Genomic DNA, 112,306 nt, shown 5'->3' on the forward strand with positions numbered 1-112,306 from the left:
AGCTTCACTTCCCCGGCGGTCTTGCTGTTCAGCCCGACGTACGAGCCGCCCTGGAACAGGCGATTGCCGAACCACGATCCGGTGTCCGTGGTGAAGCGGTTCTCCAGCACGAACAGGGCTTGCAGGCCGTTGCCCAGGTCTTCCGTGCCGCGCAGGCCGAAGCGCGATTGGGTGTGATTGCCGCTCTGTATGCCGTGGATGGCGGATTGGCCCTCGGTCTTGTCGTACATGTAGCCGGCATCGACGATGCCGTAGAGCGTGACCTGGGTCTGGGCCTGGACGATGCCGGCCGTGCCGGCCAGCAGGATGCCGGCGATGGCGTGTTTCATTCTTTCTCCTCCGTGTGCGCGATGGAATGGCGGGAGCCCGGCCGCGCCTGCCCGACTCCCGTGGGCGCGAGCCGTCCCGCGCCGGCCCGGGTGGGCCGGCGGGAAAGACGCGTGCCGGTGGAACGGGAAAGCGCGTGTCAGGCCGTGGCGGCCGGCGCCTCGAGCAGGCCCGCCTCGCGGTAGTAGCGCGCCGCGCCCGGGTGAAGCGGGATGGGCGGGCGCGCCATGCGGCGGGGGTCGATGGGGTAGGTCACCGGGCTGCGCTTGGGCGGGATGTGCCGGTACTGGCGTTCCAGCGATTCGCGGGTTTCGGCCAGGCACCAGGTCAGCAGATGGGCGACTTCGTCGGGCATGTCGTCGCGCACCATGACCAGGAAATCCGAGAAGTCCAGCGCGGGCAGGTCGTTGCGCAGCTTGTCCCAGTAGCCGGCCGGCAATACGCCCGACGGAAGTCCGTGTTCGGCCGCGAGCTTGTCCAGCGCCGCCCGCTCGGCGGGCAGCGGGACGGCCTTGCCGCTGTCGATCAGCTGCGACCACCAGGGCGTCATGACGGCTTCCTGCAGGACGGCGTCCACGGTGCCGGCCTGCATGCGTTCCAGGCAGTCCCGGGGATGGGTGTCTTCGACGTAGCAGCCGCCCCAGCTGCGCAGGGTGTCTTCGTCTATGCCGTGGGCCGCCATCAGCAGGCGTCCGACGTAGCCGATGAGGTTGGTGCCGTCGTTGCTGGAGGCCGCGATGCGCAGCGGCGGACGCCGGCGCCGCAGTTCCTCGAAGGACGAGATGCCGAGGTCCGGCGCCAGGGCCAGCAGCATCCTGTCGTCCTGCGGCAGCACCGCCAAGGCCCGCAGGTTCGGCGTGGGGCGCGGCTGGAACAGCCCGCGGCCTTCGAGCGCCAGCGGCAGCAGTGCGGCGGGCGTCATGACGCACAAGTCGGCCTGGCCGTCCTGGACCTCGTGGATGGCTTCGATGCCGCCGCCGCGTATGCTCCAGATGGCGACGCGGCTCGCTGGGCCGGCGCGGTTGCAGAACTCGTTGCACAGCCATCCGCAGATGCGATGGATATTGGCCAGCCCCCAGTCGCCGACGAAATTCAGCGTATGGGAGCGGGACAGCCGGGGCTCGTCGTGCCGGGCGGGCAGGCTCATGCTTGCTCCTTGAGGTGGCGGTCGAGAAACGCCAGCGCGCGCTGGTCGGCCAGTTCGGCGGCCTGCGCCAGGCGCGTCTTGCCGCCGCGGCGGGCGAACGCATGGCCGGCGTTTTCGTAGAGATGGAGGCTCACGGCGTCCCGGCCGCCCAGGGCCGCGGCGACCGATTCGCGCACGGCGGCGGGGATGAGAGGGTCGTTGGTGCCCACGTGCATCTGCAGGGGCGTGGCTTGCGCGCCCGTCCGGCCGACCAGTTGGTCCAGGCCCACGCCGTAGTAGCTGACGACCGCATCGACGTCCAGCTGCAGCCAGGCCAGGAAGGCCATGCGGCCGCCAAGGCAATAGCCCACCACGCCGACCGTGCCGTGGCGTTGTTTGAGCATCTCCACGAGTGCGGCCAGGTCGGCCATCGCGGCGTCCGGCTGCTTGCCGTAGGCCTGGGCGGCCTCCATGGCGGCGGCGTGGCCGGCTTCGTCGTCGGGATCGAGTTCGATCCCGGGCCGCTGGCGCCAGAACAGGTCGGGCGCGACGGCGCGGTAGCCGTGCGCGGCATAGTGCGCCACGGTCTGGCGGATGGCGGCGTTGACGCCGAAGATTTCCTGCAGGACGACCAGGGCCGGCGCGCCGGCGTCGTCGGGGCCGGCGGCATGGAGGCCCATGCTGCCGTCGGGAAGGGTAAGGGTGGCGTTGAACGTCATGGACGGACGAGCTCCATAGGAGGAAAAAAAGGGAGAGACGGTCGGAGGCCGGCCGCGTTGGAACGGGCCAGGCCGCTTCAGCGGCCCAGCGCTTCGCGCAGGGGCACGGCGGGATCGGCCAGCCTGGCCGGATCGGGCCGCGCGCGGTTCTGCAGGGCGCGCCGCGCCAGGCTCATCTCGCGCGGGCTGTTGAGCGTGATCGCGCCCACCAGCCGGCCCTGCCACAGTTGGAAGATCGCCATGGCGTCCTTGCCCAGTTCGCGGCAGACCTCGGTGTCGGCCAGGCCGCCGTGCCCGGCGACCTGCAGATTCCAGGCGAATTGGTCGGACCACATCCAGGGCGGACGGAGCGGCGCGGCGGGGCGTCCCAGCATCGCCTGGGCGGTGGCCAGGGCCTGGTCGAGCGCGGGTTCCCAGGCTTCCAGCCGGGCGGAGAAGCCGGGATAGGAGTCCAGTTCCTGGGGGCGTTGCGCCACGTCGCCCGCGGCGTAGATGTGCGGGTCGCTGGTGCGGCCCTGCGCATCGGTCACGATGCCGTTTTCCACCTGCAGCCCGGCAGCTTGCGCGAGCTCGGTGTTCGGGACCGCGCCGATGCCGACCACGACGACGTCGGCGGGCAGCGAGGCGCCGTCCGCCAGGACGACCGCATGGACCGCGTCCGCTCCTTCCAGCGCCTGCACGGCGGCGCCGAGCCGCACCGATACGCCCTCGTGGGTGAACTTGTCGCAAAACCGCCGGGCCAGGGTATCGGGCAGGGCGCGCCCCATCAGGCGCGGTCCGGCTTCCAGCACCGTGACCGTGCACCCCAGGCGGCAGGCCGTGGCGGCGACTTCCAGCCCGATGAAGCCGCCGCCGATCACGACGACGCGCGCACCCGCCGTCAGGCGCGTTGCCAGCCGGCAAGCGTCGCCGTGTGTGCGCAGGTAATGGAGATTGGACTGCCCGCGGTCCATCGGCAGGATGCGCGCGCGCGTGCCGGTGGCCAGCAGCAGCTTGCCGTAGCTCAGCGGCCGCCCGTCGTCCAGCGTGACGGTGCGCGCCTGGGGCGCGATGCCGGCGACGCGGGTGCCCAGCAGGAGATGGATGCCGGCGGCCTGCCAGGCTTCGCGCTCGCCCAGCATGGCGCGCGGCGGCGCGTCGCCGCCGCCGGCCAGCTGCGCCAGGCAATCCTTGGAGAGCGGAGGACGTTCGTACGGGGGATGAGGCTCGTCGCCGACCAGGGCGATCGAGCCTTCCGGGCAGTGGCGCGCCAGCTCGCGCGCGGCGGCGCCGCCGGCGGGGCCGCCGCCGGCGACCAGGTAATCGAAATCGGGCATGGCGGGATCTCGTGCCGTCTCGGCGGCGCCGGTCAGCACGGCTGCGCCAGCGAGGCCTGGGGCAGCCAGGTTTCCAGCCACTCGGCCGCGGCGTCCTCGGGATAGCGGCCGCTGCGGGTGTCGTGTTCCAGGCGCGTGCCGATGCGCTGGGCGCCGAGCGCGGCCAGCAGTTCGTCGAAGTGCCTGCCGCCGAAGCAGAAAGTCTGGGGGTAGAGGCTGTCGCCCAGGCTGATCACGCCGTAGCGCACGCCGTCCAGGTCGGGCCGGGACGCCTGGAGCGCGTCGTACAGGGCCTGGCCGTTGGCCGGGATTTCCCCCACGCCATAGGTGGAGGAGCAGACCAGGTAGAGGCCCGGAGCGATGTCCGCGGCCTGGATCTCGTCCATCCGCCGGACCCGGGCGGTCAGGCCGGCGCCGGCCAGTTTGTCGGCGAGGTCGTCGGCCAGCATTTCCGCGGTGCCGCTCATGGTCGCCACGAGGATCGTAATGGTGTCGTGCATGGGTTCTCCTGTGTTTGCCGCAAGCGGTCCGAGGGGCGGCGGCCGGCTGTCTGTCCGTGAAATGACTGATTTTTTCAATTAGACAAATATTTACTTTTTGGAGATTTTTGTCAATAGGGATATGCTGCAGCGTTACGGCGGCAATGAGCCATGGCAAATTTCGGCCGTCGCCCGCCGGGACGGGAATGAACAACCACGAATCGAGAAACAGCAACATGACGATCAAGCCAGACGCGGACGGGGCATTGCGCATGCCCGAACCCAGGCCGGACAAAGCGCCGGTCAAGACCAATGCCTATCGCTACGCCAGGCAGGCCAACACGCAGCTCCTGCCCATGTTCCCGTACGACGGGCCGGGCGACATCGTGTCCGCCTGCACGTCGATCCGTGCCGGCGGCCAGTCCGGCAAGCGCGGCTATTTCCTGCACACCAACGCGGTGGACGAGGTCATGGTGTCTTTCGGCGCCAACGGCCGGGTGCGCACGGGCGACGTCGTGGTCGGACCCAAGACGCACGGTGTGGGCGGTTCGGGCGCGGCGGAGTTCTTCGCTTTGAACGTGGTCACTCAGCGGCAGCTGGAAGAGGGCGAACAGCTCGAAGCCGTGGCCTTCGCCTGCGAGGCGTGCAGCCAGGAGATCTTCAAGCTGTCGTTTTCCGCTTTCACGACCGCCGACCACGACGGCTTCTTTCCGCCGCTGCCTTCCAATGCCGGCGCCGCCGAGGCCGCCGCCCGGTTCAACGCGTCCGAGGCGAACCGAACGTGCAAGGCCTGCGGCCACGTCAGCGATCCGTTCCCCATCGCCATGTGGGGCTGGGACAAGTACCTGCGCGCCACCTCCGTGTCGGAGGACGCGCGCCGCGCGCTCGAGGAGGCGATCCGCAAATGACCGCCATCGACATCCGCAGGAAGAACATGCTCAACCTGTTCCGCGAAGCGTCCAAGCTGGGCGCTTTCGACGAGTTTCCGGTTCTGCGCCCCGAGGTCGATCCGCAATTGCACGTCAGCCGCAACGACGTCGACCAGCCGTTCCACCTGATCTGCGCCAAGGATTCCGTGATCGCGCTGGTCAGCGGCCGCGCCCAGGTGTCGTTCACCGCCGGTGCGGTGCGCTACTTTGACATGGAGCCCGGCGATTTCGTCTACGTGCCGGCGGGCATCCCCCACAGGCTGGAAGTGCGCGAGCCGGGCATACAGCTGCGCTACAAGGCGCGCGAGCCTGGCCTGGAAGCGGTGGCCTGGCTGTGCCGGGGATGCGGCGAGGAAATCCATCGCCACGTCTGGGATACGGCCGACGTCCTGCCGCAGGAAGGCTATCTGCAGGCTTGCCGGCGGTTCAACGAAGACGAGGCGCTGCGCCGCTGCCCGAACTGCGGCGAGGTGCATCCCCCGGTCGCGCTGGAGCCGTTCCGCTGGGCCGACGTGGCCGAGACGCTGCGCGGCCAGGCCGCCGCGGCCTGAACCCATTCCGACATGGCCGCCGGGGTACGACGCCACGGCGGCACGAACTGCAACCAACAGGAGACATCATGAAGACAAGGATGAAACAGGCGGGCGGGGCGCGCCGCAGCATGGCCGCGGGCATCGCCGCGGCGTGTTGCGGGCTGGTTTTCGCCGCCGGCGCGCAGGCCCAGGATTTTCCGAAGGGAACGGTGAAGCTGGTGGTGCCGGGCCCGGCCGGCAGTTCCATCGACAACGTGGCGCGCGCGCTCGCCGAACACCTGGGCGAGGCCTGGCGCGGCACGCCCGTGATCATAGAGAACCGCCCCGGCGCGAGCACCACCATCGGCGCTGCCTGGGTGGCCAAGGCGCCGGCGGATGGCCACACCTTGCTGCTGACGCCCACGCCGTTCGCCCAGACTCCCTTCCTGTACCGCAACCTGCCCTACGATCCGGTCAAGAGCTTCGCGCCGGTGGCCCAGATCGCCGATTCGCAGCTCTGGCTGGCGATCGGCAGCGACATACCGGCCAGGACGGTAGGCGAATTCGTGGCGCTGGCCAAGGGCGCGCCCGGCAAATATTCGTATGCCTCGGCCGGCGCCGGCACGACCCTGCACCTGTATGGCTACGAGCTGGCCAAGCGCGGACGCGTCGACCTCATGCACATTCCCTACAAGGGCGTGCCGCCGGCGGTGATCGACGTGGCGGGCGGCCGGGTATCGGCGATCTTTGCCGCGCTGTCCGACCTGGAGCCCCAGGTGCAGGCCCACAAGCTGCGCATCCTGGCCAGCACGGGCGCCCAGCGGTCGTCGCTGACGCCGGACATGCCCACGCTCAAGGAACTCGGATTCGACGGTTTCGAGACGGCGGGCTTCCTCGGCTTGTTCGCCCCCGCCGGAACGCCCGCGCCGGTGGTCGAGCAGATCGCCCGGGCCGTCAGCGAGGCCATCGCCACGCCCAGGGTGGGCAGGGCCCTAGCCTCGTACGGCTACGAGCCGGTGCGCAGCTCGCCGCAGGCTTTCGCCGCGCTGCTGAAGACGCAGCTGGAGGTATGGCGGCGCGCGATCGGCGAAGCCGGGGTACAGATGGAGTAGCGGAGGAGGGGCGGCGGGGCAGGATGGATCGAATATCATGCTGGCATCGACCACTGAATGCTACGCTTCTGCCCATGCCGACCCCGAAAGGCAAGAAAGCGCCTGCGCGTACCGCCGCAGGCGAATTGCTGACCGATCTCGTCCTGCAGGTCTTCAAGGCCAACACCACGCTGGAGACGGCCGCGCCGGCCGTCATCCAGGACGATCGCATCAACTCGCCCAAGTGGCAGATCCTGGGGGCGATCCGCCACGAAGGCAAGACCGCGGCGCAGCTGGGCCGCGAACTGGGCATGTCGCGCCAGATCACGCTCTGGAATGCGCGCTCGCTGGCCGGCGACGGCCTGATCGCCTTCGAGGCCAATCCGAATCACCAGCGCGCCCAACTGGCCACGCTCACCGACGAGGGCAGGGAAGTGCTGGAGAAACTTACCGCCAACCAGGTGGCATGGATCAACGAACTGTCCGGCGGGTTCGACCAGGAACAACTGAGCGTGGCCTTGCGGACGCTGCAGGCCTTGTGCGAGCGCCTGCGCTGATCGAACGCGGGGGAGCCGGCTGCCGCTAGACCTTGCGGCGCAGGACCACCGGCTTGCCGCCGAAGGCCTGCTTGCTCATCCAGGCGGCGAGCGCGGCGTCGAGGTAATCGGCGTGCCCGGGGAACCACTGGAACAGGTGCATGGCGAAATCGTGGACCAGATCCGCGCCCGCCTGGCCGGTGCGCACCAGCTCCCGCACTTCCTGCGTGGATTTCATCACCGCGGCGTGCTCGTCGATATGGCAGTCGGAGGGCGGAAAGCCGGTCGTGCGCATCCACTCTTCTTCCTGGCCGAAGTGCGACTTCAGGTGTTCCTCGAAGGCTTCCAGCGCCTGGGGCGCGGACTCCTGCGTACAGGTCAGCAGGCGGAATGCGACCTCGTAGAACTCCTGGTGCGAGTCGTCCATGGGCGTGAACCCGAGCAGCCGGGCATCGGACCACATGAGACTGGTATCGCTTTCGGGGCGGGGCGCGTTGTCGTCGCGCAGGGTAGGCTCTTGCTTCATGGTGCGTCTATCGGATAAGGCGAGCAGAGGAACATGGTACTCGCTTTGCGGGGAGAACTGCAGCACGGGTGTCCGCGGGCAGCGAGCCGCGCCTGGCAAGCGGTGTTCCCCCCGCCTGCCTCGCTAGTGCGCGCTGCGGAAAACCGCCTTTCCCGATTTGTGCGCGATACGCCAGCCGTCGCTGGTCAGGGCCAGGGTGTCGCGCACCAGCTGGACCGCCCGGATCGGCGGCGTCGGCACCGGCGCGCCGGCCGCCGCGCCGCCTTCGTGGCGCAGCACGACGACGTACATCGAGGCGGCGGCGGTCCGCTCATCCTGGCGGTCGACCACCAGGTTCTGCACCAGGTGGGTGGTGATCACGCCTTCCCCGCGCTGGCTCAGCGCTTCCAGCAGCGCCGTCCGGCCCTTCAGAACCTTGCCCTGGCGCTCCCAGACGCCGTCGGGCAGCATTTGCGCGGCCAGCGTTTCATAGTCGCCGGCATCGAGCGAACGGTAGAAGCGGTGGATGACATCCATGCACGCCATGGCCAGGCTGCCTTGCGCCTCGGTGCTCATTGTTCGTCCTCCACGGTGTTGGCCAGGATGCCGATGCCGGCAATATCGACTTCGATTCGATCCCCCTGTTTCATCCACACTTGCGGATCCCGCCGGTGGCCGACGCCGGCCGGCGTGCCGGTGGCGATGACGTCCCCGGGAACGAGCGTGGTGATTTCGGACAGGTAGGAAAGAATCAAGGGCACCGAATAGATCAGCAGGTCGGTGCCGGAGCGTTGCATTTCCCGGCCGTTCAGGCGTGTGGCCAGCGTCAGCCGGGTGGGGTCCGGGATTTCGTCCGCGGTGACGATCCAGGGGCCGTAAGCGCCGCTGCGGTCGAAGTTCTTGCCGGCGGTGACCGAGAACTTCTGGTAGTCGCGGATGCTGCCGTCCATGAAGCAGCTGTAGCCGGCGACGTACTGCAAGGCATCCTGTTCGGATACGAGGTGCGCGGGGCGGCCGATGACGGCTGCCAGTTCGCCTTCGAAATCGAAGCGGGTGGATGCCTTTGGCCGGATGATGGGCATCCCGTGGGGCACGATGCTTTCGTGGACGCGGATGAAGACCGAGGGGCGCGGCGAAACGTCCCGGCCGGTTTCTTCCGCATGCGATTTGTAGTTCACGCCCACGCAGAATATGCGGTTGGCCGGTTCGATGGGGGCCAGGAGCGTGACGTCCGCGAGCGCGTGATCGGCGCTTGCGCCGCGTGCCAGCCGCGCCACCTCGTCCGGCGCCGCCGCCATCGCGCCGATGGTGGAGAGATGCGGCGCACGGCGGCCGACGTCGACGACGCCCGACCCGGCGACGATGCCCGTGCTGGTCCGGCCATCGGCCTGGAATTTGATCAGTTTCATGGTGTTTGCTTCCGTGTGATTGGATGAGGCAGGCGGCTGCCCGGGGGAGATGCCGCGCGCCGGCCGGGGCCCGTCAATCGGCCTTCGCGCCGGATGCCTTGACCACCGTGCTCCATTTCGCCACTTGTTCGTCGAGATAGCGCTGGGCCTGTGGAGGGGTGTTGCCGACCGCGACTGCGCCCAGTTCGTCCAGGCGCTTCTGCACGGCCGGATCGTGCATGGCCTCGCGTACTTTCTCCGACAGCTTGCCGATGACCTCCGGCGAGGTGCCTTTGGGCGCGACCAGGGCAAAGAACGAAGTCGATTCCGCAGCCGGGAATCCCTCTTCGGCCAGCGTCGGCACGTCGGGGAGCTGCGGGATGCGTTCGCGCGACGTCGCGGCGAGCGCCCGCAGCTTGCCGGCCCGTATCTGGGGAATGACGTTGGGCGTGTTGTCGAACATCACCTGTATCTGACCGCCCATCAGGTCGGTCATGGCCGGGGCATTGCCGCGATAGGGGACGTGCAGCATGGTCGTGCCGGCCTGGCTGTTGAACAGTTCGCCGGACAGGTGGAAGGGCGAGCCGCTGCCGGGCGAACCGTAGGCCACGCCTTTCGGGTTGGCCTTGGCGTAGGCGATGAATTCCTTGAGCGTCCTGGCCGGCACCGCCGGATTGACCACCATGACGCTGGGGGATTCGGCCAGGATGGAGGCCGGCACGAAATCCTTTACCGGATCGTAGTCGAGCTTGGAGAACAGGCTGGGGTGGATGGCCAGCGTGCTGGTGTTGCCGAGCAGCAGCGTATAGCCGTCCGGCGCCGCCCGCGCCACGTGGGCGGCGCCTATCGTGCCATTGCCGCCGGTCCGGTTTTCCACCACGAATGTCTGCCTGGTGAGTTCGGTCAGTTTCTGCGCAAGCGCCCGGGCGACGATATCGTTGGTGGCGCCGGCGGCCAGCGTCACGACTATCGTGACGGGGCGGGACGGGTAGCTGGATTGGGCCTGCGCGATGCTCGACCCGAGCAGCGCGCATGCAGCCATGGAAAGAATCAGTGGGCGTCTCATCCTGGATCTCCTCTTGTGAATGGGAATTTCGTCGCCGGTTTACCTGGAAGCCAGGGCGGTGCGCTCCCAGCCCAGCATGCGCATGAGCGGCGCGTCGGATACGCGCAGCAGCGTGGCGTCGCTCGATGCATGGACGTGATGGTCATGCCAGCTCGGGATGGCGATCATGTCGCCCGGGTTCCAGTCGAAGGCGTGTTCGCCGGACGTGGCGGTGCCGCTTCCCTTGACCACGACGTAGATCTGGTTGACGGTCGTGCGCGGGCGGTTCCACCGCGTGCCCGCGGCCATCTGCACGATCACGCGATCGAAGGTGGCGAGGCGGGGCGGCCCCAGTTCCAGGCATTTGACGCCGGGCGACGTATCCTGGAGCGCGGCCACGCGCACGCTGTATTCGCTGTGCGCGAAGCGCATGGGCGACAGCGGTGCGGCTTCGCTGCTTTGCTCGAGGGTATCGGGATGGATTTCGAAGAATATCGGACCCAGGTACTCGGCCAGCGGCACGTCCAGGAAGTCGATCCAGTAGGCGTCCCGGCCGCTCTGGTTGTCGTGTCCGTGGTAGCTCCAGTTCGGCGTCAGCAGGACGTCTCCGGCCAGCATGGGGATGCGCTTGCCGTCGACGATGGTGTAGGCGTCCGGCGCTCCTTCGAGGATGAGGCGCATGGCGTTCGGCGTATGGCGGTGGCTGCGCGCGTACTCGCCCGACTTGACCATCTGGTAGGCGCCGACGATCGTCCGGGTGGTCCCGTAGTCGTTGCCGGGAACCGGGTTCGCCATGATGAGGTTGCGGCGCTCCGCGCGGTCGGTGCCGACCAGGCGGCCGGCTGCGTGCAGCGCCGCGCGCGCGTCGGCATAGCGCCAATGCGCCGGGATGAACGGGCGCTTGGGCTCGGGATAGAGCGAAGGCGTGGGCTTGGCCCAGCCGTTCTTCATCCGGACGCCGTCCAGCATCGCATGCAGTTCGTCCAGGTCCTGCGCGCTGTCGAAGGCAAGTGCGGGTTTCAAGGCTTCTGTCATGATGTGCTACCCCTGTCTACCTGACCTCGAGGGTCATTTCGCCGATATGGTCGATGGCGATGCGTACGCGGTCGCCGCGCTGGACCGGCCCGACGCCTTCGGGCGTGCCGGTGGCGATGATGTCCCCCGGATGGAGCGTCGCGACCCGGGATGCGATTTCGATCATTTCGGGAATGTCGACGATCAGGTCCCGTGTATTGGCATCCTGGCGCAGTTCGCCGTTGACCCACAGCCGCGCCTGCAGATTGGCCGGGTCCGGAATCTCGTCCGCCGTGACGATCCACGGGCCGAAGGGGCAGAAGGTGTCGTAGGACTTGCGCATGACGCGTTCTTCGTTGCCGCGCACCACCATGTCGATCAGGCAGGCATAGCCGAACACGTGCGCATAGGCATCCGCGCGGGAAATGTTCCGGCCGCCCTTGCCGATCACGATGCCTACCTCGCACTCGTGGTGGATCTCGCGTCCCGGCAGCTCAGGCAGGACGATGGGGTCGTTCGGGCCGGACAGCGAGGAGTTGGCCTTCAGGAAGAAGCCGTTGCGGTCGGCCCGGTTCTTCGAATTCATCTCCAGTCCGTGCTTGACGTAGTTCACCGGATACGCGAGCAGCTTGTTCGGCCATTCGATGGGGACTTCCAGCCGTACTTGCGAGAGATCGATGCGGCGCGTCCCGGCATGGGTCTCGATGCCCCGCATGCGCGCGTCGAAATCGGCGATCAGCTGCACCATCTGCACGGGCGGCCACATCGCCGTGTCGATGCCGAGCGCATCGGTGATGTCGTAGGCGTCGCCGCCCTGGGCGATGCCTATCCGGCCGCCGTTGAATCGGAAGAGCTTCATCGGTTCAGTCTCCTTGGTGTCCTGTTACCGTGGCGAGGAGGCGCTGCGCATCCTCGGGAATGGCGTCGCCCCGCCAGGCGACGTGGCCGTCGGGCCGTACCAGCACGAACCGCTTTTCATAGCGCGAGGCGATCTCGGGCTGGGCCAGGCGGACGTGCTCGACCGGTACGCCGGCCGCGCGCGCGGCGGCCGTGAATGCGTGGCTGGCGGCGTCAGGCCCGCCGAAATCGAGCAGCACGAAATGCCTGCCGAACAGGTCCAGGGTCGAGCGCCCGTCCTGCAGCCATGCATGCGGCGCGCGGCAGCCCGGACGGGAGGTCGGCCGGTAGTGGATGGCATCGTCGAATTCGGCCTGGATGGCCTGCGGGTCTTCGGGTTCGGAATAGACGATGACGGGCGAGCCGGTGTAGCGGTTGCCCAGATGGATGTTCATGGAGAACCATTCCTGCCTCAGCCCCTCGGCCAGCGCGCGGCCGGCCCGGGCCCGGGCCTCGGCGCCTTCGGGACCGTCGTCGAACAGCTTCTCGCTGGTGGGAACCTGTTTCATCGTCCGCAGGTTCTCGGTGGAAAAAGCCGTGATCCGCTTGGCGATGGGGCGGCGTTCGATGCCATAGGCCTCGAGCAGGCCTGGCCCGCCCCAGCCTTCCAGATGCGCGGCGAGTTTCCAGGACAGGGTGACGGCGTCGCCGATGCCCGTATTCATGCCCAGCCCGCCGGTCGGCGACGTCAGGTGGCAGGCATCGCCGCAGATGAATACGCGGCCTTCGTGATAACGGTCGGCGACCAGTTCCATGCGAGCCCAGCGCAGGACCGAAAGAATCTCCAGGTCGAAGGGCCGGCCCAGCGCGCGATGGGCGAACGCCTCGATCTCCTCGTTGGTGTATTCCGGCCGCTCCCGCGCATTGCCGATGATGGACATGCGCCATTGGTCGTTGCCGTTGATGGCGACGATGGTGGCCCATATGCCGTCGGGACCGACGAACATGTAGCGGTAGCCGGGCTTCTTGTCGTGCAGCCGGTTGAACTCGGGGCAGCGGAAGATGACGTTGGTGGTGTTCGTCAACAGGCCGCGTCCCTGCATGTCGATGCCGAGCTGGGTGCGAACGGCGCTGCGGGCGCCATCGCAACCTACCAGGAAGCGGGCGCGTATCGTCTTCTCGGCGCCTGTCGCGAGATCGGCGATTTTCGCGGTGACGCCATCGCCGTCCTGCTCGAAGGAGAGGAACTCGTGCCGGTACAGCAGCTCGACCGACGGTTGCGAGCGGGCGAACCGGCACAGAATGGGGTCGAACATGTTTTGCGGGCAGCGTTCCCGATGCTGCGGGCTTTCCGGCGGCGCCGGCTCGTCGCGCATGGACGGCATGGGCTGGCGTTCGAGCTCATAGCCGTTCAGGGAGGTCAGGTATACGTTGTCCTGCGGATAGTCGCGGTCGTAGGGGCTGGCCTCGACTTCGCCCACCAGTCCCCAGCGGCGGCAATACTCCATCGTGCGTAGGCCGACCAGGTCCATGCGCGGCTGGCCGATGACCCCATCGCCGCGTTCGACGACCAGGCATTGCCTGCCCCGCCATCCGAGGTCGCCGGCGAGGGCGAGCCCGACCGGTCCGGCACCGATTACGAGGACTTCTGTTTGCAAATGCATGTGCTGTCGTTCTTCCATAGGGGTTGAGGCATGGGGCGGCTTGCCGGCGCATTCCGTTGAATCGTCATGGCCGGCCGGCGGGATGCAGGATCTCCCAGACCACGGCCGGCGTGGCGGGCATGGGTATTTCGTCGTCCGTCACGCCGCGCAGCGCGTCGGCCAGCGCGTTGAAGATGACCGCGGTTGCCGGCGTGATGCCGCTTTCCCCGCCGCCCTTGACGCCGAGCGGATTGCCGTGCGTGGGGTCCTCGGTCATCGCTATCCGCAAGGCGGGCACGGCGCCGGCGCGCGGCACGCCGTAGTCCATGTACGAACCGGAGAGCACCTGGCCGCTCGCCTGGTCGACGTAGTAGGCTTCGGAGAGCGCCTGCCCGATCCCCTGCGCCAGCCCTCCGTGGACCTGCCCCTCGACCACGAGCGGATTGATCGGGCGGCCCACGTCGTCCACCGACGTATAGTCCAGCAGCTCGACCGTGCCCGTGTCCGGGTCGATCTCCAGTTCGCATACGGCGGCGCCGGTCGGATAGGCGGGAAGGCGGCCGGTGAAGTCCCCCACCGCGGACAGGACACGGATGGAACGGTCCGAAGGGAGCCCGTCGCGGGCTATGCGGGCGGCGAGCTCGAACAGCGTGGCGCGCCGGGCGCCGTCCGCCGTCACGAAGCACCCTTCTTCGAAGCGCACCGCATCCGCCGACAGCATGTCGAGGGCGGCCTCGGTGCCGGTTTCGATCAGTTGCGCGGCAGCCTGGACGAGCAAGGTGCCGACCAGGCGCATCGACCGGTCCGAATGCGTTCCGCCGCCGGCGGATACGAATGCGGTGTCTCCCGTGCGCAGCCGGATCGAAGCCAGCGGTACGCCCAGCTGCGAGGCCAGCACCTGCGCGAAGGTGGTGGCGTGGCCCTGTCCCTGGCTTTGCGTGCCGGCGACCAGGTCGACGGTGCCGTCCGGCAGCACCGTGAGCTCGATGCGCTCGCGCGCGGCGCCTACCGGCGATTCGATGTAGTTGGCCACGCCTATGCCGCGCAGCCGGCCGCGCGCCAGGGATGCGCGCCGCCGCTCCTCGAAGCCGTGCCAGTCCGCCAGCGCTATCGCCTGGTCCAGGTTGCCGGCGAAGTCGCCGCTGTCATAGGTGAGGCCCATGGGGTTGCGGTAGGGCAGCTGCTCGCGCCGGATCAGGTTGCGGCGCCGGATCTCGACCCGGTCGATTCGAAGCTCACGGGCGGCGATGTCGAGCAGGCGCTCGATGACGTGCATCGCTTCCGGCCGTCCGGCGCCGCGGTAGGGCGAGGTGGGCACGGTATTCGTGAGCACGGCCGTCACCAGTACCGACGAGGCCGGAATGTCGTAGACGGAGGAGATCACCCGCGAACCGTTTCCCATCGATACGAAAGCGACGGTGTGCGCGCCGAGATTGCCGAACCAGTCATAGTCGATGGCGAGGATGCGGCCGTCCCGCGAAAGCCCCATCGACGCGCGGATCAGCTGGTCGCGTCCCTGGTAGTCGGAGACGAAGGCTTCGCTGCGGTCGCCGGTCCATTTCACGGGGCGGCCGACGCGGCGCGCGGCCCAGACCACGGCGACCTGCTCGGCATAGATGGCGGTGCGCGGGCCGAAGCCGCCGCCCACGTCGGGGCAGACCACGCGCACCTGGGCCGGCGGCATGTCCAGCGCGTCGGCCAGGCTGATCCGCAGCCGCACCACGCCCTGGCTGCCGGAGACCAGCGTGCAGCTGCCGCGCGCGCCATCGTACAGGCCGATGGCCGAACGCGGTTCCATCTGGCAGTTCACCACGCGGCTGATGCGGAACTCGCGGCTGATCCGGTGATCGGCGCGGGCCAGGATGGCGCGCGCGGCCGCCCGGTCCCCGCATTGCTCGCGGAACGCGACGTTGCCCGGCGCACCGTCCCACAGCCGGGGCGCGCCGTCCCGGAGGGCGTCGTCGGCCCGGACCACGGCATCGAGGGGGTCGTAATCGACCTGGACCAGTTCGGCGGCATCGCGGGCCTGCGCCGGGCTTTCCGCTATCACCATGGCGACTGCCTCGCCTACGTGGCGCACCTTGCCGTGCGCGAGCGGCATATGCCCGCCCTGGAACAGGAAGCCGTCCACGGTATTGCGGAACCAGGGCTGGGACACGTCGTTGGCGTCGGGCGGGTTCGCGGCATGCCGGATGGGCTTGCAGCCGTCCGCCAGGTAGTCGGACGCGGTCAGGACCGCCAGCACCCCCGGCGCCGTCCTGGCCGCTTCGGTATCGATGGCCGCGATGCACGCATGCGCGTGCGGCGAGCGCAGGAACGCGGCATAAGCCTGGCCCGGCTCGTTGATGTCGTCGGTATAGCGGCCTTGGCCGAGTACCAGCCTGCGGTCTTCCAGGCGCGGGATGGCTTGGCCGATCATGGGTGCGCCTGCTTCGAGGCCGCGCATCCGCCCCATGCCGCGGGGTACAGGGCGGCGGCGGCATGGCGAACCGCGGCAATGATGTTCACATAGCCGGTGCAGCGGCAGATGTTGCCTTCCAGCGCCTGGTGGATCGCCTCGTCGTCCAGCGACTCGGGGCAGCTGGAGAGGAAGTATTCGACCGCCATCATCATGCCCGGCGTGCAAAAGCCGCACTGCAGGCCGTGGCATTGCACGAAGGCTTCCTGCACCGGATGCAGCCGTCCGTCGCGTGCCAGTCCTTCCACGGTGACGACCGTGCCGCCCGAGGCCTGGCACGCCAGGACCGTGCACGACTTGACGGCCAGCCCGTCGAGCCTGACCGTACAGGCGCCGCATTGGGTCGTGTCGCAGCCCACGTGCGTGCCGGTCAGCCCGCAGTGCTGGCGCAGGAATTCGGCCAGCAGCGTGCGGTCCTCGGCCTCGTGGCAGACGGGTTGTCCGTTTACCTGCAATCGGATGTTCACGCGGCGTCTCCGCCGATGGCCGCATCCGTGCCGTCGACTGGTTGCGTGGCGCGCGCTGAGACGTTCGCATTGAAGCGCTTGAAGAAATCGGCGGCGATCTTGTTCGCCGCCGATTGGATCAGGCGCGCGCCGATCTGCGCGAGCTTGCCGCCCACCTCGGCCTTGGCCTCATAGGTCAGCAGCGTGCCGTCCTGCGCATCGGCCAGGCGTACGTCCGCGATCATCCGGCCGAAGCCCGCGACGCCGCCCGTTCCCTGGCCCGCCAGCCGGAAACCGGTCCCCGCCACTTTGTCCGACAGCGTCAGGCTTCCGGTGAAGCGGGCCTTGACCGGACCGATGGCGGCAACGACGGTCGCGTCGTAGGCGTCGTCGCCGGACGGCACGAGGGACTCGCATCCCGGCACGCTGGCCTGCAGCATGGCGGGGTCGTTCAGGCACTGCCATACGAGATCGCGCGGAGCCGCGATCGTCTGGGATCCAGAAAACTCCATCTATTCGTCCTTTGAATGGTCCGGCTTGTTGCGAAGCTCAACGGGAGCGGAAGTCATCTGCGCGACCAGGCGGCGGGTCTGGACCTCGACCAGGTTCGCCCGGTAGCGCGGCGGGGCATGGGGATCGCCCAGGAGTTCGGCGGGATCCAGGCGCAGGCCGTCGAGCGCGCCGACGCTGAAATCGCCGCTCAGCCTGTCCTCGGCTTCTTCCCAGCGGAAAACGCAGGGTCCGGCGCCGGTGATGGCCACGCGCACGCCGTTGTCGGCAAGCGCGATGAACACGCCGGCGACCGCGTAACCGGAGGCCGGATGGCGGTATTTGAGGTAGCCGGCCTGGCGCACGATGGGGAATTCGACGGCCACGATCAGTTCGCCCGGCTCCAGCGCGGTCTCGAACATGCCGAGGAAATAGTCGTCGGCGGCAATCGCCCGCCGGGTGGTGAGCACCGTGGCGGCCAGGCCCAGTACCGCGGAGGGGTAGTCGGCAGCGGGATCATTGTTCGCGAGCGACCCGCCCAGCGTCCCGCGGTTGCGCACTTGCGGATCCGCGATCTGGCCGGCCAGGCAGGACAGTGCCGGGACCGCGCGCGCGACCTGCGGCGAACGCGCGACCTCGGCGTGCCGGGTGGCCGCTCCTATCCTGATCGTGCCGTTGCCGGCCGCGATTCCGCGCAGTTCATCGAGCCTGCTCAGATCCACCAGATGCGAGGGAGCGGCCAGGCGCTGCTTGAGCGTCGGGATGAGTGTCATGCCGCCGGACAAGGGGCGGGCCTCGGGATGATCCTTCAGCAGCGCGATCGCTTCGTCCAGCGTATTTGGGCGTGCATAGTGGGTGGCGTACACGGTAATGTCTCGAACTCGTTGGCAGCCACAGGAGGGGCAGCGCTTTATCAATCCATGCTAAGATTAATTCGCATAACGAATTAACTATCTGCTTTGCGAAAAATTTAGCTTAGCCAGGGCACGGCTGTCAATGTTTTTGGCCGTCCCCGGGCTGATGCCGATTTCCTTTTGCGAGGAAGGAACCCTGCTACATGAAAAGAATGTCTGCCCAATCCGAAAGCGATGAACAGCCGGAACAGGAAGAAAAAGGCAAAGACCGGCAGTTCGTGACTGCCCTGTCGCGCGGCTTGCAGATACTGCGGTGCTTCACGCGGGCCCGGCCCGCGCTGCGCGTGTCCGAATTGGCGCGCATGACCGGCCTGCCGCAGCCGACGGTATGGCGTCTCTGCTACACCTTGATCCAGGAGGGATATCTGGTCCACGTCGACAGCGGAGAGAAACTGCGGCCGAACTACCCCGTGCTGGCGCTGGGCTACGCGGCGATCGCGGGCGCCCCCGTGGCCGAGCTGGCGCGTCCGGAGATGGAAGAGCTGGCCGACCGCTACCAGGGGGCGGTGTCGCTCGGCGTGCGGGACGGCATGCACATCATCTATCTCGCGCGCAGCCAGCGGTCCGACATCCTGATACGCGACGCCGACGTGGGCTCGAGGGTGCCGCTCATTTCCGCTCCCATCGCATGGGGATATATCGCCGGGCTCGGCGCCGCGGGCCGCAAGGCGGTGTTCGATGAATTGGCGCGGTCGCACGATGAGCGCTGGCCCGGACTGCGGCCCAGGCTCGAGCAGGCGCTGGCCGATTACGAGCAGGCCGGCTACGTGCTCAGCAAGGGCATCATGCATGAGCAGATCAACGCGGTGGCGGTTCCCGTGTTCGCCGAGGACGGCACGGTGGCCATGTCGCTCAGTTACGGCGGACTGGCGCCGCTGTTTCCCGACGAGAGGCTGGCGGCGATAGGCGAAGACCTGAAGGCGCTGGCCGGACGCCTGCGTTCGGCGATCAAATCCGTGCATTGATCACATCGATGCATCCCGGCCGTCCGGCATGCCGCCGTGCGGCAATCACCTCTGGAGGAGGACCATGAGCAACGAACTATTGGTGCGGCAGGACGGAGCCGTCTTGCACGTGACCATCAACCGCCCGGAACACGGCAACGGCATGAGCGACGCGATGGCGCGCGAATTGATCCAGTTGCTGGACCGGGCCCATGAATCTTCCGACCTGGTGCTGCTGCGCGGCGCCGGCGCGGATTTCTGCATCGGCCGCGCCCGCGACCCGAACCGGCCGGCGCCGTCCCCGGACGCCTATGAGCGCCGCGAGGAATACGACGTGATCTTCGATTGCTACCGTGCGATCCGGCGCTGCCAGGTGCCCGTGATCGGCGTGGTGCAGGGCAGGGCGATGGGCTTCGGCACGGCTGTGGTGGCCTTGTGCGACGTATCGTTCGCGAGCGATGCCGCGACGTTCAACATTCCCGAGATGGGGCACGGCATCATGCCCACCATGGTGATGTCGGCCCTGTTCGATCGGATGAACCGCAATGCGATTCTCTGGATGACGTATTCGCGCGAATTCATCGATGCCCAGCGCGCGCTGCAATACGGCCTGGTCAGCACGGTGGTGCCGGCCGACCGGCTCGACCAGGAAGTGCAGGATTTCTGCGCCAAGCTGGCGGCCAGCCCGCGGCCGGCCATCCGGGGCCTGAAGGAATACCTGCGCTCGGCTCCGGACATGAGCGAGCAGGGCGCCGTCGATTACGCGCGCAGCCTGCATGCAATGGTCAACACCGCCGGCGCGATGAAAAATAGCCCCCAACGCTAGCCGCTTCGCAGCGGCGCTGGCCCCCGAGGAGGTGTTTTTCATCTTGGGGCGGCCCGGCGATGAAAAGCCCGCCGCGTAGTTCCCGCTCCTTCCTGCCTCGGTGTCCGCCCGGTTCGCGGGCGGACGCCTTCCCCCTTTCTTCCCCTCCTCATGTTTTCCCCAGGATGCAGCTGCGCCTGTTGACTGCGCGTGCCGCCAACTGGTACTTTAAATTCGCAATGCAATAATTTAATTCGCAATGCGAATTTTAACGGTAAAAACAAGGCATATCCAGAACAGAGGAGACATGGAAATGGCGGAAAACAGGAGGTTGTGGGGCGTTGCACTGCTTGCGGCAGCCGCGTGTGCGGCGGCCGTTCCGGCGCTGGCGCAGGACAAGTACCCGAGCCGTCCGGTGAAGATCGTCGTCGCGATCGGGCCGGGGTCGGCGACCGATTCGTTCGCGCGCCTGCTGGCCGAAGGGCTGCGCACCGAATTGAAGGGCGATTTCATCGTCGAGAACAAGGCGGGAGCCGGCGGCGTGATCGGCGGCAATTTCATTGCCCGCGCCGCGCCGGACGGCTACACCCTGGGCGTGCTGCATTCTTCAGTGGTCACGACCTCCCCGGTGGTCCAGACCTCGGTCCAATACGATCCCCGCAAGGATTTCACCTATCTCGGCAATACCGTGTCGAACCCGGTCGTGCTGCTCGTGCCCGGCGCATCGCCGTTCAAGAAACTGGAAGACCTGGTGGATGCGGCGCGAAAAGCGCCGGGCAAATACAACACCGGGATCATCGGCATGGGGTCGCACAGCCACTTCAACCTGGAGCTGTTGAAAGAGTCTTCCGGCGCGGGCTTGACCCGGGTTCCCTACAGCGGCGGCACCAGCCAGATCCTGGCGGACCTGGTCGGGAACCAGGTCGATAGCGCGTCCTTGATCTGGGCCGGTCTGGGCGAGTTCGTCAAGGACGGCAGGGTGCGCGCCTTGGCCGCTACGAGCCAGCTGAAGGATTTCCCCAACGTGCCGACCTTCGAGAGCAAGGGCTATCCCAAAGTCCACCTCGAAGTGTTCCTCGCGGTCGTCGCGCCGGCGGGGCTGCCGAAAGAGATCAGCGACAAGCTGGTGCCGGCGATCGAGCGGATCGTCAAGAAGCCGGAGAACGAGGAAACAATGAGCCGCCTGGGATACCGGGTCAACTACGAACCGCCGGCCAAGGCGGCGCAAACGGTCAAGGAAGAACTGGACTTCGTGGCGCCGCTCGCCAGGCAGCTCGGCCTTGCCGCGAAGGAATGATCCGTGTCCATGCCGTTTATTGAAGCCGTTGCGCCGCGTGCGTGCCAGAAGAGTGTGCCCAGATGAAAAAAGATATGCCTGACCTGAATCGTTTCCGCCTGAAGAGTTTCCTGGACAGCCTGCGCGAACTGCCGAACGCCGCGGACGAAATCGACGTGCGTGCGGAACCGGTCCGGCTCGCCGACGTGGCGGCGATTCTCCACGACAATCCCAAGGCCGTGCTGTTCGAACAGGCCGGGGCCGCCGGGCATGCCTTGATCGGCAACGCGCTGGCCAGCCGCACGCGCATGGCGCACGCGTTCGGCGTGTCGCCGCGGGAACTGCTGCCCGAGATCCTGAAGCGCCTGCGCGGAAGGCCCGAGATCGTCGAGATCGAACGCGAGCATGCGCCTGTGCAGGAAGTGGTGGCGATGGGCGACGACGTCGACCTCACCCGGCTGCCCATCAACCTGCAGCATGGCCTGGACGGCGGCCCGTACATTTCGGCCGCGGTGGATTTCGCGCACGACCAGGCATCCGGCTGGACCAACATCGGCCTGCGCCGGCTCATGGTCCGGGGCCGCAGGGAAACCGGCATCGACCTGGTGGCGCCGTCCGACCTGCGCGTGATCCTGCTCGCCAGCCTGGCCGAGAAAAAGCACCTGCCCCTGTCCATCGTGGTGGGCAGCCATCCCATCGACTACTTTGCCGCCACGATGCGCCTGCCGGTCGACGAGCTGGGATTGATGGCCCAGTTGCGCGGCGCGCCGCTGCCCGTGGTGAAATGCCTCACCAACGACCTGAGGGTGCCGGCGGATGCGGAGTGGGTCATCGAGGGATATCTCGACGCCGCCGGCTATACCGAGCCGGAAGGCCCGTATGGCGAATTCCTCGGCTACTACGGCGGCGTCAAGATCAATCCGGTCTTCCGCGTGACGGCGATCACGCGGCGCAAGGATGCCGTTTTCCAGACCTTGACCATAGGCGGCAGCGCGATGAGCAGCACCGACACCGCCCAGTTGTGCGCGCTGCGGACCGAGGTGCTGGCGTGGCGGGCCCTGGAGTCGGCGGTGCGCGACGTGCGGGGCATCTACGCGCCGCCCGCCGCGGGGGGCGTCTACAACTTGCGCGTGGCGCTGCAGCAGCGCGTGCCGGGAGAGGCGCGCAATGCGATCGCCGCCGTATTCGCTTCCGTGGCGAACGTGAAGAACGTGTTCGTGGTCGATCCGGATATCGACATCTTTTCCGACGAGCAGATCGAATGGGCGCTGGGCACGCGCTTCCAGCCGGAACGCGACCTGGTGGTGCAAGGCGGATTCCGCACGTTGCCGCTGGACCCGTCGCTGGACGACGATGCGACGACGGGATCCAAGGCCGGTTTCGACCTCACCTGGACGTTCGGCGCCAGCAGCAGGATGGAAGCGACCACGCCGGTGCCGCCGCGGTATGAAGGAAGGCGTTTCGAGTCGGTGCGCGATGCGCTCGCCGATGGGCCGAAATTCTTCGAGGACTTGATGGCCGCGGTGGACAGCGGCGACGGCGGCGATGTGGTGCGCGCGCTCGAGGACTTGCGCAGCGAGGGAACCCTGACCCGGGATACCGAACGCGGGCGGTATGCGCTGCGCGGGCCGGCGGGCGAGTAGCGCAGGCCCGCCCGGCCGGTGAATCTCCGGGGGACGCCGGGCAGGCGCCCCCCGGACCGGACGCTTACAGTCCCCGTGCCTTCAACTGCGCATCCAGGCGCGGATAGACGCGGCGGGCGTTCAGTTCGAACACTTTGCGCTTGTCTTCGGCCGAGATGTCCAGCGCATCGATGTAGCGCTTGGTGTCGTCGAAGTACTGGCCCGTGGTCGGATCGATGCCGCGCACCGCGCCGACCATTTCCGAACCGAACAGGATGTTGTCGACGTCGATCACCTCGAACAGCAGGTTGATGCCGGGCTGGTGGTAGACGCAGGTGTCGAAATAGACGTTCTTCATCACGTGCTCGGCCAGCGGCGGGCGCTTGAGCATGTCGGCCAGGCCGCGGTAGCGGCCCCAGTGGTAGGGCACCGCGCCGCCGCCGTGCGGGATGATGAGCTTGAGCGTCGGGAAGTCCTTGAACAGGTCGCCTTCGATGAATTGCATGAAGGCGATCGTGTCGGCGGCCAGGTAGTAGGCGCCGGTGGCGTGCATGGCGCAATTGCACGAGCCCGAGACGTGGATCATGGCCGGCACGTCCAGTTCGACCATCTTCTCGAAGAAGGGATACCACGAGCGGTCGGTCAGCGGCGGGGCGCTGAAGCTGCCGCCCGAAGGATCGGGGTTGAGGTTGCAGCCGACGAAGCCCAGTTCGTTCACACAGCGCTCCAGCTCGGCGATGGAGCCGGCGATCGATGCGCCGGGAGATTGCGGCAACTGGCAGACGCCGATGAAGGTCTCGGGGTAGAGGTCGATGACGCGCTTGATCAGGTCGTTGGAGCGGCGTGCCCAGACCTGGCTGAGGGCTTCGTTGCCGACGTGCGGCTCCATCGCCGAGGCACGCGGCGAGAAGATGGTCATGTCGGCGCCGCGCTCGCGCAGCAGGCGAAGCTGGTTGGCTTCGATCGTTTCGCGGATCTCGTCGTCGGAAATATCGGGGTAGGCCGGATCGATATCGCCGCTGGCCTTGAAGCCGGCCTTCTGGGCGTCGCGCCACTTGTTGTGGGCGGCCGGCGAAGTGGTGTAGTGACCGTGACAATCGATGATCATGCTAGGCAATTCCTGTTCTGCGGGATGGCCCTGGCCTGGGGCCTGGAAGCCATCGGATTGAAAAACCGAGCGCGCCGGCCTGCCGCGGTGGGCGGTGCCGGCGACGGTGCCCCTCAGGCCGCGGCGGGTTGCCGCCTTGGCCGGCGCGATTGTAGCCGCTCGGACTGCGCCGGTGCGGGGGCCGCGAGCGAAACGCAAGGCCCGATGGGCAAAGCGCAAAGCAAAACGCGCACTCAGGCAACCAGCGCCTGGCGCATACGCTCCCGTTCTTGCGCATCGGCGTCTACCAGATAGCGTATCTCGCCGCCGGCGGTGCAGGCAACGGGCAGGCCGTCGCGATAGAGCAGCCGGTTGCCGGCTACGGCGGGAAGGCGCTCGCAGGAAAGCAGCGTGCCGGTCAGGTTCATCGGATCGCAGGCCGAGACTCGGACCAGTTCGCCCTGGCCGGCTTGCCGGCGAATGGCGCGCAGCACGGGGAGGGCCTCGGGCAGCGCGAACTGCTCGCCCGCCAGCCCGGCGACGAAGCGGCCGCCGCGTATTTCGCCGCGCGCTTCCAGGCGGTGCAGCGTGGGCAGCAGGTCGCGCCACGGCGGCAGCCAGCCGGCCTCGCGCTCGAGCAGGCGCCAGCAGACGACGCCGTAGCGCCGCAGCAGCACCTGGACCAGGTGTTCCAGTACCTCGGCAGGCGGGCGTTTGCCGGGGGACGGCGCCGGTTCGGGGCCCGCATCGGGCCGCCGCAGCAAGGCCCAGCGGCCGGCCTCGTCCATATGGTGGAGCTGCGAAGCGCTGCGCCCGCGCCGGCGGCCGGCGGTGCGCCGCGACGGCGGGGTCAGCAGGGCGCGCAGTCCGCCGAAGCTGTCGGCATTGGCCGCGCCCGCGGCCACCAGTTCGCCCAGCGCGGACTCGAGTTCGCCGGAGAGCAGCCGGGTGTCGGCCAGCAGTTCGTCGAAGAACATGGCGCCGTGGCGGACCAGCGCCGCATGCACGTGCTGGGCGCGCGGCGTGAGGCCGTGCACCGGCGCGGCGGCTACGAGCGCCTGCCAGCGGCCGAGGCTGCGGCGCTGCAGCAGCACCAGCGGCGTGGCCCGCACCGGTCCGCCGGCGGCTTTCGCCTGGCCGCCCAGGCGCATCCATACGGTCTTGCCGGCGCGTCCGAGCTGGTCCAGCCAGTCCGGATCGTAGCCGGCGATGCGCGCGGGCAGCAGGTCGGATTCCCAGGAGCTGGCGGCTGCTTCATAGCCTTCGAGCTGTTCGATCACGCCCGCCAGCGTATCGGGGCCCTGCTGCCTATGCTCGGCGTCCAGGTGCTGCCAGGCCAGCAGGAAGCGCATGAAATCCTGCCGTTCCACCGGTTCGATCTCGCGCCGCAGGCGCTTGAGCGTATAGCGATGGATGCGCGCCAGCAGATGGCGTTCGCACCATTCTTCTTCGCTCGCGCCGGGCGTGAAGCGGCCGCGCATCACATAGCCCTCGCCCTCGAGCGCGGCCAGCGCCGCGGCGAGGGCGGGCATGGGCAGGGCGAGGTCGGCGGCGATGGCGCGCACGGTGCGCGGACCGAAGCCGGTCAGCCGCGCGCGCACGAGTTCGGTCAGCGCGGCGCCGGCTTCCCAGGGCTGGTCGTGGCCGGCGGGCACGGCGAGCGGCGGCTCGGCCACGGCCTCCGGATAGACGGCCCGAAGGCAGGCATGCCGTTCCAGCGGCACCCACAGCACGGTGTGCGCATCGACCCGCAGGCGCGTGGCATGGCCGCTGTCCGCCAGCGATCGGAGCAAGGCCGGCCACTCCGGCACGGCACCGGCCTCGGGCCCGGTCAGGGCGGCCAGGCCCATCAGCGCCTCGTGCATCTCGTCACGGTTGCGCGCCTGCGGCCAGGCTTCGGCCGCGACGGCCGCGATGGCGTCCGGGTCGAGCGCGCCGAGGTCGTCGGCCGACTCCGGATCGGTCCAGCGCCGCGCCAGCACGGCATGGGTGCGCCGTTCTTCGATCGGCGCATCGTCCAGGAAAGCATAGGGACGGGCGCTGAGGATTTCCATGGCCAGCGGCGACGGCGCGGGCAGGTCGCGCGCGACCAGGCCGACCGCGCCGCGTTCGATGCGCCCGAGCAGCGCCAGCCAGGCGTCGGCGTCCATGGCTTCGTGCAGGCAGTCGTCCAGGGTCTGGGCGACCAGGGGATGGTCGGGAACCTCGCGTTCGCCCGCGATGTTCTCCAGGCAGGCAGCCTGGTCGGGGAACACGGTGGCGAGCAGGTCGTCGCTGCGCATGCGCTGGATCTGCGGCGCCAGCTTGCGCCCGCCGGCGTAGCGCGGCAGGGCGAGCGCGGTGGTGGCGGTCCAGCGCCAGCGCGTGCCGAACAGCGGCGCGTCCAGCAGCGCCTGGACCAGCACGTGCTCGGCCGTGCCGGCGCGCAGGTAGCGCCAGACTTCCTCCAGCGGGAAGCTGTGGCTGGTGGACAGCGACAGCACGATGGCGTCTTCGGTGGCGGCGGCCTGCAGCTCGAAATTGAAGCTGCGGCAAAAGCGCTTGCGCAGCGCCAGCCCCCAGGCGCGGTTGAGCCGGCTGCCGAAAGGCGAATGGATGACGAGCTGCATGCCGCCGGCTTCGTCGAAGAAGCGCTCCATGACCAGCGTGTCCTGGGTCGGCAACTGTCCCAGCGCGGCGCGCGAGCGCGCCAGGTATTCGACGATCTGGCGGGCGGCGGCCTCGTCCAGGCCGATGCCGTCGATCAGCGCGCGGAGGGCGCGGCCGACGTCGTTGCCGCTGCCCAATTCGTGCTCGACCTCGGCGCGCAGCCGCGCCACCCCGGCCGAGAGTTCGTCGCTGCGGCCGGGGGCTTCGCCGAGCCAGAACGGAATATTGGGCGCCGCGCCGTGCGCATCCTCGACCCGCACGCGGCCGGTTTCAACGCGCAGGATGCGGTAGGAAACATTGCCGAGCTGGAATACGTCGCCGGCCAGGCTTTCCACCGCGAAATCCTCGTTGACCGTGCCTACCATCAGGCCGCCGGGTTCGAGCAGCACGGTGTAGTCGGCATTGTCCGGGATCGTGCCGCCGGAGGTGACCGCGGTCAGGCGGGCGCCGCGGCGCCCGCGCAGCGTGCCCGTGACGGCATCGCGGTGCAGGTAGGCGGCCCGCACGCCCTGGCGTCCGCTGTATCCCTGCGCCAGCATGCGCAGGACGGCATCGAAGTCGGCGCGCGCCAGGTTCGCATAAGGATGGGCGCGCCGCACCAGGGCATAGAGCGCGTCTTCGTGCCATTCCTGGCTGGCGGCTTCGGCCACGATCTGCTGGGCCAGCACGTCCAGCGGCGCGACGGGCAGGCGCAAGGTGTCGAGTTCGCCGCGCCGGATGCAGTCGAGCAGGGCGGCGCATTCGACCAGGTCGTCGCGCGAGGTCGGGAACAGCCGGCCCTTGGAGACGCCGCCGACCTGATGGCCGGCCCGCCCCACGCGTTGAAGAAAGGCCGAGATGCCGCGCGGCGAGCCCACCTGGCAGACCAGCTCCACGTCGCCGATGTCTATGCCCAGTTCGAGCGAGGCCGTGGCCACCAGCACGCGCAGCGCGCCGCGCTTGAGCCGCTGCTCGGCATCGAGCCGGTGCTCTTTGGACAGGCTGCCATGGTGCGCCGCCACCGCCTCTTCGCCCAGGCGCTCGGCCAGGTGGCGGGCGGCGCGCTCGGCGGTGCGGCGGGTGTTGACGAAGACCAGCGTGGTGCGGTGCTGGGCGGCCAGTTCCGCCATGCGGTCGTAGACGCGGTCCCAGACGTCGATCGCCATGACCGCCTCCAGCGGCACGGGCGGCACTTCGATCGCCAGGTCGCGGGCGCGCGCATGGCCGATGTCGACGATGCGGCACTCGGCGGCGCGCGCGGGACCGACCAGGAAGCGCGCGACCTCGTCCAGCGGCTTCTGGGTGGCCGACAGGCCGATGCGCACGGGCGGCCGGCCGCACAGGGCGTCCAGCCGCTCCAGGCTCAGCGCCAGGTGGCTGCCGCGTTTGCCCGCCGCCATGGTGTGGATCTCGTCGACGATGACGCTGCGGGTGTCCGCCAGCATGCGCCGCCCGCTTTCCGATCCCAGCAGGATGTAGAGCGATTCCGGCGTGGTCACCAGGATGTGCGGCGCCTGCCTGCGCATGGCCTGGCGCGCCTGGGCGTCGGTGTCGCCGGTGCGCACCGCCACGCGTACGCCGGGGTCGGGCAGGCCCATGCCGGCCAGTTCCGCCGCGATGCCCTCGAGCGGCGCCTGCAGGTTGACGCGGATGTCGTTGGAGAGCGCCTTCAGCGGCGAGACGTAGACCACCGAGGTCGTGTCGGGCAGGCCGCCGTCGCGTTCCGCGGCGCGGACCAAGGCGTCGATCGCCGCCAGGAAGGCCGTCAGCGTCTTGCCGGAGCCGGTCGGGGCCGCCACCAGCGTGGGACTGCCCTGGAGAATATGCGGCCAAGCCTGGCGCTGCGCGTCGGTCGGCGCGCCGAAGGCGCGGCGGAACCAGGCGGCCACGGCGGGGTGGAAACCTTGCAGCGGGTCGAGTCGGGGGGAAGGGCGGGCGGCCATGTCCGACTATATGGGGATGCTTGCGCAAGGGACAACGGCGCACGGTCCGGGCAGCGGCGCCACTTGATACGCGATCTTCCGTCCCCATTTCCTCGATAACGCTGTGACGACTCCGCCGGCCGCGCTTCGGCGCGTGGGGCGCAGTTCCCGTTCCCTATTGCCAGATGCGGGTCGCCGCCTTACCGTGGTGGTGTCCGCCGGTGTTCCGTCCCCGGGCCGCCCGCGCTGCCCATCCTGGCGACAACAGAATGGAAATCCCGCTTCGCCGCGCATGGCGGCGGAGCGATTGCCGTCCGAGGACAAGACCATGATCTATCGCAAGCCGCCTTCCAGTTCCACATGGATCGACGCGCTCAGGCTGCTGGAGGAGGCGGATAGCCTGCACCGGCAATTTTTCCGGCTGGGACAGGGCAGGCCGCAGGGGCCGACCTGGGAACCCCCCATCGATATTTTCGAGAGCGGCCGCGTGCTGTCGGTGCTGGTGGCGCTGCCCGGCGTATCCGCCGAGCACGTGCAAGTGCTGGTAGAAGGCGCGACCCTGGTCGTCGTCGGCGAACGGGTCCTGCCCGCGCCTGCCGAAGCGCACATCCGCCGGATCGAGATTCCCTACGGCCGCTTCGAGCGGCGCATCGCGCTGCCGCCGGGCAGCTTCGAGATCCGCGAGTCGAGGATGGTGGATGGCTGCCTCCGTCTGACCCTGATCATGGGCTGATGCCCGCAGCGCCTGGATAACCGGAATCAGGACCGAACATGCAAAACGAATTCAGAGATCCGCAACAAGGACCGGAGCGCCCGTCGGTGCAAGCCGAGGCCCCGTCTTCCCCGTCGCAGGCCGCGCCGCTGGCCCTGCCCAGCGATGCGATCGCGCTCATACCGGTGCGCAACCTGGTGTTGTTCCCGGGCCTGGTCGCGCCCATTTCCGTCGGGCGCGAGAGCTCCGTGCGCGCGGCGCAGGACGCGGCGCGCGCCAACCGCCAGGTCGGCATCATCCTGCAGCGCGATCCGGAAACGGAAGACCTGCAGCGCGGCGACCTGCACGAGGTGGGCACGGTGGCGAACATCGTGCGCTACATGACCGGCTCCGAAGGCTCGCACCACGTCATCTGCCAGGGCGTGCAGCGCTTCCGCATCATCGAACTGCTGACCGGCTATCCGTTCATGGTCGCCCGGGTGCAGCGCTTCGAGGATCCGGCCGTTGCGACCTCGGAGATCGAGGCGCGGCTGCTCCAGCTCAAGACGCGCGCGCAGGAGATCCTGCAGCTGTTGCCGCAGGTGCCCGCCGAACTGGGCGCGACCCTGCAGAACATGAACTCGGCGCCGGCGCTGGCCGACTTCATCGCCGGGCTGATGGAGCTCAAGCCCGACGAGAAGCAGGGCGTGCTGGACACGCTGGACGTGATCGCGCGCGCCGACAAGGTCCTCTCGTTCATGTCGCACCAGATCGAAGTGCTGCGCATCAGCCGCGACGTCGACCAGCAGACCAAGGCGCGTTTCGAAGACCGCCAGCGCGAGGTCATGCTGCGCGAGCAGTTGAAGACCATCCAGCAGCAACTGGGCGAAGGCGAGGGCAGCGGCGCGGAGCTGGCCGAACTGGCCGAGCGCATCGCCCGGGCCGGCATGTCCGAAGAGGCCGAGAAGCAGGCGCGCAAAGAGCTCAAGCGCCTGGAAAGCATTCCGGAGGCGTCGTCCGAGTATTCGATGGTGCGCACCTACCTGGATTGGCTGATCGAACTGCCGTGGTCGGCGGCGACCGAGGACAGGATCGACATCGCCGAGGCCCGCCGCATCCTGGACGAAGACCATTACGGCCTGGACAAGATCAAGCGCCGCATCCTGGAATACCTCGCCGTGCGCAAGCTCAATCCGTCCGGCAAGAGCCCGGTGCTGTGCTTTGCCGGGCCGCCCGGGGTGGGCAAGACCTCGCTGGGGCAGAGCATCGCCAAGGCCACGGGCCGCAAGTTCGTGCGGCTGAGCATGGGCGGCGTCCATGACGAGGCGGAAATCCGCGGGCACCGCCGCACCTATGTGGGCGCGCTGCCGGGCAACGTCATCCAGGCCATCCACAAGGCCGGCTCGAACAACTGCGTGATGATGCTGGACGAGGTCGACAAGCTCGGCGCCAGCGCCCACGGCGATCCCGCCGCGGCGCTGCTGGAGGTGCTCGACCCCGAGCAGCACGATACCTTCCGCGACAACTACCTGGGCGTGCCCTTCGATTTGTCCAAGGTGCTGTTCATCGCCACGGCCAACGTGCTCGATTCCATACCCGGGCCGCTGCGCGACCGCATGGAGGTCATTTCGCTGCCGGGCTACACCGAAGAGGAAAAGGCCCAGATCGCGCGCCGCTATCTGGTGCCGCGCCAGCTCGAGGCCAACGGCTTGAGCGCGGAACAGTGCGAGATCAGCGATGCGGCCATCCACGAGGTGATCGCGGGCTACACGCGCGAGGCGGGCGTGCGCAACCTGGAGCGCGAAATCGGCAGTGTGTTCCGGCACGCGGCGATGAGCGTGGCCGAGGGCACGGCGCAGCATGTGAGCGTCGATGCCGCCGACCTGGAAGCCATCCTGGGCGGCCGCCGCTTCGAGAGCGAGATCGCGATGCGCGCCGGCCTGCCGGGCGTGGCCACGGGGCTGGCCTGGACGCCGGTGGGCGGCGACATCCTGTTCATCGAGGCGAGCAGGACGCCGGGCAGTGGACGCTTGATCCTGACGGGGCAGCTGGGCGAAGTGATGCGCGAGAGCGTGCAGGCCGCGCTGACCCTGCTCAAGGGCCGGGCCGAATCGCTGGGCATCGATCCCGCGCAGTTCGAGCGCCACGACATCCACGTCCACGTGCCGGCCGGCGCGATACCCAAGGACGGGCCGAGCGCGGGCGTGGCGATGTTCGTCGCGCTGGCCTCGCTGATGACCGGCAAGCCGGTGCCCGCGAGCCTGGCGATGACCGGCGAGATCAGCCTGCGCGGGCTGGTCCTGCCCGTGGGCGGCATCAAGGAGAAAGTGCTGGCCGCCTTGCGCGCCGGCATCAAGACGGTGATGCTGCCCGCCCGCAATCGCAAGGACATCGACGACATTCCCGAGGCTTCGCGCAAGCAGCTGGAGTTCGTGCTGCTCGAACAGATCGAGGATGCGCTGCGGGTGGCCTTGCCGGACGCGCAAGCGGTCCGGGCAGGGCAGGCGCCGTGAACAAGGACGAAGCGCCCGCCGCGGCGCCGGTCGAAGCCGCCGTCGATGTGCGCACCCGGCTCGCCGGCATCGACTTCCACGCGAACTCGGCCGAGGTCGCTCGCCTGCTGATCGGCGTGACCTTGCTGGTGGACGGCGTGGGCGGGCGCATCGTCGAGGTCGAGGCCTACGACAGGGAGGACCCGGCCTCGCACAGTTTCTCGGGGCCGACGGCGCGCAATGCATCGATGTTCGGCGCGCCGGGGCGGGCCTACGTCTATCGTTCCTATGGCATCCATTGGTGTCTGAATCTCGTCTGCCGCGAGGCCGGCCACGGCGCCGGGGTGTTGATACGCGCGCTGGAGCCCACGCATGGCCTGGACGCCATGCGCGCGCGGCGCGGCATGGAAGATGCCCGGCTATTGTGTTCGGGACCGGGACGGGTCGGCCAGGCGCTGGGCATAGACCGCCGTTTCGACGGACTGCACCTGGACCGGCCGCCGTTCGAGCTGCTGGCGCGGGAAAGCGTGGACGACGTCGCCACCGGGCCGCGCATCGGCATATCGAAGGCGCGCGACGTGCCATGGCGTTTCGGCGTGGCCGGATCGTGCTTCCTGAGCAAGCCGTTTCCGCGGACCTGACCGGCGTTCAGGTTGCCCGCATGGGCAACCGCAACTTTTCCATCAAGGCCTTGGCGTTGCGCGGCGCTTCCACCTTGGCGTCGTTGTCGAAATAGCAGAATACCTGGCGTCCGCCGGCACGGCGCGCCGCCTGGCCGCCGATGCGGCGGGCCCCGCGCGGCTCGCCGCCGCGCGCCCAGGCTTTGATGCGCCTCGCCCAGTTGTCCAGCGCCTCGTCGGTGTAGCCGCTGACGTAGAGTTCCTGGTCACCATGCAGGCGGATGTAGACGAAGTCGGCGGTGACGTCTTCGCGATAGGGCCACTTGCCGGCCGTGTCGGCCATCACCAGGGCGATGCCGTAGTGCCGCAGCATGTCGGTGAAGGCCGGATCGATGAAACTGTCGTGCCGGATCTCGACTGCGTGGCACAGGGGCAGGCCCGGCTGGGCCGCCAGGCTGGCGCGGCCCGCGATGCGCGCCTCGTGCCGGGCCGCCAGTGCGCGGGCGTGGTCGGTATCGTGCGGCAGGGCCTTGAAGAATGCCTCGAACAGCGCCGGGTCGAAACGCAGGCTGGGCGGGAACTGCCACAGGATGGGCCCCAGCTTGTCCTTGAGTTCGAAGATGCCGGAAGCGAGGAAGTTGGCCAGCGGCCGTTCGATTTCCCTGAGCCGGAGAATGTGGGTCATGTAGCGCGGCCCCTTCACGCTGAACAGGAAGCCGCGCGGCGTGTCGGCATGCCAACGCGCGTAGCGCTCGGGCGTCTGCAGGGAATAGAACGAGCCGTTGAGTTCGATGGTAGAGAATTCGCGCGAGGCGTAGGCCAGTTCGAGGCGCTGCTGCAGGCCGGCGGGGTAGAACACGCCCCGCCACGGCGCATAGCGCCAGCCCGAGATCCCGACGCGTATGTCGCTCATGGCCCGGGCAGGCTGCGGTCGCCCTGGCCCAGGGGCAGCTGCATGATGACGGTATCGACCCATCGGCCGTGCTTGAAGCCTACGCTGCGCATGACGCCCACGTGCGCGAAGCCCGCCTTGCGATGCAGCGAGATGGAACCGGCGTTGTCGCTGTCGCCGATCACGGCGATCATCTGCCGCCACGGGCCGGCGTGGCAGCGCGCCAGGAGCGCCTGCAGCAAGGCCATGCCGATGCCGCGTCCGCCCGCGCCGTCGCGGACGTAGACCGAATTTTCTATGGTGTGCCGGTATGCCGGGCGCGCCCGGTAGGGGCCGGCGTAGCTGTAGCCGAGGATGCTGCCCGCCTGCTCCGCCACCAGATAAGGCAGGCCCAGGGCGAGAACGGCCTGCCGGCGGGCGCGCATGTCTTCGGCCGAAGGCGGCGCTTCTTCGAAGCTGGCGATGCCGTGCAGGACGTGGAAGGCGTAGATGGACTGGACCGCTTCCATGTCCGCATCGGTGGCGTCACGGACGGTGAGGGCGGAAAGAGAGAGGGCGGCGACGGCGATGCTGGACATGGCATTCATGGGATATCCGGCCTGGCCAGGCGCCGGCCCGGGGTGCTGCAGCCACAATACCACGCCGGCGCCCGCCCGGGCGGGCGCCGGCGCCGCGTCAGTTCTTGGTGGCGTACAGGTAGATCTCGGTACGGCGGTTGGCGGCGCGGCCTTCGACCGTATCGTTGCTGGCGATGGGATCGTTGATGCCGCGCCCTTCGGTCGTCAGGCGGTTGATCGCGACACCCTTGCGGGATAGGTAGTTGGCGACAGCCTGCGCCCGCTGTTCCGACAGGGTCTGGTTAAGCGAGACCTGGCCGGTGTTGTCGGTATGGCCGACCGCCTTGGCGCGTAGTTCGGGGTTCTGGTTCAGGGTCTGGGCCACGCTGTCCAGCACCGGGAACAGCGCCGGCTTGACGGCATAGCTGCCGGTGTCGAAGGACACGCTGCTCGGCACGTTGACCTTCAGCGAACCGTCCGGCTGCTCGGTCATGTCGATGCCCAGGTCCTTGGAGCCGGATTGCTCCACGTTCTGCCGGACTTTGTTCCAGTTGTAGCCGGCCACGCCGCCCGCCACGGCGCCCAGGCCGGCGCCGATCGCGGCGCCGCGCGAGTTGCCCAGCAGCGCGCCGAGCCCCGCTCCGAGGGCGGCGCCGCCGCCGGCTCCGACGGCCGTATTGGTTTGCTGCTGGTTGGCGCAACCGGCGGCGAAGACGCTCAGGGCGGCGACCAGGGCGATCTTGGAGAGTGTATTGGTCTTCATGTTTGACGCTCCTTTGTTGACAAGACGCAGGCACAGGAAACGGTGCGCTGGCTACATGGGGATCTTAGCTGTGGAGTGTGGCCGGAAAGGGCAACATTTTGTACCGGCTTAGGATGGTTTGCAGTTCGCGCGCCTGCAACATAACCGTGACCGGTTACCGTTTGCCTTTCTTGTTTTGACGCACATGCGGCAGAATCAGGAAGCTTGCCGCGGCGGCGTTCCGTCCGCCTGCCGTCGAGCCCACTCAAGGAGAGAGAGCATGAACCGTCGTCATTTGCTAAGCGCCAGCGTGATGGCAGGGATACTTGCCCTGGCCGGATGCACCACGACCAATCCCGATACCAGCGGCATCTCGCCGGCCGATAAGCGCGCCCGGATCAACACCGGTGCGGAAGAGGCTTTGAACCGGCTGTATGCCGCCGTGCCGGGCTCGCGCGAAATGGCCTCCAAGGCGCGCGGCATCCTGGTGTTCCCCAACGTAGTCGCGGCGGGCTTCGTCATCGGCGGCGAATACGGCGAGGGCGCGCTGCGCGAAGGCGGCCGTACCACCGGCTACTACAGCACGGCCAGCGGTTCATTCGGCTTCCAGGCCGGCGCCCAGTCCAAGGCGCTCATTTTCATGTTCATGAACCAGGCTGAACTGGACCGCTTCAAGAACAGCAACGGCTGGAAGGCCGGCGTGGATGGCTCGGTTGCCGTGGTCAAGGCCGGCGTCAACGCCGGCATCGACACCAACACCGCCCGCTCGCCGGTCGTGGCCTTCGCCCTGACCAACGCCGGCCTCATGGCCAACCTGACGGTGGAAGGCACCAAGGTTTCCAAGCTGGACCTCTGATTCGGCGGCGCAAGCCCATCCACGCATGACCCGGCCCGAGCGGCCGGGTTTTTTTCGCCGGTGCGGGACGGATTTGTCCGTGTCGGGTTCCTCGCATTGCCGGTGTTTCGAGCCACCGTGAAACTGGCGGGACGCTTCGCAGAAGCCGGGCAATGCCGCCCGGCGAGCGGGGCGGGAGCCTCGCCATGCCGGTACCATCGAGCTTGTCCCGTCTTCTCCGCCCTCGCCGCGAACGCGGCCAGTCCATGGTCGAATACGTCGTCATCGTGGCATTGGTCGCGGTGGCCGCGATCGCCGTCTACCAATTGTTCGGCCAGGTCGTGCGCTCCCAGACCGCCGCCATGGCGCGCGAACTCGCCGGGGAAGACGGATCGGCCGAATCGCGCGCCGCCCAGACCGCCGCCAAGAGCGCGAGATCGCAGGCGTCGGCGCGTTCGCTCAAGTCGTTCACCGGCAATGCCGCCCTGGGCGGCGACAACTGAGCATCGCCATGCGCACGGTGCAATCGGGACAGGCGCTGGCCCTGGCAGTGGCATTGCTCGCCCTGGGCGCCGCGGGCCTGCTGCTGCTTTTCAACGGCGGCCAGTTGCTGCGCGAGAAAACCCGGCTGGCGCATGCGGCCGATGCCGCGGCATACAGCGGCGCCCTGGTGCAGGCGCGCAGCCTCAATTTCCTGGCTTATTCCAACCGGGCGCTGGTGGCCCACCAGGTTGCGATGGCGCATGCCGTCACGCTGGCGTCCTGGGCGCGTTTCGGCGATACCGAAGCGCGGCGGCTGGCGGGCATGAATCCGCCCGCCAGCCTGATCGGAGGCTTCTTCGGTCCGGCGCATGGCGCCGCCTACATGAGCGCGGCGGGGGCAGCGGGAATGGCCGGCCGCACCGCCTGGTCGGGCGGTGAACTGGCGCGGGCCTTTGCCGAACACGATCGCACCGTCCACGACATCCTGGCCCGTGCCCAGACGGCGGTGCGGGACGCGATGGCCGATGTCCGCCTGCAAGCCATGCGCGGCGTGCTGGCTGCGCATTACGACGACGACGGCGCCAGCCTGGATGCCGGCCTGCTCGCGGATACGCTGCCGGGCTTCGTCGGCCGCTATGGCGGCGCGGCGCGCCAGCGGCTCAAGTCCATGGTGCAGGACGCCGTCGGTCACTATGGTTTCCTCGCTCCGCGCAACTACGATGCCAGCAGCCTTCTGCCGCCGGAATGGCGTTGCCCGTGGCTGCGCCATGCGCTGCGGCGCCGCGGCTCCACCGCGCTGGTCGACCTGGATGCCTGGCGCGCCATCGATACGCAGTCTTTCCATGCGCTGCGTTCCAACAAGTGGATAGGCTGCTACTACCGCTAGTATTTGTCAATGATCTATCTTATTGATTCAATTGAAGTTTTTTTGGCTAAGTGATCTATAGGGTCAGATTTAGGGACATGTTTGCGACGACTATTCGTCAGCGAACTTTAGTTTTGTCGTTTGTCGCAACACTCCGATTTTTGTCGACCGCCTCGGCTAGACTTGGTGCTTCACATCAACAGTATTGGCCCCTCTTCGACCATAGGTTTCGCACCATGACCGCACCGTTAGAAACAGAGTTGTTTAGTGCTTGTAAGGCTGTTGCCCGCCAAGTTCTATGGCGCAATGGGACTGCCTCCAATGATGTCGTGGAAACGTTAGCTGGAAAATACTTAGTCGTTGCAGAGGAGCACCAGGACTTCGTTAGGAAACAGCGTGAGACTGATATGGTCATTGCTCACGCAGTGCGCTACATCGCGCATGTCCATGCGATACCTCTTGTAGGCACGGAGATCGACTGGTTTCGGGGCACCTTAGCCGTTTTGATGGAGTTGGCTGTTCGTAATACTGTGCTTGATGAAGAGGCCGCCCAATTCTTAGTCGATGTTCAGGAAGGTATCCGTGAAGCAGTAGCCGATGTTCCTGTGCCACGTAGTGCGACCCGGATAGAAGATGAAGATGCCAACGACATTCGCCGTATGCAAGACGCAGGTATCGAGCATGGCGTAGCATCTGACCTGCTTGACTTGGTGGAAAAGCTCTTTTATGGCGACCCATTGACGCAGGAGGATCGGCGTTTCTTTCGCATCGCCGCTGTTGCGGCGCCTATGACTCGTCAAACAAGAGTAACCAATGGCATAGACAAGTCTTAAACTGCAAACAGCATGGAAGCCCGCGCATGGTCCTTTTGTGCTTAGCGTCGCTATGACGGCTACCTAGCGCCGTGCACAGAAATAATAGCTGCCTGCCTCATCTATGGCCTGACCCTGATTCGCCGTCCATTCCTATTGCGGGTAACGATCAACGAACGCTTTCGCGTACAGCGCCTCCCATGAAATACCGACACTGGAAAAAAAATCACGACAGGGTTCCGAAACGGGTATAGATCCAAGTTTTCCTGTAAGCCAAGCGACGGCAAGCTCACCTAAGACGATCCCACGTTGTGCATCTTGCGAATTTAACGCGGTGGCTGCAAGAAAGGCCTTAAGCGCCGGATCTAATTCCTTGCCCTTCAAAGACCTGAGAAGCGCCAGCCATATCAGTCGCTCGGTGTAATTAGTTTCAAAGACACGTCTGGCTATATATCTCGGTGTAGGAAACAGATCAGCATTTAGAGCATTTTCAGGAGCATTTCGTAGTTGCTGAGTAGCGCTTGCGCAGGCGAATAAAACTTGCATGGCGCTAGAACCCGGCGCGAGCGCTACCGACTGTGCGCCAAGCAGCGGGATAGCAGCGCCACTATCTACGAATGGAGCCGAAACTATCCCCTGATCCGTTGCTGACAACGACGCAAGTCGATCAGCGATCTTTCCGTCGAATTCCACCGCAGATTGAGCTAAACCAGATAGAACATTCCTCTCCATACACCATGGGCAATCGCCGGTGCGATGCCAGTCGGGTAAAGGAATTTCTTGCAGATGCGACACAGTTGAGGACCAGCCATGATTTTGCGTTATCCCTCTCACGACACGCTCATAATTGGCTGAAGATGAAGGCGTCGCCAACACGGTCCAGTAGTGAATGGTTGCTAGGCTGGGACACCTTTCGGCATATCGTTCCCGCAGGAATCGATTTATGCTTTCGAGCCTTGAGCCTGTAATGAAGATGTCATCAATAATCAAAGCACACTGCGCTAATCGAAGGTTCTCGTCAATCGGACCTTCTCCTCTCGCAATAAGTTTTTCGTCGAGGACTACTAGCGGCTTTGCAAGAAATCCATGCAGGATATCGCCAAGCTTGCGAGCTGTCGGGTGATCGGGAATGACAATCACCTCTGGTTCGGGGTCGAAGCGGCCAATGGCCGCGATAAGCTCCCCCTGAAATCCGGGGGCATCCAGTAAGGAACTTACATCAATGTAGAAAGCGTGATGCCGGCCAGTTGCTTCGTTTGGATCGTCGTAATGGACGCGAAGTACCCCTGGAACTTCCCCCCACCGCTGCAAAAAATCCCGCTGACTATGAAAGTGTCTCGGTATGAGAGGAACTGCTTCACCTGGTTGGAGGCCGACGAGATAGCTCGACGTATGGATCTGTACAGCGGAGCTATGTGCGGCGCATAGTTCACAGCCATCCTCATTGCTAAAGTGCCTGTAGCCCTTTAAGTCAAGCCTGCAGAGCACGGATGTGGCCTGAAGCTCTTGCAGTGCATAGAGGACGATGACGCTTAACGCATGGGGATATTCTGTTTCAGCCCATCGCTGAATAAAGTTAGCTAAGCGCCCAGTTGATGCAACTCCTATTACGACGAGCACAGATGCACAATCAGCTGCTTGTTTTCGCAGCATTTCAAACGAGGCGTTTCGTGATTGGATATCCGACGGATAGGTGGGAAATGCCACTATGTTTATAGGTACGTCTACCAATCGCTGGATTCGTGCCGCCAGAACGAGCATGCTGGGATGATCAACAAATATGGTATGACGCCCGTTCCGCTCAAGAATCTCAGGCTTCGACTGGATTTCCATCGCAACCCAGTATGCAATCCGATCTATGACGTCAATGCTGGCAAACGCATCGCCAAGCCGAACAAACTGAGTAGAATGCGCGCCAGACGGTAATGCAAAATGATGGTTTTCACTTGCACAGATAACGCAACGCCCTTGAAAAGACTCGAATAGTTCTCTTAACTCGGCAATGCGGATATCGTTTCGGCATTCGGCATTGACCATTGCCAATGATATCGCCCCGCTCGCACCGTCAATAAGTCGGATAGGCGGCTGTGCCCCTGATCCGACAACCCAGTGCTCAGCGAGGCTATGTGCATCGGGAAGTAAATAAATATCCAATCCAGGTGCTCGGCGCCCGACAGCATCCAGATCTGGTTTAAGCAATTCGACGTTGAAATCATTTTTCTTAATGCGACGCCATAACGACGCATGAGCTCGGAGCACGATACCTTCCGCCTGGCGCAAGTTTGTACTTTCAATTTGCGCTACGGCATGATCAAAGTCTGCGGACGTCTCGGCGATGATGTCGCTGAAAGCGAGAATCATGATTTTTTATGTCATCAACGGGGAAAGAGACTATGCTGATCCAGATCAAAAGCGAATTCCGGTATAAAAATCGATATACATGTACCGCGCGGTGCCATATCGGGAAGTTGGCGGATCGAGTCGAGTTTAAGTTGGGGATACTTATCCTCGCCGTACGAGAAGTCCTGCGACGCGACGAGATCCCCCGAACTGATGCGTAGCAACGCCTGAAGACTATGCGCTGCTGAAATAATATTCGCCAACCCGAGCCCGCGCTTGACTACGCCAGCCGGTTTACGGCTCTCCCCGGGAACAAAGGCCCTCGCCAAACGCTCGGCACGGGTCTCATTCGGGTAATCAGTTTTGGCTGGAAGTGTTGCCTGAATGCCATCCCCTTGATCCGCGACCGAAAAGCATATAACACCGAGCCCAAGATCGTCATGGTTTGCTTCGACAATGCGGGCTAAATAATCCTTGAGCTCAGGTGATAGCTGCCGTGACGCTAGGTCTGTTTTTTGCAAAACGATCTTTTCAATGATTAACGCCCGTGTACTGCGGGCGCGCCGTGGCGGATCTAGCGAAATACCGTGCTCCCAACTGTTGCGAAGTGACTCATAAACAAACGAGATAACATCCGACTCACCCGTCGAGGCTAGCATGTGGCGAAATCCCATCTTTTCCACTTCGGCATTAATGAGACTCGAAAACGCCGACGGCGTTGGGAAGGTAGTGGTGGGAGTCCCTTGCAGCGCGAGACAAGGAGGGATGGGAAAGACTGGATCAGCACACACAATTGTCTTGCTACGGCCTGATCCCAGAATCCCGCGTCTGTCCTTGTAGAGTTCACCCAGTAGTCGCTTGAATTCACGCGAAGCCGGAACCTTCTGAAATTGAAGGTTGGATATTAAACGAGGTAACGCAAAGCCAACGGCGTTCCCAAAAAAAGTCGACTCGAGATCGTCAAGAGTTTTAGGTTCATCAAAATCGCATTCAAGACAGGGCGCGTTTCGGCCTGGCCGCATCGACGCGAGCGCGGCTAAAGCCAATCCTTGCGCACCCGGTTCGAAGCCGCTTCTTCTGCCTACAGAGATCACGGTGCACTGAGCTACTCGCCAAGCAAGGACTTCGTCGATAGACGTTCTCTCCTGAATCCGAATGGAAGTCATATGCGTCCCTTCAGAGGCTGAACTCCAGCGGCCATTCTGCTAGCTCGCCTCTTCATCACCATTATGCGCATTACTATTGCCTATCTCTTAAAAATCGCGTCGAACGCCAAAGCGCGGGCGTTGGTGTGGACTGGGCAACCTATGATTGCCATTATCGCTTACAAGTAGGCAACATTTGGTTTGCCCTTAAACGTTCCCGTTCGGCAAAGAGTTAGCTGATGCCGAATCTTACGCCGGTGTCTTCCCCGCGGGCATGGCGAAACCTGGGGCTGGCATGTTACTTGTCTGGCGGGTCCGTGTATGGACTATCATAATCACCTTGATCGTGTTACGAACACTTCTTTTCATGAACCGATACGGGAATCATCAAACGGATCGGGAATCAGTCGCCGAGCGACGAAGTTGCCGATGATCTGAGTGCCGGGATAGGCGTCGGTCAGTTTGCGGGCTGCTGCCACATAGTGCGCGCCCGTGGTCAGCATGTCGTCGAACAGGAAAACCACAGTGGGGGGCTGCACTCGCCGTCCTGCGGCCTCGTCGAAGCTAAGGTCGGCTTGGAGTTCATCGGGTGATGGACGTTCGGCGGTTTCGTGGCTCGCAGCATTTGCCCCGCTGAAGCTCAAGCAGTCGCGAATGTCGAGCGGTAGATCTACCAGTTGGGCGAGCTGATTGAGCATGTCCACCATGCGGGTGTCATATAGCGGGTTGTGGCGTGGCTTCGAAGGGGGAATGGGTATCAGGGCCAGGCGATGATTCTGGTGTGTGTCGGCCCACTTCCAGAACCGGGAAAACGCCGTGGCAACCTGACAGATCGCTTGCTGCTTGTAGTGCCAGTCGGGCCGGTCGCGCCGGTCCACGCCTTTCTTGAAGTTGGCGATGAGCTGGTTGGTGGCCGAGAAATTCCACCGCTTGCCCTGAGTGTGTTCGTAGGGCGTGTACTCGCCCCAGAAGAAGCACTGGGCATCAGCGGGGAGATACCAGTGGTCCGGCCGCTCCTGCTCGCCCACCACCGTCAGGCGGGGCGGCATGTTCATGCGTGGGCGTGCGGCACGTCCTCGAATTCGCGCAGGATGTCTTCGACCTCCCGCACTCGGATGGCGCCTTGCTTTTCGAACTTCGCCGGCCAGCTGATTGCGGGATTCCGGAAGTTGCTTTCCAGGATGAATAGCTTGCGGCCCTGGGCGAGCGCGGCGCGCGCCTGCGTCAGCGTGCCCGATGTTTCGCCGGCCTCGATGATGATGGTGGCCTCGGAGAGCGCCGACATCGTCTTGTTGCGCTCAGGGAAGAAGAAGCGATTCACGTTCGCGCCTTGAGCCTTGTAGCGCAGCACGGGCACTTGGCTGACCAGCAGGTAGCCGCTGGCGATGCGCCGCTGCAGCTCGGCGTTTTCCTTCGGGTAGACCTCGGAGATGGGGGTGCCGATGACGGCGATGGTGCGTCCGCCGCAGTCAATGGCAGTCTGATGGGCGATCGTATCGACGCCTTGTGCCAGACCCGACACGATGGTGAAGTCGTGTTCGACCAGGGCGCGCACAAGCTTGCGCGTGCGTGCCGCGCCTTCGCTGCTGACTTGGCGGGTGCCGACCACGGCCACACGTCGCGGTGACTCGGCCAGTTCCCAGGAACCGAGGAAGTACAGCATTTCCACCGGCTCGGTGGCGTCGCGCAGCCGGGCCGGGTAGTCGTGCATGCCGTTGATGCGCACGCCGAAACGTTTGATGCCCCGCTTGGCGAGGTGCCCGACGACTTCCTCGGCGGCCCGCTGGGCAGCGTCCTCGTCCACCAGGTCGGACGGCAGGCTGCCGGGGTGGAACTCGAACAGTTCGGCCAGCCGCTTTGTGTTGGAGTTGGGCTGCTGCCACAGATACTCGTAGGCACCCATTTCGATACGAGTATCGACGGGTTTGTTCGCTAGGAACTCGGGCCACGGGTTCATGACAATCTCCCTTTCCGCCGCCAGTTTATCCCCTTGTGGCGGAAAGACGGTTATTGATCAAATACTGGTTAAATATACAGTATAAGTCGTGTTTTGTCAGCCAACTAGGGTTCTGGCAGCGCGGGCGGCTCGGTGGCTACGTAGCCTGCCGGATCGGCAATCCACGCCTGGATCGATTCCGCGGGCCAGCCGCTGGCTCGCCCGCCGAGTTTGACGGGCGCCGGAAATCGGCGCGCCGCAATACGGCGGTACAAGGTTGGGCGGCTCAGCGACGTGATGCGTATGATGTCGCGCATGCGGTAGAAGGCCGGCTGAAAGCTGGTTGCGGCACTGTCCTGTCTCGTTACCACCATGTCCGTCTCCATGCGTATCGGCATGGCTTTGATGGTGCGCAGCTCGGGTCAGGCGCTCAACCGGACAGGGCGCGTTGGATCTTAGTGCGGCGTAGGAACCGCTGTGTACTAGACGGATTTCCAGAGAAATACGCCGATTGCCAGCAGCAAGACGATGGCCAGCAGCGCGACAAAGAGCTTCCAGACAACTTCGGCCAGCTTGAAAAAGAGCGTGGCGCAGACTCCGGCTCCCACCAGCACGCCGACGAATCGCGTCCACTTCGGCCAATCGGCCGCGCCGATGTACTGCAGCCCCAGGTAGGCCAGCCAGCCGCCGATCACCAGGCCGACAAAGCCGAAGAAACCAGCCCGCGCTTCTCGGCCCTCTTGTCGTTTAGCCGCCTGCAGCGAGGCATCGCTGTCGTGATATTCATAGGTGCCGTCGCGTCGACGGCGGCCGTAGCGTGTGGCCATCGATTGATTGTCCTTTTATTCGACGCCGCAGCAGCGTCTTCTCTGACGGTCTGGGCATGGGGAGGATTGTAGCCAGGGTGTCTCCCGGCCAGGCCGGGCCGCGGTTCTCCAGGTTCGCTATCCGCTCATCCCTGACGGGACGGGCCATGCCCGCCTTGCGCATCGCTGACACGGGCGCGTTGGCGTGCCGACCCCGGGGTCATCTGCTGTTGGAGAGTAAGCGGCCTTGCTGTTTTCCCATCGTGCCACGGCGTGCTCGCGCGTCAAGGGCTGCACGCGCCTTGCGCGCTTGCGGCCTGGCGGCCGTCTTCTCCCCCTGACTGCTGCGCTGCGCCGTGCGTCTTCGGTCTCGGGCAATTCCGCCCAAGCAACCGGAGAAGGTCATGAACGACAAGTCCCATGTTTCGCTGGAACAGCGTGTATGCCTGGTATGCGGCACCACGTTCGATACGGGCAACCTGCTGCTCGACAAGCGCCTGCGCGCGAGCATGAAGCGCTATACGACGACAGGTTGGGACCTGTGCCCCGAACACCAGCGGTTGTTCAACGACGGTTTCGTCGCCGTGGTCGAATGCGATCCGCAGCGTAGCGGTTCGCCGTCTGCATCCGGGAACCTGAAACCCGAACAGGCCTATCGGACGGGACGGCTGGCTCACCTGAAGCGCGAAGCGTTTGGCAAGGTGTTCAACGTTCCCATTGCGGCCGATCAGCCTTGCGTCTTCGTCGAGCCGGGTGTGCTTGACCAGTTGCAAGCGATGATCGAACCGGCTTCGGACTGAGCTGACCGATGCATTCAGCGCCGCTCGCAATCGCGCTCGGCGCTTTTGTTGTGCTTTGGATGAAACTTGTGGATGCCGGCCCATGATAAACGGCCCTTGAATGTCCGTGCCGGAACGCGAACTAGCCAGTCGACTCACTACATTTTCGTCTCTCTATGCTCGAGTGCAAAGCTCATCGAAGCCAGTCAGTAACTTGGCATCTCCTGAGTTGAAACCCTGGCCGTACTGCCCCATTTGTTCCACAAAAACCTTAAGCCTCTCTACGTCGTCGACACCAAGTATTGGCGCGAGCTTCGCAAAAAAAGCCCGCGACGAGGAACGCGCAAAGACCTCAAAGGCTCGGTGTATTCCACCTGCAAATACGTGTGTAGCCGGATGCCAATGACGCTGCCCGGTTAGGCGGGAGCGAAGATGTAAAACGAAGTCTGCCTGTAGAACGTCATCTCGGGTGACAAAAGAGCCATTTGCCCTATTTAGTAGCATGTCAGCAATTAGATTTGCTCGATCAGAGGACAGACGACGCCTCCTGTGGTCCATCGACTCTACTTCCCTCGCCATCACCCCAAACGAATACATGGTCTGCCTTCCGTCTGCGACCGTGATGTAGTAGTCCTGCTCGAGTAGCGTATGCACAACATCTAGGCGTTGAAGCTTGAGCGCAAGCGAGTTCGTCAGCAGGAATAGTTCGCGACACACAAGTCGAAAGTTGTCAAAGTCGGTAGATCGGTAGGACCCTATGTAGTCGTACGGCCGTTCGTTGTAGTTGTAAATCTGCTCAAAAAAGCGATGAAGAACCCTACCCATTTCGAGATCCTGCGAATGCGTCATAACGACCCTTAACACCTCCAAGAACTCGTCTCGAAATGGCTTGAACGACACAAAGGACTCGACCACCTGTTCGTCGAACTCTTTGCCAGACTCTCTAGTGATACGCAGTCGTTCAAGGTGCCGCGCCAGCACGTCTAAGTACTCGATGAATGAGCCTAAGGCTTGTGGCTTACCAGAGCGCATCGCCTCCATAGCTCGTCGGGCGTACATCGCCGTGCCCAGGTCCGTCGCCGAATTCTCCTGAAGGAAAGAAGGAGTTGCGCCGAAGGCAGGCCTCACCTCCGCCGGCTTGTCGTATATCCACCGCAATAGCTTTTCGAATTCTTCGGCGTAGCGGCCCTCATCGCTCAGATCGATGTAGATTTTGGACTTGTAGTACGTTGGTAAATACGGCCTTCCCTTTTCATCTCGCTCGCAGACAACAAGAACAAACTTTCCTGCGTCCGTTTGGCTGTACAGCTCAGGCGAGATGATCTGCGTTTCCGTGCCAACGCCACCTTCACGGTCATTTGCTTTGGCGACATACTTTTCATCGGCAAGAATCAAGACTTTTTGGACACTCGGATCGTTAACCATGCGCTCCATGAAGTGGATAGAGTCAGCGCCAGGCTGCAGGTCCCAGATATCCAAGAGCGCATGCACGTTCGCCTCAGTCAAACGCTTGGCTACGTCAAGCACCCACCGCTGGTGGTCGAGACTGGTCCACGAATAGGAAATGAAAACCTTGGGGCGAAAATCTTCGGCAGTTTGCGACACGATGCCTCCTCCAAGAATGCGAGATGCCACATTGTGCACTAGGGTTAACCTAGCAAAACATAGGTGGACTTCGGACTCACGCGCCAGTGGCACCAGTCATCAACTGATTGGCGTGTCCTTACAATCTTGATTTCTTTGGAGGGATGTGCTTAGATAATTAGCAAGGCACCCCGGAGCCTGTCAGTCGCGTAGCCGCCACGGCGGTACGGCAAATCCGGCGTAGGCCACCCGGCCATAGCATGACCAACCCCGTGTTTGCCCACATCAGGCGATCCGGTAACGCGCGGCACCATCAACCAGCCTGACGTGAGCTTAACCATCGGAGTTGGCCACTATGGCACGTCCATTCTCTTCATCCGCGGAGTCCTCCGCAACCATCCTCGTTCGTTACCTTGCCGATCGGGTCGTCACGCTTGATCTCGGAACGGCTGCGCGCATTCTCGACGCCGCTGATTTGCAGCGCACGACCAACATGAAGCGCCGAGCCCGGAGCCTCAAGGACGCCTTGGCGACCGCCCATATCGAACTGAAGCACACGCATGTCTTGGAGCTGGTGGCTAAGCTCGAAGGCTATGCCAGTTGGATGCGCGCTAAAGTCGCCTCCATCCAGCACACTGATTGTGTCTATCTTCTCCAGACTACGATTGAAGGTGTGGTCCAGGGCGGTGAGTTGCTGGACTCCGTTGCCGATGCCGCTTCGGCGATGCTTCGCAAGGCCATCGATCTCATCCCAACGCGCGCGGAACCCGCGTTCTGCGCACTCAAGCGCACTCCTCAATCCGTTCTTCTGGAAGTCAGCCAGGCCAATGGACCTTGGTTCTCCATAGCCATCGTGGCGATGACCAAGCACCACGCCGGAACGCCAGGATGGATCGTCGCCACGTCATTCGACGAAACCCAACTGCGGCGGGCCTTGGCGCGGATTGTGGACAACATCGAGCAGGCGCGACCGGGGACGCTGGTCATACACGGTGCCCTATCGGAACGACTTGGCCCTTGCAACTATGCGGTGTGGAAATTGACGAGTTTGACGGGGTCGCTGCAGCGCATCATTACCGATGAACGCGAGTTGTTCCTGATGCTCGATTCGATTGCCTGCACCTCTGTCGAACAGGTACATGGCGCGCCGCGGTTTGTGGGTGCTAATGACAGCTTCGATGTGGAGCGGGTATGGATAGACAGCGCCGGTGCGGATAGCCAGGCGGACGTTTATACGCTGGAAGAGGCAAGGCAGGAGTTGCGACGCTTCTTGCGTTGGCGCCATGCCTTGCCAGGTTCCGTCACCAGTGCTTTTCAGTCGATCGCCCAAGGCAGCGATGCCAAGGACTGGGTGGTGAAGGTCGATTACGAAAAACTAAACACGCAGCTACAGCAACGCGAGATGTCGATAGCGGAACTGGCGCGCACCGTTGGCGTGTCGTACCGCGACATCTTCCGTCTGCGGGACTACGAAATGGCGGATGCGGAACTAGTGTTGAAGATGGCTGCTGCTCTGGCCTTGACGCCGGCGGGCTTATTGAAGGAAACGCAAGAGACGCTGGCTTTCGAGGTGGAAAACGGAGAGCGGCTGCTGCGCATGGCGACGGGGGCGCAGAGCTACGGTTCGGTGATAGGCGACTCTGTGTCACCGGCACTGCTCCCAGACGTTCGGGTTCAATTGCAGAACTGCATCGACCTTCTGGAAATCCTGGCCATGCGTGCCGACATGGAAGGGGGAAACACGGGCCGCTCGGAGATCGCATTGGTGCAATCGCTCGATGACATCCTGAACGATATGCGACAAGCAGGCCTATTCCTGATCGCCGGGCGCGACATCCGTTTTGTCAATCTCTCCCACGACGCCGAGGGTAAGCAGCAATTTGTCCCCTTGAATACCTTGATACTGAGTGTGGATCATCGGGATGCGACGACGCTGGCGCTGTGGCAACCCGCAGGTTCAGGCGGGAAACCTGCGGCTGCGCATTCGTAATAGCAGACTTGCGGTAGCCCGTGTGGGCTACCGCAGCATGGAGGCGCTGCGACGGCTCGAAGGTTAGCCGCCGTGTATGGCGCAGTAGCCCTTAGCATCATGCAAGGCTTTCCACGCAGGGGGCTCCAGCCACGTTCCTCCACTGACCGGGTTGCGGCATTGTTTCCCGACCTTCGTGCGGGCGCAGCAATAAACACTACCGTTGCTGGACTGCCACTCGATGTAGTCGGGCTTACTCAGGCCCACCAGTTCCCCATAGACCGCGTCTTTGTCTTCCAGCAGGCGCAATGCCTGCTCAGCGGTGGCGACACATGTACGCACCCCGCCCAACGCAGGGACTTGCACCGCAAGTTCGAGTCTGGCCTTGACGAGCGCTTGGAGCAATCTCGCCTGTTCCAAGCCGCGTCCCTCTCGCATGAACGCATTTCCAGGGGAAGTGCGTGTTTGATCCAGTTTGGCGGCCAGCGTGTGTTCGTTTTCGCCTAGCACGGTGGCGAGCACGCGGGTCGCTTCGGCGTGACGCAGTTCTACGCCATAGGAGCGAAACGCTTCAGCGAGCTTGCGCGCCATCGCGGTGCGCGACGGGATTGTCAGGGTAAGTGTATCCATCCGAATTTCTCCAATTCGGGCTGCATCGTGGATAAGTGCCTCCGTTCTTATCGGCAGCCCAGGAAAAATCGGGGGTCGAGAGGTAATGGCAGGTCTTCCATGCCCAGGATGGGCGGAGGCGGAAAAGGCTAGCTGCCGGCGCGTACCTATTGTCGCGTCATCGTGTGGCCTAGTGCAACTGCCACCTAGATCCTGTTGACGATGCTGCTTCGCGCTATTTCCTACTGATGTGTGCTCGCGTCTCCCGGCCAAAGCGGGGACGCGGTTCTCCAGGTTCGCTATCCGCTCATCCCTTGCGGGACATGCTGCGCCGCCTTGCGCATCGCTGACGCCTGCGCGCTGCGCTGGCTTAACAACCGCTGTCATCTGCTTTTGAAGAGTTGGAGGCCTTGCTATCCGGTTAGTGTGTCACGCCGTTCTCGCCGTCAAGGGCGGCGCGCCAAGGCGCTTGCGGCCTGGCGGCCGTCTGCGACCCCTGACCGCTTGCGCTGCGCCGTGCCCCTTCGGTTCCGGGCAATTCCGCCCGATTCCGAATCGGAGGCCGTCATGCAATATTCCCTCTTCATCGATAGCGACCCCAATCTGGCCGGCGCACTGCTGGTACGCGAACCCGGCGGCGCGGTGCGGCCCGCGCAGCGCACGGAGATCCTGGCCGTGGCGCGCGAACTGGTCACCGTCGACAAACTGCGCGGCAAGAATCTGAGCAAGCCGGACATGGTCAGGAACTTCCTGCAACTGCGTCTGGCTGGCTTGGAGCACGAAGTGTGCGGGCTGATTCTGCTCGATACCCGCATGCACCTGATCACTTACCTGGAACCGTTCCGTGGCACGCTCAATCAGGCACAGGCCTATCCACGCGAAGTGCTCAAGCTGGTGCTTCGATACAACGCCGCGGCCGTGATGCTGGTCCACAACCATCCGTCAGGTGTGGAAGAGGCGAGCACGGCGGACATACGGTTCACACAGCTCATCAGGAACGCGCTTGCGCTGATCGATGTGCGTCTGGTGGACCATCTCATCGTCGCGGGCGCCAGGGTCATCTCGATGGCTGAAGCCGGGCTGATCTGACCGGCGCAGGCGAGCCTGGCTCGCCTGTTCATCTGTTCGCTGCGCCGGTTGCGAAGACGATCCGGCGTAGCGGCTTTTCCTTCGTCAGCTTGCCGACGGTGGGCAAACCAGCAGCTAGCCGGCTACGCCGGAAGACAACGGCAGGTCGTGGCACTCCGGCGTCCAAGGACGAATCCCCCTGGTGGACGCCTGCGCGCGCCTGGCGGCGCTTGCCTGGCATGTCCGGGGCGCTTCTTCCGTCAAGGGCCGCGGCCGGCCCCCGTGTCCTCGCCTGCGGCTGCGGGCCGCGCCAGGGCGGGCCGCTTCCTCCCTTGACGGCGCACCCCTGCCATGCCGCGTGGTGGGCATGGGCACGAAGGGCCACCCCGGCCCTTCGTGCCCATGTGGGGATTCACCCGCTGGGCATCCTCTCAAGGAGTCCCATCATGAACACCACAACCGTTGTAGAAACCCAGGCCGTGCAGGTGGCCGAACAGACCCAGGCCGTGATCGACAAGGCGCAGGTTGCGGCCCAGGAGGCGGCGGGCACCAGCCCGGCCGCGCAGGACACGCCGGCCGCCGAACTGCGCTTCATCGCACTGTCCCGGCTGCGCCTGTCCCGGCGCGATGTGCGCAAGACCGCCGTCCCGGTCGATGCCCTGGCCGAAAGCATCGCCCGCGTCGGGCTGCTGCAAAACCTGATAGTCGTGCCGGTGCTGGGGCAGGACGACCTGTTCGAAGTCGTCGCAGGCGGACGGCGCTGGGCCGCACTGCGGCTGCTGGCCAAGCACAAGCGCATCGCCCGCGACCAGACCATTCCATGCCTCGTCGTGCCCGACGACAGCGCCGTCACCGTGAGCCTGACCGAGAACGTGCAGCGCCAGGACATGCACCCGGCCGATCAGTTCGAAGCGTTCCTGGCCCTGGTCAACGAGGGGCGGCCGGTTGAAGACATTGCGGCCGATTTCGGCGTGACGCCGCTGGTCGTGCAGCGCCGCCTGCGGCTGGCGCGCGTGTCGCCGCGCCTGCTGGCCGACTACCGCCAGGGCGGCGTGACGCTGGAACAGCTAATGGCACTCACGCTCACCGACGACCATGCAGCCCAGGAAGCCGCGTTCTACGATGCGCCCGCCCACGAGCGCGAGCCCTATGCGCTGCGCCGCCGCCTCACGCAGCGCGACGTGGATGCGACCCGCAGTCCGCTGGCCCGCTTCGTCGGCGTGGACGCCTACACCGCCGCCGGGGGCGGCATCCGCCGCGACCTGTTCGCCCAGGACGAAGGGGTCTACCTGACCGACGCCGACCTGCTGGCCCGCTTGTCAACGGGCAAGCTGGCGGTCATGGCCGCCGGTGTGCGCGCCGAGGGGTGGAAGTGGGTCGAGGCGGCACCCGTCTTCGGCTACGCCGAACTGGCCGGGTTTCGCCGTGCCCCACAGGTGCAGCGCGAACCGACCGCTCGGCAGGCCAAGCAGATCGCCAGGCTGCGCGCCCGGCAGGCCGAGATCGAGGAAGCCCTGCACGCTGCCGAGGAAGCCGAGGACGAGGACGCCGCCGCGCCGCTCTACGAGGAAGGTGAGCGCGTTTGCGAAGCCCTGGACACGCTCTATACCGGCCTGCTGGCCTACGCGCCTGAGACGCTGGCGGTTGCCGGCGCGGTCGTCACGCTCGACCGCGAAGGGGCGGTCGTCGTGCATCGCGGGCTGATGCGTCCCGAGGACGCGAAGGACGCCACCCAGGCAGCGCAGCCGGGGGACGGTACGAACGCCACCGACGGGGACGGCGCGAACAGCCCGGATGCGCCGCCGCAGGCCACGCCCGCCAAGACCCTTTCGGACCGGCTGGTCCGCAACCTGAGCGCGCACCGCACGGCCGCTCTGCAGGCCGAGGTGGCAGGCAAGCCTGACGTGGCCCTGGCCGTGCTGGTGCATCGGCTGGCGCTGGACGTGTTCTACGGCGGCAGCGACAGCCTGATGCAAATCCACGTTCATCCCCAGGACGGCCTGCGCCAGTACGCGCATGAACTGGCCGCAAGCAAGGCAACGGCCGAGTTCGATGCGCTGCGCACGGCATGGCGCGAACGGCTGCCCGTCGATGACGCAGAACTGTTCGACGCCTTGCGCCAGATGAAGCGGGCCGACTTGCTGGCGCTGCTGGCCGTGTGCGTGGCCGGCACGGTGGATGCCGTGACGCGCGACGAGCACGATACCCGCGCCGATGCGCTGGCGCGGGCCGTCAAGCTGGACATGAGCGCCTATTGGCAGCCCACGGCCGAGGCGTATTTCAACCACGTCCCGAAAGCCCACATCCTGGCCGCGTTCAAGGCGTTCAAGCCGGGGGAAATCAGCCGGGTAGCAGGCTATCAGAAGGCGGTCATGGCAGCGGAAGCCGGCCAGCACGCCACGGCTGCCAAGTGGCTGCCCGCCATGCTGTGCGCCGCATGATCGGCCGATGACCCGGGCGGCGGGCTCGCCCGCTGCCTGGGGCGCTGCTGCGCCCGCCGTTCCTGCCGATGCTGGCAGGAACGGCGGGCGTTTTGCGTGCCCATCGAGGGCCGTGCAAAACGGGTCGCCGCGTCCCGGTTGTGCCCGGGACGCGGCGGCCAACGTCCACGCCAGGCCGCCGTCCTGGTGGCCCATCGAGCGCCGCAGGCGGCGGGTCACGCCGCACCGCTGCGGGCCGCCGGGGTGCCGGCAGATTGGCGCCCGTCCAGCAGGCCGGGCGGATACGCATCTACGCCTGGATGCGACCGGGCCGGTTGTGCCCGATGCCGCCATCGCCCACCCTGGCGAGGTGAGCGTGCCGGTTGCGGCACGCCGCGCCCGAACCGGGCGGCGGGCGGACCGTTCACCACGCCGCGCCGATCCTGCCCACCTGGAGGCACCGGGGCTTTGTCGCCTTCCCGCCCGGCCGGAATCTTCGACATGTCCACGTCAGCGAACCGCATCACCCGCCATGTCACCACGGTGCAGGGTCTTGCCAGGATGCTTCCCGGGCAACGTCCTCACCCGATCGCACGGCCTTGTTTATGTGAATCCTGGCTGCGGCACGGCGGCCCGGGGGGCCACCTCGGGCTTCATCGGCGCAACCGTCCGGCGCAACGATTTTCCCCTGCGCGTGCCGCGCATTCCTCGCGGGACAAAATCGCCGCGTCTCCCGGTCGTCCACTGCGTTTCCGCCCCTGCGGGGTGCGCCGCGCCCGGTCCTCGCCTGACCGGATCACACAAGGACGCGCAATCGGGCGCGGACTTGAACCCTCAAGGAGAATCATCATGGCCAACATCGGCACCTTCACCGCGCAAGACAACGGCTACAGCGGCACGGTCCGCACCCTGACGCTGAACGTCAAGGTCAAGATCGTTCCGTCCGACCGGGAAGGCGACAAGGCCCCGGACTTCCGCATCCTGGCGGGCAACTTCGAAATCGGCGCGGCGTGGAAGAAGGTCTCCAACAACGACCGACCCTATCTGTCGGTCACGCTCGACGATCCGAGTTTCCCGGCCACGATCTACGCCAGGCTGATCGAGAACGAATCGGGCAGCCACGACCTGATCTGGTCGCGTCCCACCAAGGCGCGCTGATGCTCACCCGCCCGGCCCGCCGGGCGGACGCCGGCCCCGGCTTCGCCGTGGCCGGCATCTTCATGCGGACAGCGTGCCGCGTGCAGGCCAACGCCCGGCCTTCGCTTGGTCCGATTCGTCCGGCGTGCGTAGTTCCACGTCTGTCCTCACGCCGGCAGGGCCGGGACAATGGCGAACCTGACTTCCACCCGTGAGAAGGCATGATGGACGAGCTGCGCGTGGCCTTGTTGAAGAACTGGCGTGCCCTGGGGTTTCGCTATCCGGTCTATGGTGTGCTCGATGCCGAGGAGCTTGCCCTGGACGCGCGGGCGACGCTGGTGCTCGATAGCGGTCATCATTGCATCGTGCAGGTCGAGGACGTGCTGCTATTACCTGGGATCGACGTTCACGACCTGGTTCCTGCCAGGTTCGATAGCTGATCCGGGCGTCCCCCGGCGCTGGCCGGGTCGCGCTGGCGTGCTGCGCATCGAGCCGGCGGCGGCGTCTCGACCTGCCGGCTTTCATCGCTGACGCGAATCCAATCCCTTTGCCATCTGCCGAAGCCATGTCAGCGGGCCGTGGATTTACGTATCGACGTGTCCGCACATTTACGTGTCTACGACTTTACGGTTCGACGCCATGCCGCTTCGGCGGAACTACGGCTTCGCACAGAAACGACTTTGCGGCGTTTAGGCTTTCAGGTTCCGCGCAGATACGGATCTACGCATAGGGGCATGTACGGCTTTGCGGGTTCGCTTCTGGCTTTCATTCCGGCCAGTATCGGGTCGCCAGCACCACGACGCCAACGACGATCAGTAGGCCAAGCACGGCGATCAGTTCCGCCTCCATGTAGTCCAGGTCACGCTTCATTTTGCGTACGCTCGGATAATGCCCCAGCGTCAGGAGGTTGAGCACCAGCCAGCCGGGCCAGAAGAACACGGCCACGAATGCCAATTGCCGCAACACGAAGCCGAGGAATCCCAGGACGTGTTCCACGTTCCGCTCGCTACCGCGCTGCGGGAGTTATCCCCGCATCGGCCAGGATGGCCGGAATGTCGTCGGGAAAAACGGCCTCGCCGGTGCTGCGCAGTTCATCCAGCGTCCACCAGCGATGCTCGGTCATGACGTCGCGCTCCAGCTCGGTCCAGCCGTCTTTGGATAGGGGCTGTTCCTCGACCCGCATCAGAAAGAACCGTTCGTCGGCACGCACGTAAGAGCCATCCGGCATCTGCATCTCGAACGCGCGCTGCGCGATCGGTGCGCCGATGTCGTCGACCGTGAAGCCGGTTTCTTCGCGCAGTTCCCGCCGCGCGGCGGCCTCGAAGTCTTCGCCTTCATCGACCGCGCCGCCGGGCGTAGCCCAGAAATCGCGGCCGGCCAGCGGCCCGCGCCGATGCACGAACCGGAACAGCAGCACGCGGTGGGCGGCATCGACGATGAGCAGGCGGGAGGACGGGCGGGTACGCATGGACAGAATCCTTGGGGGCATTCTAGCCGCCTGGCATTTCGACACCTGCCTGGACCGTCAGAGGTCGACCTTGGACAGAATGGTCTCCAGCTCCCGGCGCACCTGCGCCAGAACATGATCGGCCTGGCGCGCATTGCCGGCATAGGCCAGCGTCAGCAGCGTGACGGGGTGGACCTGCATGACCTCGCACAGCTCGGCCAGCTTGTCGAGCGTGGGATTCTTCAGCCCGCGCTCCAGGCTGCTCAGGTACGTGCGGCTCGACACGTCCGAGAAATCCTCCTGGCTCAGTCCGCGCGCCTTGCGCGCCTTCCGGAGCGCGCCCGCCAAGTTGTGTTCGGTCGCCATCCCGTCTGCCCAAAAAACAGGATGACAGCCGATTGCACCCTATAGGACTACAATCTATAGGGCTCATTTTAGGCCCGGACCGTCAATCCGGCTCCACGGATCGACGTTCTTACGCTGAGACCGGCCACGGCCGGCCCGTGCCGGCGGAGACTGCTGCCTCCTGGCTTGGCCTTGGAAGGCCGGTGTACACCCGCTATCATCGGCCGCGTGGCAACCGCTTCCGGCCGCGTTCAGGAGATCGCCATGCCGCTCATCACCGCCGCGCAGCATGCCCGCCTGCTGGATCAGGGCCGGCAGCGCGCCCGCGATCCCGGCTTCGATCCGGTGCCGGTCGCCAAGGTCTACACGCCGGATGCCGGCGTGGTGTGGCTGCTGGCCTATGCCTACCCCGATGACCCGAGGCGGTTGCATGGCTTGTGCGATGCCAATACGGGCTTCCCGCAGCTTGCGGACATTCGCCTGGATGACCTCGAAGCCATCCGCGGCCCGCGGGGCGTGCCACTGGCTGCGGACCCCCGTTTTACGCCGACGCGCACGCTGTCGGACTACGCCGCGCGGGCAATCGCCCACGGCGCATACGTCGAGGACTAGCGCCGCTGTGCGGCGGCGCTGGCCCGGCGTCCTCTCGAACATCCCCAGCCAGCGGCTCGCTGCCACCCACCGCTGACTGCCTGGCCCGCTCCGGCCTACCGGCCGGGGTCGGGGGTGTCTTGCTTGCACGAGAGGAACCGATGCGTGCGTCTGACGATGATGCCGCGCCCTGGGAGGCGACGGCGGCCTACCTGTATCTGCTTCAACTGGACCCCCCCGCGCTGGCGTGGGAATACCTGCGCCGCGATCCGGCCTACCGCGCCTGCTGGCGCCGGTTCGGCCGGCGGGCCGGTGCCGAGGCGGCCCGGCCCTGGGGCCTGGCCTGGCTCGCGGACCCGAACCGGGACGCGCGCGATGCGCATCCGGTCTGGGATGACTGCCTGCCTTCGCTGCTGCACCTGCGTGCAACCGGCGGCCAGACGGGCGCAGGCCTCGACCTCTGGCACATTCCCGGCCCCAAGCGCCTCATCGCGCTGCCCGACGGGTTCGCGCTGGAGGCGGGCGACGGCGCGCACGTGCTGCGCGCCCGGCTGGGCTCGGGCGTGCTCGAAGGTCAGCCGGTGTTCTGTACGGTGCCGCTCGATGCGCGCCTGCATGCGCAGGCGGCGCTGCTGGCCGCGCATGCGGCCCACCTGGCGCCACGCCGCGCGTGTCCACGGGCGCGGTATGCAGCGAGCCATCTCGTGCCGCTGGCCGCGCGGCATCATCTTCACGCCCTGCAGGCGCTCGATGGCGCGCGGGCCGGCGCTTCGCAGCGCCACATCGCGGAAGTCATCTACGGCCGCGACCGGGTGCATGCCTACTGGCACACCGACAGCGCGCTGCGTGCGCAACTGCGCCATAGCCTCGCGCGCGGCTTCGCTCTGATGCGCGGTGGCTATCGGGACTTGGCCGGGCTGCGTCCGGCCTGTACCCGCAGATAGACCCGCCGACAGGGAGAAAAACAAGCCCCCCTTGAATCTCTCCCTTCCGCCTTCGATACCCTCTGCCAAGACTGTCTCCAGCCGGCGGGAATTGGCCCGCCAGCGCATCGCACTGCTGGAGGCATCATGGCCACGTCCCCCGTTTCCCTGTCCGCCCCATCCGCGCCCGCGCACGCTGTCGTCGCGGCGTCCGCCCGCGCGCCGCGCTACCTGACCAATGACGAGGCCGCCGACTATCTGCGATTGTCTCCGCGCACGCTGGAAAAACAGCGCGTTCAGGGGGGCGGGCCGCAGTTCAGAAAGTTCGGCCGGCGCGTGCGCTACGCCATCTCGGATCTCGACGCTTGGGCCGACGAGCATAGTTATTCCATGACCTCCGACCCCGAATACCTGGACCGCCGCGCCGGCCGCTGACGGCCTGGCGCATCCGGGGAACGGTCATGGCCAAGCGGCGAACCTCCGCCGGCGAGCGCGAACAGCTTGCGCTGTTCCAGGCGCTGCCCGGCGACATGCGACCGCGCGACGCGCGCGATCTCATGTCGTATCCCTTTTTCTCGCTGGCCAAGCAGAAGCGCATCGCCCCCATCGACTTCGAGGCCGGGCCGGTGCGCATCCGGGTCGAGGGCGTGCCCGAGCACGGCATCGCCACCATTTGGGACGCCGACCTCATGATCTGGGCCGCCAGCCAGCTTGTCGCTGCCCGTGACCGTGGGCTGGCGACCTCGCGGTTGATGGCCGCCACGCCGCACGAAATCCTGACCTACACCGGCCGCGGCACCGCTCAGGATGACTACCGCCGCCTGCGCGCCGCGCTGGACCGTCTGCAATCGACGACCGTGGCGACCTCGCTGCGCCAAGCCCATAGCCAGCGATTGCATCGGTTTTCGTGGGTCAACGAGTGGAAGGAAATCGTGCGGCCCGGCGGCCGCTCGGCCGGCCTCGAATTGATCCTGCCCGATTGGTTCTACAGCGGCGTGATGTCCGATGCCTTGGTGCTGGGCATCGACCCGCGCTATTTCGCCCTCACGGGCGGCATCGAACGATGGCTCTACCGGCTGGTTCGCCGCCACGGCGGCACGCAGCGGATGGGTTGGGGATTCGAGCTGCGTCACCTGTACGCCAAGTCCGGTAGCCAAGCCCGTTATTCGGACTTCGCGCTGGACGTGCGGCGGCTCGCGCAGCGCCAGGCGCTGCTTGGCTATCGCCTGCGCGTGGCCCATGCCGGTGGCGTCGAACAGCTGTTTTTCTACCGCCAGTCGCATCGGCCATCTGACACGCCTGCGCCCTGATGGCGCACACAGAGAGAGGGGTAAACCCAATGTGGATAACTTGTGGACAACCTTGTGAATATCTTGCGGATGCGTTCGGGGTTTTGGGCGCACGCGATTCGGGGTTTCAGGCGCAGAAAGTTCGGGGTTTTAGGCGCAGCGATGGCTGGAAAGCCGCGCCAGCATTGGCGATCCGGGGCGCTCCTAACTCTCTAACTAAAAGACTAACTAAGATTGATAGTGGGAGATCGTCTGCTCAAACCTTGAGCATCGACCCACGCGAGGCCGTACAAAGCGGTCGGCAATCTGAACCGTGGCCGGTCATGGCCGGCGCGCTTGACGCCAGCCTCGACCCGCCGCGTTGCGGCCAGGTCATCGCGCTGGCAACCCAGAAAGGCGGCGCGGGCAAGACCACGTTGGCCACGCACCTGGCCGGAGAACTCGCCTTTGCAGGCTTTCGGGTCGTGCTGATCGACGCGGACCCGCAGGGCTCGGCCTCGGACTGGGCCGAACGCCGCGCGCAGAACGCCCGTCAGCGCCTGTACGGCGTGATCGGGCTGGCCCGCGAGTCCTTGCATGTCGAAGTCCCGCAAATCGCCCAGGGAGCCGATTTCGTGGTGATCGACGGGCCTCCCCGGGCCGAGGCCATCACGCGCTCGGCGCTGCTGGCGGCCGACCTGGTGCTGGTGCCCGTACAGCCGTCGGCGTATGACGTATGGGCCAGCAGCGACATGGTGCGCTTGGTCCAGGAAGCGCGAATCTACCGGCGCGAACTGCGGGCGGCCTTCGTCATCAATCGCAAGGTCGTGCGCACCGTCGTCGGACGCGAGGTGCGCGAAGCACTCGCCGATCAGCCGCTGCCGGCGCTCGCGGCCGACGTGTCGCAGCGCATCGTGTTTGCCGACAGCGTGGCGGCGGGCCTGCTGGCCCGCGAACGCGACGAACACGGCGCGGCGGCGCGCGAGGTTGCACGGCTGACGGCGCACGTGCGCGAGGCGTTGCAATGAGCGGGTCGCGTGTCCGCGCCGCCATCGGCCAGCGCCCGGCTTCGACCGCCGCGACGGCCTGGGTGCAGCGCGGCGATGCGCGGCTGCCCACGCCGGCCTACACGGCGCGGCTCACCATTGATGTCACGCCCGCGCTGCGCGGGCGCATCAAGGTGACCGCCTTTCGGCGCGGCGTCACCGCCGCCGTCATGCTGCGCGAACTGCTGGAACGCGAGTTTCCGGGAGAGGCATCGTGAACGCACCGCCGTCTCGCCCGGACGTGTCCGGCATGCGCGTGGCGCTGGCGACCGTGGCCCAGCGCGTGCACATCTGGCTGCGGTTTGGCGCGCCGCAACGCATCGTGCGTCTGGACGACTGGCGGCGCCTGGCCGTGTTCCTGCCGGGCGCGGTCTGCTGCCGCGTGAGTTGGGTGGCCAACGACTACGGCACGATCGCATGGCGGCTGATGGTGATGCAGGCGGCCACACCCGTCGACGGCATCCAGCGCGTGGCCGGCGTGACGCCCGGCGCACGCATCCTGTTGCGCGCAGACGGCGAGCGCAACGTCAAGACGATGTTCGGCCTGATCGCCACCATCGAGGCTGCGGACATCGCGCCGGTGCAAGTCAGTCCCGCCTATTGGCGGACCGTGCACAACCGGCTGGCGGCGCGGCTCGTGCCGCCGGCTTATACCGCCGAACGGCACGCGGCATATCTCGCACGGTGCGTGCTGGTGGACGATCGTCATGCTTAGCGCCTCGCGTCATCACCGCGCTCCCACCTGGCGCACTCGCGCTGCGGTGCTAGTCGGGATGGCCGCAGGGCTGGCGGCGCTGTTTGCGCCCGGCCTGCTGCGCGCCGTGTCGCCGCAGCCCGCGGCCGTACCGCGTCTGGTCTACAACGCCACCGACAGCGTGCCGCGCGGCTTCTACGTGATCGCCGCGCAGCCGCCGGGCGTCGGGGATCTCATCCTGACGCGCCTGCCGGCTTCTGCGGCGCGGCTGGCCGCGGAGCGCGGCTACCTGCCGGCCGGCGTGCCGCTGATCAAGCCGATTGCCGCCAGTTATGGGGATCACGTGTGCGTGCGCGACGGCAAGGTGCGCATCAATGGCCATGTCGTCGCCCGTACGCTTGCTGCCGACAGCAAGGACCGGCCGCTTGCGGCCTGGTCCGGCTGCCGGTTGCTCGCCGAGGGCGAATGGTTCCTGCTCAGTACCGACAATCCGGCGTCGTTCGACAGCCGCTACTTCGGTCCCATTCCGCGCATAGCGGCCTACGGCCTGGCCGTGCCGCTCTGGGTGTGGGGTGCGCAATGAACGGTACGTGCTCGGCCTGTCGCCTTGCGCGCCGGCTGTACCGCGCCCTGCGGCGTGCGTGGACAGCGCGGCGCATCCGCGATGCCGTCGGCCTAGCCTTCGACCCGCGCCCACTCGTGCAGACGGCTTGCCCGCGTCCCGGCTCGCCGGTCACGCCATGCCCGCCCGGCCTTCGGCCATCGCATGGGCACGGCGCGCCCGGCATCGGCCGGGCCTGCAGATGGTCCCCGCCGCCAGGGCGCCGGGGATGGGCGGACGGTAACGGCGAGGGCAAGATAAAAGGGCCAGCACGGAGCTGGCCGGAAAGCCTTGTCTGCACGTGTTGGGGGACGGCACGGCGCCGAGGGGCGCATGTGCCGTTGGATGGCGCGCTGGCGCATCGGTACAGGCTGCGCCAGGTGCCGTCTGCGCTCATCTGCGCCCGCCTTACCGGGAGCGCGGCAGATGGCTAGGTCCGACGAGGACCGTTTCCGGCCACGTCCCGCGCCGCCCCGACAGCGCGGTGCTGACGGCGAGCGCTTCGTGTCGCTCGTGCGCCGCCAAGCTGCCAAAGCGGGCCAGGCGGCCGGTCGCTCGGCACGCGGCAGCCAGTTCGGCCGGGGCCGGGCGGCGACGCGATTGCGAACCGGGTCGGCGTCGCTGCGCAGCCGGCGCGTGGTCATCAAGTCGCGGTTTGTGTTGGTCCGCCCCGGTTCCGACGCCATCGCGGCGCACCTGCGCTACATCGAACGCGACGGCGTGACCCGCGAGGGCGAGCGCGGCCAGGCCTACGGCACTGAGACCGACGAAGCGGACACGCAGGCCTTCGTGGCGCGCAGCCAGGACGACCGGCACCAGTTCCGCTTCATCGTCTCCAGCGAAGATGCAGGCGAGTTGGGCGACCTGCGCGCCTTCACCCGCACGCTGATGCGGCGCATGGAGGTTGACCTGCAAACCCGGCTGGACTGGATCGCGGTGGACCACTACGACACGGACAACCCACACACGCACATCGTGCTGCGCGGGCGCGCCGATAATGGGCAGGATCTGGTCATTGCGCCGGAGTATATGAGCCACGGCATGCGCGAGCGCGGGGCCGAGCTGGCGACCGAATGGCTGGGGCCGCGCACGGAGCGCGAGATCGCCGATACCTTGCAACGGGAAACCCAGCAGGAGCGGTTCACGACGCTGGACCGGACACTGCTGCGCATGGCGGGCGATACCGGCCTGGTGGATACGTCGGGATTGCGAGGCGACGTGCCTTACCAATGCGCGCTGGCCGCCCGCTTGCAGCACTTGGCCGGCATGGACCTGGCTCATCCTTCAGAGGCGGGCCAGTGGCGGCTGGACGACCAGATGGAAGCCACCTTGCGCCGCCTAGGTGAGCACGGCGACATCCTGCGCGCGCTGCACCGGGCCATGCGCGACCAGGCGCGGGAGTTCGTCATCGAAACGGGGCCGGAAGTACGCGAGCCGATCATTGGCCGCATCGCCGGCAAAGGACTGGTCAACGAGCTGAGCGATCGCAGCTACATCGTGATCGATGGGGCCGACGGCCGGGCGCATTACCTCGCGCTGCCACCCGGCATGGTGCTGGCGGATTTCCCCAGCGGCGGCGTCGTGGAAGTGCGGCCCATCCCCAAGAGTGCAGCCGACAAGAACATCGACCGGCTGGCGCCAGACGGCATCTATCGGACGGCCGACCATCTGGCCGAACTGCAACGCAGCCAGGCCAACGACAGCCGCGCCAAAGGGCGGGGCCAGGAACGCCGCCCGAGTCCAGAGTCTGTCGTGCGCTCGCACGTCATGCGGCTCGAAAGCATGCGCCGCGCCGGCATCGTCGAACGCATCGAGGATGGCGTCTGGAAAGTGCCGGGCGACCTGTGCGAGCGCGGGCGGGAACATGACCTGAAGCTGCGCCACGGCATCCACGTTGCCGTGCCGTCCCACCTGCCGCTGGCACGCCAGATCAATGCGCTGGGCGCGACTTGGCTGGACCGCAAACTGATCGACGGCGGCAAAGAGCTGACTGGGGCAGGCTTCGGCGGAGAGGTCCGAGAGGCCATGCAGGCGCGAGCAGCCTACCTGGAGCGTGAAGGACTGGCCAAGCGCCAGGGTGAGCAAGTCATCGTCGCGCGCCGGCTGCTGCACGCCTTGCGCGACCGGGAAGTGGCCGCAACCGCCCAGACGATCGCGGCCGAGACAGGTCTGACCTATAAGCCGCTCGGCGAGGACGGCCAAGCCAGCGGCGTCTATCGGCGCTCCGTCACGCTGGCCAGCGGCCGCTATGCGATGCTCGACGACGGGCTCGGTTTTACGCTGGTGCCGTGGCGACCGATTCTCGCGCAGCGTCTGGGAGAATCCATGTCCGTGTCAATTGAGAATGGCCGGGCGACATGGAGTTTCGGGAGGTCAAAATCCCTAACGCTATGAACTTGGGTAGGTTCTCGGGTTCAGGCAGAGGAGCGAGAACTGGACGGCCGATTAATGAATGCCACCGCAGCTATCGTCTTACGACATCGGCTACACACTCAGCCCGTGGCCGACTCAGCATTCGTCGCCACCTTACATAAATGTAATCAGCATGTCGGGGGCTGGTTATCAGGAGCTCTTTAACATGAAGCCGTGCTAAAGCATGTGGGGGGCTGCCCCTCACCAATACTCAAGGAGCATGACCAATGAAACTGAAGATCGCAATCGCGGCGCTGTTCGCTGCTACGGCTACCCTTTCCCTTCCGGCGTTCGCGGATCACAAGGCCCGTGAAGCGTCGCGCGATGTCATCTCGCTTGCAGACGGCGGAACGCTGTACATATTCCAGGACGGCAAAATGGCAAAGGCAAATCAGTTTGGACGGGCAGTTTATCTGAAGAACGGTGAAGTTCTCCCAACAACTGACGGTAAGCGTGTGCAGGCTTCCTCAAACGAGATAGCCAAGCTGACCACGCTTCTCATGGAAGACTATCCGGGCGACTAAGCGCAATTTCCAGGGGCCTCTGCAGAAGTATGGCGAACTATTGCGTCTGCAGCTATCAACCAATATCCGAGGGCTTGGATGCGAGCCCTCTGTATGTATTGGTGCTACGCCGAATCGCATCAGCCACCGAGAGTTGTTGTCTCCAATCATGCCTCAGCGGGGGTCATGCCTGAGTGGGATGGTCGCGTCGCGGCCTAGATGTTACCGAGGCGTATGCGGCCGCCGACGCCTGTGACGAATTCGGTCATTTGCATGAGTTGACGTATGTCCTATTCTCTGCGTTGGTCAGTTATTGGTCACGTGATCCCCGAACCCACGGCGATGGAAGCACTCAGCGCAGCAGAACGTAGTTCTTTCCGTATCTATAGCAATAGCTAGCAACGGCAAAACGCGAACTGCAAGGGGGCTGGAGGTCGACCGACCCCGGCTCGTCGGAGTCGGTCCTTTTACTCACAGAATGTTGGTTATGACGACGAAACTCCGACTGGATATCCCGATACTCCTGCCGAACGTGCCCGATGCTACGGATACGTGCGTCGAACGGCTGGTCGCGGATTTGCAGGCACGCCCCGGCGTCGAAGGAGTCCACGTCCGGCCAGCGGAAGGTGATTCGCCGGCCCAGCTATGCATCCACTACAGTACAGAATTTCTGACGTTATCCCGGATACGCGATATTACGCAGGCCGCAGGCGCGAGGATTACCAGCCGTTTTGGCCATGGGCAATGGCAGACCGTAGGCATCGGCCACCAACGACGGGCAGAAACACTGTCAGAGCAATTGCGTCTTATGCCAGGTGTATTAGAAGCCGCCGCGAGCGCAACGGGGCGCGTTCACGTCGAGTTCGATCGCCAGCGCACGTCGGAGGCCGAGATTTTCGCCGCGATGACTCAGATGGGCCTGCGACTGAGTGATGCGCACGAGGTGCCCTCCAACGATCAACATGGTCATGGTGCACATCCGCACGCGGAACATGGGCACGGCAAGTCTCAACCACCTGCCACCCGACACGCTCATAGTGGCGAGCAACACGACCATGCTCATGCGCATGGAGGCGTGTTTGGCGCGAACACTGAAATGGCCTTTGCGCTCATATGTGGCGCCCTGCTGGGCATTGGCTTTGCCATCGAGAAGCTGGCGCAGGGGCTGCCGGAATGGCTACCGCTCGCATGCTACGTTGTAGCGTATTTTTTCGGTGGCTTCTATACAGTGCGTGAAGCGATCGATAACCTGAAGCTCAAACGCTTCGAAATCGACACGCTTATGCTAGTTGCGGCGGCAGGTGCTGCAGCGCTTGGCTCCTGGCCCGAAGGCGCTTTGTTGTTGTTTCTCTTCAGCATGGGACATGCCCTGGAGCATTATGCTATGGGCCGTGCCAAGCGAGCGATCGAGGCATTGGCTGCGCTTGCCCCGGACACGGCGACGGTCCGGCGCAACGGGCAGATCGTGAACGTTCCTGTCGGGGAACTGATCGTTGGCGATATTGTCCTTGTCAGACCCAACGAGCGCTTATCCGCAGACGGTTTTCTCGTAGCGGGCACGTCCAGCATTAATCAGGCTCCGGTCACCGGCGAGAGCATTCCCGTCGACAAGAGTCCGGTCGTGGACCCAGCGGTCGCCCGCGCGCGGCCGGACGCGATCGACGCGGCAGCACGCGTCTTCGCAGGCACCATCAACGGCGCAGGATCGATCGAAATCGAAGTCACGCGCCGCTCCGCCGACTCGGCGCTGGCGCGCGTTGTCAAGATGGTAAGCGAAGCCGAAACGCGCAAATCCCCAACGCAGCGCTTCACCGACAGGTTCGAACGCATTTTTGTCCCCGTGGTGCTTGCGATCGCCGTTGCATTGCTGTTTGCATGGGTTGTTATCGACGAGCCATTTCGCGACAGCTTTTACCGCGCCATGGCCGTCCTCGTGGCGGCGAGCCCATGTGCCCTCGCCATTGCTACACCCAGTGCAGTCTTGTCAGGAATTGCGCGTGCTGCGCGTGGCGGGGTCTTAATTAAGGGAGGCGCCCCTCTGGAGGATCTCGGCTCGTTGAACGCAATGGCGTTTGATAAGACTGGTACGCTCACTGAAGGCCGGCCCCGGATCACCGACGTGGTGCCAGCTGAAGGCGTGACGGAAGAAGACCTGTTAGCGGTAGCCGTTGCGGTCGAGTCGCTGAGCGATCACCCGTTGGCTGGTGCGATTGCTCGTGATGGACGCGAGCGCTTGGGAACCCGAACGCCTTCTTCCGCCAGTGGCCTTGAGAACCTGATTGGTCGGGGCGTGAGAGCGACAGTCGACTCGCAAACCGTTTGGATCGGCAAAGCCGAAATGTTTGGAACTGACGGCGTGGCTCCGTTGAGTGCATCGGTCGCTGCCTCCATTGAGCGGCTGAGGGAGGCTGGTCGCACAACCATGATCGTACGACAAGGTGACAAGGATCTAGGCGCGATCGGCCTTCTGGATACGCCGCGGGCCAACGCGCGCGCCGCACTTCAGCAGCTCCGCGAGCTTGGAATAACCCGCATGATCATGATTTCTGGGGATCATAAGAAGGTTGCCGAGGCCGTAGCAGCCGAGGTCGGGCTCGACGAAGCTTGGGGCGATCTGATGCCCGAAGACAAGGTCAAGGCTATTCACGACCTGCGTGCGCAAACGAAGGTCGCCATGGTTGGCGACGGCGTTAACGATGCGCCCGCGATGGCCAATGCTACGGTGGGCATAGCCATGGGCGCTGCTGGCTCCGACGTAGCCTTGGAGACTGCTGACGTCGCATTGATGGCTGATGACCTACGCCACCTGCCGTTTGCCGTCGGACTCAGCCGGCATACCCGCTCCATTATTCGGCAAAATGTCTTTGTCAGCTTGGGAGTCGTGGCAGTGCTCGTTCCTGCGACGATCTTCGGTCTAGGCATCGGAGCGGCCGTCGCGGTACATGAAGGCTCGACTCTATTCGTGGTCGTGAACGCGTTGCGGCTGCTGGCCTACCGTGCTACGACCGCCACCTGAAGTCATGTAGTGGCCAATACATAGCCGCCGCTATCATAGGAACGAGAACGCGCCGGAGCATGAAGATCCTGGTCATCGAAGATGAAAAAAAGCTTGCAGCCTATCTCGCCGAGGGTCTGCGGCAAGAAGGCTATCAAGCCGACGTTGCACATACTGGGATGGACGGCTTGCATCTCGCGATCGAAGGACCTTATGACCTCGTCTTGCTCGACTGCATGCTACCCGGACTCGATGGAATCGCCGTGTTGAGCGCGTTGCGCCAGTCCAAGCAGGTTCCGGTGCTGATGCTGACTGCAAAAGGCGAGGTTGAGGATCGCGTACGTGGGCTACGCGCAGGCGCCGACGACTATTTGGCTAAACCTTTTGCATTTTCGGAATTGATTGCACGGATTGAGGCCCTGCTCCGGCGTGGCATCCCTCATAAACTTGCTCGAACTGACCGGTTAAAACTCGCCGATCTGGAAGTCGACCTTATCAAGCATCGCGCATTGCGCGGCGGAAGAGTCTTGGATCTCACGCCGAAGGAGTTCGCGTTGTTGACACTACTGATGGAAAATGCCGGCCGCGTATTGACACGTACACAAATCGCGGAGACGGTCTGGCATATCAATTTCGACACAGAAACAAACGTCGTCGAAGTCGCGATTCGCAGGCTGCGGGTAAAACTCGACGTCCCGTTTGAGCAGTCGCTACTGCACACGGTGCGTGGCGTTGGATACATATTGGAGAGCCGCAATGACGGGCAGCCCTCCTAGATGGTCTCTGGGCGGACGCCTTTCTCGGTGGTTTGCGCTCACCACTTTTGTTGGGCTCGCTGCAGTTTGCGCAGCGGTTTATCTAGAGGCGGAGGCGCACTTACGTGACAGACAATCCGATCTGCTAAACCAGTATCAGCAGACGTTGCGCTACCTAGCGTCCGAGAGCGGCGAAAATTGGGATATGTTTATCCACAAGCTCGACGACCTCGTCAGGGGAAGAACAGATGTATCGCTCGAACTTCTGTCGTCCGATGGAAATCAACTGTACCACGTTGGAACGACAAGCGTGTTCACGCTAAACCGACGATTCCGGCTTGAAAATGTCGGGCCGTCTATACGTTATGTGGAGGCGATGATATCCCTTGACGTTGCTCCCGATCAACTGCTGCTCGACCACTTAATCGTTGTGTTGACGCTAGGTGCACTGGTTGGCACGGCGTCTATTTCTGCGATTGGCTACGCATTGGTCAAGAAAGGGTTGGCACCGGTCGGGGGCCTCGGTCGGCAGATCAGCCAATTGACTGCTAGTAAGTTGGACGACGGCATGGACGGGTCCAACCAACCAACAGAGCTACAGCCACTTGTTGAGCAGTTCAATGAACTACTGCTAAGGCTTCGCGCAGCATACGAACAGTTGAAGGGATTCAATGCCGACGTCGCGCACGAACTACGCACGCCTCTCACGCTAATGGCGGCGAACAGCCAATTAATACTGCGCGGCGCGCATAGCACAGAAGAATTTAGAGATGCGATTGAATCCAATCTTGAAGACTTGAACCGACTGTCTTCCATCATTGGTGACATGCTGTTTCTTGCCCAAGCCGATCGGGGCGTGCGAGCCAGGCGAATCTGGGTCGAAAGCCTGCACGGGCTTTGCCAAACCGTCGCCGACTATCATGTTGAAGCATACGAAAACGAAAGGCGCAGGATCTACGTCACCGGTGACGCCGCCGGGCACTATGATGCATCGCTGCTTAAGCGAGCGCTTTCGAATCTAGTCGAAAATGCCTTGCGATATAGCAAGCCCAACAGCCCGATTGAAATCTCCATAAGCCGCCAAGCCGCCGGGGTTGACGTCTGTGTGCAAAGTCTGGGTGAAACTTTGACGCAAGACGTACTGACTCATATGTTTGAGCGCTTCTATCGTGCTAGCGACGATGTGGGAGCGAACAGGCATCATGGTTTGGGATTATCAATCGTCGCTGCTATCGCAGCGATGCACTCAGGTAAAACTATCGCGACTTCCGAGCACTGTATTACGCGGATAGGATTCTTTATCCAAGATGCGCGTCCGGATGGCATTTCATGAACACAAAAGTCTTCATAAGGAATATTGGTGCTGCTAGCGATTACGGCCTGGAACTATAGTCTCAGTGACGTCAACCAGGACCGAAGAAAAGTCCAGGCACTTGTGCGCTGCTAGCAGCACTGGAACGTACGGGACCGCTTAGTGCTTCCATCCTCGCAAGAGTCTCAACACAATGAGCGTGAAAACTGTCGCCACTATTGCAGTCATCGCATGGCCCATGCCTACCGTAACGCCTATGGCCGCAGCGATCCAAATACTGGCTGCGGTCGTAAGCCCCTTAACGTTCATCGCATTGTCTGATTTCAAGATGGCACCGGCGCATAAAAAGCCGATGCCGGATATTAGTCCCTGGAGAACGCGGCTAAGGTCTGTCATAGCCATTCCGGACTGGAGAGGAACAACCACAAATACGCAGGCGCCTAAAGCGACAAGCATATGTGTCCGGACGCCCGCTACCTTCCCCGCGAGTTCGCGTTCGTAGCCAAGAAGTCCTCCAAGGACCATGGAAACGAGCAGCCTGACAATAGCGCGGATGGCTTCAGCTGCGTCTGAAAGATCCGAAAACTCAGATAGAAAAACCTGAAACACAGAATCAGTGTCAATAGGATTCATGGCTTGATGACGTTGAAGGTTTAGAAGCGAGAGGTCTGGTGTAAACCATCATTCGATTATATACATCGAATAACCGGCTGGATATCGCGATAAAGATAAATGCTCAATTGCCTATTTCATCGAGAGGTTATAAGGCCTGCATGGATGCATCACTGCCGCCACTCGAAGCACGGCCCAACCCCAACGGCGGCGCTGCCTGGAAGATTAAATGCGTACACAGCTATGAGAAGCCACCATGAGCACTGAAAATGCGCGCGAATACGTTGCTGGTAATGAACGCTCCATGAAAATCGCATTTGCGTTAACGGCCACTTTTCTTGTCGTCGAGATAATAGGTGGTGTGCTAACCAAGAGCTTGGCGTTGATTTCGGATGCGGCGCATATGCTGACCGACACCACGGCACTCGGCATTGCGCTGGTTGCGATTTCGATCGCGAAGCGCCCGGCGGATAAAAAACGAACTTTTGGCTATTACAGATTCGAGATCCTGGCCGCCTCTTTTAATGCATTACTCTTGTTTGGCGTAGCTGCCTACATCATATACGAGGCTTACTTTCGGCTAAAAGCACCCCCTCAAATCGAATCTACGGGTATGCTTTTTGTAGCAGCCTGCGGACTGGTCATCAATTTGATCAGCATGCGGCTACTCTCGGCCAGGCAAGGCACGAGTCTGAACGTGCGAGGCGCATATCTCGAAGTCTGGAGCGATCTGATCGGCTCTATTGGTGTAATCGCGGGAGCTATTCTTATTCGATTCACGGAGTGGGCCTGGATCGATTCAGCCATCGCCGTTTTGATCGGGTTATGGGTACTGCCGCGGACGTGGATATTGTTGAAATCAAGCCTGAATATCTTGCTGGAGGGGGTGCCGGACGATGTCGACCTAGACAAAGTAGGAGCGAGCATCGTGCAAGTGCCTGGCGTTTTGAGCTTTCACGATTTACATGTTTGGGCGCTAACCTCAGGAAAAGTAAGCCTGAGCATGCATGTAGTCTACGACCCTAAAATAAACACTTCAGCAGAAATTTTACCAATCCTGCAGACCGTGCTCTCGAAAGAATTTGGCATATCTCACATGACGATTCAATTCGAACTCGTGCCATGCTCGCCATCTGCCGAAATGAATTTTATATAAAGACACGCGTCCAACGCAGTAATTGAAAAGTCCAATACATTGTGAACAAATATCTTATATCAAACCTCCGAGTAGCGAACGTTCGCTGCATTGGTGATTTGCGGTAGTAATATAACTCTATGCGCCGCCTAGTCATAATCCTGCTTTTGTTCGTTGTGCCTTTCCAGGGGGCCTGGGCGGGCGCGGCTCGCTATTGCCTGGAAGGGGATGGTGGCGGGCAACCCCATTTCGGGCATCATTTACACATTGATGTGGGCGACGACGAAAGCGCATTTCCGAAATCTCCCGTGCATGGCGATTGTGTTGCCTGCCACCTGGTTTCAATGCATGCGGTGTTTGCGTCCGGCCTATCGCTCATTGGCGCTATGCCGCTATCGACTATTAAATTTCCGCCAATTTGGCGGCCATTCGAGTCACGACCTGCCGCGGTTCCAGAGCGCCCCAAATGGCATCGACTCGCCAACCAGTGAGGCCTTTAGTTCTTATCAACTAATCGCTTCCCGGATTCACCTGTTAACTTAAAGGTGCAATTCAATGCGAGGCCACTCGACGGGATCGTCTCGAGTCCCCTGTGAATCATTGGTTGTTCTTGGACAACCGATGCCTTCACAACGACAACCAGCACCCAGCAAGAGTCGACGTCCACTAGGGCATGGGCTTTCGAGGGAACAGGTATCTCGGTCTGGGGCCCATCGCACAACTGGTCAGTGTAGTTTGAACCGGCCTGCTCCCAGAGAGCGCAGTTGGCAATATCCGACTGTGTGGACTAGACGCATACATGACATGGCATCTCGATAGCCGGCGCTAGTCCGCTTTGGTTCTACTACTGCTGCGTAAATACGCCAAGCGATAGCAACGTTCTGAACGCGCGTGTCACCACGTGATCGGCGTTGCTCAGGGGAAGGATATGAGTAACAAGGTAGACACCAACATTAACCAGCACAATGCTGGATGGTCATTCGAGAATATAAGCGAAGATTTCGACTCGCACATTAGCAAGTCTATTCCTCTCTATGAGAGCGGGCATCAGTTGGTATGTCATTACAGCGATTTCTTTTTGAAAGAAGACAGCCTCGTTTACGACGTTGGCTCCTCGACTGGTTCGCTGTTAATAAGGATTGCTGCACAGCATTCTCACAAGCGGCGATTAAAACTAGTAGGCGTTGATACTGTAGGTGATATGGTGCTCAAGGCACGCGACAACGCTGAGCATGATTCGCGTCTTACTTTCATATGCGCCAATGTATTGGATCTCGACTTTGAGCCTTGCGACATGATCGTCGCAAACTACACCATCCAGTTTTTGCCGCCACGAATACGCCAAGCGGTGATAGATAAGATATACCAAGCACTCAATTGGGGCGGTGCGTTTTGCATGTTCGAGAAGGTTCGCGCACCAGATGGCCGGTTCCAAGATTATGCAAACCAAGTCTACGTCGAATTCAAACTTGAAAGTGGTTTCAATGAGGCCGAGATTGTCAATAAAACACGCAGCATCAAGGGAGTAATGGAGCCATTCTCCACCCAGGGCAACTTGGATCTCTTACGCCGGGCTGGCTTTATCGACGTCATGACGATTCAAAAGTACGTGTGCTTTGAAGGGTTTCTGGCGATCAAATGAACAAAGCAGCTATCAGAGTCGGAAATTTCTTATTCCGCTACCGCAACGTCATCGGGCCAGCCGGCTTTCTTCTTGCCGCTCTGCTTACCAAGCCTTCATATCCTTTCGGAAACATGAGTTGGGACTGGGCGTTCGACACAATGGGCATAATCATCGCAATCTTAGGACTTATGGTGAGGATAGTTACCATCGGTTATGAATATATCGAACGCGGAGGGCGCAAGCGACAAGTGTATGCTTCCAAGTTAATTCAAAGAGGCATTTTTGGGCAATGCCGAAACCCTATGTACGTAGGCAATGCGTTAATCTGCCTTGGAGTCGTCCTATTGGCGCATTCCTACACGTTCTATTTCATCGTTCTACCATTTGTGTTATTGGCGTATATGTGCATTGTTGCAGCAGAGGAGGATTTCTTGCGCACGAAATTCGGCGTCGAATATGAGGAGTATTGTCTGCGTGTTAATCGCTGGCTGCCCTCTTTGAGTGGCTGGCACCAGTCGCTTGCGGACATGCAATTCAATTGGCGACGTGTCGTCGTGAAAGAATACAACACCATCTTTATTCTCGGCGTAGCACTGGCTTTGCTAAAGCTTTGGACGGACTATAGGCTTGCGGGCCCACACTCCCTGCCTGACGCGACGTACTTGGCAACGGGTTTGACGGCATGGGTAGCCTTATATATTGCTGCGCGTGTAGCAAAGAAGGCGGGACTGGTGCGCGTGTGATGCAAACAAGATTGAACTTCGCCTGAACTATATGCCTGGGTGCGTTGACGCGTTGATGAAAGCACAGGCGCACACAGGCAGGGGATGAAAAAATGGGAATTTTTGACAAACTGTTTGGCGGTCACAAGAGCCGCGATCAGCGCGGTAGCGGGCATCACAGCGGCGGTAGCCATGGATTTCGGCATGGTGTTCAAAGTGGAGGCACCGCGTCTTCTGCGATTGGCATAGCCTGCCCAGGGTGCAAGGCGATGAATGATGGATACTCAAAATTTTGCCGGCAGTGTGGCACGTCGCTTGGTCCTACGGTCTGCAAGCGTTGCGGCAGCTCAGTGCACCCAACCGCGAGCTTTTGTAGTCAATGTGGAGCATCTATTGACTAACGCACGTCTGTAAAGGGCTCGGACTCGCGGCAGAATTACAATTTTGTTATCTGGCGATCTTGTCAAGCCGAAATGCTGAAAGTTGCGCTAGACTGTCGCCAGTTCATAGTTTCGTGACGCCGTGCGTAGACTGTTCATCATTTTCTTGCTATTGGTGGTGCCTTTCCAGGGAGCCTGGGCAGGCGCTGCACGCTATTGCGTGGATGGCGATGAAGTTGGGCGGACACACTTCGGCCATCACATTCACATCGATGTAGGTGATGACGAAGGAACGCCTTCGAAAAAGGCGGTGCATGGCGATTGTCTTGCCTGCCACTTGGTCTCGATGCATGCGGTCTTTCCCGATGTAATGATGCCTACTGCTGAAATTGCAGTACGGGTAGTGGCTTTCGTTCCGATACGGGACGATTTCAAGTCGTGCCCCGCTAGCACTCCAGAACGCCCTAAATGGGCTTGCCTCGCTTAACCAGCGAGGCGCCTCGGTTTTTTTCTTTTCTTCCGCCCTCGCTGGATTCACCGTTCTTATTTCAGGTGTAATTCCATGCGATGCTGTTTGCTAGGGCTTGCTTTAGCCCTGGGTATACCTGCGGTTGCTCTGGCGCAACCTCCGGCACCCGATCCTCATCCCTATTTCGAACAACAAACGCTTGCTGGCGGGCCACTTACGCTCGAATCGGCGTTATCGCTCACCGCCAGTCATAATGCTTCGCTCGCCGCAGCGAGGAAAGAAGTTGAAGCACTGCAGGGCGCTATAACCCAGGCAGGCTTGTTGCCGAATCCCGACGTGTCTATACGGATGGAAGATACCCGGAGAGACGCTCGTACAACCATTGCAGAATTTGGCATCCCTATCGAGCTGGGCGGCAAGCGTTCTGCCCGGATCGACGCGGCCGAGCGCGCTCGTGGCGTGGCCATCGCCGACCTTACGTTGGCTCGCGCCAACATTCGAGCAGCGACCGTTTCAGCCTTTTTCAATGTTCTGATGGCTCAGGAAGATGTCCGTCTGACGCAAGGCGCCGTGGAAGTTGCAGCGCGTGCTGAAGATGTTGCCACACGACGAGTGGCCTCAGGCAAAGTCGCGCCGCTTGAGGAGACACGGGCACGAGTCGAACGTGCCAATGCCGATCTTGCCCTTGGGCAGTCGAAAGCCGTACTCGAAAGCGCTCGCGTGTCGTTGAGCGCCCTCTGGGGAGCATCAGCACCGCAGTTTTCCGAGGCGGTAGGCGACTTGGAATCATTGCCCGAGCGCTCGCCTATTTCGACGTTGCTTGCCCAACTCGACAACTCTCCAGAGCTGATCGTCGGCCGCATGGAAATTGAGCGGCGCCAAGCCACGGTACAACTCGAACGCAGTCGGCAGTATCCGGACATCCGCATCACGGCTGGCGCGCAGCGCGACTATGCGTTGGGCCGCAATCAGGCCATCGTGGGCTTGTCGATTCCTCTCCCGATCTTCAACCGTAACCAAGGCAATCTCTATGAGGCTACGGTTCGCGCCGACCAAGCAGAAGATCAGTTGCAGGCGACGCGTATCAGGTTAGGCCAGGAACTCCAGCAAGCGGCGTCGCGTCTGGTCTTCGCTAAGGCCGCCGCTTCCACCCTACGCTTGTCCGTCCTGCCTGGAGCACAACAGGCCTACGAGGTGGCGACGCTCGGATTCGAAGCTGGCAAGTTCAGCTTTCTAGACGTGCTTGATGCGCAGCGCACCCTATTCCAGGCCCGGCTACGGTACCTGTCCAACCTTGCCGACACCTACCAGGCTGCTATTGCGATCGATCGCATACTCGGCCGCTAAGGAAGTTCAAATCATGATGACCAGGAAGCAGACAGCAATTGCCGCGGCAATAGTCGTCGTAGGCATGCTCGCCATCTTCGGAGTGCTGCGCGGCACTGCCAACCAAGGCGGAGGAGATGCCTCCATCAAGGGTGAAAGTTCGTCCTCCAAAGATGGCACGGAACACGAGCTGGAGGGCCTTGTAAGGCTGAGCGATACGCAAGTTCGTGAAAGCAATATTGCAGTCACGCAGGCCGGTCCCGGCACCATACGAGTATTCAGGGAGTTCCCTGGAGAGATTCGGTTCAACGCTGACAGATTGGCACACGTCGTGCCTCGGTTGGCTGGCGTAGTTGAAAGTGTGTCTGCGGATCTTGGACAGCGTGTGCGCAAAGGGCAGACCCTTGCAGTCATTGCCAGTACCGGGCTTTCAGACCTACGAAGCGAACTGATGGCCGCTCAACGACGGGCTGCCCTGGCCAATCGGACCTATGAGCGCGAGAAGCAGCTCTGGGAACAGCGCGTCTCGGCCGAGCAAGAATACCTTCAGGCTGGTGCCGCACGAGAAGAGGCGATGATCGCAGTCCAGAATGCAAGGCAAAAATTGAACGCGATCGGCGTACCGACAAAGGCATCAGCGTTGAACCGATACGCCATGCTGGCGCCGTTCGAGGGAGTGATTACTGAGAAGCACATGACCTTGGGAGAGGCGGTCACCGAAGCTGACCCATCGTTCACGATTGCAGACCTAAGCACGGTTTGGGCCGAGTTCATCGTTGCGCCGCAGGATCTGGGCGCTGTGCGCGTCGGGGAGAGGGTCACGATCACATCGAGCGCCATGAGCGAGAGCACCGAAGGAACCGTTTCCTATGTCGGTCCGTTGATTGGTGACCAGACTCGGACAGCAACGGCTCGTGTCACGCTGGTGAACCCGGGCGGTGCGTGGCGTCCAGGGCTGTTCATCACTGTGCGGGTACGCCAGGAAGACCAACAGGTTCCCGTCGTCGTGAAAGCCGATGCACTACAGATGCTTGACGATAAGCCAACGCTTTTCAAAGCAGTGTCTGGAGGGTTCAAAGCACAGGCGGTCGTGCAAGGCCGTAGCGACGGCACGCTGGTCGAGATCAAGGAAGGACTTGAGCCAGGGGAGCGGTACGCCAGCTCCAACACGTTCACGCTCAAGGCGGAACTGGGAAAAAGCGAGGCCGAGCATGCCCACTGACATGAAGCTTGGCGTGCGGACAACGGGCTCTACGCTCGGCGACCTGCTGCGGCTCGGCGCGTTAGACATGCTTCGAGTGCAATGCATCCTCGGGGAAGAACACAATGTTTGAACGAATCCTTCGATTCGCTATTGGCCACCGCTGGCTGATCATGCTCGCTGTCGTCGGGATGGCAGGGCTTGGCATCTACAACTACACCCGTCTGTCAATTGACGCCGTACCCGACATCACCAATGTGCAAGTCCAGATCAACACCGCGGCGCCTGGCTACTCGCCGCTGGAGGCCGAGCAGCGGATCACTTATCCCATCGAGACAACAATGGCCGGTCTGCCCGGCCTTGCACAAACCCGCTCAATCTCGCGTTATGGCCTGTCGCAGGTCACCGTCATCTTCAACGATGGGACCGACGTCTATTTCGCGCGTCAGTTGGTTAACCAGCGCATTCAGGAGGCGAGAGATGCTCTTCCTCAGGGCGTCACGCCGACAATGGGCCCCATTTCCACAGGGTTGGGCGAGATCTACATGTGGACCGTCGAGGCAGAGACGAACGCGAAGAAAGCCGATGGCTCGCCTTACACATTGACCGACTTGCGTGAGATTCAGGATTGGATCATCCGGCCTCAATTGCGAACTGTGCCTGGAGTGACCGAGATCAACGCGATTGGCGGCTTTGTCAAAGAATATCTCGTCGCACCGAATTTGGAGCGGCTCTCGGCCTACGGACTGACGCTGGCTGACCTCGTGGCTGCACTCGAACGTAACAACGTCAATGTAGGCGCGGGATATATCGAGCGGGGCGGTGAGCAATACTTGGTTCGTGCTCCTGGCCAAGTGCAGTCCATCGAGGACATCGGCAGCATCATCGTCAGCCAAGCGCAGGGCCTGCCCATCCGTATACGGGACTTGGGAAGTGTTTCGGTCGGCAAAGAGCTGCGCACGGGCGCTGCGACCGAAAATGGACGCGAAGTTGTTCTCGGCACAGTCTTCATGCTTGTCAACGAGAACAGCCGAACGGTTTCCCAGGCTGTCGACGCGAGGTTGGCAAGCATCAACAGCACACTGCCGCCTGGGGTAAAGGCCGTCACGGTCTACAACCGCACGACACTGGTCGACAAGGCGGTCGCCACGGTGAAGAAGAACCTCTTGGAAGGCGCCGTGCTCGTGATCGTCGTCCTTTTCCTGTTCCTGGGCAACATCCGAGCGGCGCTGATCACCGCCATGGTGATCCCGCTTTCCATGCTGTTCACGTTCTCAGGCATGGTGAGCTACAAGGTCAGCGCGAATCTGATGAGCTTGGGTGCTCTGGACTTTGGGATCATTGTCGACGGCGCCGTGGTCATAGTCGAGAACTGCATTCGTCATCTTGCGCACGTTCAAGCCGAAAGGGGTCGCTTGCTAACCCGGTCGGAGCGCTTCAAGGAGGTCTTCGCCGCAGCCAGCGAGGCCCGACGCCCGCTGATATTCGGTCAACTGATCATCATGATCGTGTATCTGCCGATCTTTGCGCTGGCGGGCGTTGAAGGCAAGATGTTTCATCCCATGGCCACCACCGTCGTGTTGGCACTATTGGGAGCGATGATCCTATCAATCACGTTCGTCCCGGCAGCGGTCGCGCTGTTGCTCAACAAGAAGGTCGAAGAGAAAGAGAACTGGCTTATGGGGCACGCGCGCCGTGCCTATGAACCATTGTTGTCGCGTGCATTGGCGAATGTTCCTGTGGTGGTCGTATTTGCCGCTATGTCGATCCTGTTCACGTTCGCCGTGGCCAGCCGTCTCGGGGCCGAATTCATCCCAAACCTGGACGAGGGCGATATCGCGCTGCAGGTTCTTCGAATTCCCGGGACCAGCTTGACGCAATCCGTCGAAATGCAGGCCATCCTTGAACGGAAAATTGTGCAGATTCCCGAAGTCGAGCGTGTGTTTGCAAGGATCGGAACAGCCGAAGTAGCGTCCGATCCCATGCCTCCGAACGCTGCAGACACGTACATCATCATGAAGCCACAAGATCAGTGGCCCAAGCCTCGACGCTCGCATGAACAGGTCATTGCTTCGCTGCAGGAGTTGGTCGACCAAGTCCCTGGAAATAATTACGAGTTCACGCAGCCGATCCAAATGCGCTTCAACGAACTCATCTCCGGTGTTCGCAGCGACGTGGCCGTAAAGATATTCGGTGACGACATGTCTCAGCTTGAAAAGAGCGCGGGGGAAATCGTCGGCGTGTTGTCCAAGATTCCCGGTGCCGAGTCAGTCAAGGCTGAACAGACCACGGGCTTGCCGATGCTCACCATCTCCGTTGATAGAGACAGATCATCTCGCTACGGCGTCAGCCTGTCCGAGGTGCAGGATGCCATCGCAACAGCGGTGGGAGGAAAGGAAGCTGGCACCTTCTTCCAAGGTGACCGTCGCTTCGACATCTTGGTCAGGCTGCCCGACGACGTCCGCAGCAATATCGACGCGTTGAAGAGGCTTCCCGTTGCGCTTCCTAGAACTGCCGACGGACGCGCCGCATTCGTTCCGCTCTCCGAGCTCGCTGGCTTCGACTTGGCGCCGGGGCCAAACCAGATTAGCCGAGAGAACGGCAAACGGCGCATCGTCGTGAGTGCGAATGTCCGGGGTCGCGACTTGGGGTCCTTCGTGGCCGAAGCACAGCGCCAGATCGAAGCGTCCGTCAAGATTCCGTCGGGCTATTGGATGTCATGGGGCGGAACATTCGAACAACTACAGTCGGCGACGACGCGCCTGCAGATCGTGGTACCGGTTGCGCTTGCCCTCGTGTTCGTTCTCCTTTTCACCATGTTCGGCAATGTACGTGATGGGTTGATCGTGTTCACTGGGATTCCCTTCGCGTTGACAGGCGGAATCATGGCGCTGTGGTTGCGCGGCATCCCGCTATCGATTTCAGCCGCGGTGGGTTTCATCGCACTGAGTGGGGTTGCAGTGCTGAACGGGCTTGTGATGTTGTCCTTCATTCGGGCACTTCGGGCTGAAGGTAAGTCATTGGATGAAGCCGTCCATCTCGGTGCAGTTACTCGACTTAGGCCGGTGCTCATGACCGCATTGGTCGCTTCGCTTGGATTCATTCCAATGGCGCTTGCTACAGGAACAGGAGCGGAGGTGCAGAGGCCGCTAGCAACGGTCGTGATCGGCGGGATCATTTCATCGACCGCATTGACGCTGCTTGTACTACCTGTCCTGTACCAATTGGTGCACCGTAAAACGGCACATCGGCCATTCGTTGAGCATGACTCGACGCTGACTCTCGACTAGCGCCATGGATATGACCAATACGAGGAAGAGGCTGCGGCGCAGGGATATCACAGGCAGCACGCGGCGTCGGCAAGCCGCTCTTAGTGGGGCGGCTCGGGGACGAGCGCTGCATGCTGCCGTGCTGCTGCTTTCTTGCGCCTCTTCTGTTTATCGTTAGGCGCCGCCATGACTGTCGCGTCATCGTTCAGCACCGCTTGCGCCGCCGTACATGTTGGTGAGAGCGCTCGAATGCCACGCGCCAGTGCACCGTGCTACCTAAGCAGACGACGTCGCTTTGGCACGATCGCGATGCTGCTCATAGTTGTCTTTCTGGCCCGCTGCCTCGTGGGACCAGAAATCGGCTACTGTGGACATGGAGGGCGAAACGAAAGCCCCCACTTTGGCCATCATGTCGATGTCCATGTCGCAACCGCCACCACGCCAAAGGGTGACCATCATTCCTGCGAAGTGTGTCATGCATTTCATCTCGTAGCGATACTCGCTGACGTCTACGTGCAAGTGTCGCCGCAGATTTCACGCCCCGTTCTTCACCTTCCTCCTCAGCCATACGACTCTGCCATCAGCCCGGGCCCTGACCGGCCCCGATGGCCATCCAATTTCGCATAAGTCACGACCTGTCGAGACGCTTCAAAGCGCTCGATGTCGCCAGGTTCGTCGACGCGGAATCCGATCCGGGCAAGACATGCGCCGCATGACGGCAACAGCTGCTCTTGCCCTATAGATGATCGCATTCATTGCATATCGGAGTCGGTATGCACACCTATTGGCTCTCCGGGATGCTGGGTCTATTCACGAGCACTCGGGACAGAGAATTGAGGCTGAAGTGTTCCCATTACTGTCGGGCGGAGTTGAGCGAAGCGCCAAGCCGCGCATTCGCTTGCCAGCGATCCCTATCGAAGTTCTTTTATTAGCAGTAAGTATTTGGTTCGCCTTGACGGCGAACTCTAGTCTGTGGCGAACGCTCGCTGAATATGGAGGGGACACCCTTTCAGAGCGTGTGTGGGTGGTGGCAAGCGTGACGACCATCGTGGTTTCGTCGCACTGGGTATTCCTGCTATTTGTTGTCCCCCGCTGTTTGGCTCGGGTGCTCTTGCCACTATTAATGGTCGCAACTGCAGCGGCCGCCTATTTAATGGATGCCTACGGCGTCTATCTTGACAAAGGGATGCTACGAAATGTCTTTGAGACTAATGTCTCCGAGGTGGGCGAGCTTGTCTCCAACCACCGATTTCTGTGGCATGTCTTGATTTTCGGCATAGCCCCTAGCGTATTAGTTGTCCTTGTACCTTTGAAGCGCTATCGAGTTGGCCGAGCTCTGTTGCGGCGGGCTGTATTCATTCTGATTGCAACGATCATGACGATCGGTGCGCTGTGGCAAGCCGCACGCGTCTTAGTTCCTATCGTTCGTGAGAAAAAGGAAATACGTTACTTGGTCACGCCGGCAAACTATCTCGTCGCTGCATCGCGAGTTCTTGCTGACCGCAATCATCGAGACATTTCAAGTCGAACCATAGCGGCGCCGGATGCGTTCCGAGACCCTCCGCGGGCATCCTACAAACCTAAAGCGTTCATCGTGATAGTAGGCGAGACGGTTCGAGCTGAAAATTGGGGCCTTAATGGATATCGGCGACAGACTACGCCCCAACTCTTGCGCCGCCAAGTCGTTAACTTCGGGAACGTCCAGAGTTGCGGAACCAGCACCGCAGTGTCACTGCCATGCATGTTCTCGTTCTACGGCCGCAAGAACTACGACGAAGAAAAGATCAGATCGAGCGAATCAGTTCTGCACGTCTTGCAGCGGGTCGGTGTGGCTACGCTATGGCGTGATAACCAGGGAGGATGTAAAGGGGTATGTGATGCATTGCCGTTTGAGTCCATCAGCCAGACAGTGGCTGAATGCCGGACGGGGCAATGTTTCGATGAGCGCCTACTTGATGGCCTCGCCGAGAAAATTCAAAAGAGCAGCGGCGATACGCTGATTGTGCTCCATATGATGGGAAATCATGGGCCGGCGTATTCACTGAGGTACCCCATTCGGTTCACTCGATGGGCACCAGTGTGTACCGATGTAAATCTCGCTCGATGCTCGAATTCCTCGCTCATCAATGCTTATGACAACGGCATCGTCTATACAGACCACGTCATCTCAATGGCGATTGATCTGCTGCAAACGATCAACAGTCATGAGACCGGGCTCCTCTTTGTTTCTGACCACGGCGAGTCGCTAGGTGAACGCAATGTTTACCTACACGGCATGCCTTACGTTCTTGCTCCGGATTCGCAGAAGCAAGTGCCCATGGTGATGTGGCTCTCCCAGCCCATGGAGCGAGCACTGGGGGTCGACGCGTCGTGCTTGCGTCGTACTGCGAAGGCGCCGCGGTCCCATGACGATATCCCGTCAACCTTACTCAGCATATTCCAGGTCAAGACGGCGGCGTATGAGCCGAACTTCGACCTGTTATCCGGATGTCGCTAGTACGCACCTTTCGCTCTCTATAGCCGGCCGCCATTGGTGTTGACGCAAAGGTAGCTTCCCACAAGTTTCAGCGCTCTGCTAAAGACAAGTACGGCCTGTTTTTACGGGTTCAGTTGGCGTGGTGTAACCACCAGAGCGCGTCATCGAGCGTAATTGACGTAATGGAAATTCGGCATCTCCGGTATTTCTTGGCTCTGGCTGAGGAACTGCATTTTGGAAGAGCTGCAGCGCGCGCTCATATCGAACAGTCCCCATTGTCACGCAGCATCACGCAATTGGAACAGGAACTGGGGGTACCACTATTCATTCGATCCCGGCAAGGTACGAGCCTGACGCCAGCTGGCGAAGCATTGCGTGACCATGCCCGCGACATACTGACCGGCGTCGAACGAGCTCGACGCGCCGTCGCACGCATTGGCGGTCAGCCCAATGCGTTGCGTATCGGCTTATCAGAGGGGCTTGCCCAACCGCGCCTGTCAGAGCTTTTTCAATGCTGGCATAGAAAGTATCCCGACATGCAATTGCGGATCAGCGAGCTACCATCCCTTCAGCAGCAAGAGGCATTACTGACCGAGCGCATTGACATGGGCCTTTCGTTTGGGGCGGCTCAGGAGGAAGGTCTGATCGTAGAGCCGCTTTGGGCCGATCGCATCATGGCTGCGATTCCTCGCGCACATCCGCTGGCACAGACTAAATCGTTGACACTGGCATCGGCAGCAGCATCCTGCTCTCTGGTTTTTTGCCACACGCGTTTGAAGCCGGGTCTACGGATGCAGATCGAAGCGCTATTGCGAGCCAGAGGAATTTCGCCGATATTGGCCGAGCCAGTCGACACCTTGGCCGGAATGATAGTGAAAGTGGGCGCTGGCTGCGGCATCGCCTTCCTGGATGCCAACCACGCAAGGACGCTGCAGCGCCCGGATGTCGCAATCGTACCGCTAGTCGATTCGGATGCGTGGCTAACCATCTTCGCGATCACTAAGGATGGGCGGCAGGACGATCTGTCGGCAGCGATGGCGCGGTTTGTGATGCTGGGCCGTAATATGGTCTAGGCCGCTCCGGCACCGTATGACCTTCGATACAACATCGTCTGTCTCAATTTGACTTGACGCTGTGGCGGCGTCTGCCGATTCTTGTAGCAGAACCATCACACGGCACACCGGCCTGCGACTAATTTCGCTCCAAGCTGTGCTTCCGCTCACACACCGTCCTGCTTGGTGCTCGTGTGCGATCCGCTGTGCGTCGAGATTAAGTCCCGCCAATGCCGGCGAGTTACGCCACGCTACGCCTGGCTCGGTTTACATGATGCGCCTTCGCTTCCAGACTGGCGGCACCTCTTCTCGTGCCTGCCCCGACACGCTTGCGTGCCGCGAAGGCAGACGCGGGACGGACCGACCTGGAAGGAGGACCGTATGCCGACCGGCGTGCTGTTTGGACAGATTTTCGCCGTGCTCACTACGTCGCTGGCGTGCCTGTGGGGTGCTACCCAGTGGACGGCCTCGGCGTTGGGCTATCAAGGCCAGCTTGGCCTGCCGTGGTTCACGCTGGGCAGCATGCCGGTCTACCACCCGTGGGAGCTCTTTCTTTGGTGGTACGCCTTTGATGCCTACGCTCCGGAGACTTTCATGCGCGGCGGCATGTTTGCCGCGCTGGGTGGCATTATGCCAATCGGCATGGCCATCGCACTGTCGGTCTGGCGAGCACGCCAAGCCCGGCGCGTAACCACATACGGATCGGCACGCTGGGCCACGGCCGAGGATATCGAGCAGGCAGGCCTGCTGCGCCCGGCCGGCGTCTTCCTCGGCGGGCTTGGCGGCAAGGCGCCGGTCTATCTGCGCCATGACGGCCCCGAACACGTGATGGCGATCGCGCCCACTCGCAGCGGCAAAGGCGTGGGACTGGTCGTGCCGACGCTCCTGTCGTGGCCCGCGTCGTGCGTCGTGCATGACATCAAGGGTGAGAACTGGCAACTCACGGCCGGCTGGCGTTCGCGCTTCTCGCATTGTCTGCTGTTCAACCCCACGGACCCACACTCAGCGGCGAACAATCCTCTTCTGGAAGTGCGACAGGGCGTGCACGAAGTGCGCGATGCTCAGAACATAGCCGACATCCTGGTGGACCCGGAAGGCGCGTTGGAGCGTAGAAACCACTGGGAGAAGACGAGTCATGCGCTACTCGTCGGGGCCATCCTGCATGTGCTCTACGCCGAGGACGACAAGACGCTGCGCGGCGTGGCGGCATTTCTGTCCAATCCATCATGGCCCTTCGAGACATCGCTGCGCCTCATGATGGATACCCGCCATCTTGACCACGGCCCGCATCCCGTTGTTGCCTCGGCGGCGCGCGAGGTCCTGAACAAGTCCGAAAACGAGCGTTCGGGGGTCTTGTCCACAGCCATGTCCTATCTTGGCTTGTACCGCGATCCCACCGTCGCCGCGGTCACGTCGCGCTGCGACTGGCGCATTGCCGACCTGATCGATGCCGAGCATCCCGTCTCGCTCTATCTGGTCGTGCCGCCTTCGGACATCAACCGAACCAAGCCCCTGGTGCGGCTGCTGCTCAACCAGATCGGCCGCAGATTGACGGAATCGCTGGACGGCTCGGACGGCATCACCCGCCGGCACAAGCTGCTGCTGATGCTGGACGAATTCGCGGCCCTGGGCAGACTCGATTTCTTCGAGTCCGCGCTGGCCTTCATCGCCGGGTATGGGCTGCGGGCGTACCTGATCGCGCAATCATTGAACCAGGTCGAGCGGGCCTACGGACAGAACAACTCGATTCTGGACAATTGCCACGTTCGGGTCGTCTTCTCGTCGAACGACGAACGCACCGCCAAGCGCATCTCGGATTCTTTGGGAACGGCTACCGAACAGCGCAGCCAGCGCAACTATGCGGGTCACCGGCTGGCGCCGTGGCTCGGCCATTTGATGGTGTCACGCCAGGAAACAGCCAGGGCATTGCGTACGCCAGGCGAGATCATGCAATTGCCGAACGACGACGAGATCGTCATGGTGTCGGGGCAGCCGCCGATCCAGGCCAAAAAACTGCGCTACTACCAGGACCGCAACTTCACGCGGCGCATTCTGCCGCCGCCCGTGCTCGCCACAGAAGGGTACGCCGACCGACCGGCGGCCAGGCCGGATGACTGGACGGGGCTGCCCATGCCGCCTCTTCGAGACAGCTTGGCCGGGGGTGCGTCGAACGATGCCGACGGCGGCGGCCTGTACATTCGGCCGGAACTGGACGTTGACGTGGCGACGGCGCACCCGGCGCCGGATGTCAGCGTGGGTCTTCTCGACGATGAGGACGACCAGGCCCTGCCTGTGGAACCCGACCGGCGCCTGCAGCGTGCCGCGCGCCTGGCCGCGCTCGATCCTGCCGACGGGATACCGCTATGAGCCGCGCCCGCCTGAACCTCTTCATCGAGCCGGATCACGCCCGGCGGCTGGACGACCTGGCCGCGCATCGCGGCGTCTCGAAGTCCTCGATCGTCGCGGCTGCCTTATCGGCGTTCCTGTCGCCCGATGCGGCCGACCAGCGTGAAGCCGCGCTGGCGCGGCGTCTGGACCGGCTCTCCCGGCAGTTCGACAAATTGGACCGGGACCAGAACATTCTGATCGAGACTCTCGCGCTGTACGTGCGCTATTTCCTGACCGTGTCGCCGCCGGTCGCAGAGGCACATCAGGAGGCCGCGCGCGCCCAGGGAAAAGCGCGCTACGCCCAGTTCGTCGACCAGCTCGCCCGTCACTTGCAGCGTGGCCGCAGTCTGGTCCGGGACGTTCACGAAGAACTATTCCCCGATCCCTACGTTTCGGGGTCGATAGGTAGCGCGCAGGTGCCGCCCGCCACCACCGAGGAGACCACACATGAGCGCCAAGCCTGACGCCGACGATGAATCGCGTTCCCGCAGCCTGCAGATGCTGCGCACGGCGATGGGACCCACTATAGCCGAGGCGCTGGACGACCCCGACGTGGTGGAGATCATGCTGAACCCAGATGGCCGGCTCTGGCTGGATCGGCATCGCGGCGGACGCGCGCCGACCGGCGTGTTGATGTCGGCAGCCGACGCGGAGCGGATCATTCGCCTGGTGGCGGCTTGCGTGCGTGCCGAGGTCCACCGCGCACGGCCGCTGCTGTCGGCGCGGCTGCCGCTGAGCGGCGAGCGCTTCGAGGGGGTGCTGCCGCCGGTGGTGTATTCGCCCAGCTTCAGCATCCGCAAGCATTCCAGCGTGATGTTCACGCTGGAGGACTATGTGCGCGACGGCATCTTGACGACCGGCCACGCCGAATTCCTGCGCGCGGCCGTGCGCGATCGGCTGAATATTGTCGTGGCGGGCGGCACCAGCTCGGGCAAGACGACGTTCGCCAACGCGCTGCTCGACGAGATCGCCGCCGGCGGCGACCGCATCCTGATTCTGGAAGACACGCCCGAACTGCAATGCCGCAATGAGGACCGCGTGCAGCTTTGCACGTCGCCCGGCGCAGCCGCGATGGCGGACCTGGTGCGCTCGACGCTGCGCCAGCGTCCCGACCGCATCATCGTGGGCGAAGTCCGCGGCGGCGAAGCCTTGGACCTGCTCAAAGCGTGGGGAACCGGGCACCCGGGCGGCATCGCCACGCTGCATGCCAATTCTGCCTATGGCGCGCTGCTGCGCCTGGAACAGCTCACGCTGGAAGCAGCCAGCGCCGTACCGCGTTCGCTGATTGCCGAGACCGTCCACGTCATCGTGTTTCTTGCCGGACGGGGCGAGGCCCGGCGTGTCAAGGAGATTGTTCGCGTCGCCGGCCTGGCCGGCGATCAATACCGCCTCGAACCCGTTTCCGCCAACCCAGGAGCCGCATCATGATGACCTCTCATGCCTTGCCAACGCTGCGCAGCCAGGCCGCGGCATTCCTGCATCGCCATAGCTGGCTGGTGCTGCTTGCGGTCATGCTGCTGATGCGTGTGCAGGCCGCTGGCTCCAGCATGCCGTGGGAAGCGCCGCTCGAATCCATTGCGGAGTCGATTCAAGGGCCCGTCGCACGCATCATCGCCGTCATTATTATCATCGTGACGGGTCTGACGCTTGCTTTTGGAGATACCTCGGGTGGGTTTCGCCGGCTGGTGCAGATTGTCTTTGGTCTGAGCATTGCCTTCGCGGCGTCGTCGTTTTTCCTGAGCTTCTTCAGCTTCTCGGGCGGGGCGCTGGTATGACGCGGCCTGCATCGCTTCCCGAAGGCTTCGAGGCGCCGCTGCATCGCGCGCTCACCGAACCCATTCTGCTCGGCGGCGCGCCGCGTACCGTGGCGATCGCCAACGGCACGCTGGCTGCCGCCATCGGCCTGGGGCTGCAACTCTGGGTGCCCGGATTGGCCTGCTGGTTCATCGGCCACATGCTGGCCGTATGGGGCGCCGGGCTGGATGTGCAGTTCGCGCAGGTCTTCGGGCGGCACGTGAAGCATCCGGCGCTGCTGGACGTTTGAAGCCGCCATGCTGAACCTGGCCGAATACCGCAAACGCCCCGCACAGTTGGCCGATTGGCTGCCGTGGGCGGGGCTGGTCGTTGAAGGCGTCGTGCTGACCAAAGACGGTGCGTTCCAGCGTACGGCACGCTATCGCGGCCCGGATCTGGACAGCGCCGGCGAGTCCGAACTGGTGGCGGTTGCGGCGCGGCTGAACAATGCCTTGAAACGGCTTGGATCGGGCTGGGCGCTCTTCATGGAAGGCGAGCGGTTCGAGGCCGGTGCCTACCCACGGTCCACGTTTCCGGAAGCCGCCTCCTGGCTGGTCGATGAGGAGCGGCGGGCGGCCTTCGAAGAGGCGGGTTCGCACTTCGAGAGCCGCTACTACCTGACCGGGCTGTGGCTGCCGCCCGAGGACGCGAAAGCGCGCGCCGGCCGGCTGCTCTATGAGAACCCGGCCCGCCAGGGCGTGGACTGGCGCGAACGGCTGGCCGGGTTCCAAGCGGAAACCGACCGCTTCTACGGACTGCTCAAGGGAACCATGCCGGAGATCCGCTGGCTCGACAGTCCCGAAACGCTGACCTACCTGCATGGCACGATTTCGACCCGCCAGCATCCGGTCAACGTGCCGGAGGTGCCGTTCCATCTGGACCATCTGCTGGCCGACTGCCCGCTGTCCGGTGGCGTAGCGCCGATGCTGGGCGATGAGCATCTTCGGGTGCTGACGGTACGCGGGTTTCCGGCTCCCACCTGGCCGGGGCTGCTTGACGATCTGAACCGGCTTGGGTTCGCGTATCGATGGATGACGCGCTTCATCTGCCTGGACAAGAGCGAAGCCGAGGCGGAACTGAGGCGGATACGCCGGCAGTGGTTCGCCAAGAGAAAGAGTGTGCTGACCCTGCTGCGCGAGACGCTTTCTCAGCAGGAAAGTCCGCTGGTCGACACCGACGCGGACAACAAGTCCGCCGATGCCGACGCAGCGCTGCAAGCGCTGGGCGCCGACAACGTGGCCTACGGCTACCTCACCGCCACGGTGGTGGTGCGCGATCGGGATGCCGCCGCGGCCGACGAGAAGCTGCGCCTGGCGGCCCGGGTCATCGAGGGACGCGGTTTCATCGCGGTGCCGGAAACGCTCAATGCCGTGGAAAGCTGGCTGTCGTCGCTGCCGGGCCATGTTTACGCCAATGTCCGGCAGTACCTGGTGTCCACGCTGAACCTGGCCCACATGATGCCCGTGTCGGCGGTCTGGGCCGGGCAGGAGCGTAACCATCACCTGGATGGCCCGCCTCTGATCGTCACGCGCACCGATGGGTCGACGCCATTCCGTCTGGTCACCCACATCGGCGACGTGGGTCATACCGCGATAGTCGGCCCCACGGGCGCCGGCAAGTCGACCCTGCTGGCGCTGCTCGCCATGCAATTTCGTCGTTATCCCAAGTCGGCCGTCTACGTGTTCGAGATGGGCCGGTCCCTGCGGGCCACGATCCTGGGTCTCGGCGGTCGTTATCACGACCTCAGCCTGGACGGCGACATGGCCTTCCAGCCGCTTGCCCGTGTCGATGAGCCGGGCTACCGGAGCTGGGCCGCGGAGTGGACCGAAGCGCGGCTGACGATGGAAGGCCTCACGGTCGATCCGGACGACAAGGCGGCGATCTGGTCGGCACTGGGAAGCCTGGCCACTGCGCCGGTAGAGCAGCGGACGATGACAGGGCTGTCGGCCTTGCTGCAATCCAACCGGCTGCGCCAGGCGCTGGCCCCTTATGTCCTGGGCGGGGCCTACGGACGGCTGCTGGATGCGGACCGGGAACATCTGGCCAACGGGACCATCCAGGGCTTCGACATGACGGCCCTGCGGCCGCACAAAGCCGCCGCGAATGCCGTGCTGCGCTATCTGTTTGAGTGGCTGGCGACGCGGTTCGACGGCCGGCCAACGGTCCTGGTGCTCGACGAAGCCTGGATCGCGCTGGACGATCCGCTGTTCATGGCGCAGTTACGCGAATGGCTGAAGCTGCTGCGCAAGCTGGGCGTCTCGGTCATCTTCGCTACCCAGTCGCTGGCCGACATCCGCGATTCCAGCATCGCCGCGGCCATCATCGAAGGATGCCCCAATCGCATCTTCCTGCCCAATCCGCAGGCGGCCGAGCCGCTGATTCGAGACATCTATACGGGCTTCGGCCTGAGCGCCCGGCAGATCCAACTCATTGCGCATGCGCAGCCTGCGCGCGACTACTACTACCAGTCGCGGCTGGGCAACCGCGTTTTCGACTTGGATTTGGGGCCGGTGGCATTGGCGTTCGCTGGCGCCTCCACGCCGGCCGATCAGCGCGCCATCGATGCCGTATTGGCCAAGCACGGCCCCGAAGGCTTTGCCGCCGGATGGCTGCGCCATCAGAACCTGCACTGGGCGGCCGACATGATCGACCAGTTCATTCCTTCGCCTGATTCTCAACCCGAGGAGGTCTTGCCATGAAACGCCTGCTGTTCGCCGCCGCTGTGCTGGCGGCCCTGGCCGCGCCGCCCGCCGGCGCGCTGACGGTCTTCGACCCGTCGAACTATTCCCAGAACGTGATGACCGCGGCCCGCACGCTGGAGCAGATCAACAATCAGATCCTGCAACTGCAGAACGAGGCCCGGATGCTCACCAATCAGGCGCTGAACCTGACCGGACTGAACTTCAATGCCATCGGCCGGCTGCGCACGGCCCTGGCCTCGACCAACCGGCTGCTGGATCAGGCGCGCGGCCTGTCCTTCGACGTGTCGCGCGCCGATGCCGATTTCGCGCGGTTGTACCCGGAGCAGTATGCCGCGACGGTCACCAGCGACATGATGGCGCAGGACGCTCGCCAGCGATGGATGCAATCGCAGCAGGCGCTGCGCACGACCGCCGACATGCAGGCGCGTGCGGTGCAGAACCTGGCCGACGACCAGGGGGTGTTGTCCGACATCGTGGCGCAAAGCCAGTCGGCCGTGGGGTCGCTGCAGGCGACCCAGGCGACCAATCAACTCTTGGCGTTACAAGCCAAGCAGGCGATCCAGCAACAGCAGCTCCAGATCGCCCAGGACAGGGCGATGGCGCTGGACCGTGCGCAGGAGGCCGCGGAGATGGCGCGCGCCGAAGCCGTGCGCCAGCAGTTCTCGGGCGCGCCGTCGCGCTACACCCCGCAAACCGTGCAGTTCTATCGCTAAGGAGCATGCCATGACCCGATGCTGGATTGTGAGTGCCCTCCTGATGGCGGCCATTGCCGGCTGCGGCAAGGAAGAACCGCCCGCGGCACCGCCGGCCGATACGCCTGCCTTGCCTTCGGCCGCCGACGAGGCCAAGGCAAAGCAGGAAGCCGATCAGCGCCGCAAGCAGTTCTACGGCGATGGCAAGTCGCGCTACACCCCGCAGGACGTGCAGGGGTTCTGATCGTGGACGATCTCGCCATCATTGACCGTTTCACGGACACGTTCTCGCGCTACATCGACAGCGGCTTCGGTCTGGTGCATGGCGAGATCGCCTTTCTTACGGCAACGCTCGTGGCCATCGACATGACGCTGGCCGGGCTCGCCTGGGCAATGGGCCACGGCGGTCAGGACGAAATACTGGGCCGGCTCGTCAAGAAGACGCTGTACGTCGGCGCTTTCGCATACCTCATCGGGAACTTCAATGCCTTGGCCGGCATTTTGTTCCGGTCGTTCGCCGGCCTCGGGCTGATGGCCTCCGGCTCGACCATCTCGCAAGCACAGCTTCTGCAGCCGGGCCGGCTCGCGCAGGTCGGCGTCGATACGGCTGCGCCGCTGCTCGAACAGGTGGGCCGGCTCTCGGGCTTCACGACCATTTTTGCCAACTTCGAGACCATCGTGGTGCTGCTGCTGGCCTGGGTCGTGGTCATCATCAGTTTCTTCGTGCTGTCGATTCAGCTTTTCGTGACGCTGCTCGAATTCAAGCTGACCACCCTGGCCGGATTCGTGCTGGTGCCGTTCGCGCTGTGGGGCAAGACCGCATTCCTGGCCGAAAAGGTGCTGGGCAACGTCATTTCCTCCGGCATCAAGGTATTGGTGTTGGCGGTCATCGTGGGCATCAGCACGTTGGTCTTCAATGACTTTCGGACCGGCATCAGCGCCGCGCCGACGCTCAACGAAGCCACCGCTGTGATGCTGGCTTCGCTGGCGATGCTGGGCCTGGGGATTTTCGGGCCGGGCATCGCCACCGGCCTGGTGTCCGGCGCGCCGCAGCTCGGCGCGGGTGCAGCGGTGGGGACGGCTGTGGGCGCGGCTGGTATTGCGGCTGCGGGCGTGGCGGTCGGAGCGTCGGCCGCGGGCAGCGCGGCGCGCCTGTCCGGCGGCGGCGTGCGGGCCGCCGCCTCGATGGCCGCCGGCGCTCGCAAGGCGTATGTCGAGGGCAGCAGCTTTTCGGGACAGACGGGGCTGAAGGCGGCCGCCGCCGGCTTCAAGGACGTGGCCCGCGCCGGGGCGTCGGCGGTCGGCAGCCGGATGAAGGCGAGCCTGCGGGGTGGCAGCAGCGCCGCGCCCGCTTCGGCCGCAGCGCCGTCCGAGCCGCCCGCCTGGGCCAAGCGAGCCCAGGCGCGCCAGCATGCCGCGCACGGCGCGATGCTCGCCGCTCACACCGTGCGATCGGGCGATGCCGGCGGCAGCGGCACCGGGCCCAGCCTGCGCGACGACTCGAACGGATAGGAGAACACGATGCGCTTTCGGCGACCTTCCGTACATTATGGCAAGTCCCCCGAGCCGGTCACGCCGTACCAACGGGCGGCACAGGCCTGGGACGAACGGCTGGGCAGTGCCCGCGTGCAGGCGCGCAACTGGCGAGCGATGGCCTTTGGCTGCCTGCTGCTCGCCGGCCTGTCTACGGGTGACAGCATGTGGTGGCGGCTGCATCGCGCCGTGGTGGTTCCCTACGTGGTCGAGGTCGAACGCGCCGGCCAGGTGCGCGCGGTCGGCGAAGCCGCCACGCCGTACCGTCCCAGCGACGTGCAGATCTCCTTTCACCTGGCGCGTTTCATCGAGAACGTGCGCGCGGTGTCCATCGATCCCATCGTCGTGCGCAAGCAGTGGCTCGACGCCTACGCCTATACCACCGATCGGGGTGCGACCTTCTTGAACGAGTACGCGCGCCGGAGTGACCCATTTGCGCAGATCGGTAAGCGGTCGGTGACCGTGGAAGTGCCCAGCATCGTGCGGGCCAGCGATCGTTCCTTCCAGGTCCAGTGGGAGGAAAAGGCTTATGTCAACGGAACGGCGGCCGGCACCGAACGTTGGACCGCGATCTTGACTCTCGTGCTGCAGCCGCCGAACACGGAAGCCAAGCTGCGTGCCAATCCCCTGGGGATCTATGTGGACGGCATCAGCTGGAGCCGCCAGTTGTCCACGAACGCTTCGTCTGGAGGCACATCGCCATGAAAAGCTCCATTCCTACGCTTGTCGTGCTTGCCACGCTCGCCGGCTGCGCCTCGCGCGGCACGCCTCCCCCCGAAATCGCGCTGGACGTTCCGCCCGTTGCGCACAGCGAGCCGGTGGCGCTGCCCGAGCCGCCCAAGGCGGTCGAGATCGTGCCGATGCCGCAGCTGCTGCCTTTGCCGGGGCAGTTGAAGCCCGTGGCCCCGTCGCCGCCCGTGCCTGCGCCCACGCCCGAACCGGCCGATCCTGCTGCGCGTATCGCCCAGGCCAATCAGGAAGCGCGGATGGCGCCGAGCCGCGACGGCTTCATCAATGCCATCCAGACCTGGCCCTACAGCGAGGGTGCGCTGTACCAGGTCTACGCCAGTCCGGGGCGCGTGACGCTGATCCAGTTGCAGCCCGGCGAAAAGCTGATCGACGTATCTGCTGGCGACACGGTGCGCTGGATCGTCGGCGATTCTAGCAGCGGCAGCGGTGCCACCACGCGAGCCAACCTGCAGGTCAAGCCCATCCGGGCCGGGCTGAAAACCAATCTAATCGTGACGACCGACCGGCGAATTTACTTGTTGGAGCTGGCTTCCACCGAGTCGGCCTGGATGGCGTCGGTGTCCTGGGACTATCCTCAGGACCGGATGGCCGAACTGAAGAAGCGCAACGAAGAGGCCCAAACCTCCACGCCGTTGGACGCGGGCGTGACGGTGGAGCAATTGCGCTTTCGCTACGACATCACGGGCGACACGCCACCCTGGCGGCCGCTACGCGCCTTCGACGACGGGCAGAAGGTTTACATCCAGTTCCCGGCCGGCATCGCCCAGGGCGAGCTGCCGCCGCTGTTCCTGGTCGGCCCGAGCGGCGACTTGCAATTGGTGAATCACCAGTACCGGGCACCGTACTACGTGGTGGACCGGCTTTTCGGCGCGGTCGAACTGCGCCTGGGCGGCGACGATGCCAAGATCGTCCGCATCAGCCGCGACGATGTGGCCACGGCGCGGGGCGGATCATGAGCGAGGCGGTCGAAGCACCCGGCGCAGTGCCGCCCAAGCTGCCACCCGAATCGGTCGAGTTGCGGGCCGCGTCCCAGCCCGTGACCCGGCTGAACCGCCGCACGCTGGCCGTGGGAATCGGCGTCGTGTCCTTCGCGGTCCTGGGTGCCACCATCTGGTCGCTGCAGCCGCGCTCGCGCCAAGCAGGCGCGAGCGAGGAACTCTACAACGTCGACCGCATCTCGCAGGCCGAGGGGCTGCAGACGCTGCCGCGCGACTACAGCCAGGTGGCGCCTGCGCAGCCGGCGCCACCGCCCGTACTGGGCGAGCCGCTGCCAGGCGATCTCGGGCGGCCCATCCTGCGCGCCGAGCAGGAAGCCGGACTACGGCCGGCCGGCCCGACGGCGGCCGATGCCGAGCGCCAGGCGCGGGCGAAGGAAGCAACCGATGCGGCGCGAGCGCCGCTCTTCTACAAGTCCAGCAATCGCGGCGGTTCGCCGGCGAGCGCGGCTTCGACCGCGGACGCGGCGCCGGCAGGGCTCGCAGCTGCTGAGGGCGGTGCGGTCGATGGCGTGCAGACGCAGAACATGCAGGACAACAAGATCGCGTTCGCCGGCCAGGGTCGAACGGTCACGCAGAGCGCGCATGGCCTGGAAGCGCCTCGGAAACGCAACACGCTGATGGCAGGAACGGTCATCGCCGCCGCATTGATGACCGGCATCAAGTCCGACCTGCCGGGCGACATCATCGCCACCGTGACCGAACCCGTTTATGACAGCGCCACCCACAGTAACGTCCTCATCCCGCAGGGCGCGCGTCTGATGGGGCGGTACAACAGCCAGGTAGCCTATGGGCAAAGTCTGATGCAGGGCGTGTTGGACCGCATCGTCATGCCCGATACGTCATCTGTGGTGCTCGACAACCTGGCAGCCACCGACCCGGCAGGCTACGTCGGTCTGGAAGACGACGTGGACTGGCACTGGACCCGGATACTGGCCGGTGCGGCGCTGACGACGCTTCTGGGCGTGGGCGCCGAGCTGGCCGCCCCGCAGAACCAAGGCAGCGGCAACGGGCGCGTGGTCATCGCAACCCGCGACGGTGCGCAAGAAGCCGCGTCCCGACTCGGTCAGGAAATCACCCGGCGCAACATGAACATCCAGCCCACGTTGACGATCCGACCTGGAATGCCGTTGCGCGTGATCGTGAACCGGGACATCACGTTGCGGCCATACCGGCCGCTCTTCATCAACAGGTGAGACTATGCCTACGAAATTGCGGCTCGGGGCGCTGCCGAAGCAGGAAACCGTGAAGATGACGGTCAGCCTGCCAGCGGCGCTGAAGGCGGATCTGGAACGGTATGCCGCCATGCACAGCCAGCTTCATGGCGAAGAAGTCGACGCGGCGGCGCTCGCGCCGCATATGCTGGCTTGGTTCCTGAAGAACGACCGGGGATTCCGGCGACGGAACGGGTAGCGGCGCTAAATTGCAGCATATCCAAGAATACTGTATAAAAAATCAGTGTTCTATGGAAACAACCATGCAGTACGCCTACACCGTCATCTTGCATCATCCTTCGCTGCCGTGCGGCCTGTGCCAAGAGGCGGAAGTGCGGTATCGGCAGACGCTGGAATCCGCGCTGGGCGGCATCGATGGGGTGCTGAAGACGTGGCGGGCCTGGCAGGACGCCGAACATACGCTGGGTAGCCTGTCCGAAGAAACGTGGCGAGTGGCGCGGCAATGGCTGATTGCCGCCGAACGTGCGCGCCAGACTGCGCTCCAGGAGCTTGCCGGCGCCGCGGATGCGTACTTCGAGGTCCAGCGTGTGTAGCGACTCCCCTGTGGGACGATGTGTCATCTCCTTCCGAGGCGATGTATCATATTTTCACAATTTCCTTCCATGTCTGGCCAGCTCCTTACAAAAGTCTTTTCTGCGCTCTGCTGACGGACGGATACCACGCTCAAAAAGATAAAAAATGGCAAGCGTCTTCTTCTCATATAGCCACAAAGACGAGGAACTGCGTAATGAGTTGGAGACGCACCTTGCTTTGCTGAAGAATCAAGGATTGATTGATGCATGGCATGATCGCCGTATCGTGGCAGGCGACGAACTGGATGAATCCATTTTTGGGCAGCTCGAAACGGCAGATATCATCCTATTGCTCGTGAGCGCCGATTTCATCGCCTCGACGTATTGCTATTCAAAAGAGATGATGCGTGCGATGGAGCGCCACGCTGCCGGTGAAGCTCGGGTGATTCCGGTCATTCTCCGGCATTGCGAATGGGCTAGCGCGCCGTTCGGAAAATTATTGGCCGCGCCACGCGACGGCAGACCCGTGACCGCTTGGCCAGACCGCGATGAAGCATTTGCTGACGTTGCCAAGCAAGTGCGTCGTGCGATCGAAACGGGTCATTCGAGCGTGGCCAAGCCCACCAAACGGCCAGCCGCTCAAGGTGTGGCACCGATCACCGCGGCAGCCCCTGCGCCGTCGCCGCGTTCCAGCAATTTGCGATTGAAGCAGGTCTTCACGGAGAAGGACGCGGCCGACTTTGTGCGGTCCTCGTTCGAATTCGTATGCCGATTTTTTGAAGGCTCAATCAATGCTGTCCGCGAGCGGAACCCGGATGTCGATGGAACATTCGAGCGTATCGACTCGCGGCGTATGGCCGCGACCCTGTACCGGAACGGCAGCAGACTATCTGAGTGTTCGGTCCGGATAGATGGCTTCACCGGACGGGGCAGCAACTCTATTGCCTTTTCCTATGATGCATCAGCTAGTCAAGGGACGTTCAACGAAATGCTCACTGTAGAGGCAGGCGAGCAATCGTTGCATTTCAAGCCTATAGGTATGGCCTGGACCGGCGGGAGTCCTAAGAACCTATCCGAAGAAGGAGCCGCGGAGTTTCTATGGGAACTCTTCATTAAGCGGGCTCAGGGCTAGCCGCGGCGCTTCCGGAGTGTCCATATGAAAGCGTTGGATGACTACTTTTATGATGACGCCATCGAACGGGCGCTGGAACGCAAGCGCGTTAATCTCATCACTGACTACGATCTAACGACCAGACCTGCGCTCATCTGGCAGGGCAGGCCTGCTGAACCGCTCGGACTCGATGTTTCCCAAGAGGAACTTAAGAACACGCTCGGCGAAGGAGCCGAAGGCAAGTCGACAGACAACTGGTGGCAGGGGTTTTATTCAGGGCGGCGTGTCGCCGTGGTGTTTGATGGCTTAGCCTGCTCAACGTCGTTAGCCCAATATGACGCCGGATGGATAACCCAGTTGCATGAGGACGGTCAGTTGCTGGCCGGCCTGTGGACATTTCCGCAAGTGCAAGCGAGAAATTCCGACGCACCAACTCTTGTCCTCGCGGAGTTCCATCAGTCCGCATTTCACGATTTCGTGCGGCTAGCAGAGAAAATATATCGGGTCGCGGGCCACCGCGGCGCCGTCTTTGTGACGTGCACGATGCTGCAGGCTCACACCTTGCCTATGGCAAACAATAACGGCCGGACGCAGGTATCGCCGGTCAAGCGCCAGACGCTTCGGTGGCCAGTCCTGACAGTTGGCGATACCTTGTCGTTCGCCAAGGCCGGCGAAATGATGGCTGCCCGACTGATGAGGGCCTATGGCCTCACGCCAACCAATGCATGATGCCCGCGTAAAGTAAGTCAATTCTCTAGAAGTATTTCGTTCAGTCGCTGTTCTAGCTTCATCCGATCCGACGGTGACGAAGAGCGGTGCAGGCGAGTGATAAGCTGCTGCACGACGCGGGTGGCCAGGAAACTTTCCCGATTTGCCGCGAGATGGGGAGCGGTCATCCATTGCGTATGCGCGTGTGGAAGAAGGACGGTCGTGGGATCGGGGTCTACTGCATCCCGTTGCCAATCCTCCGGATGTCCAAGGAGCGCCATCAGATAGTCGCCCAGCAACTCGAATGCAGCCTGCCGGTCGTCCAGCCGTTGTTGTTTTTGATAGGTGTAGACCAAGGATTTGTCGCTGGTGCGGTGGTTCAAGCACATCTCGATCAATTCTTCCGGAACGCCAAGCTCCCCCATCAGCGTGGCGCCAGTGCGGCGCATGTCATGCATCACCCATTTGCCGTGAGGCATGATGAGCGTGCCGGCGTCTTCAATCGTGCTGTCCGGCTTTTGCCGCTGCGTGATCTGATGCGAGAACGAGGTGTTCTTTGCATGTGTGGCGCCCCGCGTTCCGGGAAACAGATATTCTGAGGTCCGATAGGGGGATTCTCTTAGCCGGCAAAGCCAGTAGAACGCGAAGTCCGATAGGTGGATCAGATGGGCACGCTTGGATTTGGTTTTGTCCGCTTCTAGGAACCACGTCCGTTGGTCCCAGTCGATGTCGTCTTCACGCAGTTGGGCAAGTTCGCCGGCTCGCGCGAGTGTGGACATCGATAGCCATATTCCCGCCTTGCACGCATTCGTCATGCGGATGGGATTGGCCAAGCGGTTGCGTAGCACGACGAGTTCGAAGGGGTACAGCACACGTTCCCGTACTACGTCGACTATTTCCAGATCTCGCTTGCGCAGGTTGCGAATCGGGTTTTGCGCGATCCAATGGCGACCCTCCGCATAGTTGAGCATTTGAACCAGGTCGATCAAGATGCAGCCAGCTTGGGCGGGGCGGCCAGCTTCCCGCAGGGTGTCAAGCAGGCTGATCAGTTTGTAGCGCGTCACCGTCGTTAGCAAATCGCCGCCGATAGAGGGAAGGATGTGCTTCTTCATCCGGCGTCCGCACGCATAGACGCCTCTGGCGTTGCGGCGCTTCGACAGCGACTCCCGTATCCATTGCTCGTAGGCTTGTTTAAAGGTCCTAGGAACGTTTTGCGGCTTGGAACGCGGGTCGATGCCATCTAGAAGCTGTCGTCGGCATTTCATCGCTTCGACCCGAGCTGCGGCTAGTGTCCTGGCCGGATAAGGGCCAAGCGATAGCTTGCCCTGTTTGCCGGATAGATCGGTGAAGCGGAACAGCCAGGTGCGCGTACCGCAGGCTTGAACCCGCAGGTACAAACCATTCCCGTCACTGAGCGTGTATTCCTTCTCGCGCGGCTTGGCGTTGGCGACTTGTCGATCGGTAAGGCGGTTCGTAGCCATTTTTACCCCGGTGAAAAGTTGACCCTATAGCTGTCCCCTAGGGTCAAGAATTGGGACGTTCACGCACGCGCTTTAGTGAGACTTCTTGAGTCAAAAATAGATTAACTAATTGATTTATAAGGAAAAGTCTATACGACAAACGAGCGCTTGTGATCCCTCGTGGAGTGGAAAATTGTGCTATTACCGCGAATACCCGATGGGGTGGGGAACGATTCGGACCGAAGGGGCGCCGCCCGCCGAAGATGCGCCGTACGTGGACGATCCGCCTGCGAATTTCGCCGACGAAGACTTCTGGCGCTGGGTCGCATCGCATACCGATTGGAGCCTGCTCGGCGGCTCTGCCAATCCTTTGGCCAACTCCTATGCGCAGGCCGATCCCATGGTGTGGCGCACGCGCGGACTGCCCGCGTACATGGAACTCGCCCAGGCGGGCCAGGGCGACGGCGGTCCGGCATTGCGGTTCGCCGTGCGCGCGCGCCGCGCAGCGTCGGCCTTGGCGACGACGGACGCGCGCGGCCCGCGCATCGGCACGGGCCGCCTGGCATTCGCCAGTCCGCTTCCAGGTGGGGAAATGGCCGCCGTGGCGGCGGCCGAGACCTACTATCGCCGTCCGGACGCGCGGGCCGATGGCCGCGTGGAACTGCCCAGCCTGTTCATGCCCTATTGGCAGGCGCGGCTGAGCCCGGTGGCTCCGGCGGAGCGCGGGCTTGCCTGGGCCCGGCAGGGAGCCGGGCAATGAGGCGCGCGATGGAACGCTTCCATGGACACGGCCAAGCCATGGCCGAGGCCTTGCTCGCCCTCGGGGTGCTGGGGTTGCTGCTGGTGTTCGGCGCGTCGGTGGGGCGCCTCCAGGATATCGCCCTGCAAACGGCCTACGCCGCCCGGCACGTGGCTTTCGCGGTGGCGCTCGACGCGCCGGAGCACGAGCGGCAGGAAGCGGCGGCGCGCTTTTTCTCCGGGCCTTTGCATGCGTGGCGCAACCACGATGGCAGCCCGCTGCTGGCCGGCCCGGAGCCGGTCCGCCTCGTCGTGTTCAGGCAAGCGGACGGCTTGCCGGCCGGCGCAGAGGTGGGCGGGACGGATGTCCATGCAAGCATGCTGCGGACCGAATTGCTGCCGGGATACCAGGGCCTTCGGGCAGGCCGGATCGACGTGGCGCCGCGTTTGTCCACGGCTGCCGCGGCAGCTTCGTGGCCGGCGATGGACCTGGTGCTGTCGAGCCGCTACGCCATCCTGGCGGGAGCCGGCGAGGCGGACAGCGATGCCGATGTCCAGGCGCGCCTGGGCGCCGCTCCCCGAGCCTGGCGCGATGCGGCCGAGGCCACCGGGAGGGCTGGCCGAGGGGTGTCGGCGCTCGGCAGGGTCGATGCAGGATGGGGGCGTCCGGCGCCGCAATTCGATTGGCTTTCGGCGTGGGCGGGGCTGGTTCCGGCGGATCGCCTGGGAGCGGGGCGATGAGCCGCGCCGTGTCCGTGCTCCGGCACATGGCGCACCGGCATTCGGTACAGGACGCACGGCATCGCCTGCTCCGGCGGCGCTGTTTGCGCAGCCTGGCTGCCGGCCCGCTGGCGCTGCTGGCCAGCCCGAGGGCGGCCAGGGCGATGCCGAAGCTGCCTTCAGGGGCCGCCGATCTGGGGTGGAACGGGCGCATGCGCATCAATGGCCGCGACATGGACGTACGGCTGTTTCGCGTATCGATGCCGCCTTTTGCGGCGGCCGCCGCGCTGTCCCAGGAAGGCGGGGAACGGCCGTGGCTGCTGCCGCTGCCGGACGGCGTCATGGTGATGGGCATGCAGCAGGGGCGCATGTGGCTGGTGCAGTTGCGCGCGGCGGGGCCGCAGGCCAGCCAGGGCATGGCCGCCGCCGAGATCGGAGGCAGGCCTGCGCCGCGGGCGGCCATGCCCGCATGGGTGCCCGCCGGCGCGGTGCTGCTGCTCGATGCGCAGACGGGAGAGGGCGGCAGCCGTGTCGTCCAGCAAATCTATGCGCACGCGTTCGCCGCGCCCGTCTTGTCGAGGTCGCTGGAGGCGCGGCTGCGGGGAGCCGGATGGCATCCGGACGAGGCTGCGGGCGCCGGACGCCAGTGGCGGCTGGGCGGGCGGCGTCTGTGGACCGTGGTCGTGGCGCGGTCGCCGGGCAGCGGGCTGCTGGCCGTCGAGGCCGCGGCCGGTCAACGTTGAAGGGGAAGCGATGCTTGCGAGAGCAACCTGGCCGCAGCGCGGCCAATCGGCGGTCGAATACCTGGTGGTCGTCGTGCTGATGCTGGGCATAGGCGGATGGATGGGGGGCGGGGGCGGCCTGCTGGAAACCGTGCTGCAAGCATTGCGCGGTTTTCATTTCCGATTCGCCGCGGTGCTGGCGCTGCCGCTATGAAGCGATTGCCGATACGCCTGCGGGTGGACCGGAAGTGGTGGGTGCTGGCCGTGGCGCTCGCCGCCGGCGGCGCTGCCGCCTGGCTCAGCCAGCGCCACATCCAGGCCCGCATCGACGCGATCGAGGCCGAAGGCCGCGCCTCGCGCACGCAGGTCGTGGTGGCGGCGCGCGATCTCGAGCCGGGGATGCGGGTCTCGGCCGAATCGGCCGCCGTGCGCGAACTCGCCCGCGATTGGCTGCCGGCCGATTTCATCGACCCGTCGCGCTTCCACGAAATCGAGGGCGCGGCGTTGGCGCAGCACGTGCGCGCCGGTGCGCCGCTTCTCCCCGCGCACCTGGAGAACGAGCGCCAGGCATTGGCGCAGCGGCTGGAACAGGGACGGCGGGCAGTCACGATCCCGGTCGATGAGATCAGCTCGGTATCCGGGCTGCTGGAGCCGGGCGACCTGATCGATCTCTACGTGTCGCTGGAACATCGCGGCAAACGCGTAACGGTGCCGTTGCTGCAGAAAATGCGGGTGCTGGCCACCGGGCACCGCACCGAGATCCCGGGGGGCGGCGCGGAAGCCATGCGCGGCGGCTTCTCCACTGTGACGCTGGACGCCACGCCGGAAGAAGCCGTCAAGCTCATTGCCGCGCGCGAAGGAGGGGTGGTCACCGCGATGCTGCGCCGCCCCGGCGACGGCAGCCCCGCGCCGGCGCAGGCCAGCGGCGACCTGCCCGCCATGCTGGGGCTCAAGGAGCCCGCTGCGCCGGCCATGCCGCGCAAGCCTTCGAGCGCCTCCGTCATTTACGGCGACCGCATGCCGCGGCGTATTCCCGGGCTGGGCGAGGAGGCGGCGGAAGAGGCGGGCATGGCCCTGGGCCAGGATGCGTGGATGGGGACGGCGCGCGATGCGTCGATGCGGCGATGGGAGCCGGCGCTGCCGCGGCATGCCGCGCCGCCGCCGGCACAGGGCGCGGGGCCGGAGGCGCAGCCATGACACGATGGCGAAAGCGCGCGGGGCCCATGGCGTGCTGGGCGCTGCTGGGCCTGCTGCCGGGCATGGCGTTGCCGCAGCAGCCCGAATGGCCGGCCTGGCTGGCGGACGAGGGCGATGCTGCCGCCCGGGCCGGCTTTGCCGCCGGCAGCGATTTGCCCGATGTCGAGATGGCGATTGGCGAAACCCAGGTGTTTCCCGCGCCGGAGGTCGGCCGCGTGGCCGTGGGCAACGGCCGGGTCATCAGCGCGGCAACCGCCGACGAACGCGAAGTCGTGGTATTCGCCAATGACGTGGGCAGTTCGTCGCTGGTGATCTGGGACCGCGCCGGCGCCATGCGGCGCATGCGCATCCAGGTCGTGGCGGCGCCGCCGGCCCGGGCCCAGCGCGAAATCTCGGCCTTTCTCGCAGGCATGCCGGCGGTGCGCAGCCGCGCCGTCGGCGACAAGATCATCATCGAGGGGGAAGACCTCGGCGAGGCCGACCAGGCGCGCGTGGCCCTGCTGGCCAAGCGCTATCCGCAGGTCGTGGATTTCACCAGCCAACTGGGCTGGGAGCGCATGGTCATGATGGACGTCAAGGTCGTCGAGATCCCGCGCTCGCGCCTGCGGGAGCTGGGCGTGAAATGGAATGGCGCGAGCACGGGCGGCCTGAACGCCGGGCTGGCCTGGGACGCGGCGGTCGGACGGCCCTTGCGCGCAGCAGCGGGAGACGCCTCGCAGCGCCCGGGGGAAAGCCCGGTGGCGCTGCCTTTTCCGTCGACGTCGCCGGCCGGCTACCTGGGCATCAATGCCTTGCTGTCGGCGCAGATCCAGGCCCTGGCGCAGCGCGGCGAGGCCGTGGTGCTGGCGCAGCCGCAGCTGTCCGCGCGCAGCGGCTCGACCGCGCGTTTCCTGGCGGGCGGCGAAGTGCCCTACGCCACGATCGACAAGAACGGCGCCACCAACACGACCTTCAAGCCCTATGGCGTCACCTTGCAGATCGCGCCGCGGGTGGACGCCAGCGGCACGGTGCGCTCGGTCATCGACGTCGAGGTCAGCGCGGTCGATCCATCGGTGGCGGCCACCGGCGGCCCGGCGCTCAAGGTACGGCGCACCTCCACCGAATTCAACGTGCGTTCGGGCGAGACCCTGGTCCTGAGCGGTTTCCTGTCGCGCGAACAATCCGAGGACCTGGACGGGCTGCCCGGCCTGTCCGCCCTGCCCATCCTGGGGCCCTTGTTCGGATCCCGGCGCTTCCAGCGGCGCGAAACCGAACTGGCCATCTTCGTGACGCCGACCGTGGTGACCCAGCGCAACCCGGCGCTGACGGAAAGGATAGAGCGGGGCGAGCGCGTGCTGCGCGAGACGTTCGGCCCGGAATGGCTGAACGTGCCGGTGCGGCCGGACGAGTTTTTCGAGGAGCGATGATGCTGGACGTGGATGTGCTGACGGGCGAGGAGGGCGCGGTGCCGCTGCGCGTGGCGGCGCCGGTCGTCATAGGGCGCGGCGAAGGCTGCGGGATCAGGCTGAAGCACTGGCGCGTGGCGCGGCGGCACGCCAGCCTGGCGCTGCGGCCGGAAGGCGTGTTCGTCGAGGACCTCGGGTCGCTGGCGGGCACGCAAGTCAACGGCAGGCGCATCGTGCAATATGGCCCGCTGCTGCCGGAGGACGAAATCTTCATCGGCATGTCCATGCTGCGGGTGAGGGTGGCCCGGGATGCGCCGCCGTGCCCCGACGACGGCGGCCAGGGAGGCGCGGGCGGCGCGGCGAGCATGCCGGCGCCCGGCGCGGCGCCGGCGCACGCCATGCCCGCGGCGGATGCGGCCCAGGCGGAGTGGCGCCGCAGGCTGCACGTGCGGCTGCTCGATGCGCTCGACCTGCGCCGGCGCGACGTCGAGGCCATGAGCGATGCGGCCCTGAGGGCGGAAGCCGACCGATTGCTGGAAGGGCTGATCCAGGAAGCCGACGGCGACATCCCCGCCAGCCTGGATCGCGAGGCGCTGCGCCGGCAAGTGGTGGACGAGGCGGTCGGGCTGGGGCCGCTCGAATCCCTGCTGGCCGATCCGGCCATATCGGAGATCATGGTCAACCGCTACGACGAACTCTATGTCGAGCGAAAAGGCGTGCTGGCCCGGCACCCGGCGGTATTCAGCAGCGACCAGTCCGTGCTGGGCGTGATCGAGCGCATCGTGTCGCCGCTGGGCCGGCGCATCGACGAAGCCTCGCCCATGGTCGATGCGCGTCTGCGCGACGGCTCGCGGGTTAACGCGGTCATCGCGCCGCTGGCGCTCAAGGGGCCGGCCCTGACCATACGCAAATTCCCGGCCCGCCGCATGCAGATCGGCGATCTCGTCGCGGGAGGATCGCTCGACCATGCGATGGCCGAGTTCCTGCAACTGTGCGTGGAACGGCGCAAGAACATCGTCGTGTCGGGCGGCACGGGCTCGGGCAAGACCACGCTGCTCAACATCCTGTCCAATTTCATTCCGGCGGCCGAGCGCGTCATTACGATCGAAGACGCGGCCGAATTGAAGCTGGCGCACGAGCACCTGGTCGCGCTGGAGGCGCGGCCGGCCAACCTGGAGGGCCGCGGCGCGGTGTCGATACGGGATCTGGTGCGCAATGCGCTGCGCATGCGTCCCGACCGGATCGTGGTGGGCGAATGCCGGGGCGCCGAGGCGATCGACATGCTGCAGGCCATGAACACCGGTCACGAAGGTTCGCTGACCACCCTGCATGCCAATACGCCGCGCGACGCGATGTCCCGGCTGGAGACCATGGTGTTGATGGCGGGCATGGACCTGCCGCTGCAAGCCATCCGCGAACAGATCGTGTCGGCCGTGGACATCGTGGTCCAGCAGAGCCGATCGGCCTCAGGGCACAGGCGGGTGACCGCCATCGTCGAGGTCTGCGGCCAAGAGAGCGGACGCATCCAGTTGCAGGAGCTGTTCCGCTTCGAGCGCCCGCGGCCGGCCGAGCCCGACGGGCCCGGATATTTCCAGGGGGGCGAGCTGATGCCCAGCTTTTTCGACGAATGGCGCGACAGCGGCGTGGACGTGCTGCCGCAATTGTTCTGCGGGCGCACGCCGGCTCCGCAGGCGCCGCTCCGCGCCATGGACAACTGATATGCATGCCATCGAGCGCTGGGGGATCGCGGCCGCCGTGGCCTTGTGCGCCGCGTTGCTGGCCGTGGGCATGCTGGGCTGGGCGTGGGAGAGTCTCGCGCGCTACCGCGCCACCTTTGCCGAGACCGCGCGCGTACGCATGGGCGAGTTCTTCTTTTTTGTCGATGTCGAGCAGTTGTGGCGGGCGCAGGTGCTGCTGGTCGGCGCGCTGGCGCTGGCGGGAGGCTGGCTGGGCCGGAGCTGGAGCCTCGCGGCAGTCGGCGCGGTTCTGGGTGTGTGGCTGCCGCGCCGGGCCGCCCGCATGCTTCGTGGGCGGCGCCTGCGCCGGTTCGATGCGCAACTGCCCGATGCCTTGTTGGCGCTGGCCTGCGCGCTGCGGGCGGGAGCCAGCTTGCCGGCCGCCCTGCGCCAATTGGTAGCAGAGGGCGAGCCGCCGCTGGCTCAGGAGTTCGCGCTGATGCTGCGCGAGCAGCGGCTGGGTACGGCGCTGGACCTGTCCCTGGCCAATCTGGGAGACCGCATGCCTACCGAGGCGGCGAGCCTGGTGGTGGCGGCGCTCAGGATCGCGGCCGAGACGGGCGGCAACCTGGCCGATACGCTGGAGCGGATCGCCGCCACCGTGCGGGCGCGGCTGCATATGGAAGGCCGGGTGCGCGCCTTGACGGCCCAGGGCCGGCTGCAGTCCCGCGTGGTGGGCGTGCTGCCCTGGCTGCTGATCGCCGCCCTGCACAGCCTCGAACCGGAGACCATGGGTTTGCTGTGGACGACGCGGGAAGGCTGGGCCGTCCTGTCCCTGGTCGCGGTGCTGGACCTGCTCGGGCTGTGGATGATCGCGCGCATCGTGCGCATAGACCTGTGAGCCGCAGCAAAGGCGGCGTGCAGCGCAAGGAACGAGGAACGCATGTCGGCAGCGACTTCCCTGTTGGTAGGCATGGCCGTGGCGGCTGCCGTCATGCTGGCGTATTTCCTGCTGGCCGATTCCCCTGCGGCGCGCGGCACGGTCGAGGCGCCGCCGGGGGCATTCCGGCTGGCCTGGGCGCTGGTGTGCGCGGCGGGGCATTACTGCCGGCCATGGCTGTCGTGGCAGCGCCGGCGCAGGCTGGAAAGCCTGCTGGTGCGCGCCGGCCTGCGCCATGGACTGGCGCCCATCCACATTCTTGGCGCGCAAGTGCTGTGCGCGGCGGCGGGCGGCGCCATTGGCGGGGCGGTTGCCGTACTGGCCGACGCAGGGCCGCTGCCCGGCCTGGCCAGCCTGGCGACGGGAGCCTCGGCCGGTGTGCTCTACCCCCGTTTGTGGCTGGCAGGGCGCGTGCGCCGGCGCAGGACGGCCGCGCTGCGGGCCTTGCCTTTCGTGCTGGATATGGCGACGTTGTGCGTCGAGGCCGGCTTGCACGTGGGCGCCGCGCTCCAGCACGCGGCGCAGAAGGGGCCGCCCGGGCCGCTGCGCGACGAATTGCGCCGCATGCTGGGCGACGTGCGCGCCGGCGTGCCCCGCGCCCAGGCCCTGCGCGACATGGCCGACCGCCTCGACGTCGTGGAAGTGCGCGCCTGGGTGGCCGCGCTGGCCCAGGCCGATACCCTGGGCATGAGCCTCGCGCCCATCCTTCGGGCCCAGTCCGACCAGCGCCGCAGCGAACGTTTCCTGCGCGCCGAACGCCTGGCGATGGAAGCGCCGGTAAAGATGCTGCTGCCGCTGGTGGCCTGCATCTTCCCGTGTTCCTTCGTCGTGATCGGTTTTCCCATCGTGGTCAAGCTGATGGAGCCCGGCTGGTGAAGGCGCCCGAGCCGGTACGCTGGCGGGTGGCGCGCACCCCCTGGCAGCGCCTGCGCGGCCTCCTGGGCCGCCCGCCGCCGGCCCAAGGGGAAGCATGGTGGATCACTCCCTGCCGAGCCGTGCACACCATTGGCATGTCCTATGCCATCGACGTGGTCTTCCTGGATGCACAAGGCCGGGTGCTGCGCCTCGTTCCGGCCATGCCCCCATGGCGGATGGCCTGGTGCCCGCGCGCCCACTCCGTAGCGGAACTGGCCGAAGGCGAAGCCCGCCGCCTCGGCTGGCAACCGGGGACGCTGGTTCGCTAGTGGACTGTCCCGTAGCAACTGTCCCGTCAAGTGAGCAAAGCAGTGCGCCTGGCTCGGCTCAGACCCAGGGCACCGCGGATCTGGCTCCGCCAGTCCGTAGGTAGAGCCCCCTGGGGGGCGCGCGTCAGCGCGTAGGGGGGGGGCTCAACACCCGTTGGGCTTCCTCGCGCACCCGCTCCGGCGCCGTGCCGCCCACGTGCGAGCGCGAGGCGACCGAACCCTCCAGCGTCAGGACGCCGTGCACGTCGTCGCCCACCGAAGGGTGGAAGGCGCGCAGCTCGTCCACCGACAGGTCGGCGAGGTCGCAGTTGCGTTCGACGCATTGGCGCACCGCCAGCGCGACGGCTTCGTGGGCGTCGCGGAAGGGCACGCCTTTCTTGACCAGGTAGTCGGCCAGATCGGTGGCGGTGGAGAAGCCCTGCAGCGCGGCGGCGCGCATGGCTTCGGGCTTGACCTGGATGCCGGCGGCCATGTCGATGAAGATGCGCAGCGTGTCGCGCACGGTGTCGGCGGTGTCGAACAGGCCTTCCTTGTCTTCCTGGTTGTCCTTGTTGTAGGCCAGCGGCTGGCCTTTCATCAGGGTCAGCAGCGCCACCAGGTGGCCGTTGACGCGGCCGGTCTTGCCGCGCGCCAGCTCGGGCACGTCGGGATTCTTCTTCTGCGGCATGATGGAGCTGCCGGTGCAGAAGCGGTCGGCCAGGTCGATGAAGCCCACGCGCGGGCTCATCCACAGCACGAGCTCCTCGGACAGGCGCGAGATGTGCGTCATGACCAGCGCGCCGGCGGCGCAGAACTCGATGGCGAAATCGCGGTCGGAAACGGCGTCGAGCGAATTGCGGCAGACGCCGTCGAAGCCCAGCGTGCGCGCCACGCGCTCGCGGTCGATCGGATAGGAGGTGCCGGCCAGCGCGGCGGCGCCCAGCGGCAGGCGGTTGACGCGCTTGCGGCAGTCGGCCAGCCGTTCGGCGTCGCGGCCGAACATCTCGGCGTAGGCCAGCAGATGGTGGCCGAAGGTGACGGGCTGGGCGACCTGCAGGTGCGTGAAGCCGGGCATGATGGTGCCGGCATGCTCGAGCGCCAGCGTGGCCAGCGCGCGGCGCAGCTGGCCCAGCAGGTCGAGCAGCGTGTCGATCTCGGCGCGCAGCCACAGGCGGATGTCGGTGGCGACCTGGTCGTTGCGCGAGCGGCCGGTATGCAGGCGCTTGCCGGCGTCGCCCACCAGCTCGGTCAGGCGGCGCTCGATGTTCAGGTGGACGTCTTCGAGGTCGAGCAACCATTCGAAGCGGCCGGCGTCGATCTCGGACTCGATCGCGGCCATGCCGCGGCGGATGTCGTCCAGGTCCTGGTGGGTCAGGATGCCGACGGATTGCAGCATCTCGGCATGCGCCAGCGAACCCTGGATGTCGAACTTGGCCAGGCGTTTGTCGAAGTCCACCGAAGCGGTGTACCGTTTGACGAGGTCGGAAACCGGTTCGGAGAACCGGGCTGACCAGGCTTCGGCCTTCTTGGCGAACTGGTCTTGGGGGCGGGGGTCGGTCGGTGTAGACATGGCGCGGATTATAAAGCGGGTTATGGCGGTTACTGAATTGGAAACTGGCGCGCCGGGCGTGCTGATCGTCGGGCGCGACGCGGCATTCTGCGCGCGGCTGTCGGCGCAGTTGCGAGGACTGTCGCGGCGCCTGCCTATCCGCCGCCTGGCGCCGGTGGCGGATGCCGCGCTGGCGCGCCAGTCCGCCGCGCAGTCCGCCGTCGTGCTGCTCGACCTGGGCCTGCCGGACGCCGCCGGCCACGCGCTGGCGCGGGAATGGGCGGACAGGCAGGACGGCCCCGCGGTCATCCTGCTGTTGCCGTCCATCGACAGCCAGGCGCTGGCCGATCTTCTGCCCGCCGTCGACAGCCTGCTGCCGCCGTTGCGCGCCGAGCGCCTGGAGCAGGCGCTGCAGCGCGCGCTCGGCCTGGAAGGCGGGCGGCGCCTCGGCCCGTCTGCCGAGGTCCTGCTGGCGCGAGGCCGCGACGGGGAGTTCCCGGTACCCGTGGCGCAGGTCGTTTACCTCAGGGCGAGCGGCAAGTCCGTGAGCATACGCACCGCCGCCGCCGAGTTCGTGACGGACCAGCCGCTGGCCGCGCTGCTGCGCGGTTTCCCCGGCCGTTTCGTGCAGGTGCACCGCAGTACGCTGGTGGCGCGCGCCGCGATAGCCGGGGCGAGCCTGGTCACGCCGGAAGCCTCCGGAGGCGACGCCGATCCTTATTGGGAATTGCGCCTGCATGGCGTGCCGGAGACCATCCCGGTAGCCAGGCGCCGCTGGCCGGACGTGCGTCCGTGGCTCCCCGGCGGCCTGGCGGCCGCGCGCGATGGCGCCACCCTGGAAGCAGTACCCCTGCGGCATTGCCTGCCTGTCCCGGAGGCGTCTTGAGCGACCTGACCGTCGAACTGGCCGACGACCTGCAAGCCATCGACCCGGCGCAATGGGACGCCTGGAGCGCCGGCAATCCTTTCGTCGCGCATGCGTTCCTGGACGCCCTGCACGCCACCGGCTGCGCGACGCGCCGCACCGGCTGGCAGCCCAGCTATCTGCTGCTGCGCCGCGGCGGCGAACTGGCGGGCGCGATGCCGCTCTACCTGAAGCGCCATTCGCGCGGCGAATACGTGTTCGACCAGGGCTGGGCGGAGGCCTTCGAGCGCCATGGGCTGGACTACTACCCCAAGCTGCTGTGCGCCGTTCCCTTTACGCCGGTAGGCGGGCCGCGCCTGCTGGCCGGCAGCCACGAGGATCGCGTCTTGCTGGCCAGGGCCGCGGTCCAGGTGGCCCGGCAGGCGGAAGTGTCGTCGCTGCACGTGCTGTTCCCGAGCGACGAGGACGCACGGGCGCTGCGCGAGGCCGGCTACATGATGCGCGAAGGCGTGCAGTTCCACTGGCGCAATCCCGGCTACGGAACATTCGACGACTTCCTGGCGGCGATGAATCACGACAAGCGCAAGAAACTGCGCCAGGACCGCAAGAAGGTGGCCCAGGCGGGCATCGTTTTCCGGCACCTGCGCGGCGCCGCGATCGGGCCGGACGACCTGGCCTTCTTTTATCGGTGCTATGCCTCGACCTATGCGGCCCACTGGTCGTCGCCCTACCTGAATCCGGCTTTCTTCGAACGGCTGCGTGCCGCCATGCCCGACGCGATGCTGCTGGTGCTGGCCGAGCGGGCGGGCGAGCCGGTGGCCTGCGCCCTCAACATCGCGGCCGGCGCCACGCTGTACGGCCGCTACTGGGGAAGTACGGAGTTCGTGCCCGGCCTGCATTTCGAGACCTGTTACCTGCAGGCCATCGAATATTGCATCGCCCATGGCTTCGAATCGTTCGAAGGCGGCGCGCAAGGCGTGCACAAAATGTCGCGCGGCCTGCTGCCCACGCCGACCTGGTCGGCCCACTGGGTCGCGGACGAGCGCTTCGCCGATGCGATCGCCGATTTCCTGCGGCGCGAGACCGAGGGGATGGATCGCTACCTCGACGAACTCGAATCGCATACGCCGTTCAAGGCGCCGGCCGGCGCGGACTGACGCGGCTGGCCGGCGCGTTGCCCGCGGCACGGTCCGGCAGGCGCGCGGCGCCGAGACGCCGGCCCGCCGTGGGCCTTATGATGTGGGTATAGCAGGCGCATGCCTTCCCGCAAGTTCGACACCCGCTCCCGCGCGGCCAGACAAGCACACACCATGACAGGCAATTTTTTCAACCTCTACTCGCACCGTTTCGCGCGGGTGGCCGTCGGCGTCCCGCGCTGCAAGGTGGCCGATCCGGCCTTCAACGCCGCGCAGACCATGGCGCTGGCGCGCGATGCGGTGGCGCAGGGCGCGGCCCTGGTGGCCTTTCCCGAGCTCGGGCTGTCGGCCTACACCTGCGACGACCTGTTCCACCAGGCCGCGCTGCTCGACGGCTGCGAGCGGGCGCTGGCCGTCATCGTGGAAGCGTCCCGCGACTTGCCCGCCGCCCTGGTGGTCGGGCTGCCGCTGCGCGTGAACCATGCCCTGTTCAACTGTGCCGTGGTGGTCGCGCAAGGCCGCATCCTGGGCGTGGTGCCCAAGACCTATCTGCCCAACTACGGCGAATTCTACGAGGCGCGCCAGTTCACCTCGGGCGACTGCACCGTGGCCCGCCACATCGACCTGGCGGGACAGCGGGCGCCGTTCGGCGCGTCCATGCTTTTCGACGTGTCCGACGTGCCGGGCCTGCGATTCCACGTCGAGATCTGCGAGGACGTATGGGTGCCGATCCCGCCGTCGTGCTTCGCGGCGCTGGCCGGCGCCACCGTGCTGGTGAACCTGTCGGCCTCGAACATCGTCGTGGGCAAGTCGGGCTATCGCCACCAACTGGTCGGCCAGCAGTCGGCGCGTTGTCTCGCCGCCTACCTGTACACCTCGGCCGGACGGGGGGAGTCGTCCACCGACCTGGCGTGGGACGGCCAGGCCATCATCTACGAGAACGGCGAACTGCTGGCCGAGTCCGAGCGCTTCCTGGACGATTCGCACCTGATCGTGGCCGACGTCGATCTCGAACGGCTGAGCCACGAGCGCATGCGGCAGACCACGTTCGGCCAGTCGGTGCTGCGCCACCAGGCCGAGACCGAGCGTTTCCAGGTCGTTTCCTTCGAACTGGGACTGGCCTTCGACCAGGCCTTGCCGCTGCAGCGCGAGGTCGAACGCTTCCCCTATGTGCCGGCCGACCGCCGCCGCCGCGACCAGCGCTGCAACGAGGTTTACAACATCCAGGTCCAGGCGCTGGTGCAGCGCCTGTCGGCCATAGACATGGACAAGGTCGTGATCGGCGTGTCCGGCGGGCTCGATTCGACTCATGCCCTGCTGGTCTGCGCCAAGGCGATGGACCGGCTGGGCCTGCCGCGCAGCCACATCATCGCCGCCACCATGCCGGGCTTCGCCACCAGCGGGCGCACGCTGCAGCAGGCGCGCGCGCTGATGCGGCTGATAGGCTGCACGACGCTGGAGATCGACATCCGGCCCAGCTGCGAGCAGATGCTCAAGGACATCGGCCATCCTTACGCCCAGGGCCAGGATGTCTACGACATCACCTTCGAGAACGTGCAGGCCGGCGAGCGCACCAGCCACCTGTTCAGGCTGGCCAATTTCCACAACGCCATCGTCATCGGCACGGGCGACCTGAGCGAACTGGCGCTGGGCTGGTGCACCTACGGCGTAGGCGACCACATGTCGCACTACAACGTCAACGCGAGCGTGCCCAAGACCCTGATCGCCCACCTGGTGCGCTGGGTGGCCGAGACGGGCACCGTCGAAGGCGACGGCAGCCAGGTGCTGCTGGACATCCTGGCGACCGAGATCAGCCCCGAACTGGTGCCCGGCAAGTCCGACGGCGGGGCGCCCGCGCAGCGCACCGAGCAGTTCATCGGGCCGTACGAACTGCAGGATTTCAACCTGTACTACATCCTGCGCTACGGCTTTGCGCCGGCCAAGGTCGCCTTCCTCGCCCTGGCCGCCTGGCAGGATCGCGAGAAGGGCGAGTGGCCCGAGGAAGCCCACGTGGCGCGCAACCAGTACGAACTGGCGGCGATCAAGCGCAACCTGGGCATTTTCGTCCATCGCTTCTTCAAGACCAGCCAGTTCAAGCGCTCGTGCGTGCCCAATGCGCCCAAGGTCGGCTCGGGCGGCTCGCTGTCGCCGCGCGGCGACTGGCGCGCCCCCAGCGACTCCGAGAAAGCCGTCTGGGAAGCCGACCTGGCCAACGTTCCGGAAACCGGCCCCGACGCCTGAGCGCCTCCGCCACTACAATCCCTAGCTTTGCCTCTCAGGCATTCCCCAGTATTTCCACAAAGGTCTCAGCCATGAAACAAGTCACCGCCATCATCA

109 protein-coding genes (2 of these 109 cut by a window edge) are annotated in these 112,306 nt (G+C 64.5%); 73 read left to right on the forward strand and 36 right to left on the reverse strand.

The window, feature by feature from the left end:
• The 5 genes from PIGHUM_RS17900 to PIGHUM_RS17920 form a co-directional block, all read right to left on the reverse strand.
• Positions 1-329, reverse strand: partial view of a porin gene (locus tag PIGHUM_RS17900; protein ID WP_124081074.1) — the 5' end (the start) only. Its footprint begins 673 nt before the window's first position; 329 of the gene's 1,002 nt are visible here — the first part of the coding sequence; its start codon is at positions 327-329; the stop codon falls past the left edge of the window.
• 137 nt (positions 330-466) lie between these two features.
• A complete protein-coding gene (locus PIGHUM_RS17905) occupies positions 467-1,474 on the reverse strand; it encodes a TAXI family TRAP transporter solute-binding subunit (RefSeq protein ID WP_124081075.1) in 1,008 nt (335 codons plus the stop codon).
• Positions 1,471-2,172: a dienelactone hydrolase family protein gene (locus tag PIGHUM_RS17910; RefSeq protein ID WP_124081077.1), complete on the reverse strand. Its 702-nt coding sequence runs from the start codon at positions 2,170-2,172 to the stop codon at positions 1,471-1,473. The genes PIGHUM_RS17905 and PIGHUM_RS17910 overlap by 4 nt, the downstream gene beginning before the upstream one ends.
• A gap of 77 nt (positions 2,173-2,249) precedes the next feature.
• Complete coding sequence (locus tag PIGHUM_RS17915) at positions 2,250-3,488, reverse strand: NAD(P)/FAD-dependent oxidoreductase (RefSeq protein ID WP_124081079.1); 1,239 nt, start codon at positions 3,486-3,488, stop codon at positions 2,250-2,252.
• Positions 3,489-3,520: 32 nt separating this feature from the next.
• Positions 3,521-3,988: a flavodoxin domain-containing protein gene (locus tag PIGHUM_RS17920; protein ID WP_124081081.1), complete on the reverse strand. Its 468-nt coding sequence runs from the start codon at positions 3,986-3,988 to the stop codon at positions 3,521-3,523.
• Positions 3,989-4,203: 215 nt separating this feature from the next.
• On the opposite strand from PIGHUM_RS17920, the gene PIGHUM_RS17925 reads away from it, so the two are divergent.
• From PIGHUM_RS17925 to PIGHUM_RS17940, 4 genes are all read left to right on the forward strand, one after another.
• Positions 4,204-4,875, forward strand: coding sequence for a cupin domain-containing protein (locus PIGHUM_RS17925; protein WP_124081083.1), 672 nt, complete (start codon positions 4,204-4,206; stop codon positions 4,873-4,875).
• Positions 4,872-5,447: a cupin domain-containing protein gene (locus PIGHUM_RS17930; protein WP_124081085.1), complete on the forward strand. Its 576-nt coding sequence runs from the start codon at positions 4,872-4,874 to the stop codon at positions 5,445-5,447. Before PIGHUM_RS17925 ends, PIGHUM_RS17930 begins: the two co-directional genes overlap by 4 nt.
• A 68-nt stretch (positions 5,448-5,515) precedes the next feature.
• Positions 5,516-6,520: a Bug family tripartite tricarboxylate transporter substrate binding protein gene (locus tag PIGHUM_RS17935; RefSeq protein WP_124081086.1), complete on the forward strand. Its 1,005-nt coding sequence runs from the start codon at positions 5,516-5,518 to the stop codon at positions 6,518-6,520.
• Positions 6,521-6,594: 74 nt separating this feature from the next.
• A complete protein-coding gene (locus tag PIGHUM_RS17940; protein WP_124081087.1) occupies positions 6,595-7,056 on the forward strand; it encodes a MarR family winged helix-turn-helix transcriptional regulator in 462 nt (153 codons plus the stop codon).
• A gap of 25 nt (positions 7,057-7,081) precedes the next feature.
• Here PIGHUM_RS17940 and PIGHUM_RS17945 read toward each other — a convergent pair whose 3' ends face one another.
• From PIGHUM_RS17945 to PIGHUM_RS17995, 11 genes are all read right to left on the reverse strand, one after another.
• Positions 7,082-7,561, reverse strand: a complete 480-nt coding sequence (locus PIGHUM_RS17945) for a bacteriohemerythrin (protein ID WP_124081088.1) — start codon at positions 7,559-7,561, stop codon at positions 7,082-7,084.
• 123 nt (positions 7,562-7,684) lie between these two features.
• Positions 7,685-8,116 (reverse strand): nuclear transport factor 2 family protein, encoded by a 432-nt coding sequence (locus PIGHUM_RS17950; protein WP_124081089.1) that lies wholly within the window; start codon positions 8,114-8,116, stop codon positions 7,685-7,687.
• Entirely contained in the window at positions 8,113-8,949 is an 837-nt protein-coding gene (locus PIGHUM_RS17955) for a fumarylacetoacetate hydrolase family protein (RefSeq protein ID WP_124081090.1), read from the reverse strand. Before PIGHUM_RS17955 ends, PIGHUM_RS17950 begins: the two co-directional genes overlap by 4 nt.
• 73 nt (positions 8,950-9,022) lie before the next feature.
• Entirely contained in the window at positions 9,023-9,994 is a 972-nt protein-coding gene (locus PIGHUM_RS17960; protein WP_124081091.1) for a Bug family tripartite tricarboxylate transporter substrate binding protein, read from the reverse strand.
• Positions 9,995-10,033: 39 nt separating this feature from the next.
• Positions 10,034-11,008 carry a cupin domain-containing protein gene (locus tag PIGHUM_RS17965; RefSeq protein WP_124081092.1) on the reverse strand — a complete coding sequence of 325 codons (975 nt, stop codon included), beginning with the start codon at positions 11,006-11,008 and terminating at the stop codon, positions 10,034-10,036.
• Positions 11,009-11,024: 16 nt separating this feature from the next.
• Positions 11,025-11,846 carry a fumarylacetoacetate hydrolase family protein gene (locus PIGHUM_RS17970; RefSeq protein WP_124081093.1) on the reverse strand — a complete coding sequence of 274 codons (822 nt, stop codon included), beginning with the start codon at positions 11,844-11,846 and terminating at the stop codon, positions 11,025-11,027.
• A gap of 4 nt (positions 11,847-11,850) precedes the next feature.
• On the reverse strand, positions 11,851-13,488 hold the full coding sequence (locus PIGHUM_RS17975) for an FAD-dependent oxidoreductase (RefSeq protein ID WP_124081094.1): 1,638 nt from the start codon (positions 13,486-13,488) through the stop codon (positions 11,851-11,853).
• 64 nt (positions 13,489-13,552) lie between these two features.
• On the reverse strand, positions 13,553-15,886 hold the full coding sequence (locus tag PIGHUM_RS17980) for a xanthine dehydrogenase family protein molybdopterin-binding subunit (protein ID WP_124081095.1): 2,334 nt from the start codon (positions 15,884-15,886) through the stop codon (positions 13,553-13,555).
• A complete protein-coding gene (locus PIGHUM_RS17985; RefSeq protein ID WP_124081096.1) occupies positions 15,883-16,392 on the reverse strand; it encodes a (2Fe-2S)-binding protein in 510 nt (169 codons plus the stop codon). Before PIGHUM_RS17985 ends, PIGHUM_RS17980 begins: the two co-directional genes overlap by 4 nt.
• On the reverse strand, positions 16,389-16,883 hold the full coding sequence (locus PIGHUM_RS17990; RefSeq protein WP_124081097.1) for an SRPBCC family protein: 495 nt from the start codon (positions 16,881-16,883) through the stop codon (positions 16,389-16,391). The genes PIGHUM_RS17985 and PIGHUM_RS17990 overlap by 4 nt, the downstream gene beginning before the upstream one ends.
• Positions 16,884-17,726: an FAD binding domain-containing protein gene (locus PIGHUM_RS17995; RefSeq protein ID WP_124081098.1), complete on the reverse strand. Its 843-nt coding sequence runs from the start codon at positions 17,724-17,726 to the stop codon at positions 16,884-16,886. It lies immediately after the preceding gene.
• Positions 17,727-17,917: 191 nt separating this feature from the next.
• On the opposite strand from PIGHUM_RS17995, the gene PIGHUM_RS18000 reads away from it, so the two are divergent.
• From PIGHUM_RS18000 to PIGHUM_RS18015, 4 genes are all read left to right on the forward strand, one after another.
• Entirely contained in the window at positions 17,918-18,739 is an 822-nt protein-coding gene (locus tag PIGHUM_RS18000; RefSeq protein WP_124081099.1) for an IclR family transcriptional regulator, read from the forward strand.
• A 64-nt stretch (positions 18,740-18,803) separates the two neighbouring features.
• Entirely contained in the window at positions 18,804-19,544 is a 741-nt protein-coding gene (locus tag PIGHUM_RS18005; protein WP_160142340.1) for an enoyl-CoA hydratase/isomerase family protein, read from the forward strand.
• Positions 19,545-19,836: 292 nt separating this feature from the next.
• On the forward strand, positions 19,837-20,820 hold the full coding sequence (locus PIGHUM_RS18010; RefSeq protein ID WP_160142341.1) for a Bug family tripartite tricarboxylate transporter substrate binding protein: 984 nt from the start codon (positions 19,837-19,839) through the stop codon (positions 20,818-20,820).
• Positions 20,821-20,894: 74 nt separating this feature from the next.
• A complete protein-coding gene (locus tag PIGHUM_RS18015) occupies positions 20,895-22,442 on the forward strand; it encodes a UbiD family decarboxylase (RefSeq protein WP_246013301.1) in 1,548 nt (515 codons plus the stop codon).
• Between the two features lie 64 nt (positions 22,443-22,506).
• Here PIGHUM_RS18015 and PIGHUM_RS18020 read toward each other — a convergent pair whose 3' ends face one another.
• Entirely contained in the window at positions 22,507-23,529 is a 1,023-nt protein-coding gene (locus PIGHUM_RS18020; RefSeq protein ID WP_124081103.1) for an amidohydrolase family protein, read from the reverse strand.
• A 233-nt stretch (positions 23,530-23,762) separates the two neighbouring features.
• Positions 23,763-28,079: a DEAD/DEAH box helicase gene (locus PIGHUM_RS18025; RefSeq protein WP_124081104.1), complete on the reverse strand. Its 4,317-nt coding sequence runs from the start codon at positions 28,077-28,079 to the stop codon at positions 23,763-23,765.
• Between the two features lie 307 nt (positions 28,080-28,386).
• Between PIGHUM_RS18025 and PIGHUM_RS18030 the strand changes: the two genes are divergently transcribed.
• From PIGHUM_RS18030 to PIGHUM_RS18040, 3 genes are read left to right on the forward strand one after another with little or no spacing between them, the layout of a single operon-like run.
• Entirely contained in the window at positions 28,387-28,791 is a 405-nt protein-coding gene (locus tag PIGHUM_RS18030) for an Hsp20/alpha crystallin family protein (RefSeq protein WP_124081105.1), read from the forward strand.
• Between the two features lie 38 nt (positions 28,792-28,829).
• Entirely contained in the window at positions 28,830-31,262 is a 2,433-nt protein-coding gene (lon, locus tag PIGHUM_RS18035) for an endopeptidase La (protein WP_124081106.1), read from the forward strand.
• A gap of 47 nt (positions 31,263-31,309) precedes the next feature.
• A complete protein-coding gene (locus PIGHUM_RS18040) occupies positions 31,310-31,882 on the forward strand; it encodes a DNA-3-methyladenine glycosylase (RefSeq protein WP_124081209.1) in 573 nt (190 codons plus the stop codon).
• 7 nt (positions 31,883-31,889) lie between these two features.
• Here PIGHUM_RS18040 and PIGHUM_RS18045 read toward each other — a convergent pair whose 3' ends face one another.
• The 3 genes from PIGHUM_RS18045 to PIGHUM_RS18055 all read right to left on the reverse strand — a co-directional run bounded on the left by PIGHUM_RS18045 (position 31,890) and on the right by PIGHUM_RS18055 (position 34,073).
• Entirely contained in the window at positions 31,890-32,774 is an 885-nt protein-coding gene (locus PIGHUM_RS18045) for a DUF72 domain-containing protein (protein WP_124081107.1), read from the reverse strand.
• Complete coding sequence (locus tag PIGHUM_RS18050) at positions 32,771-33,340, reverse strand: GNAT family N-acetyltransferase (protein WP_124081108.1); 570 nt, start codon at positions 33,338-33,340, stop codon at positions 32,771-32,773. The genes PIGHUM_RS18045 and PIGHUM_RS18050 overlap by 4 nt, the downstream gene beginning before the upstream one ends.
• A gap of 88 nt (positions 33,341-33,428) precedes the next feature.
• Positions 33,429-34,073, reverse strand: coding sequence for a YiaD family glycine zipper/OmpA-like lipoprotein (locus PIGHUM_RS18055; protein ID WP_124081109.1), 645 nt, complete (start codon positions 34,071-34,073; stop codon positions 33,429-33,431).
• Between the two features lie 259 nt (positions 34,074-34,332).
• Between PIGHUM_RS18055 and PIGHUM_RS18060 the strand changes: the two genes are divergently transcribed.
• The 4 genes from PIGHUM_RS18060 (at position 34,333) to PIGHUM_RS18075 (ending at position 37,068) form a co-directional block, all read left to right on the forward strand.
• On the forward strand, positions 34,333-34,908 hold the full coding sequence (locus PIGHUM_RS18060) for a BPSL1445 family SYLF domain-containing lipoprotein (protein ID WP_124081110.1): 576 nt from the start codon (positions 34,333-34,335) through the stop codon (positions 34,906-34,908).
• A 185-nt stretch (positions 34,909-35,093) separates the two neighbouring features.
• Entirely contained in the window at positions 35,094-35,390 is a 297-nt protein-coding gene (locus tag PIGHUM_RS18065) for a hypothetical protein (protein ID WP_124081111.1), read from the forward strand.
• A gap of 8 nt (positions 35,391-35,398) precedes the next feature.
• Complete coding sequence (locus PIGHUM_RS18070) at positions 35,399-36,256, forward strand: pilus assembly protein TadG-related protein (protein ID WP_124081112.1); 858 nt, start codon at positions 35,399-35,401, stop codon at positions 36,254-36,256.
• A 215-nt stretch (positions 36,257-36,471) separates the two neighbouring features.
• A complete protein-coding gene (locus tag PIGHUM_RS18075; protein ID WP_124081113.1) occupies positions 36,472-37,068 on the forward strand; it encodes a hypothetical protein in 597 nt (198 codons plus the stop codon).
• A gap of 132 nt (positions 37,069-37,200) precedes the next feature.
• Here PIGHUM_RS18075 and PIGHUM_RS18080 read toward each other — a convergent pair whose 3' ends face one another.
• The 6 genes from PIGHUM_RS18080 to PIGHUM_RS18105 all read right to left on the reverse strand — a co-directional run bounded on the left by PIGHUM_RS18080 (position 37,201) and on the right by PIGHUM_RS18105 (position 43,295).
• On the reverse strand, positions 37,201-39,408 hold the full coding sequence (locus PIGHUM_RS18080) for a hypothetical protein (RefSeq protein WP_124081114.1): 2,208 nt from the start codon (positions 39,406-39,408) through the stop codon (positions 37,201-37,203).
• Between the two features lie 14 nt (positions 39,409-39,422).
• Positions 39,423-40,553, reverse strand: coding sequence for a hypothetical protein (locus PIGHUM_RS18085; RefSeq protein WP_124081115.1), 1,131 nt, complete (start codon positions 40,551-40,553; stop codon positions 39,423-39,425).
• Positions 40,554-40,897: 344 nt separating this feature from the next.
• Positions 40,898-41,587, reverse strand: a complete 690-nt coding sequence (locus PIGHUM_RS18090; RefSeq protein ID WP_124081116.1) for a hypothetical protein — start codon at positions 41,585-41,587, stop codon at positions 40,898-40,900.
• Positions 41,584-42,489 (reverse strand): DNA-processing protein DprA, encoded by a 906-nt coding sequence (locus PIGHUM_RS18095; RefSeq protein ID WP_124081117.1) that lies wholly within the window; start codon positions 42,487-42,489, stop codon positions 41,584-41,586. Before PIGHUM_RS18095 ends, PIGHUM_RS18090 begins: the two co-directional genes overlap by 4 nt.
• A gap of 104 nt (positions 42,490-42,593) precedes the next feature.
• Positions 42,594-42,842: a helix-turn-helix transcriptional regulator gene (locus PIGHUM_RS18100; RefSeq protein WP_246013303.1), complete on the reverse strand. Its 249-nt coding sequence runs from the start codon at positions 42,840-42,842 to the stop codon at positions 42,594-42,596.
• A 108-nt stretch (positions 42,843-42,950) separates the two neighbouring features.
• Positions 42,951-43,295, reverse strand: a complete 345-nt coding sequence (locus tag PIGHUM_RS18105; protein WP_124081119.1) for a hypothetical protein — start codon at positions 43,293-43,295, stop codon at positions 42,951-42,953.
• A 383-nt stretch (positions 43,296-43,678) separates the two neighbouring features.
• Here PIGHUM_RS18105 and PIGHUM_RS18110 point away from each other — a divergent pair, with 383 nt between their 5' ends.
• On the forward strand, positions 43,679-44,074 hold the full coding sequence (locus PIGHUM_RS18110) for an ATPase (protein ID WP_124081120.1): 396 nt from the start codon (positions 43,679-43,681) through the stop codon (positions 44,072-44,074).
• Between the two features lie 153 nt (positions 44,075-44,227).
• On the opposite strand, the gene PIGHUM_RS18115 is transcribed toward PIGHUM_RS18110, so the two are convergent.
• Positions 44,228-45,658, reverse strand: coding sequence for a toll/interleukin-1 receptor domain-containing protein (locus PIGHUM_RS18115; RefSeq protein WP_160142342.1), 1,431 nt, complete (start codon positions 45,656-45,658; stop codon positions 44,228-44,230).
• Between the two features lie 334 nt (positions 45,659-45,992).
• Here PIGHUM_RS18115 and PIGHUM_RS18120 point away from each other — a divergent pair, with 334 nt between their 5' ends.
• Entirely contained in the window at positions 45,993-47,627 is a 1,635-nt protein-coding gene (locus PIGHUM_RS18120; RefSeq protein ID WP_124081122.1) for a glyoxalase superfamily protein, read from the forward strand.
• A 63-nt stretch (positions 47,628-47,690) separates the two neighbouring features.
• On the opposite strand, the gene PIGHUM_RS18125 is transcribed toward PIGHUM_RS18120, so the two are convergent.
• The gene (locus PIGHUM_RS18125; protein ID WP_124081123.1) at positions 47,691-48,236 is read right to left on the reverse strand and encodes a hypothetical protein; all 546 of its coding nucleotides are present in this window, start codon (positions 48,234-48,236) and stop codon (positions 47,691-47,693) included.
• A 546-nt stretch (positions 48,237-48,782) separates the two neighbouring features.
• Here PIGHUM_RS18125 and PIGHUM_RS18130 point away from each other — a divergent pair.
• From PIGHUM_RS18130 to PIGHUM_RS18145, 4 genes are all read left to right on the forward strand, one after another.
• A complete protein-coding gene (locus tag PIGHUM_RS18130; RefSeq protein ID WP_124081124.1) occupies positions 48,783-49,304 on the forward strand; it encodes a JAB domain-containing protein in 522 nt (173 codons plus the stop codon).
• Positions 49,305-49,729: 425 nt separating this feature from the next.
• The gene (locus tag PIGHUM_RS18135) at positions 49,730-51,724 is read left to right on the forward strand and encodes a ParB/RepB/Spo0J family partition protein (protein ID WP_160142343.1); all 1,995 of its coding nucleotides are present in this window, start codon (positions 49,730-49,732) and stop codon (positions 51,722-51,724) included.
• Positions 51,725-52,552: 828 nt separating this feature from the next.
• A complete protein-coding gene (locus tag PIGHUM_RS18140; RefSeq protein WP_124081126.1) occupies positions 52,553-52,861 on the forward strand; it encodes a DUF736 domain-containing protein in 309 nt (102 codons plus the stop codon).
• Positions 52,862-53,061: 200 nt separating this feature from the next.
• Positions 53,062-53,280, forward strand: a complete 219-nt coding sequence (locus PIGHUM_RS18145) for a hypothetical protein (RefSeq protein WP_124081127.1) — start codon at positions 53,062-53,064, stop codon at positions 53,278-53,280.
• A gap of 325 nt (positions 53,281-53,605) precedes the next feature.
• Here the strand turns inward: PIGHUM_RS18145 and PIGHUM_RS18150 are convergent, their stop codons facing one another.
• Genes PIGHUM_RS18150 through PIGHUM_RS18160 form a run of 3 tightly spaced genes read right to left on the reverse strand, consistent with a single transcriptional unit; the run spans position 53,606 to position 54,653 of the window.
• Positions 53,606-53,836 carry a hypothetical protein gene (locus PIGHUM_RS18150; protein ID WP_124081128.1) on the reverse strand — a complete coding sequence of 77 codons (231 nt, stop codon included), beginning with the start codon at positions 53,834-53,836 and terminating at the stop codon, positions 53,606-53,608.
• A gap of 10 nt (positions 53,837-53,846) precedes the next feature.
• A complete protein-coding gene (locus PIGHUM_RS18155; protein WP_124081129.1) occupies positions 53,847-54,308 on the reverse strand; it encodes an NUDIX hydrolase in 462 nt (153 codons plus the stop codon).
• Positions 54,309-54,365: 57 nt separating this feature from the next.
• Positions 54,366-54,653 carry a helix-turn-helix domain-containing protein gene (locus PIGHUM_RS18160; RefSeq protein ID WP_124081130.1) on the reverse strand — a complete coding sequence of 96 codons (288 nt, stop codon included), beginning with the start codon at positions 54,651-54,653 and terminating at the stop codon, positions 54,366-54,368.
• 243 nt (positions 54,654-54,896) lie between these two features.
• Between PIGHUM_RS18160 and PIGHUM_RS18165 the strand changes: the two genes are divergently transcribed.
• The 13 genes from PIGHUM_RS18165 to PIGHUM_RS18225 all read left to right on the forward strand — a co-directional run bounded on the left by PIGHUM_RS18165 (position 54,897) and on the right by PIGHUM_RS18225 (position 67,753).
• On the forward strand, positions 54,897-55,244 hold the full coding sequence (locus PIGHUM_RS18165) for a DUF2958 domain-containing protein (protein WP_124081131.1): 348 nt from the start codon (positions 54,897-54,899) through the stop codon (positions 55,242-55,244).
• Between the two features lie 140 nt (positions 55,245-55,384).
• Positions 55,385-56,167 carry a DUF2285 domain-containing protein gene (locus tag PIGHUM_RS18170; RefSeq protein ID WP_124081132.1) on the forward strand — a complete coding sequence of 261 codons (783 nt, stop codon included), beginning with the start codon at positions 55,385-55,387 and terminating at the stop codon, positions 56,165-56,167.
• A gap of 126 nt (positions 56,168-56,293) precedes the next feature.
• Positions 56,294-56,581, forward strand: coding sequence for a helix-turn-helix domain-containing protein (locus PIGHUM_RS18175; RefSeq protein ID WP_124081133.1), 288 nt, complete (start codon positions 56,294-56,296; stop codon positions 56,579-56,581).
• Between the two features lie 26 nt (positions 56,582-56,607).
• Entirely contained in the window at positions 56,608-57,456 is an 849-nt protein-coding gene (locus PIGHUM_RS18180; protein WP_124081134.1) for a replication initiator protein A, read from the forward strand.
• Between the two features lie 302 nt (positions 57,457-57,758).
• Positions 57,759-58,442, forward strand: coding sequence for a ParA family partition ATPase (gene parA / locus PIGHUM_RS18185; RefSeq protein WP_124081135.1), 684 nt, complete (start codon positions 57,759-57,761; stop codon positions 58,440-58,442).
• On the forward strand, positions 58,439-58,678 hold the full coding sequence (locus PIGHUM_RS18190) for a chromosome partitioning protein ParB (protein WP_124081136.1): 240 nt from the start codon (positions 58,439-58,441) through the stop codon (positions 58,676-58,678). Before parA ends, PIGHUM_RS18190 begins: the two co-directional genes overlap by 4 nt.
• Before the next feature lie 32 nt (positions 58,679-58,710).
• Complete coding sequence (locus PIGHUM_RS18195; protein ID WP_124081210.1) at positions 58,711-59,175, forward strand: DUF2840 domain-containing protein; 465 nt, start codon at positions 58,711-58,713, stop codon at positions 59,173-59,175.
• A 58-nt stretch (positions 59,176-59,233) separates the two neighbouring features.
• Positions 59,234-59,737: a S26 family signal peptidase gene (locus PIGHUM_RS18200; protein WP_246013307.1), complete on the forward strand. Its 504-nt coding sequence runs from the start codon at positions 59,234-59,236 to the stop codon at positions 59,735-59,737.
• 444 nt (positions 59,738-60,181) lie between these two features.
• On the forward strand, positions 60,182-62,149 hold the full coding sequence (locus PIGHUM_RS18205) for a DUF3363 domain-containing protein (protein WP_124081138.1): 1,968 nt from the start codon (positions 60,182-60,184) through the stop codon (positions 62,147-62,149).
• A 245-nt stretch (positions 62,150-62,394) separates the two neighbouring features.
• Positions 62,395-62,691, forward strand: a complete 297-nt coding sequence (locus PIGHUM_RS18210; RefSeq protein WP_124081139.1) for a CopK family periplasmic copper-binding protein — start codon at positions 62,395-62,397, stop codon at positions 62,689-62,691.
• A 466-nt stretch (positions 62,692-63,157) separates the two neighbouring features.
• Positions 63,158-65,686: a heavy metal translocating P-type ATPase gene (locus PIGHUM_RS18215; RefSeq protein WP_124081140.1), complete on the forward strand. Its 2,529-nt coding sequence runs from the start codon at positions 63,158-63,160 to the stop codon at positions 65,684-65,686.
• 59 nt (positions 65,687-65,745) lie between these two features.
• Positions 65,746-66,441 carry a heavy metal response regulator transcription factor gene (locus PIGHUM_RS18220; RefSeq protein WP_124081141.1) on the forward strand — a complete coding sequence of 232 codons (696 nt, stop codon included), beginning with the start codon at positions 65,746-65,748 and terminating at the stop codon, positions 66,439-66,441.
• Complete coding sequence (locus tag PIGHUM_RS18225; protein WP_124081142.1) at positions 66,422-67,753, forward strand: ATP-binding protein; 1,332 nt, start codon at positions 66,422-66,424, stop codon at positions 67,751-67,753. The genes PIGHUM_RS18220 and PIGHUM_RS18225 overlap by 20 nt, the downstream gene beginning before the upstream one ends.
• Before the next feature lie 138 nt (positions 67,754-67,891).
• On the opposite strand, the gene PIGHUM_RS18230 is transcribed toward PIGHUM_RS18225, so the two are convergent.
• Positions 67,892-68,365, reverse strand: a complete 474-nt coding sequence (locus PIGHUM_RS18230; protein WP_124081143.1) for an MgtC/SapB family protein — start codon at positions 68,363-68,365, stop codon at positions 67,892-67,894.
• A 235-nt stretch (positions 68,366-68,600) separates the two neighbouring features.
• On the opposite strand from PIGHUM_RS18230, the gene PIGHUM_RS18235 reads away from it, so the two are divergent.
• The 7 genes from PIGHUM_RS18235 to PIGHUM_RS18265 all read left to right on the forward strand — a co-directional run bounded on the left by PIGHUM_RS18235 (position 68,601) and on the right by PIGHUM_RS18265 (position 78,491).
• Positions 68,601-69,500, forward strand: coding sequence for a cation diffusion facilitator family transporter (locus PIGHUM_RS18235; RefSeq protein ID WP_124081144.1), 900 nt, complete (start codon positions 68,601-68,603; stop codon positions 69,498-69,500).
• A 907-nt stretch (positions 69,501-70,407) separates the two neighbouring features.
• On the forward strand, positions 70,408-71,121 hold the full coding sequence (locus tag PIGHUM_RS18240; RefSeq protein WP_124081145.1) for a methyltransferase domain-containing protein: 714 nt from the start codon (positions 70,408-70,410) through the stop codon (positions 71,119-71,121).
• Positions 71,118-71,846 carry a methyltransferase family protein gene (locus tag PIGHUM_RS18245; RefSeq protein ID WP_124081146.1) on the forward strand — a complete coding sequence of 243 codons (729 nt, stop codon included), beginning with the start codon at positions 71,118-71,120 and terminating at the stop codon, positions 71,844-71,846. Before PIGHUM_RS18240 ends, PIGHUM_RS18245 begins: the two co-directional genes overlap by 4 nt.
• 92 nt (positions 71,847-71,938) lie before the next feature.
• On the forward strand, positions 71,939-72,226 hold the full coding sequence (locus tag PIGHUM_RS24455; protein ID WP_124081147.1) for a double zinc ribbon domain-containing protein: 288 nt from the start codon (positions 71,939-71,941) through the stop codon (positions 72,224-72,226).
• A 541-nt stretch (positions 72,227-72,767) separates the two neighbouring features.
• A complete protein-coding gene (locus tag PIGHUM_RS18255) occupies positions 72,768-74,021 on the forward strand; it encodes a TolC family protein (protein ID WP_124081148.1) in 1,254 nt (417 codons plus the stop codon).
• Positions 74,022-74,034: 13 nt separating this feature from the next.
• Positions 74,035-75,222, forward strand: coding sequence for an efflux RND transporter periplasmic adaptor subunit (locus PIGHUM_RS18260; RefSeq protein ID WP_342773218.1), 1,188 nt, complete (start codon positions 74,035-74,037; stop codon positions 75,220-75,222).
• A 104-nt stretch (positions 75,223-75,326) separates the two neighbouring features.
• Positions 75,327-78,491, forward strand: coding sequence for an efflux RND transporter permease subunit (locus PIGHUM_RS18265; protein ID WP_124081149.1), 3,165 nt, complete (start codon positions 75,327-75,329; stop codon positions 78,489-78,491).
• 255 nt (positions 78,492-78,746) lie between these two features.
• On the opposite strand, the gene PIGHUM_RS18270 is transcribed toward PIGHUM_RS18265, so the two are convergent.
• On the reverse strand, positions 78,747-78,947 hold the full coding sequence (locus tag PIGHUM_RS18270; protein ID WP_124081150.1) for a hypothetical protein: 201 nt from the start codon (positions 78,945-78,947) through the stop codon (positions 78,747-78,749).
• Between the two features lie 265 nt (positions 78,948-79,212).
• Here PIGHUM_RS18270 and PIGHUM_RS18275 point away from each other — a divergent pair, with 265 nt between their 5' ends.
• The 18 genes from PIGHUM_RS18275 (at position 79,213) to PIGHUM_RS18360 (ending at position 96,439) form a co-directional block, all read left to right on the forward strand.
• A complete protein-coding gene (locus PIGHUM_RS18275; RefSeq protein ID WP_124081151.1) occupies positions 79,213-80,967 on the forward strand; it encodes a phosphoethanolamine transferase in 1,755 nt (584 codons plus the stop codon).
• Positions 80,968-81,128: 161 nt separating this feature from the next.
• Positions 81,129-82,019 carry a LysR family transcriptional regulator gene (locus PIGHUM_RS18280; RefSeq protein WP_124081152.1) on the forward strand — a complete coding sequence of 297 codons (891 nt, stop codon included), beginning with the start codon at positions 81,129-81,131 and terminating at the stop codon, positions 82,017-82,019.
• A 360-nt stretch (positions 82,020-82,379) separates the two neighbouring features.
• On the forward strand, positions 82,380-84,365 hold the full coding sequence (locus PIGHUM_RS18285) for a conjugal transfer protein TraG (RefSeq protein WP_124081153.1): 1,986 nt from the start codon (positions 82,380-82,382) through the stop codon (positions 84,363-84,365).
• Positions 84,362-84,850, forward strand: a complete 489-nt coding sequence (locus tag PIGHUM_RS18290; protein WP_246013310.1) for a CopG family transcriptional regulator — start codon at positions 84,362-84,364, stop codon at positions 84,848-84,850. Before PIGHUM_RS18285 ends, PIGHUM_RS18290 begins: the two co-directional genes overlap by 4 nt.
• Positions 84,834-85,814 (forward strand): P-type conjugative transfer ATPase TrbB, encoded by a 981-nt coding sequence (gene trbB, locus PIGHUM_RS18295; protein ID WP_124081154.1) that lies wholly within the window; start codon positions 84,834-84,836, stop codon positions 85,812-85,814. The genes PIGHUM_RS18290 and trbB overlap by 17 nt, the downstream gene beginning before the upstream one ends.
• The gene (locus PIGHUM_RS18300; protein WP_425466739.1) at positions 85,814-86,161 is read left to right on the forward strand and encodes a TrbC/VirB2 family type IV secretion system protein; all 348 of its coding nucleotides are present in this window, start codon (positions 85,814-85,816) and stop codon (positions 86,159-86,161) included. The genes trbB and PIGHUM_RS18300 overlap by 1 nt, the downstream gene beginning before the upstream one ends.
• Entirely contained in the window at positions 86,158-86,430 is a 273-nt protein-coding gene (locus PIGHUM_RS18305; RefSeq protein ID WP_124081156.1) for a VirB3 family type IV secretion system protein, read from the forward strand. The genes PIGHUM_RS18300 and PIGHUM_RS18305 overlap by 4 nt, the downstream gene beginning before the upstream one ends.
• 7 nt (positions 86,431-86,437) lie before the next feature.
• A complete protein-coding gene (gene trbE, locus PIGHUM_RS18310; RefSeq protein WP_124081157.1) occupies positions 86,438-88,879 on the forward strand; it encodes a conjugal transfer protein TrbE in 2,442 nt (813 codons plus the stop codon).
• Positions 88,876-89,595, forward strand: coding sequence for a P-type conjugative transfer protein TrbJ (trbJ, locus tag PIGHUM_RS18315; protein ID WP_124081158.1), 720 nt, complete (start codon positions 88,876-88,878; stop codon positions 89,593-89,595). The genes trbE and trbJ overlap by 4 nt, the downstream gene beginning before the upstream one ends.
• A 10-nt stretch (positions 89,596-89,605) precedes the next feature.
• Positions 89,606-89,818, forward strand: coding sequence for a hypothetical protein (locus tag PIGHUM_RS18320; RefSeq protein ID WP_124081159.1), 213 nt, complete (start codon positions 89,606-89,608; stop codon positions 89,816-89,818).
• A 2-nt stretch (positions 89,819-89,820) separates the two neighbouring features.
• Positions 89,821-91,086, forward strand: coding sequence for a P-type conjugative transfer protein TrbL (gene trbL, locus PIGHUM_RS18325; RefSeq protein WP_124081160.1), 1,266 nt, complete (start codon positions 89,821-89,823; stop codon positions 91,084-91,086).
• A 9-nt stretch (positions 91,087-91,095) separates the two neighbouring features.
• On the forward strand, positions 91,096-91,812 hold the full coding sequence (gene trbF / locus PIGHUM_RS18330; protein ID WP_124081161.1) for a conjugal transfer protein TrbF: 717 nt from the start codon (positions 91,096-91,098) through the stop codon (positions 91,810-91,812).
• Positions 91,809-92,813: a P-type conjugative transfer protein TrbG gene (gene trbG / locus PIGHUM_RS18335; protein ID WP_124081162.1), complete on the forward strand. Its 1,005-nt coding sequence runs from the start codon at positions 91,809-91,811 to the stop codon at positions 92,811-92,813. The genes trbF and trbG overlap by 4 nt, the downstream gene beginning before the upstream one ends.
• Complete coding sequence (locus PIGHUM_RS18340) at positions 92,810-94,048, forward strand: TraB/TrbI/VirB10 family type IV secretion system protein (RefSeq protein WP_124081163.1); 1,239 nt, start codon at positions 92,810-92,812, stop codon at positions 94,046-94,048. Before trbG ends, PIGHUM_RS18340 begins: the two co-directional genes overlap by 4 nt.
• 4 nt (positions 94,049-94,052) lie before the next feature.
• Positions 94,053-94,265, forward strand: a complete 213-nt coding sequence (locus PIGHUM_RS18345; RefSeq protein ID WP_124081164.1) for a DUF2274 domain-containing protein — start codon at positions 94,053-94,055, stop codon at positions 94,263-94,265.
• 64 nt (positions 94,266-94,329) lie between these two features.
• Positions 94,330-94,620 (forward strand): hypothetical protein, encoded by a 291-nt coding sequence (locus tag PIGHUM_RS18350; RefSeq protein WP_124081165.1) that lies wholly within the window; start codon positions 94,330-94,332, stop codon positions 94,618-94,620.
• 145 nt (positions 94,621-94,765) lie between these two features.
• Positions 94,766-95,731, forward strand: coding sequence for a toll/interleukin-1 receptor domain-containing protein (locus PIGHUM_RS18355; protein ID WP_124081166.1), 966 nt, complete (start codon positions 94,766-94,768; stop codon positions 95,729-95,731).
• A 24-nt stretch (positions 95,732-95,755) separates the two neighbouring features.
• On the forward strand, positions 95,756-96,439 hold the full coding sequence (locus PIGHUM_RS18360) for a hypothetical protein (RefSeq protein WP_124081167.1): 684 nt from the start codon (positions 95,756-95,758) through the stop codon (positions 96,437-96,439).
• Positions 96,440-96,456: 17 nt separating this feature from the next.
• Here the strand turns inward: PIGHUM_RS18360 and PIGHUM_RS18365 are convergent, their stop codons facing one another.
• Positions 96,457-97,899 (reverse strand): tyrosine-type recombinase/integrase, encoded by a 1,443-nt coding sequence (locus PIGHUM_RS18365; RefSeq protein ID WP_124081168.1) that lies wholly within the window; start codon positions 97,897-97,899, stop codon positions 96,457-96,459.
• A gap of 172 nt (positions 97,900-98,071) precedes the next feature.
• On the opposite strand from PIGHUM_RS18365, the gene PIGHUM_RS18370 reads away from it, so the two are divergent.
• The 10 genes from PIGHUM_RS18370 to PIGHUM_RS18410 are packed head-to-tail and all read left to right on the forward strand — an operon-like array spanning position 98,072 to position 106,440.
• Positions 98,072-98,638 (forward strand): hypothetical protein, encoded by a 567-nt coding sequence (locus PIGHUM_RS18370; RefSeq protein WP_124081169.1) that lies wholly within the window; start codon positions 98,072-98,074, stop codon positions 98,636-98,638.
• Between the two features lie 8 nt (positions 98,639-98,646).
• Positions 98,647-99,357, forward strand: a complete 711-nt coding sequence (locus PIGHUM_RS18375; protein WP_148087261.1) for a hypothetical protein — start codon at positions 98,647-98,649, stop codon at positions 99,355-99,357.
• Positions 99,354-100,079 carry a hypothetical protein gene (locus PIGHUM_RS18380; RefSeq protein WP_124081171.1) on the forward strand — a complete coding sequence of 242 codons (726 nt, stop codon included), beginning with the start codon at positions 99,354-99,356 and terminating at the stop codon, positions 100,077-100,079. The genes PIGHUM_RS18375 and PIGHUM_RS18380 overlap by 4 nt, the downstream gene beginning before the upstream one ends.
• A 10-nt stretch (positions 100,080-100,089) precedes the next feature.
• Entirely contained in the window at positions 100,090-100,272 is a 183-nt protein-coding gene (locus PIGHUM_RS23955) for a hypothetical protein (protein ID WP_160142345.1), read from the forward strand.
• Entirely contained in the window at positions 100,269-101,255 is a 987-nt protein-coding gene (gene cpaB / locus PIGHUM_RS18385) for a Flp pilus assembly protein CpaB (protein WP_160142346.1), read from the forward strand. The genes PIGHUM_RS23955 and cpaB overlap by 4 nt, the downstream gene beginning before the upstream one ends.
• Positions 101,252-102,661: a type II and III secretion system protein family protein gene (locus PIGHUM_RS18390; protein ID WP_160142347.1), complete on the forward strand. Its 1,410-nt coding sequence runs from the start codon at positions 101,252-101,254 to the stop codon at positions 102,659-102,661. Before cpaB ends, PIGHUM_RS18390 begins: the two co-directional genes overlap by 4 nt.
• Entirely contained in the window at positions 102,661-104,358 is a 1,698-nt protein-coding gene (locus tag PIGHUM_RS18395) for a TadA family conjugal transfer-associated ATPase (protein WP_124081174.1), read from the forward strand. Before PIGHUM_RS18390 ends, PIGHUM_RS18395 begins: the two co-directional genes overlap by 1 nt.
• Before the next feature lies 1 nt (position 104,359).
• The gene (locus tag PIGHUM_RS18400; RefSeq protein ID WP_124081175.1) at positions 104,360-105,217 is read left to right on the forward strand and encodes a type II secretion system F family protein; all 858 of its coding nucleotides are present in this window, start codon (positions 104,360-104,362) and stop codon (positions 105,215-105,217) included.
• Between the two features lie 42 nt (positions 105,218-105,259).
• Complete coding sequence (locus PIGHUM_RS18405) at positions 105,260-106,132, forward strand: type II secretion system F family protein (RefSeq protein WP_222929277.1); 873 nt, start codon at positions 105,260-105,262, stop codon at positions 106,130-106,132.
• Positions 106,129-106,440, forward strand: a complete 312-nt coding sequence (locus PIGHUM_RS18410) for a DUF192 domain-containing protein (RefSeq protein ID WP_124081176.1) — start codon at positions 106,129-106,131, stop codon at positions 106,438-106,440. The genes PIGHUM_RS18405 and PIGHUM_RS18410 overlap by 4 nt, the downstream gene beginning before the upstream one ends.
• Before the next feature lie 124 nt (positions 106,441-106,564).
• Here PIGHUM_RS18410 and argH read toward each other — a convergent pair whose 3' ends face one another.
• A complete protein-coding gene (gene argH / locus PIGHUM_RS18415; protein WP_124081177.1) occupies positions 106,565-107,989 on the reverse strand; it encodes an argininosuccinate lyase in 1,425 nt (474 codons plus the stop codon).
• Positions 107,990-108,011: 22 nt separating this feature from the next.
• Between argH and PIGHUM_RS18420 the strand changes: the two genes are divergently transcribed.
• The 4 genes from PIGHUM_RS18420 to PIGHUM_RS18435 all read left to right on the forward strand — a co-directional run.
• On the forward strand, positions 108,012-108,854 hold the full coding sequence (locus tag PIGHUM_RS18420) for a LytR/AlgR family response regulator transcription factor (RefSeq protein WP_124081178.1): 843 nt from the start codon (positions 108,012-108,014) through the stop codon (positions 108,852-108,854).
• A complete protein-coding gene (locus PIGHUM_RS18425) occupies positions 108,851-109,990 on the forward strand; it encodes a GNAT family N-acetyltransferase (RefSeq protein WP_246013312.1) in 1,140 nt (379 codons plus the stop codon). The genes PIGHUM_RS18420 and PIGHUM_RS18425 overlap by 4 nt, the downstream gene beginning before the upstream one ends.
• Positions 109,991-110,143: 153 nt before the next feature.
• A complete protein-coding gene (locus tag PIGHUM_RS18430) occupies positions 110,144-112,210 on the forward strand; it encodes an NAD(+) synthase (protein ID WP_124081179.1) in 2,067 nt (688 codons plus the stop codon).
• 71 nt (positions 112,211-112,281) lie between these two features.
• Positions 112,282-112,306 carry the start of a P-II family nitrogen regulator gene (locus PIGHUM_RS18435; RefSeq protein WP_124081180.1) on the forward strand. The gene runs 314 nt beyond the window's last position, so 25 of the gene's 339 nt are visible here — the first part of the coding sequence; its start codon is at positions 112,282-112,284; the stop codon falls past the right edge of the window.

Source organism: Pigmentiphaga humi (assembly GCF_900606115.1).
Classification (GTDB): Bacteria; Pseudomonadota; Gammaproteobacteria; order Burkholderiales; family Burkholderiaceae_B; genus Pigmentiphaga; species Pigmentiphaga humi.

Coding starts and splice junctions, on each gene's coding strand:
- PIGHUM_RS18120 (WP_124081122.1), top strand. CDS start 45,993: ATGGCACGTCCATTCTCTTCATCCGCGGAGTCCTCCGCAACCATCCTC.
- PIGHUM_RS18010 (WP_160142341.1), top strand. CDS start 19,837: ATGGCGGAAAACAGGAGGTTGTGGGGCGTTGCACTGCTTGCGGCAGCC.
- PIGHUM_RS17980 (WP_124081095.1), bottom strand. CDS start 15,886: ATGATCGGCCAAGCCATCCCGCGCCTGGAAGACCGCAGGCTGGTACTC.
- PIGHUM_RS18005 (WP_160142340.1), top strand. CDS start 18,804: ATGAGCAACGAACTATTGGTGCGGCAGGACGGAGCCGTCTTGCACGTG.
- PIGHUM_RS18125 (WP_124081123.1), bottom strand. CDS start 48,236: ATGGATACACTTACCCTGACAATCCCGTCGCGCACCGCGATGGCGCGC.
- parA (WP_124081135.1), top strand. CDS start 57,759: ATGGCCGGCGCGCTTGACGCCAGCCTCGACCCGCCGCGTTGCGGCCAG.
- PIGHUM_RS17960 (WP_124081091.1), bottom strand. CDS start 9,994: ATGAGACGCCCACTGATTCTTTCCATGGCTGCATGCGCGCTGCTCGGG.
- PIGHUM_RS18380 (WP_124081171.1), top strand. CDS start 99,354: ATGAGCCGCGCCGTGTCCGTGCTCCGGCACATGGCGCACCGGCATTCG.
- PIGHUM_RS18345 (WP_124081164.1), top strand. CDS start 94,053: ATGCCTACGAAATTGCGGCTCGGGGCGCTGCCGAAGCAGGAAACCGTG.
- PIGHUM_RS18305 (WP_124081156.1), top strand. CDS start 86,158: ATGACGCGGCCTGCATCGCTTCCCGAAGGCTTCGAGGCGCCGCTGCAT.
- PIGHUM_RS18390 (WP_160142347.1), top strand. CDS start 101,252: ATGACACGATGGCGAAAGCGCGCGGGGCCCATGGCGTGCTGGGCGCTG.
- PIGHUM_RS18340 (WP_124081163.1), top strand. CDS start 92,810: ATGAGCGAGGCGGTCGAAGCACCCGGCGCAGTGCCGCCCAAGCTGCCA.
- PIGHUM_RS18075 (WP_124081113.1), top strand. CDS start 36,472: ATGACCGCACCGTTAGAAACAGAGTTGTTTAGTGCTTGTAAGGCTGTT.
- PIGHUM_RS18055 (WP_124081109.1), bottom strand. CDS start 34,073: ATGAAGACCAATACACTCTCCAAGATCGCCCTGGTCGCCGCCCTGAGC.
- trbF (WP_124081161.1), top strand. CDS start 91,096: ATGCGCTTTCGGCGACCTTCCGTACATTATGGCAAGTCCCCCGAGCCG.
- PIGHUM_RS18155 (WP_124081129.1), bottom strand. CDS start 54,308: ATGCGTACCCGCCCGTCCTCCCGCCTGCTCATCGTCGATGCCGCCCAC.
- PIGHUM_RS18235 (WP_124081144.1), top strand. CDS start 68,601: ATGAGCACTGAAAATGCGCGCGAATACGTTGCTGGTAATGAACGCTCC.
- PIGHUM_RS18100 (WP_246013303.1), bottom strand. CDS start 42,842: ATGGTGGTAACGAGACAGGACAGTGCCGCAACCAGCTTTCAGCCGGCC.
- PIGHUM_RS17910 (WP_124081077.1), bottom strand. CDS start 2,172: ATGACGTTCAACGCCACCCTTACCCTTCCCGACGGCAGCATGGGCCTC.
- PIGHUM_RS18025 (WP_124081104.1), bottom strand. CDS start 28,079: ATGGCCGCCCGCCCTTCCCCCCGACTCGACCCGCTGCAAGGTTTCCAC.
- PIGHUM_RS18215 (WP_124081140.1), top strand. CDS start 63,158: ATGACGACGAAACTCCGACTGGATATCCCGATACTCCTGCCGAACGTG.
- PIGHUM_RS18230 (WP_124081143.1), bottom strand. CDS start 68,365: ATGAATCCTATTGACACTGATTCTGTGTTTCAGGTTTTTCTATCTGAG.
- PIGHUM_RS18090 (WP_124081116.1), bottom strand. CDS start 41,587: ATGAACATGCCGCCCCGCCTGACGGTGGTGGGCGAGCAGGAGCGGCCG.
- PIGHUM_RS24455 (WP_124081147.1), top strand. CDS start 71,939: ATGGGAATTTTTGACAAACTGTTTGGCGGTCACAAGAGCCGCGATCAG.
- PIGHUM_RS18135 (WP_160142343.1), top strand. CDS start 49,730: ATGAACACCACAACCGTTGTAGAAACCCAGGCCGTGCAGGTGGCCGAA.
- PIGHUM_RS18280 (WP_124081152.1), top strand. CDS start 81,129: ATGGAAATTCGGCATCTCCGGTATTTCTTGGCTCTGGCTGAGGAACTG.
- PIGHUM_RS18080 (WP_124081114.1), bottom strand. CDS start 39,408: ATGATTCTCGCTTTCAGCGACATCATCGCCGAGACGTCCGCAGACTTT.
- PIGHUM_RS18300 (WP_425466739.1), top strand. CDS start 85,814: ATGACCTCTCATGCCTTGCCAACGCTGCGCAGCCAGGCCGCGGCATTC.
- PIGHUM_RS18355 (WP_124081166.1), top strand. CDS start 94,766: ATGGCAAGCGTCTTCTTCTCATATAGCCACAAAGACGAGGAACTGCGT.
- PIGHUM_RS18030 (WP_124081105.1), top strand. CDS start 28,387: ATGATCTATCGCAAGCCGCCTTCCAGTTCCACATGGATCGACGCGCTC.
- PIGHUM_RS18190 (WP_124081136.1), top strand. CDS start 58,439: ATGAGCGGGTCGCGTGTCCGCGCCGCCATCGGCCAGCGCCCGGCTTCG.
- PIGHUM_RS18000 (WP_124081099.1), top strand. CDS start 17,918: ATGAAAAGAATGTCTGCCCAATCCGAAAGCGATGAACAGCCGGAACAG.
- PIGHUM_RS18175 (WP_124081133.1), top strand. CDS start 56,294: ATGGCCACGTCCCCCGTTTCCCTGTCCGCCCCATCCGCGCCCGCGCAC.
- PIGHUM_RS18045 (WP_124081107.1), bottom strand. CDS start 32,774: ATGAGCGACATACGCGTCGGGATCTCGGGCTGGCGCTATGCGCCGTGG.
- PIGHUM_RS18290 (WP_246013310.1), top strand. CDS start 84,362: ATGAGCCGCGCCCGCCTGAACCTCTTCATCGAGCCGGATCACGCCCGG.
- PIGHUM_RS18130 (WP_124081124.1), top strand. CDS start 48,783: ATGCAATATTCCCTCTTCATCGATAGCGACCCCAATCTGGCCGGCGCA.
- PIGHUM_RS18420 (WP_124081178.1), top strand. CDS start 108,012: ATGGCGGTTACTGAATTGGAAACTGGCGCGCCGGGCGTGCTGATCGTC.
- PIGHUM_RS18225 (WP_124081142.1), top strand. CDS start 66,422: ATGACGGGCAGCCCTCCTAGATGGTCTCTGGGCGGACGCCTTTCTCGG.
- PIGHUM_RS18360 (WP_124081167.1), top strand. CDS start 95,756: ATGAAAGCGTTGGATGACTACTTTTATGATGACGCCATCGAACGGGCG.
- PIGHUM_RS18020 (WP_124081103.1), bottom strand. CDS start 23,529: ATGATCATCGATTGTCACGGTCACTACACCACTTCGCCGGCCGCCCAC.
- trbE (WP_124081157.1), top strand. CDS start 86,438: ATGCTGAACCTGGCCGAATACCGCAAACGCCCCGCACAGTTGGCCGAT.
- PIGHUM_RS18105 (WP_124081119.1), bottom strand. CDS start 43,295: ATGGCCACACGCTACGGCCGCCGTCGACGCGACGGCACCTATGAATAT.
- PIGHUM_RS18170 (WP_124081132.1), top strand. CDS start 55,385: ATGCGTGCGTCTGACGATGATGCCGCGCCCTGGGAGGCGACGGCGGCC.
- argH (WP_124081177.1), bottom strand. CDS start 107,989: ATGTCTACACCGACCGACCCCCGCCCCCAAGACCAGTTCGCCAAGAAG.
- PIGHUM_RS18395 (WP_124081174.1), top strand. CDS start 102,661: ATGCTGGACGTGGATGTGCTGACGGGCGAGGAGGGCGCGGTGCCGCTG.
- PIGHUM_RS17965 (WP_124081092.1), bottom strand. CDS start 11,008: ATGACAGAAGCCTTGAAACCCGCACTTGCCTTCGACAGCGCGCAGGAC.
- PIGHUM_RS17905 (WP_124081075.1), bottom strand. CDS start 1,474: ATGAGCCTGCCCGCCCGGCACGACGAGCCCCGGCTGTCCCGCTCCCAT.
- PIGHUM_RS17920 (WP_124081081.1), bottom strand. CDS start 3,988: ATGCACGACACCATTACGATCCTCGTGGCGACCATGAGCGGCACCGCG.
- PIGHUM_RS18205 (WP_124081138.1), top strand. CDS start 60,182: ATGGCTAGGTCCGACGAGGACCGTTTCCGGCCACGTCCCGCGCCGCCC.
- PIGHUM_RS18220 (WP_124081141.1), top strand. CDS start 65,746: ATGAAGATCCTGGTCATCGAAGATGAAAAAAAGCTTGCAGCCTATCTC.
- PIGHUM_RS18430 (WP_124081179.1), top strand. CDS start 110,144: ATGACAGGCAATTTTTTCAACCTCTACTCGCACCGTTTCGCGCGGGTG.
- PIGHUM_RS18350 (WP_124081165.1), top strand. CDS start 94,330: ATGCAGTACGCCTACACCGTCATCTTGCATCATCCTTCGCTGCCGTGC.
- PIGHUM_RS17915 (WP_124081079.1), bottom strand. CDS start 3,488: ATGCCCGATTTCGATTACCTGGTCGCCGGCGGCGGCCCCGCCGGCGGC.
- PIGHUM_RS18365 (WP_124081168.1), bottom strand. CDS start 97,899: ATGGCTACGAACCGCCTTACCGATCGACAAGTCGCCAACGCCAAGCCG.
- PIGHUM_RS18085 (WP_124081115.1), bottom strand. CDS start 40,553: ATGACTTCCATTCGGATTCAGGAGAGAACGTCTATCGACGAAGTCCTT.
- PIGHUM_RS18245 (WP_124081146.1), top strand. CDS start 71,118: ATGAACAAAGCAGCTATCAGAGTCGGAAATTTCTTATTCCGCTACCGC.
- PIGHUM_RS17975 (WP_124081094.1), bottom strand. CDS start 13,488: ATGCATTTGCAAACAGAAGTCCTCGTAATCGGTGCCGGACCGGTCGGG.
- PIGHUM_RS17945 (WP_124081088.1), bottom strand. CDS start 7,561: ATGAAGCAAGAGCCTACCCTGCGCGACGACAACGCGCCCCGCCCCGAA.
- PIGHUM_RS18160 (WP_124081130.1), bottom strand. CDS start 54,653: ATGGCGACCGAACACAACTTGGCGGGCGCGCTCCGGAAGGCGCGCAAG.
- PIGHUM_RS18095 (WP_124081117.1), bottom strand. CDS start 42,489: ATGAACCCGTGGCCCGAGTTCCTAGCGAACAAACCCGTCGATACTCGT.
- PIGHUM_RS18240 (WP_124081145.1), top strand. CDS start 70,408: ATGAGTAACAAGGTAGACACCAACATTAACCAGCACAATGCTGGATGG.
- PIGHUM_RS18255 (WP_124081148.1), top strand. CDS start 72,768: ATGCGATGCTGTTTGCTAGGGCTTGCTTTAGCCCTGGGTATACCTGCG.
- PIGHUM_RS17970 (WP_124081093.1), bottom strand. CDS start 11,846: ATGAAGCTCTTCCGATTCAACGGCGGCCGGATAGGCATCGCCCAGGGC.
- cpaB (WP_160142346.1), top strand. CDS start 100,269: ATGAAGCGATTGCCGATACGCCTGCGGGTGGACCGGAAGTGGTGGGTG.
- PIGHUM_RS18210 (WP_124081139.1), top strand. CDS start 62,395: ATGAAACTGAAGATCGCAATCGCGGCGCTGTTCGCTGCTACGGCTACC.
- PIGHUM_RS18015 (WP_246013301.1), top strand. CDS start 20,895: ATGCCTGACCTGAATCGTTTCCGCCTGAAGAGTTTCCTGGACAGCCTG.
- PIGHUM_RS17955 (WP_124081090.1), bottom strand. CDS start 8,949: ATGAAACTGATCAAATTCCAGGCCGATGGCCGGACCAGCACGGGCATC.
- PIGHUM_RS18070 (WP_124081112.1), top strand. CDS start 35,399: ATGCGCACGGTGCAATCGGGACAGGCGCTGGCCCTGGCAGTGGCATTG.
- lon (WP_124081106.1), top strand. CDS start 28,830: ATGCAAAACGAATTCAGAGATCCGCAACAAGGACCGGAGCGCCCGTCG.
- trbJ (WP_124081158.1), top strand. CDS start 88,876: ATGAAACGCCTGCTGTTCGCCGCCGCTGTGCTGGCGGCCCTGGCCGCG.
- PIGHUM_RS17950 (WP_124081089.1), bottom strand. CDS start 8,116: ATGAGCACCGAGGCGCAAGGCAGCCTGGCCATGGCGTGCATGGATGTC.
- PIGHUM_RS23955 (WP_160142345.1), top strand. CDS start 100,090: ATGCTTGCGAGAGCAACCTGGCCGCAGCGCGGCCAATCGGCGGTCGAA.
- PIGHUM_RS18400 (WP_124081175.1), top strand. CDS start 104,360: ATGCATGCCATCGAGCGCTGGGGGATCGCGGCCGCCGTGGCCTTGTGC.
- PIGHUM_RS18275 (WP_124081151.1), top strand. CDS start 79,213: ATGATCGCATTCATTGCATATCGGAGTCGGTATGCACACCTATTGGCT.
- PIGHUM_RS18265 (WP_124081149.1), top strand. CDS start 75,327: ATGTTTGAACGAATCCTTCGATTCGCTATTGGCCACCGCTGGCTGATC.
- trbG (WP_124081162.1), top strand. CDS start 91,809: ATGAAAAGCTCCATTCCTACGCTTGTCGTGCTTGCCACGCTCGCCGGC.
- PIGHUM_RS18110 (WP_124081120.1), top strand. CDS start 43,679: ATGAACGACAAGTCCCATGTTTCGCTGGAACAGCGTGTATGCCTGGTA.
- PIGHUM_RS17940 (WP_124081087.1), top strand. CDS start 6,595: ATGCCGACCCCGAAAGGCAAGAAAGCGCCTGCGCGTACCGCCGCAGGC.
- PIGHUM_RS18140 (WP_124081126.1), top strand. CDS start 52,553: ATGGCCAACATCGGCACCTTCACCGCGCAAGACAACGGCTACAGCGGC.
- PIGHUM_RS18260 (WP_342773218.1), top strand. CDS start 74,035: ATGATGACCAGGAAGCAGACAGCAATTGCCGCGGCAATAGTCGTCGTA.
- PIGHUM_RS18145 (WP_124081127.1), top strand. CDS start 53,062: ATGATGGACGAGCTGCGCGTGGCCTTGTTGAAGAACTGGCGTGCCCTG.
- PIGHUM_RS18195 (WP_124081210.1), top strand. CDS start 58,711: ATGCGCGTGGCGCTGGCGACCGTGGCCCAGCGCGTGCACATCTGGCTG.
- PIGHUM_RS18180 (WP_124081134.1), top strand. CDS start 56,608: ATGGCCAAGCGGCGAACCTCCGCCGGCGAGCGCGAACAGCTTGCGCTG.
- PIGHUM_RS17935 (WP_124081086.1), top strand. CDS start 5,516: ATGAAGACAAGGATGAAACAGGCGGGCGGGGCGCGCCGCAGCATGGCC.
- PIGHUM_RS18320 (WP_124081159.1), top strand. CDS start 89,606: ATGACCCGATGCTGGATTGTGAGTGCCCTCCTGATGGCGGCCATTGCC.
- PIGHUM_RS17925 (WP_124081083.1), top strand. CDS start 4,204: ATGACGATCAAGCCAGACGCGGACGGGGCATTGCGCATGCCCGAACCC.
- PIGHUM_RS18165 (WP_124081131.1), top strand. CDS start 54,897: ATGCCGCTCATCACCGCCGCGCAGCATGCCCGCCTGCTGGATCAGGGC.
- PIGHUM_RS18405 (WP_222929277.1), top strand. CDS start 105,260: ATGTCGGCAGCGACTTCCCTGTTGGTAGGCATGGCCGTGGCGGCTGCC.
- PIGHUM_RS18065 (WP_124081111.1), top strand. CDS start 35,094: ATGCCGGTACCATCGAGCTTGTCCCGTCTTCTCCGCCCTCGCCGCGAA.
- PIGHUM_RS18060 (WP_124081110.1), top strand. CDS start 34,333: ATGAACCGTCGTCATTTGCTAAGCGCCAGCGTGATGGCAGGGATACTT.
- PIGHUM_RS18200 (WP_246013307.1), top strand. CDS start 59,234: ATGGCCGCAGGGCTGGCGGCGCTGTTTGCGCCCGGCCTGCTGCGCGCC.
- PIGHUM_RS18050 (WP_124081108.1), bottom strand. CDS start 33,340: ATGAATGCCATGTCCAGCATCGCCGTCGCCGCCCTCTCTCTTTCCGCC.
- trbB (WP_124081154.1), top strand. CDS start 84,834: ATGAGCGCCAAGCCTGACGCCGACGATGAATCGCGTTCCCGCAGCCTG.
- PIGHUM_RS18285 (WP_124081153.1), top strand. CDS start 82,380: ATGCCGACCGGCGTGCTGTTTGGACAGATTTTCGCCGTGCTCACTACG.
- PIGHUM_RS18270 (WP_124081150.1), bottom strand. CDS start 78,947: ATGACACACTTCGCAGGAATGATGGTCACCCTTTGGCGTGGTGGCGGT.
- PIGHUM_RS18375 (WP_148087261.1), top strand. CDS start 98,647: ATGGAACGCTTCCATGGACACGGCCAAGCCATGGCCGAGGCCTTGCTC.
- PIGHUM_RS17990 (WP_124081097.1), bottom strand. CDS start 16,883: ATGGAGTTTTCTGGATCCCAGACGATCGCGGCTCCGCGCGATCTCGTA.
- PIGHUM_RS17930 (WP_124081085.1), top strand. CDS start 4,872: ATGACCGCCATCGACATCCGCAGGAAGAACATGCTCAACCTGTTCCGC.